The following is a 112057-nucleotide window of genomic DNA, read 5'->3' as shown; positions in this document are numbered from 1 at the left end:
ATCGGCTTTCTGCTCGCTGTCTTTGGTTTGGGCTGCCAGCTGTTCTTGCAGCTTCGCCATCGCCTGCTGGGTCTTTTGCTCGTTCTCTTTGCTGCGCGCTGCCAGCTGATCTTGCAGCTGTGTTACTTGCAGAGCCTTCTGCTCACGCTCTTTGGTTTGGGCGGCCAATTGTTCTTGCAGCTTCGCCAACGCCTGCTGGTTTTGCTGTAACTGTGCTGCCAACTGCACTTTTTCATCGTTAACTTTGGCTTGCGCCGTCAACTGCTCCTGCAACTTGGCACTCGCCTGTTGCAGTTGCTTCACCTGCTCGGCTTTCTGCTCGCTGTCTTTGGTTTGGGTTGCCAGCTGTTCTTGCAGCTTCGCCATCGCCTGCTGGGTCTTTTGCGCCGATTCTTTGTTGCGCGTCGTCAGCTGTTCTTGCAGCTGTTTGACCAGTTGGGCTTTGTATTCACTGTCTTTGGTCTGGGTGGCTAACTGTTCTTCCAGCTTCGCCAACGTCTGCTGATTTTGCTGCAGTTGCTTGGCCTGCTCGGCTTTTTCATCGTTCGTTTTAGCATACGCAGTCAGTTGCTGTTGCAACTTGGCACCTGTCTGTTGCAGCTGCTTCACCTGCTCGGCTTTCTGCTCGCTGTCTTTGGTCTGGGCTGCCAGTTGTTCCTGCAGCTTCGCCATTGCCCGCTGGGACTTCTGTTCATTCTCTTTGCTACGCGCTGACAGCTGATCCTGCAGCTGAGTAATGGCCTGCTGATTTTGCTGTAGCGTTTGTTGCAGTTGCTTGATCTGTTGCGTTTTTTGTTCGTTATCTTTGGTTTGCGCCGCCAGTTGTTGCTGCAATTGCGAACTGGCACGCTGATCCTGCTGTTGCAGCTTCATTTGCTGCATCTGCCGCTCGCTTTCCTTGGCCTGTGCGGCAAGCTGCTGCTGCAGCCGCGCATTTTCCCGCTGGCTTTGCTCGATAGCCTGTTGCAGACGCGCTAACTCTGCGGAAGAACCCGCTGACCGAGATTGTGCATTACGCAACTGCTCAAGAGCCACTTCCTGGCTGGTGACTTTGGCCTTCAGCTGATTGATGGTTGCCTGCAGCGTCTTCATCTCACGAATACGCTCACCGGCCCTCTCATCCGCCGACTTTGCCAGTGCGTTAGGCTTGCTACCGGCAGGTTTACTACTCTTGGGTTTTGCAGGTTCTGCGGTATCTAGTTGTGAAGGCGTCAAAAACAGTAATGCCGGAGCCTCATCCACCTGGCGTGTGATCGCTTCAAGTGAATTCAACGCATGAGCATCGGGACTAACTGCCTCCTCAGCCCTTACTACTCCTAGCGGTAACGCCAACGTCAACAAGGCACCGCAATATATCCTGCGTTTCATTTCACGCTTTCCCCTCTCTGGATCAGGCCTTGCAGGACGTCACGTTCGATCTCGGCACATAACTGATTGGTCTTATATTTGTACAAAGCATCAAGGGTTTCTTTGGTTGTCGAATTAACTTCGCCACGTACCGCGCTATAAACCGAGGCATTGTTCACCAGGCGGTTAAAGTTGGCCTGCTTGGTCGCGTAAGCCTTCGGATTTACCTGCTTGAGTGACGCCAACTCGCTTTGGCAAAGACCAATCTTGCTGGTTTTGGTTTCTGCGGCTGCCGGTTGTGGTGGCGGGGATACGCTGATCTGCTGGGGGGGAGCTTGTACTGTGGTCGCTTGCGAGTCTTCGTGCGAACGAGTCTGTGCGGTTTTCTGGCATCCTGCCAGCAACAAACCACTGCACAGTATTACGCCTAAGCAGAGGTTATTTTGGGTGCTTATCATCAAAAATTCCTTTCAAAAAAATTCCGTTACCGATAGGTCAACTTAGACAAAATCGGTTATATCCTGGATAAATAATATGTGCATTTTTCAGCAATGATATAGAGGAGGCACTTCAGTAGCAAACATTCACTAAAACTATACTATGGCCGCTCATTGCCCCTACATCTTGCAACGTTCGCCATGGTCTATTGACTTAACGAATACTTGACCTAGTTTCATCGGTGACCAACATAGCGCAACAATGCGCCTGTAACCTGCCAGCGATTTAACGAGCCCACGACATTTATGAAGTGCAAAATAATACTGGTATTTTTTATATCCAGCAACTCTACAAGCGAGCCTGAACGCCGAGTTGCGGGGTAAAAACGGCATTTACCACTCGAAAGGATAAGGATACGCCCCCGCATACAAGAGCATTCACCCTGTTTTTTTCGTTAAAAAAACGCAAAGAGATAAAATAAAATTCATTTAAAACAATAACATGAATGAATAATTAGTGATATCCTCCGTTGTCAGCGGGGCTACCATTTTTCCGAATAGAAATGACAATCATCCATGATTAAAAATAGATGTTTATATTATTAAAAACGCATTTTTTGGAGATTCCCTCCATATTCGCCAGGATGATCTTCTATAGCTACTGCGTAGTTTCGGGTATTTATCCAATATCATCTAATTATTGCGTTAAAAATACAGGGCTTAGTGATAATGTTTAAACTGACTCCCTTCCGATTATTAGGAATCGACTGTGTTAATTGCAAGAAATATCCTAATATAACGTACTTTTTCTCGCCCCCTAATTAGGATTGTTCTCAGGCTCACCCTTTGCAATATCAGCACCCCGCCAAAAACTGTATTTACTCGCAAAGCTCCTCAGCCTGCAATGATAGCGGCCTGCTCGTCAGTGATAAAGTTTAACCTGCTGGAAAACAAGCCAACTTGCTCACAACCTCGACAAACAGAACATTTGTGTACTTTGTTGCTTTACAAGGCCCATCTGGGTCGCTATTATTCGCCCCGTTCACACAATTCCTCTGTAGTTCAGTCGGTAGAACGGCGGACTGTTAATCCGTATGTCACTGGTTCGAGTCCAGTCAGAGGAGCCATATTTAGAAAAGCCCGCTTAGGCAACTAAGCGGGCTTTTTGCTGTTCAACGCCTGGTGACTCAATCGTCATAAGGCTCGCCCAATCCCTGTTCACGTAACGCTACCAGTTGAGCAACATTGGCCTGCGGTGGCGTGGCAGATATCGCTGCGGCAAAGTCAATCTGCGTGCGCCAATCTTCTCCTTGCCCCTCGCTCAAGCTCCCTCCTGGCGCGGTAAACCGCCCGCGGTATAGAAAATGGCTCTATCCGCAAGGGTTCGCTGTTCCAACACTGCATGATCGCGAGCCAGCAAGCGTATGTCGATAAATTTACTGTTCTGGCTGGTGCCACCCTGCTGCAACAGGCCATCACGATTGGTGGGATAAAACTGGCTTTTAATCACATCGGGATCGGCACGGCCCACTTCCACTACCGAAGCCGGAGTCTTTTGCGGATCGAGGTTATCCGCCACCCAACTACCTGCATCGCCTGTCAGGATAATTAGCCGTGCGCCCACCTTGCCCCACTGTTGCGAGACCAGTTATAGCACCGCCTTGTTTTGTGGCTGTGGCTGTGGCTAATACCACTGCCAGTCCACTGGTTAACGTCTTGAAAGGAAAATTAAACATGGGTGCCGTGTCTTCTTTATGTCGGTTTGTTATGGGTTAGATAACAAACCAAAACGGCACAGAGTTGAACGAACTAATTTAGCTAACTAATGATGAAAAAAGCAGTAACGCGCCGAGCGGTGGCTGGGCACGCCTGCACGCCGCATCAATCCACCTGATACTGCACAATCAACTGCCCTTTCTTCATCTTGACGGCGGTAATTTGCACCTTGCCTAACTCCGCCAGCGAGCGCACATGGGTGCCGCCGCAGCCATAAGCAGGCAGCTCGCCAAATCCAACCTGACGGACGCCTTGCTGTTCCTGCTGCCTGCGCGGCAAGTCGGCAGCGATCAAGTCCGTCAGCCGTTGTTGCAAGTATTCCTGTTCCAACGCCGTTGTCTGTGCACCCGGAGCAAAGGTAATTCGCCCTTCCCCCGGCCAGTGATGCGCTTTCACCGGCTGCCAGCCTTGGCTTTCCCCCAACCAGCCAATCAGGTGCCCGGCAGAATGCCAGCGGGTATGCAGGTGGCGTTGTTCCGCGTCAATCTCCAGCGTGACCGGGCCACAAGGCAAAGGTTCGGCCAGATAATGGAGCAGTTGATCGCCCTGCGCGGCAACACGCAATACCGCTACGCCGCCGATCGTACCGCTATCGCTTGGCTGCCCGCCGCCCTGTGGGTGAAACAGCGTAGCATCCAACTGCACCGCATAGCTGCCACCCTCTTGCGCCGTGCAGGCCAATACCTGAGCCTGGAGCTGCAAATCATCGTGATAATAATAAAGTCGTTCGGTCATGGGGCCTTCTCCTGGTTAACGCCGTTATTATATTCGTGCCATAATCGGCTGATAATCCGTCTTCAATACAATGGACCTTTGCGCCGTGAGCACAAATCTTTCCACCGCATTGCTGGTTGAAATGGCCGTTTTTGTTCAAGTGGTGGAAAGCGGCAGCTTCTCCGCCGCCGCCCGCCAGTTAGGAAGTTCCCCTTCTGCCACCAGCCGCAGCGTTGCCAGGCTGGAACAGGCGCTGAACGTACGGCTGTTGCACCGCACCACCCGCAAACTGCGCCTAAGTGAGCAAGGCGAGGCCGTGTTTCAGCGCTGCCGCAGCATGCTGGATGCCGCCAACGCCGTGATGACCATCAGCGGCCAGGGCAGCTCCGAGCCGGAAGGCACGATCAGCGTCAGCGTGCCTAAAGCCGTCGGGCACTTTGTCCTGCACCCTCATATGCCAGAGTTCTTGCGGCGCTACCCGCAGGTGGATGTTCATCTGCGGCTGGAAGACCGTTATATGGATTTGATCGACGATCGGGTCGATCTGGCGCTACGTATCACCGACCGCCCGTCACCGGGCCTGATCGGCCGCCCGTTGATGACCATCGAACATTTATTATGCGCCACCCCGCATTATCTGGCCCAACAGGGCACGCCGCGTCACCCACGAGACCTGACGGAGCATAGCTGCATTTATCTGGGGGAGACACCCAGCGACTCGCGCTGGCGTTTTCGCCGCAACGGCAAGACGGTTTCGGTGAATGTCCGGGGGCGCTATGCCGCCAACCACACCGGGGTTCGGTTGGACGCAGTGAAACAGCATATCGGTATCGGCAGCCTGCCCTACTTTACCGCCCACCAGGCGCTGGCCAGCGGTGAGATTGTGCAGGTGTTGCCAGAGTGGGATTTCCTCAGCAGCTATCATGGCGATCTGTGGCTGCTGTATGCCCCAACTCAGCATCTGCCCCCCAAGCTGAGGGTGTTTATCGATTATCTGGTGGCCAGTTTAGGCCAGGAACCCGCGTTAAAGCGCCTTGCGCAGGGTAATATTGATGCGGTGTGACCCCACCAGCGAATGATAGCCCTCTTTTACCGGCATGATACCGTGGAAGCATAACCGTGACGGGCCGCCCCAGACCACTACATCACCGTGAGCCAGCGGGATGCGCTGTGTTCTGTCGCTGCGTTGCAGGCCACCAAACTGAAAAACAGCCGGTAGCCCCAGCGATACCGAAACGATCGGCGCCGTAAAATCATGCTCGTCTTTATCTTGATGCAGCGAAAGCTTGCTGCCCGGATCGTAGCGGTTAATCAGGCAGGAGTCCGGCACGTAATGACCGAACCCAGCCTGCAAGGCCGCTTCATCGGCCAAAGCCAGCAAAATTGCCGGGATTTCTGGCCAACGTTTGCCGGTTCCGGGATCGCGTTGCGAATAGCGGTAGCCATTACTGTCGCTATTCCAACCGTTGCCGCACCAGCTCATGGCCACCGACATGGTGAAACCGCCCGGCGTAGTCATATGCCGCCAGGGCACCTGCGCCACCACGCCGTTAACCGCCGCCAGTAGTTCAGGCCCGTGATCGCGAACAAAACCATGCAGTACCACCGCCCCCGGTGCGATTTCCTCACGCCAGGGCGGCGGTAGCGCATCTTCAAACAGATCGATTGTCATCGCCTTTACCTGGATAAATACACAGGTATAATTCTAACCGCTTGGCCGTTGTTGTCCAGCCCGGCGTAATTCATTGTTGTTAGCACTAAATAACCTTAGAGTAGCCGCTGGATCTTAATCTATACCCTATGGATTTCAAGCTTCAGCAAGCGCAGTCAACAACGCTGTAGTTTGAAAAACGACGGGTAAATAATCAGGAACGCTGGTGATCAAGGGCATCATACTTTCCGTCGTCGCTTCCCTGCTGTTCGGCGTGATGTATTACTACACCTCAATGCTTACCCCACTCAACGGCGAGGAAATCTATGGCTGGCGCACGCTGCTGACGCTGCCGTTTCTGACGCTGTTTATGCTGTTTTCCGGCGACTGGGCGCGGGTGAAAGAGATGCTGCACTGGCTACAGCAGCGCCCGCAACGCGTGCTGTTGCTGCTGCTGACTACTTCAATACTGGGCGTCCAACTGTGGCTATTCCTGTGGGCTCCGCTGCACGGCATGGCGCTGGATGTGTCACTCGGTTATTTCCTGCTGCCGTTGACCATGGTGTTGGCAGGGCGAGTGTTTTTCCGCGATCGCCTGTCTGTGCTGCAAAAGATGGCGGCCCTATGTGCATTGGTTGGCGTGGGTAATGAGCTGATTCAGGTCGGCGGGGTTTCCTGGTCAACGCTGGTGGTCGCGCTCGGTTATCCTGTTTACTTTATTCTGCGCCGCCGCTTGGGCACCGATCATCTGGGTGGGCTGTGGTGCGAGCTGACGCTGATGCTGCCGGTCGCCGCGCTGTTTGCGCTTGGTAGCTCAGAACCACTGGCGGCGCTGACGGCCAAACCGCTGCTGTATTTGCAGATCCCGCTGTTGGGCATAATCAGCGCACTGGCGCTGGTGTGCTATATCCTGGCCAGCCGCCTGCTCCCCTTCAGCCTGTTTGGTCTGCTGAGCTATGTGGAGCCAGTGTTGCTGGTGATCGTCGCACTGCTCTTGGGTGAAACCATTAACGCCAACCAATGGCTGACCTATATCCCGATCTGGCTGGCGGTCATGTTGCTGATGCTGGAAGGTACGCGCCATCTTCTGCGACGCAGTAGGATTTAATACTATGATTTAAAAACAAATAAACGTCGTGACAGCGTCACCTTGCAGCCAAAAACGCCCACCAAAGCGGCGGCCTGAATGACAAAGCGGCGTCAGCGTCTTTTGCAACTCCAGTTCGAAGGTCTGCGCCTGCATATCCAGCTTGGTCACCCGCGCATCCATAAAATCAAAGTAGCAGCGCACCTGGGGGTAAAGCGCCTTAAACAAGCTTTCTTTGGCAGAGAACACCAGCGTCAACAGCAGATTAAAGGGTTGTGGCCGTTGGCGTAACCACAGGCATTCGTTCTCGCCCACAATACCGCTCCACAATTCTTCTGCTCGCGCTGGCGGGATCTGCGTTTCCACATCAATGCCCACGCCACCTGCCCCACTCTCATTTTGAGCGGCACACAGCGCTGTATCGCTATTGTGACTGATCGCCCCGGCAATCCCGGCGGGCCAGAGCGGTTCACGTTTTTCCCCGCGCAGTAAGGTGAAATCCTGATGCCCCAACTCTGCCAGCACCCAACGCGCCAGATAGCGCCCGGCCAAATATTCCGCCTTACGCTTGGCGACGGCGGGTGCGACATGCGCAGGGAAATCGATACCGGCGATAGCAAACAGATCGTCGTGATAATCCGCGACAGAGAAGTGACATTGCGCGATCAGGCCAGTAAAGCCGTCAACCGGCAATAATTCAGCGTTGAGAATAAAAGAAGAGAGCACGTTTCATCCGTGATAAGGGGTCCGTTGAGACAGTATATACCGCGTGGCAGGCCGGGGCGAAGCAGTTCGCCCCGGCAGCACGGTTATTGCAAGACGTCCTTCATGGTTTTTTCAAAATCGCTCCATGCGCAGAAGCCGTCTTTATCCACCGGACAGCCTTGCAACGCAAGGGTGACACGCTGCGGTGGGTTGTTCAACGTCAGTGGTTCGGCATTACGCAACTGTTCGGTCGATTGGTAGACATACTCGATCTTCAACAGGTCGCGATCACCCTTACCATCATGCCAACGTTGGAACACCAACTTGCCGCCAATTGGGGTTTTCTCATACTGCTTCGGCAACTCATACGGCTTGAACTTCATCGCTGACAGTAAGGAGGCAATGTTAGAATCATGCCCCACCAGCACGGTCAGCTTCGCTGAATCCGCCTTGCGCTCGCTAATCAGCGCCGAGTTGATGTAGGTCAGCAGCGGTTTGGCGACGTTCTGGGCGACAACCGAGGAGGTAAACAGCGAATCCTGATAGCCATCTTTCAGCTTGGCAAGTTGCTGCCACTGATGTGGCGTCACGATCTTGCCCCAAGCTACATCTTTCATCGGGAAGCCTTCGTAGTATTGCAGCATAAAGGCATCCACCAGCGAGTTACCCACTTTCAGCGGGCCAGAAACGCCAGGCTCTTTCCCCGGCACCGCGCTCATTTTGCTTGGTTCGGCGGCCAGATTGCACTGCTTGTCGGTCTTGCAGGCGGCAGAGTCTTTGTAGTCAATGATCTGCTCTAGTTGTTTGTAGGAAGCGTCCAGCTTCAATGATGCCAACTCGGCATTCATGGCGCTCAGCGCCTGCTGGTTAAAGGCTTCACTGTTGTCGGTGATAATCGGGTTGAAGGTAGGATCCATCTCCCCCATTTTCTCCTGATGATGCACGCTGACGTCGCAGCCTGGGAACGCGCCGTTGGTAAAGAACTGCGCGGTGGCTACCGTGCGTTGCAAGCTGTTGGCATACACGTAAACGCTGTCACCGGCCGGGCAACCTTCCTGCGGCAAAATGCCAGTCTGCTTGAGCCACGCGTTGAAATAGTGGCCCATATACACTTCCAGCACGCCGCCTTTGGTGGTCAACAATCCGCCTGGCGTATCCCACTGCGGCCAGGCTTTTGGCGTGGATTGGGCCAACACGCTGCCGTTGTTCGCCAGCGGTGCGCGCAGGTTGTGGCGGCTCATCACCAGCACCTGTTCCAGTTGATAACCGTCGTTCTCAGCAAAGGCAGTGCCGCTGAACAGCAAAGGCAGGCAAAGTAATAACGCTTTTTTTCTCATCCGCAGAGGTTCCCTAAATATGATTATTTTGAATAGGTTAACGTTGGATTTGTATAATGACGGCGTTCGACATGAAAGTGTGTGACGGGCGTCACGCGGGAAGGGATTGCAACAGCGGCCATCCGTGGATGGCCGCCGATTAACTCAATACCACAGGCTAAGAATTGGCCAACCGATCAGCAGCAACGCCGCGATATACACCGCGCCAAGGATGCCGCCAAGGCGCCAGTAGTCTTTCGACTTCACGTAACCGCAGCCGTAGATGATCACCCCTGGGCCAGTCGCATACGGGGTCAATACGCCCATAATACCGATAGACAACACCAGCAGGATGGAAAGGTGCTCCATCGGCACGCCCGGCAAACCTTTACCGACTGCCAGGATCATCGGCAGCATGGTCGCGGTGTGGGCCGACAAGCTGGCAAACAGGTAGTGTGCGTAGTAGAACACCAGCACCAGCAAAACGACCGTCATCTTTGGTGAGAAACCGTCCAGATGGGTGCTCATGGTGGTGGCAAACCAGTCGATAAAGCCGGAGCGGCTAAGGCCGCTGGCCATCACCACCAACGTTGCCAGGTTAACCAGAGTATTCCAGGCGCTGGAGTATTTAGTGATATCTTTCCAGCTCACCACGTGTAGGGCCAGCATCAGCGATACCGCTAGCAAACACACCGTCGTCGCATTCAGCAGTTTACCGCCGAACACCCACAGGCACAGGCTCAGTAACACCAGGCCGATCAGGGTATATTCTTTGCGGGTCAGTTTACCCATTTCCACCAGTGCCGTATTGGCCCAGCCAGCCACTTCATTGCTGTGGGTAACACCTGGCTTATACAGGTAGTAGGAAATCAACGGCGCAACAATCAGCAACAGCAGCCCAACCGGCAGGAAGGCCAGGAACCATTGCATCCAGCTGATATTGATCCCGGCAATCTTGTTGACGAACTCGATACCCAACACGTTAGGTGCCGCGCCGGTCACAAACATTGAGGAACTAATGCTCGTCCCCACCACCATCATCCACATCAGGTACCCACCAATGCGGCGTGAGGAAGGATCGTTCGGGAAGGAATCAAACAGCGGCGGCAGGTTTTTCACCACCGGGAACACGGTGCCCCCGGTACGCGCAGTATTAGACGGGGTAAACGGCGCTAGCATGATATCAATGATCACCACCGCATAGCCCAGCGTCAGGGTACGTTTACCCATGAACTTCACCAGGAACAGCGCGATGCGTCGCCCTAACCCGGTGGCTTCATAGCCCAGCGCAAAGATAAAGGCCCCAAACACCAACCAAACGGTGGTACTGGAGAACCCGGCCAGCCCCCATTTGAGCGCCTCTTTACCGGCATTAAAGCTTGGGTTGGCCAACTCCTCGGCGCCAAACAGCACCCAGTTGGAACTGAGCACGCTGACCGTCACGGCAATAAAGCTGATCGCCGTGGCCGGGATCGGCTCCAGGATCATACCGACGATCATCGCCACAAAGATGGCAAAGTAACGCCAGGCTTGCGGTGGCATACCCTCCGGCGTGGGTATTATTAACAGGATGGCAAGCACCACCAACGGGGCGATCGCTTTCCAAATTTTCTCTTTGGTTTCGGACATGGACACTTCTCCTGAAGGCTTCGTTATTTTTTAAGCCCCCGTCTGCGGCAACTGCGCCAACAGCCAGGTGACTATCAATAAATCGGCACTGCCGCCGGGGCTGAGATTGCTAGCGATGCACGCAACATCGAACTGCCGCAAACGGGCAATTCCTTGTGCCGAACCAGCCCCTCCCTGTGCCAATAACTGGCTGGCATAGTGTTGTAACCAGCGCAGCCCTTTGATGCCGCCCCGCGAGGCGACGTTGGTATCGTCGTTATGCGCCATCAGCCACAGCAGGCTGTCCAGCAGCGCGACCTGCTCGCCACAACTACTGGCGATCCTTTGGCGATACAGCGGCAACGAGCCGCCAATCACCTGTTGAAAACCGGATTCGGCCTCACCACGGGCACCGCTCAGGCCAAACTCGGCAAACAGCCGTTGCCCTGCGGTCTGGCCCGCGTTGTTGCGTTGCAGCTCCCGGCTCACCAACCCACGGCACATCTGGGCCACTTCGCCACACAGGCTTTGGGCGTCAATCTGCCGTTGTTGTTGCTGTAAGCGGCCAAAGGCGCAGCACAACAGCCCCAGCGAAAACACGCTGCCTTTATGGGTGTTGATGCCGCCGGTAGCCCGGAACATCTGTTCTTCACAGGCCATGCCCAATGGACGCAGGCGTGCAAGCTGCTGCTCGGCAGGCAAACCTGCATCGGCCATACCCTCGCGGATAAAATAGGGCAGCCACCGGCCAATCGCCCGCGAGCTGCGGTAGAAATGGCCAATATCCATGTCGCGATGCGCGCCGTTGTTATGGCGATCGACCAATCCCGGTTTCGGCGTCAGGTTGACCTCCACCAACAGCGCCCGATAGGCGTCGCGGGCAAAGCGCTGGCTGTGCGAAAGATCTGTAACCGTCGGCTGCCAATCAGGCTGGGAGTGCATCATTGAGCATCCTTTCCATTGCATTGAGCAGTTGTTCGGTGCTGTGGCTCTGCTGGCGGGCGCAAATCTTGGCTGGCTGATTGCACAGCAGACAGCTGCGTTCAGGCAGGCCGAGTTCCTGCCGCGACAGGATCTGCCCTTGCGGGGTCAGCACATCGATATCCCACAGGCGGCCTATCGGCGGCTGGATTTCCAGCTGGATGGCAGCCTCTTTCACCGCACGGGCATCGGCTTGCAGTGCCAGATACCCCTCGCAGCCGGTGGGTAGCGCCAGGGTCTTCTGCTGCAAACAAAGCCAACCTTGCTGGCGATACATCTGCTGCAGAGCCTGCCTGCCCAGGTTGAACACGCGCCGCGTCATGGGGCTGTCTTTCACCGCCCCCGGCACCACCAGGGTGAGCACCACCAGCGTGGCGGTGGGATGGCGCGCCAGCCACGCCTGTTGCCGTGCCTGCCGGCATTCACGGCTGGAAAGCAGTTCAGGCAAACTTACGGCACGGCTGGCGGCCAATTCAGGGAGGATGTAAGCCATGGCGTTACTCCGCGACCTGATGCACAACGTCAATCACCGAACCGTCGCGATAGCGCACCACGGCTACCACGTTGTCGGTAAAGGCGATTGGTTTCGGTTCACCGGTCAGTACCAGCGCACGCTCACGCAGCCATTCGATGGTGACCACCTGCAGCCCGGCATCGCGTAACCGCTGCGCCAACTCTGGGCGAGCTGGGTTAACGGCAATACCGTGGTCGGTCACCAGAATGTCGATGCTGGATCCTGGCGTCACGCAGGTAGTCACCTGCTCAACCAGCGTAGGTATGCGGCCACGCACCAACGGCGCGACAATAATCGCCAACCGCGCCGCCGCTGCGGTATCACAGTGGCCACCAGAGGCGCCACGGATCACCCCGTCGGAGCCGGTCAGTACGTTGACGTTAAAGCCGGTGTCAATTTCCAGCGCACTCAGCACGACCACGTCCAGGCGGTCAACCGACGCGCCCTTGGAGCTGAAATTGGCGTACTGATTGGCGCTGATCTCGATATGGTTTGGGTTGCGAGACAATGACATGGCAGCCGCACGATCAAAGCTCTGCACGTCCAGCAGTTTGCCTATCAGGCCTTTTTCATGCAGATCAACCATGGTGGAAGTGATGCCGCCCAACGCAAAACCGGCGCGAACACCACGGGCACGCATCTTGTCTTCCAGGAAGCGGGTGACGGCCAGCGAAGCGCCGCCGGTGCCGGTCTGGAGGGAGAAACCTTCGGTAAAGTAGCCGGAATCGACGATCACCTCAGCAGCACGGCGGGCAATCAGCAGCTCACGCGGGTTGGAGGTCATGCGCGTAGCATCGGCCCCGATCTTATCCGCATCCCCTACTCGTTCCAGCTGCACGATCAGATCGACCTGATCCTGTGCCAGGCTGGCGGGATGATGCGGGTAAGGCACGATAGCCTCCGTTAATAGCACCACGCTACGGGCCGCTGCGGCATCCACCTTGGCATAGCCGAGCGAACCGCAACAGGCATCACCGGTGTAGCCATTGGCATTGCCGAACTCATCGCAGGTCGGCACTCCGAGGAAGGCTACGTCGATCTGCAACTCACCCGACTCAACCAGATTGACCCGGCCACCGTGGGAGTGCACCTGCACCGGTTCTTTCAGCAAGCCGCGCGAAATGGCATCCGCCAACGGCCCACGCAGGCCGGAGGTGTAAATACGGCTTACCACCCCGTTGCGGATATGGCCGACCAGCGGCGCATGGCAATCGGTCAATGAACTGGAGGCCAGCGTCAGGTTGCGGAATCCCATCTTCGCCAGCACATCCATCACCTGGTTGAGGGCCAGATCGCCGCCACGGAATGCGTGGTGGAAAGAGATGGTCATACCGTCCTGCAGACCGCTGCGGCGGATCGCCACTTCCAGCGAGTCACAGCGTTTGATATCGCGCGGTTTACGCGCCTGCAGGTTGGCCTTGGAGGCTTCCTGATAAAGCCGCATCTCGGCGTGATTGTTCAAGGTCATCAGGCGTTGTTGGCGTTTCATCATGCTTCCTCGCTGTGGTTCGGTTCTTCACGCACGCCGGAAAGCGCTGCGCGTTGCAGTACCAGACGGGCCCGCTCAATCACCGGGCTATCCACCATCTTGCCGTTCAGCGAAACTACGCCGCGCCCCTCTTTTTCTGCCGCTTCTGCCGCATCAACCACTCGCTGGGCATGAGCCACTTCTTTGGCGGTTGGCGCATACAGGTTGTGCAACAGTTCGATCTGACGCGGGTTAATCAGGGATTTACCGTCGAAACCCAGTTGTTTGATCAGCGCCGCTTCCTGGAGGAAACCCGCTTCGTTGTTAGCATCGGAATAGACGGTATCGAACGCCTGGATCCCGGCAGCGCGGGCGGCCTGCAACAGTGAGCAACGGGCAAACAGCAGTTCGATACCTTCCGGCGAGCGTTCAGTACGCAGGTTACGCACATAGTCTTCGGCACCCAGCGCAATCCCGATCAACCTTGGGGAAGCCTGCGCAATCGCCACCGCGTTGGTGATGCCCTGTGCGGACTCGATCGCCGCCAGCAGGCCAGTGCTGCCGACCGGGCGGCCACAGGCACGTTCGATGGCGGCGATTTCACGCTCCATGTCCACCACATCCTGCGCGCTGTCGGTTTTTGGCAGGCGGACGATATCCGCTCCGCCACGCACCACCGCTTGCAGATCCGCCAGGCCATAGGCCGAATCCAAGGCGTTAACGCGCACAATGGTTTCTACTTCCTGATACAGCGGGTGTTGCAGCGCGTGATACACCAGGCGACGTGCCGCGTCTTTCTCACGCAGGATCACCGAGTCTTCCAGATCGAACATCAACGCATCGGCCTGATAGATAAAGGCGTTGCTGACCATGGCGGCATTCGCCCCCGGTACGAATAGCATGCTGCGGCGCATGCGGTGTTTATTCAGCGTTTTCACGGCGTTCCTCCCAAGGCAGCGTGGCGGTTTCGCTGGCACGCATCAGCGCGGTTTCCAGCCGTGCACGCAGCACACAGTCCAGTGCGCCTTTATCGTCGACAATCACCTGCACCGGCGGCACGTCGTACTGCTGCAAAACCTGCAACAAGGTTTGGCGGATGGCATCGCCGAACTGTTTTTCCACGCTGCTGGCAATCAGCAGATCGTGTTCCGGGCCTTCTGCTGGCGCGATACGAACCATGACATCGCTGGATTCCAGCGTGCCGGCCATTGCTTCTCGGATTATTTTCATTGTTCACCTGATTGTGCGGACTCAAATTCTTGCGGTACTGGCTTGGCCCGGCGCTGTGCCTGCAGATCCTGCAGGTAATAAAGCGTGTCTTTCGGCACCAAAGGCGCGGCGGCGTGGAAGTCTCCCGCGGCCAGCAGCTTGCGCACCCAGGAGGCAGAGATCGCCGTGCCCTGGTACTGCAAGCGCTCTATTTCCACCAGATCGATCACAGGGCTAGGCAGCGCCGGAGTTTCCAGCCAGAAACGCATGTCGCGGTTGTATTTCGCCGTTACGGCGCAAAACGGTTCATTACCGACAAATCGATGCGTGATGCCCAACGCGGGTGCCAGATACTGGCGGAAAATTTTCAGATCGATTTCGGTGTAACAGTCATCGGCAACCCCCTGCTCTTTAATGAAGTAACAAGGGAAAGTGGCGCGGGAGATCACGTATTGTGACCCCTCATGCACCGTCAGATTGGTGATCCCCTCGGTGCCTTTCAGTACCAGATTGCGGCGATCTTCATATGGGAAGCGCGAGGTGTTTTCTTTCACCAGGAACAGATGCAGCCAGTCACAGCGGGCGGCAGCTTCCCGCACCAGATATTGGTGGCCACGGGTAAAAGGGTTGGCATTCATCACGATGCTGCCAATGGTGTCGCCCGGTTGGCGTTGGCTAGCCAGTTGTGCTGCGTAACGCTTCAGGCGGCACGGGCTGTTTTCCATTAGCACCACGATGCCCGGCACGCTGGCAATCGGGTAGAAGCCGCACTGGCGAAACAGCGTCTCATTCTGCACTTTGGTATAGATAAACAGCTGGGTGTGATGGCGCTCATAGGCCAGATTCACCAGTTCGGTCGCCAATGATAACGCCAAGCCTTCACCACGCATTTTCGGGCTGATGGCCACGCATTTGATAATATTTTCGGCGATACCTCCGCAGGCAACCAATTGTTCGCCCTGGGTCACGGTGATAAAAACCTCGACCGTGGTATCAATATTCAGATCGTTACTACGTAAAAAAGCATTAATTGCCGCTATATTTTTGTGATCCGATCTTTTTACCCGATTAAATACGGCATCGCCCAACATGTCAGTCTCTCTAAAATAACTTATCAATAACATTTGAAATACAAAATCCCATTAGAGTTAACATCAAGGCATAATAAAAACCTTAAAAACCATCAAGTTGAAATGATCTATAACGCGAACGGGGTATTTAATGGCGCCATGTTAAACACAAATAACGCCCTGATTATTGACCTATTTCACAATCTACCCGCAGTAAATAAGTTGTTTAATGGTTTTTATTTACTTAATTATTTTTATAGTTTTTATTAGCGACATAGTGTTTAATTAAATAACCAACTCGATGACATTTAATTAGCAGCGTAATTAAGCAACGGGGAATTAACATGGAGTGGCTAAATATTCTGATTGTTGAGGATGAAACACCGTTAGCAGAAATGCATGCGGAATTCATCAAGCAGAATGGCGGGTGCCGGCAGATTTGGCTGGCGGGCACCCTGGCGCAGGCACGTACAATGACCGAACGTTTCAAACCCGACCTGATCCTGCTGGATAATTTCCTGCCGGACGGCCAGGGCATAGAACTGCTGCGCGAGCTGACGCTACAAGGCTACGGCGGTGGCATTGTGTTTATCACCGCAGCCAGCGATATGGACACCGTGGCCGAAGCGCTGCGCTATGGCGTGTTCGATTACCTGATCAAACCCCTGGCCTATGACCGCCTGGCGCAAACCCTGCAACGCTTTAGCCAACGGCGCGAAGCGCTGAAAGACAAGGCACGGGTCAACCAACGCCGTATCGATGAGATGTTCAACACTTACGCCCGCGGCGGCGATCAGGCCGCGTTACCCACCGGTATTGATGAGCTGACGCTGATGAAGATCCGCGCCCTGTTCGAAGATCCGCAGGTGCGTCATACGGCAGAAAGCGTGGCACAGCAAATCGGGCTGAGCCGCACCACCGCCCGGCGTTATCTGGAGTTTTTCAGCGCCAACGATCAATTGGTTGCGGAGATTATTTACGGCAAGGTGGGCAGACCCCAGCGGATCTATCGTTCTGCAAATAATGACTAGCGGCAATTGCCCCTGCCGCTGACCATCTTTAATGCCAATCTGTTAACTCCCTTCCATTTTGCAGCGCAACAGTTGCCAGCCAGAGTTTTCCTGCGCATCATGCGGAAAATCTCACACTTTGTTACAAGGCATATGATTAACGTTGCGCTGATAGATGACCACGTGGTGGTTCGTTCCGGATTTGCCCAGTTATTGTCGTTGGAAGAAGATATCCGTATCGTCGGCCAGTTCGACTCGGCGGCGCAGGCATGGCCACATCTGCTGCGCGATCCGATCGACGTGGCGGTGTTGGATATCGCCATGCCGAACGAGAGCGGCCTCAGCCTGCTCCAGCGTTTACGCCAACAGCGCCCGACGTTTCGCGCCATCATTCTCAGCATTTATGACACCAATGCCTTCGTGCAAAGCGCTATTGATGCCGGGGCTGGCGGTTATCTCACCAAACGCTGCGGCCCCCATGAATTGGTGCAGGCCGTGCGCGCCGTCAGCGGCGGCGGGCTTTACCTGTGCGCGGATGCCTTACGCGCACTGCGCCATACTCCGCAGCCACCGAAAGAATTGCAGGTGCTCACCCCGCGCGAGAAAGAGATCTTCGATCTGCTGGTCAACGGCCTGAGTGTCAAAACCATCGCCCAGCAATTGACCCTAAGCCATAAGACCGTGCAAGTACACCGCGCCAATATCCTCGGTAAACTGCACTGTGCCACCACCGTTGAACTGGTGCATTTCGCGCTGCAACATCAACTGCTTGCAGGGAGTTAGCCGGTGCCACCAATGGTGCGCCGCCTGGCGCTTTCGTTGTTTCTGGCACTGTTTTTTGCCCTCAGTTGGCTGGCCCTGTGGACCATCAGCCTGCACCTGAGCCATGACGGTCAACAGGCCGTAATGCTGTTTCCCCAAGGGTTGCGGCTAGCGCTGCTGATCCTGCTACCCCGGCGTTACTGGCCCACGCTGTTGATGGCGGAAGCCGCTACGCTGCTATGGTTGCATGACCAGAAATTACTGAGCGAACGCTCGGTGCTGTTGCTACCGTTGTTAAGCCTGCTACCGGCCTGGGGCACTCAGCGGCTCTGGTATCGTTATCACCTGTATTGGCAACGGCTGTCGCTATTGCTGGCGGCCATCACTGCCAATGCGCTGCTGTGCGGGTTACTGGCGGGGATTTGGCTGCCAATCACCGCCAGCCAGACGCTGCTGACCAGCTTTACTGGCGGCGTGCTGCTGGTGCCTTTTGTCTATCTGATTTATACCTACCTGCGCCAGCAACTGGTGACATCGATGCCCGTTCCGCGCCCTTCGACACCGCAGCTACGCACCTCGCTATTGCTGTGGTGTTCGCTATTTCTCACCATGGGGATCTGCGTACAGTTGGCGATTGCCCCGGAGATGGAGCGGCTACTGCTGATCTTTATCTTTCTGCCCAACGTATTTATGGCGTATCGCTTTGGCTGGCAAGGGGGCGTGCTGGCAGCGCTGTTTGGTAGCGTGATGATCACCCTCACCCGCCAGGCCGGTGGCGCGTTTCAGGATCTGCAAGAATTGGAGCTATTCCTTTCTACCCAGGCGCTGTTGGGGATTGGGCTTGGGATTGCCATCAGCCGTCAGCAGCAATTGGCGCAAAAGCTACAGCGCTATCGCCAACAGTTGGAGCAAGAGTTGGCGGCCAAACGTCATCTGATGGAGCGGTTGGTGGGTACTGAGGAAGAGGTGCGCAAGGCCATAGCTCGCGAATTGCATGACGAGATCGGCCAGAATATTACCGCTATTCAAATCCAGGCAATGCTGGTGAACCGCAGCGCCACCGCTCCGGCCACCCGCCTGGCCGCAGAGCAAATCGATTCATTGTCACAGCGCATCCACCACACCACCCGCACCCTGCTACGGCAACTGCGCCCACCGGTGTTGGAAGAGATGGCACTGGACAAGGCCCTACATCACCTGGCCGACGAGTTTTCCTTTGCCGAACAGGGGATCAGCTTCCAGCTAGATTACCGCCTACCAGCCACGCCAGATGATGAAACCCTGGTATTTACCCTCTACCGCGTGGCACAGGAGCTGCTCAATAACATCAGCAAACACGCCTGCGCCAGCCATGTGCATTTAAGCCTGACGCAAACCCACCAGACGATCACCCTGGAAGTCCGTGACGACGGCCAGGGCATGCCGTTGCAACCCACCAGCGGCTTTGGCCTGCGCGGTATTGAAGAGCGGGTGCGCGCATTGGGGGGGGATTGGCGGCTTCACCGGCGTAATGGCACGCGCATAATTGTTAACCTGCCCACAAAACTGAACAAAAACCCCGTCTGACTAGGACTTAGTCTTAGGTGTCTAAAACCTTGTCTCATCCATTCTGGTTTTCACCACCCTACACTGCTCTCACTGTCTGGAGGAGCCCATGGCAACGGCCACGTTAACCGCAGAGCAAATCAGTGCTCGCTACCGCTACTGGCGACCACGCCTGATGTTTTCGATGATCGTCGGCTACGGCGCATTTTATCTGACGCGCAAAAGCGTCAGCTATGCGATGCCGGTGATGCAGCTCGAACTGGGGTTGGACAAAGGGGATATCGGCCTGCTGGGCACGCTGTTTTACCTGGCCTACGGCAGCTCGAAGTTTGTCTCCGGCATCGTCAGCGATCGCAGCCAGGCCCGCTGGTTTATGGGCGTCGGGCTGTTTATCACCGGTGTGCTGAACATCGTGTTCGCCTTTTGCCATTCGCTAACGGCGTTGCTGGTGGTCTGGACGTTAAACGGTTTCTTTCAGGGCTGGGGCTGGCCGCCCTGCGCCAAGATGCTCACCAGTTGGTATTCGCGCAACGAGCGTGGCTTCTGGTGGGGTACCTGGAATACTTCGATCAGCCTGGGCGGTGCGGCCGTTCCGTTGCTGTCTGGATATATGGCTTCACACTACGGTTGGCAGGCTGCACTGTTGCTGCCAGGAGCTATCGGGATGCTGATCGGGCTGTGGCTATGCCGGCAGCTGTGCGGCAAACCGCAACAGCAAGGATTACCGAGCGTGGGCCAATGGCGGCGCGATCCGCTGGAGCTGTGGCAAGAGCAGCAAAGCCCCACGATGCCAATGCGGCAGATGCTGTATGACACTATTTTACGCAATCCGACTATCTGGCTGCTGGGCGTATCCTACATCCTGGTGTACCTGATACGGATTGCGCTGAACGATTGGGGCAATATCTGGCTGGCGGAGAGCCACGGCGTCAACCTGATGAAGGCCAACGCCACGTTGTCACTGTTTGAACTGGGTGGACTGTTTGGCGCGTTGTTTGCCGGTTGGGGATCGGATCTGCTGTTTCGCGGCCTGCGAGCACCGATGATCCTGCTGTTTTCCATCGGGCTGTTTGTGACGACCACCGCCCTGTGGCTAGCCCCGCTGCACCATTACGGGCTGCTTTCTGCCTGCTTTTTCGGCCTCGGCTTTTTTGTGTTTGGGCCGCAGATGCTGATCGGGCTGGCCGCTACGGAGCACTGCCATAAAGATGCGGCTGGTACCGTGACCGGGTTTCTTGGCCTGTTCGCCTACCTGGGGGCCGCGCTGGCCGGTTGGCCACTGGCGCAGGTGTTACAGCATTACGGCTGGTATGGGTTCTTTGCCCTGCTGGCGCTGGCGGCGACCTGCGTCGGTCTGCTATTGATGCCGTTGCTGATGGCTGGGCAGATAAGGCAACAGTAAGGCTTGGATGAAATTGACGCGGGTGCAACGGGCGCAGCATGCGGCGCCCCTACGATGCCTATCCCACAGAGTGAGAGGACTGTACCTGCCACAAACTAGCTTTTGTACCTGACCACAACACCGGACTGGCTCCCTCTCCTTGGGGGTTGGGTCGTTTCCTTATCACCAGAAAAGAAATTGGTTTGCTTTACCCTACAAAGACAACAACAAAAAAGGATGACTCTATGAAATTGACACCTCTCAACACCCTGCTGGCCACCACGCTGGCGCTGACTGCCCTGGCCGGAACCGTGCAGGCCAAAGGCCGTCTGGTGATCTATTGCAGCGCCACCAACGCCATGTGCGAGGAAGAAGCCAAAGTCTTCGGGGAGAAATACGACGTCAAGACCAGCTTTATCCGCAACGGCTCTGGCAGCACCTTGGCCAAGGTAGACGCGGAGAAGAAAAACCCACAGGCTGACGTCTGGTACGGCGGCACGCTGGATCCTCAATCACAGGCCGGCGAAATGGACCTGTTGGAGCCTTACGCCTCGCCGAACCTGGAGCAAATCATGCCGCAGTTCCGCGATCCGGCCAAACGTAAAGGCAACTACTCCTCTGCGGTGTATATCGGCATTCTCGGTTTTGGCGTCAACACCGATCGTCTTAAAGAGAAAAACCTGCCTGAACCCAAGTGCTGGAAGGATTTGACCAACCCGATCTACAAAGGGGAGATCCAAATTGCCGACCCACAAAGCTCCGGCACGGCCTACACCGCACTGGCCACCTTTGCGCAGCTGTGGGGCGAAGAGGCCGCCTTTGATTACCTGAAACAGCTGAACGGCAATATCTCACAGTACACCAAGTCCGGCATTGCCCCAGCCCGCAACGCCGCGCGCGGTGAAACCACGATCGGCATTGGCTTCCTACACGACTATTCGCTGGAAAAAGAGAAAGGCGCACCTCTGAGGCTGATTTCCCCGTGCGAAGGTTCTGGCTATGAAATCGGCGGCATCAGCATCCTCAAGAACGCCCGTAATATGGAAAACGCCAAGCTGTTCGTGGATTGGGCACTGTCAAAAGAGGCTCAGGAGCTTTCCTGGAAGAAGGGTCAGTCTTACCAGATCCTGACCAACACCACGGCTGAGACTTCCCCTAACTCGCTGAAATTGGATCAGTTGAAGCTGATCGATTACGACATGGATACCTACGGTGCTTCCGACATGCGTAAAAAGCTGATCACCAAGTGGGTTAACGACGTGAAGATGGGCCACTGATCCCATCATCAATCCCAATACCCTATGGATTTCAAGTTGCAGCTAGGCGACAAACTTACTCATCCCCAGGAGCTTACTTTTGGGTAAGTGACTGGGGTGACAAATCTGTCGGGAACAGATTTGAACGCTGTACACAGCGGCCCCGAAGGGGTGAGGCCCACGGATGGGCCGAATAGCTAAGTGCAGGTAACAACGCTGCAGTTTGAAAGACGACGGGTATTATCGGGCGTAGGTTCTACGCCCGCTTCAATTAGTTAAATTCGGGGAATATCATGTCTGAAACCATCACCTTGCGCACGGCGCAGGGGCGGGATCCCATTTTCTACTGGTTGCTGCTGGCGCTGGCAGGTTTCGCCCTACTGCCTTCCTACAGCCTGGACTACGGGCTGCTGGAGGCGACCAGCGAAGAGCTGCTGGCGGCCTACGGATGGTCACATGCAGGCTTGGCCATGCTGTGGTTTGCCGCCCCGCTGCTGCTGGTTGTGCGCCCCCAGATTGCCACTGGCCGCGAGCAACGCAACCGCCACCTGTTTGATGCCGGTTATGCCCTGGCCTGTGGGCTATTGGTGTTTATCAGCGCCGCCGCGACCGGTACCGGGATGGGGTTCGCTACCTTGCCGCTGCTGGTGGCAATGGGCGCAGTGATCACCCTTGCGCTCTCAAGGCTGGAATGGCTGGGTGGCGATCGCTTCGTACTCGGTTCGCTGGTGGCGGTGATCGCCCTGATCGTGCTGTTTATCATTTACCCCAGCATCGCCATCTTTATCCCAATGTTCACCGATGAGGCCGGTGCTTTCGCCCCGTTGGCGTTTATGCAAACGCTTGGGCAGGCGCATATCCTGCAGGTGATCTGGAACTCCTTCCTGCTATCCGTTGCCGTCGGGATTGGCTGTACCTTCTTTGGCATGGTGCTGGCGATTTATACCACACGTATCGCCCGCCGCTCGGCGGTGATTGGCCGTATCTTCTCGATCCTGCCAATCGTCACACCGCCGTTTGTGGTTGGTTTAGGCGTCACCCTGATGATGGGCCGCTCCGGCTACATCACCGAGTTGATGGTGACCTGGTTTGGCCTGACCAATACCAACTGGCTCTACGGCTTTACCGGGATCTGGTTGGCCCAGGTGCTGGCCTTTACACCCATGTCATTTATGATCCTCGATGGGGCGATCAAGACCATCCATCCGTCGCTGGAAGAAGCGTCCTACACGTTGCGCGCTAACCGCTTCCAGACCTTTACCCAAGTGTTTATGCCGCTGCTGAAACCGGCATTGGCCAACTCGTTCCTGATCGTCATTGTTCAGTCGTTGGCGGACTTCAGTAACCCCTTGGTCCTCGGTGGCAACTTCGACGTATTGGCCACGCAGATCTACTTCTACATTACCGGTGCGCAGCTTGATTATCAGGCAGCCAGTACGCTGGGCGTGGTGCTGCTGATGTTCTCGCTGCTGGTGTTCTGCGTGCAGTACATGTGGATCGGCAAGCGTTCCTACGTGACCATTTCCGGCAAATCCAACCACGGCGACGTTCAGCCGCTGCCGGTGACGCTGGTGTGGGGCGTCTCGCTGATGCTGTATGTCTGGATCGCCTTCAACATCCTGCTGTACGGCAGCATTTTCTACGGCAGCTTTACCGTTAACTGGGGCGTGGACTACACGCTGACGCTGGACAACTTCAGCAAACTGTTCGGCCAAGGGTTCAGCGACGGCGCATGGCCTTCACTGATCGATACCTTGCTGTATGCCGGGATTGCCGCACCGATCACCGCCATCTTCGGCCTGCTGATTGCCTACATCGTAGTACGCCAGCAGTTCCAGGGTAAAAAAGTGATCGAATTCAGCACCATGCTGTGTTTCGCGGTGCCGGGAACCGTCGCCGGTGTTTCCTACATTCTGGCGTTTAACAGCGCGCCAGTTTACCTGACCGGGACGGCCGCCATCGTGATCATTTCGATGGTGATGCGCAACGTGCCAGTGGGGATCCGCGCGGGTATCGCCGGTTTGGGGCAGTTGGACAAGTCGCTGGATGAGGCTTCCCTCAGCCTGCGTGCCGGTTCGCTACGCACCATAGTGTATATCCTGCTGCCCTTGCTGCGCCCGGCGATCCTTTCGGCGTTGGTCTACAGCTTTGTCCGCGCCATGACTACCGTGAGCGCCATTGTTTTCCTGGTTACGCCAGATACGCGCGTCGCGACGTCCTACATCCTTAACCGGGTCGAGGACGGCGAGTATGGCGTGGCCATTGCCTACGGCTCGATCCTGATCGTAGTGATGCTGGCGATTATTTTCCTGTTTGATGCCCTGGTTGGCGAAGCGCGGGTCGCGCGTTCCAAAGCCCGGAATGCGGCCTGATACCCGGCGGAGAAGGATGAACAACATGTCTGACATGCAAGATAAAAAGCACTTTGTTGAACTGAAAAACGTCGCCAAGCGGTTTGGCAACAACACCGTGATTGAAAACCTGAGCCTGGCGATCCCCCGAGGGGATATGGTGACGCTGCTTGGGCCTTCCGGCTGCGGCAAAACCACGGTCCTGCGCCTGGTTGCCGGGCTGGAAAAACCCAGTGGCGGGCAGATCTTTATCGACGGCGAGGACGTGACCGATCGCTCCATTCAGCAGCGGGACATCTGCATGGTGTTCCAGTCCTACGCGCTGTTCCCCCATATGTCGCTGGGGGATAACATCGGCTATGGCCTGAAAATGCTGGGAAGGCCCAAGGCAGAGATCCGCGATCGGGTACGTGAAGCCCTGATGCTGGTCGATCTGGAGGGGTTTGAAGAGCGCTATGTCGATCAGATCTCCGGCGGCCAGCAGCAACGCGTCGCCCTGGCGCGTGCGCTGATCCTCAAACCGAAGGTGTTGCTGTTCGATGAACCACTGAGCAACCTGGATGCCAACCTGCGCCGTAGCATGCGTGAAAAGATCCGCGAGTTGCAACAGCAGTTCAACATCACCTCACTCTATGTCACTCACGATCAGAGCGAAGCCTTTGCGGTTTCGGACACCGTGTTGGTGATGAACAAAGGAGAAATCATGCAAATTGGCGCACCGCAGACGCTGTATCGCTACCCGGCCTCGCGCTTTATGGCCGGATTTATGGGGGATGCCAACATCTTCCCGGCCAAGGTGACCAGCAGCGGCGTAGAGATCTTCGGCTACCCGGTGCCGCGCCCACAAGGGTTTGCCCCCGGTTTGCAGCAATGTACCGTGGGCGTGCGTCCGGAAGCGATCACCCTAAGCCAACATGGGGAACCGAGTCAGCGTTGCACCATCAGTAAGGTGGCTTATATGGGGCCGCAGTATGAGGTGCTGGTGAACTGGCACGATCAGTCGCTGCTGCTACAGGTAAACGCTACGCAGTTGCAGCCCGAACCAGGGGATAGCTATTTCCTGCAAATCCATCCGTTCGGCATGTTTGTACTCGCCGACGAGTAAGCCTGAATTTCCCCCCCGCTCGTGGTTACGGGCGGGGTATTTTTCGATGCCCATCCCCTACTCCTATCGCGATATCACCGCATTTACGACACTGATGTGATCGCGCTCCGTTTCTTCTCTTCTATCGCTTTGCAAACGCGCGTCGGCGGGTAATGCTGTCAGCCATGTAAACGCTTAACCTTTTGGCTTGAACCGGCTCAGGAAACGCCCACATGCATGCTAACTCCCGTTTTACCCTGGCGGAAATCCTCGCCCGCCGCGATTGGCAAAACCCTGCCTGCACTCATTACCAACGTCTACCGGCACATCCTCCGTTTGCCAGTTGGCGTGATGCCACTGCGGCCCGGGCAGATGCCGCCAGCCCGAGCAGACAACTGCTCAATGGCGAGTGGCAGTTCAGCTATTTCGCACACCCGCAGGCGGTACCAGAAAGCTGGCTGGAACAGGATCTGCCGGATGCCGACACGTTAGCTGTACCTGCCAACTGGCAGCTAGCGGGTTATGACGCGCCGATCTACACCAACGTCAAATATCCGATCCCGGTTAATCCACCGCTGGTACCCGAAGATAATCCAACCGGCTGCTATTCCCGCAGCTTTAACGTTGATGCCGAGTGGTTGGCCGGTGGGCAAACCCGCATTATTTTCGACGGCGTCAACTCGGCGTTTTACCTGTGGTGCAACGGCCACTGGGTCGGTTATTCGCAAGACAGCCGCCTGCCTGCCGAATTCGACCTCAGCGCGGTGCTGCAACCTGGTGAAAACCGGCTGGCAGTAATAGTGCTACGCTGGTGCGACGGCAGCTATCTGGAAGATCAGGACATGTGGCGGATGAGCGGGATTTTCCGCGACGTCAGCCTGCTGCATAAACCCGCCGTCCACCTGAGCGATATTCATATCAGCACGCCCCTGAGTGATAGCTTCCGCCGTGGGGAATTGGTAGTGGAGGTACAAGCCAATCAGCCCCAGCAACATCGGGTTCAGGTGCAGCTGTGGCACAAAGAGGCCCTGATTGCCGAGCAGACGCAAAGCTTCGGCAGCGAGATTATCGATGAGCGCGGCGCTTATGACGATCGCACCACGCTGCGTTTGCCCGTGGAACAACCCGCGCTGTGGAGTGCGGAAACGCCAGCGCTGTATCGCGCGGTGATCTTGTTGCTTTCGCATACCGGGGAGCTGATAGAAGCCGAAGCTTTTGACGTCGGTTTCCGCCAGATTGCCATCAGCAACGGGTTGCTGAAGCTCAACGGCCAACCCTTGCTGATCCGGGGAGTCAACCGCCACGAACACCATCCAGAGCACGGCCAGGTGATGGATGAAGCCACCATGCGCCAGGATATTTTGCTGATGAAGCAGCATAACTTCAACGCGGTGCGCTATTCCCATTATCCGAACCATCCGCTGTGGTACAAACTGTGCGATCGCTACGGCCTGTACGTGGTCGACGAAGCCAATATTGAAACCCACGGCATGCAGCCGATGAACCGGCTTTCGAACGATCCGCTGTGGCTGCCCGCCATGAGCGAGCGCGTTACGCGCATGGTACAGCGCGATCGCAACCATGCCTGCATCATCATCTGGTCATTGGGCAACGAGTCCGGCCACGGTTGCAACCATGATGCGCTGTACCGCTGGGTGAAAAGCCAGGATCCTACCCGCCCGGTGCAGTATGAAGGCGGCGGAGCCAACTCAGCGGCCACGGATATTGTGTGCCCCATGTATGCCCGCGTCGATCAGGATCAGCCTTTCCCGGCGGTGCCTAAATGGTCGATCAAGAAGTGGATCGGCATGCCGGATGAAAACCGCCCGTTAATCCTATGTGAGTATGCACATGCGATGGGCAACAGCTTTGGCGGCTTTGATCGCTACTGGCAGGCTTTTCGCAAGCACCCGCGTTTGCAGGGGGGATTTATCTGGGATTGGGTCGATCAGGCCCTGACCCGCACAGATGACAGCGGCCAGGCTTACTGGGCCTACGGCGGGGACTTTGGCGATACGCCGAATGACCGTCAGTTCTGCCTCAACGGGCTGGTCTTCCCCGATCGCAGTCCCCACCCGGCGCTGTTCGAAGCCCAACGCGCACAGCAGTTTTTCCAGTTCCAGTTTGATGCCCAGCGACTGGCACTCACTATCACCAGCGAATACCTGTTCCGTACAACGGATAATGAGCAACTTAACTGGCGGCTGGAGCTGGACGGCGTAGAACGAGCCAGCGGCAGCCTGCTGCTCGAGCTGCCGCCACAGGGCAGCACTACGGTCACCCTGCTGGATAAGTTGCCGATAATCCACCGTCCAGGCGAACTGTGGCTAAACGTGGAGGTGGTGCAGCCTCATGCCACAGAGTGGTCAGAAGAACATCATCGTTGCGCCTGGGATCAATGGCGTTTGCCGCGCACATTACACCTGACATCACCAGCCAACGGCGGCTTTGTCCCACAATTAACGCAGAACGAGCAACAGATTGACATCACCCACGGTAACCAACGCTGGCAGTTCGAGCGTGCCTCCGGTTGCCTGAGCCAATGGTGGCAAGATGACGTCGCTACTCTACTGACGCCGCTGCGCGATAACTTCATCCGCGCACCGTTGGACAACGACATTGGTATCAGCGAGGTCGATCGCATCGATCCCAATGCCTGGGTCGAGCGCTGGAAGCTGGCGGGGATGTATCAACTACAGGAGCAGTGCACGCAGATTTATGCCGATGCATTAAGCGACGGTGTGCGAGTAGTGACCGAGCATACCTTCAGCTTTAACCAGCAGGTGCTGCTGCACAGCCGCAAACAGTGGCTGTTCGATTGCCACGGTGGCATACAGGTTGAAGTGGATGTCACCGTGGCCGACGCCCTGCCCCCTCCCGCCCGTATCGGCCTGAGTTGCCAACTGGCCGAGGTACACCCGCAGGCACAATGGTTGGGGCTGGGGCCGCACGAGAATTACCCAGACCGCAAGCTTGCTGCCCAACATGGGCTGTGGACCAGACCGCTGGAGCAGTTGCATACCCCTTATATTTTCCCAGGGGAAAACGGCCTTAGGTGCGACACACTGCGTTTGCAATATGGCGACCTGCAAGCCGAGGGTCATTTCCACTTCTCGCTCAGCCGTTACGGCCTACAGCAGTTGATGAATTGCAGCCACGTGCATTTACTGAAAGAAGAGCCAGGCACCTGGCTACATCTGGATACCCTGCATATGGGCGTTGGCGGTGACGACTCCTGGAGCCCAAGCGTGAACGAGGACTTCCTGCTGACTGCTGGGCATTATCACTATCGACTGAGCTTAAAACGGGTATCCAGGGGATAAATCTGCCAAAAGCTCAACGGGTTGCGCATTCTATAAGCAAACAAACGCAGAATGCGTAATCCCCTTTGACATCCCCCAGGCACCTCGTTATCATTCCGCCCGTTCACACGATTCCTCTGTAGTTCAGTCGGTAGAACGGCGGACTGTTAATCCGTATGTCACTGGTTCGAGTCCAGTCAGAGGAGCCAGATTAAAGAAACCAGATATCCACGGGTATCTGGTTTTTTGTTTTTTATCAATTGGTTGTTCCCTTCTCTGCACGCGTCTACTAAAAACACTCAAAGCTACCCCCAAAAGGTGTTTTCTATCGGTGTTTATCCTGCCGTTTCGCTGGCTGGGATCAGACAAGAACCAGAGAGGAAACCTGTGGCGATTGAGCCATCAATCTGTTGCATTTCCTCCTTTACCTAGAGAAAGCAGAGCCCCTTGGAAAATCGAAAGGTTTCATTCGGTTCGGTTCTAACAAGCGTAAAGAGGCATGCTTTTTCGTAAAACATTATAGACATAAATTCAATATATAATTATGTACAAACACTCATTACCCCTAAATTTATTTGGCCAATTATTATAATTTTAGTGTCGCGCTTAATATATGCCATTTAAAAAGATCGATAAAAGCTACAACTTTTAAAAGTGTAGTGAAATTCATTTACAACAAAGATTTATTAATATAAAATAAAAGAATTATGGTGGAATCAAGGGCGCAAATTAATGATTAACAGCATGGAATTCAAACTAGAAGAACATATAAATGATTGGGTGAAAGAAAAATTTGACAGTTTGAAATTAAAAAATCAGATTGATTTTTTTACAGAGTCAGCAATACCTGATTATTTAAAAGATGCTTTGCGGGGTAGAGCTAAGACTGAAAATAGAACAAACTTTGGCAAACCTGATTTCAGCCTAACTAAATATAAGATCCCCGTCATTATAGAGAATAAACTAGGCTCTAACAAACTCATATCGGAAAATAAGGGCATTATCAAATTTGATAATAAATCAATTTCAGGTTATGCGGTTAATGGAGCACTATATTATGCAACTGGAATTGTTGCATCTGCAAAATATCATGAAGTTATAGCGGTGGCCATTGCGGGTGACTCTATAAGTAATATCAAACTGAACGTTTATTATGTGTACGGCTCTGGAGAACGTTCTTTTAAATACCTCAATGATGTACAGTCACTAGATTTTCTAGAAAATGAAAACTCATTTAATGAGTTCTATGACAGCGCTATTTTAACAGAGCATGAAAAGCATGAAATCCTTATAAACTCTCAAGCAAGCTTGCAAAAATATGCGAAAAACCTAAACAAATTAATGCATAATTTAAATATTACTGCAGCACAACGCGTGTTGTATGTATCTGGCATGCTTTTGTCTATGCAACCTGTCATTGATAAAAATGGTGTTAAAATACAAGATGGCTTAATACCTGATGATTTAAAAGGAATCCAATCTAATTCTAAAAGAGATGGCGTCCAAATAGTTAACCAAATAGCTGAATTCCTCAAAGCTCGTGATATTCCATATGATAAACAAGAACTGATGTTATCAAGTTTTTATGAAATATCTAAAGATTCACAACGAGATGAAAAAATCGTTCTGGAATCAGAAGTCGCAACTTTAATAAACTCTGAAGCCAGCACCAGCAAACAAATATTCACATTTATATATAAAAATATATTTTTATCTATCGATGCAATGGCTGGTCACCTGGATATAATGGGTGAAATGTATTCTGAATTTTTAAAATATGCGTTAGGCGATGGAAAAGAAATTGGAATCGTTCTCACTCCACCTTACATCACCAAGATGATGGCTTCAATTTTAAATGTGGATAAAGACTCAAAAGTCATGGACTTAGCCACTGGCTCTGCTGGATTTTTAATATCTGCAATGGATATTATGATAGAGCACGTTGAATCAATGTACGGTAAAAAAACATCCTTATCTAAACAAAAAATAGCAGAGATAAAGGAACAACAACTTCTTGGCGTTGAATTAAATGCGGAGATGTATACTTTAGCAGCTACCAACATGGTTTTAAGAGGAGATGGGAGTTCTAACATATTAAAAGGTAATACTTTCAATACACCATCCAGTGTATATGATGCTTTCAAAGCGACTATACTATTATTAAACCCACCGTTCAGCTATACAGAGAATGGAATGCCATTTATTGCTTTTGGTCTGGATAGAATGGAAAAAGGTGGCTTGGGTGCAATCATAATACAAGATTCAGCTGGCTCAGGAAAAGCGGTTAACACAAATAAATCAATCTTAAAAAAACATACGTTGTTAGCAAGTATCAAAATGCCAATGGATTTATTCCAACCAATGGCGGGTGTACAGACCAGTATATATATATTTGAAGCGCACAGGCCACACGATTATGATAAGCCGGTAAAATTTATCGATTTCAGGAATGATGGTTACAAGAGAGGAAGTCGTGCATTACATAATATTGATGAGCCAAGCAAACGTTACTCAGATATTATAAAAATCTACAAGGCGGGAAAAAATGCAAAAGTAGAAGCATCCTGGGATTTAGATTCCGTTTACATTGAGGACTTTATAACCAATTCTGGAAAAGATTGGAACTTTGAGAAACACAAGAATTCTAATAAAAAAGTTCACTTAGACGATTTTAAAAAAACAATTTCAGATTATCTTCTCTGGGATATTGACAGGATTTTAAAAGAATCCGAAATTGACCATGATGCCATGCAAAATAAAATAGAGATATTGAACAATCAATATACTGTAGCGTGGTCTGAATATACTATTGATGAACTGTTTGATATCAGACCTACAAAAAACTATGGTTTATCAAATCGTGATTTACTTAAATCAACAGGAAACATACCTGTCGTGTCTAACACTAGCATCAATAATGGGATAACTGCATATGTTGATTTAGAACCAACAGAGCAAGGAAATGTTATCACTTTTTCAGACACGACTTCAGATGATGCTATTTTCTATCAGCCGAAAGACTTTGTTGGATATTCTCATATACAATGTTTGCATAAAAAATTTGATAGGGAAATCGGAGAGAAAGTATATCTTTTTATAGTAACAGCATTTAGACACGCCGTGAAAGGCAAGTATAACTATGGCAGCAAGTTCAACCGAAAAAATGCTGCAAAGGAAAAAATAACCCTACCTACAATTGACGGTAAAATATCATTCGAATATATTGAGGGTTTTATTGAGCTTCTACAAAAAGAGCGTCTTTCAAGACTACAGAATTATTTAGCAAACACCTTGAAATAACAACGCCAAGCAGGTTTTAACATAACCTGCTTTTCGGTAACCGAACGGTGAACTCGCGTTGTATGATTGAAATAATGTAATAAATAGAAAACCAGGGCTGCTTGTCTCGGGATTGCATTTCCCAGTTAATGTCGGGGCAGCAACCGGTTTTCTGATTGCAGCCTGACCATGCTGGTTAGCGCGTTCCCCGCTTATGCAAAGTTTTGTGATTCTGACGTCAGTGCATTGCAGGTGACTAACCGAGAGCCTCACACCTAGCCCTTCAGATCCCCCCTCCAGATCACATCCTCAACATTTAACATGAAAAGTACAATTTTTTACCTGAATGTTACATTCCATTAAAATAACCTTACCGCATACTCATCCCACGCCCACCCCTACCGAGGGAACCAACTGATGAAAACTAGCAACCCGATGCTGGAAAAATTACTGCCCATTCTGCCACTTATCGCTGCCAATGCCGCACAGGCGGAAAGCGAACGAAAAGTACCGGATGAGAATATCCGTTTGTTAAAAAGCATAGGTATGCACCGGGTTTTCCAACCGAAAAAATTCGGTGGTCTGGAAATCTCCCTGCCAGAATTCACCGACTGTGTCGCCGCGCTGGCCGGAGCCTGTGGCGGAACGGCCTGGGCTTTCAGCCTGCTATGTACCCACAGCCATCAGATAGCGATGTTTTCCCCAAAACTACAACAAGAGATCTGGGGAGATAATCCAGACGCCACCGCCAGCAGCAGTATTGCCCCGTTTGGCCGTGTTGAGGAAACCGAAGGCGGTGTCTATCTGAGCGGCGAAATGGGCTGGAGCAGCGGTTGTGACCATGCCGAATGGGCGATTGTCGGCTTTCGCCGCAAAAACACCGACGGTGAGTTGATCTATAGTTTTGGTGTGCTCCCACGTAGCGATTACGAAATTCGTGATGACTGGTTTGCGGTTGGCATGCGCGGCAGCGGTTCCAAAACGCTGGTCATAAAAAACGCCTTCGTGCCAAACCACCGTATTGAAGCCGCTCAGGATATGATGCACGGGCGTTCTGCGGGTTTCGGTCTCTACCCAGACAGTAATATCTTCTACTCGCCCTATCGCCCCTATTTTGCCTGCGGTTTTGCCGCCATCAGCCTTGGCATAGCGGAGCGTATGCTGGTCGCCTTTAAGGAAAAAACCCAAAACCGCGTGCGAGCCTACACGGGTGCCAGCGTGGGTACTGCCACCCCGGCGCTGATGCGTCTGGCGGAGTCCACCCATCAGGTTGCCGCCGCCCGCGCCTTTTTGGAAAAAACCTGGCAAGAACATGCCGAACACGGTCGCCAGCACCAATATCCCACTCACCAGACATTGACGTTCTGGCGCACCAACCAGGCCTATGCGGTCAAAATGTGCATCGAATCGGTCGATCGCTTATTCAGCGCCGCAGGGGCAACCAGTTGGATGGAAAGCAATGAGATCCAGCGCCTGTTCCGCGACTCGCACATGACCGGGGCACACGCCTATACCGATTACGATGTTTGCGCACAGATATTGGGCCGCGAGTTGATGGGGTTAGACCCCGATCCGACGATGGTGTAACGAGCAGGAGTTCCTATTTAATGACACATCACACAGAACCAGCCCTGGATCCTCGCGCATTTCGCCGTGCGCTGGGCAACTTCGCCACCGGCGTGACGGTAGTGACAGCAGCAACAGCAGATGGCACCCGCGTGGGCGTAACGGCCAACAGCTTTAACTCGGTCTCACTGGATCCGCCGTTGGTATTGTGGAGCATTGATAAACGCTCCGGCAGCTACGCGATCTTTGAGCAGGCCAGCCACTTCGCCATTAATGTGCTAGCTGCCGATCAGATGGATATTTCCAATCGCTTCGCCCGTCCCAGCGAGGATAAATTTGCCGGGATTGAGGTGGAGGTCGGCGCTGGTGACGTACCTTTGCTTATCGACTGTGCCGCACGCTTTCAGTGTGAGAAATATCAGCAGGTTGACGGCGGCGACCATTGGATACTGATAGGTAAAGTCGTGGCGTTTGACGACTTGGGCCGCGCACCGCTGGTGTATCACCAGGGCGCTTATTCCATGGTGCTGCCTTACCCGCAGGTGGCAGAACGCGTTGCACAGAACGCAGTGAGCAGCGCCAGGCAAGAGCGCCTGAATAACAACGTCTTCTACTTGCTCACCCAGGCGCTGCGCAGCTATCAAAGCAGTTACCAGCCCAAGCAACTCTCCACCGGGTTGCGGGCCAGCGAGGCCAGAATGCTGCTGGTGCTGGACAGCGATGCCTGCCTTGATAAGGCCTGCCTGCTGGCGGAAATGGCGATGCCAACCAGGGAAATTGAAGAGGCGCAGGAAGCTTTGTACCGTAAAAGCTTGGTGTCCAGCACCGAGAACGGCCATCACTTGACCGAGGCAGGCGAACGTCAGGCCAGCGTGCTGAGAGATATTGCCGCCAAGCAGCAAGAGCAAGTACTGTCCGCCTTCACGGGCGACGAAGTGGGCATTTTGAAGAAGCTGTTGCGCGCTATTATTGCCAATAGTCAGTGAGTTTACCTCGGTAAACCTCATGCGCATTGTCGCCAGCGGCAATGCGCATGAAAACCTCACCACCGCATCCTACCTATTCATGCAGCCGTGAACCAATGCGTGCCACAGACATCCGCTGCCCTACCCAACCTAGCGCCGCACAGACGGCCATCACCAACGTCATGGCAAACGGTGTGTCATCCTGCAACCAGGACACCGCCAGGCTTGCCAATGCCCCCATGCCAAACTGCAATGAGATCGCCAGAGCACTGGCACTCCCAGCCTGTTGGCCACGCTGTTGCAACAATAACGACAGGCTGTTGGTGCCGATAGCATTCACCAGCGACATAAACAGCACCACCAGAATCACCAGGATGGACAGGCTCTGCTGATGGAACACCAGTAGCAACAGGCCAAATAACACCTGGGCGCTGCTTTGTATCATCAATAAGCGTGGCAGGCTGTAAACCTTCAGCATCCGCACGTTGAGCAGCAGCACTACGATCATGCCAATGACATTACAGCCAAATAGCAGCCCGTAATACTGAGCGGGCACCTGGAAGTAGCTGATGTAGACAAAGGGAGAACCGCTGATAAAGGCAAACATGCCCGCGAAGGAAAACGCCAGGGTAGCAATAATACCCATCGCCTCTCTGTCACGGACCAGCAGGCAATAATTGTGGAACGCCTTCAGGATGCTGCCTGACTGCCCTGGCGGGGTCTTTAACGTCTCCGGCAGTACCCAGAACACCAATAACCCGCTGATGCAGCCCACCACCGCCAACAGCATGAAGATGGCTTGCCAGTCGAAGAACGTCAGCAAAGCACCACCTAACAGCGGTGCCAGCAACGGGGCAATCATGGTAACCAGCGTCATCAGCGATAACACTCGGGGCAGCTCATCTGAAGCGTAAACATCCCTGACGATGGCGCGCGCCATCACTACAGCGGCCCCGCTACCAAATGCCTGTAACGCCCGCAGTACCACCAGTTGCTCAACCTGCGTGACCTGCGTGCATAGCAGGCTGGCAATCACGAACAACAGCATGCCGCTCAACAGCAACTTTCGCCTGCCTAGCCGATCACTAAGCGGCCCGTACAGCAACATACCGACGCAAAAACCGGCAAAGAATGCCCCCAATGAGAGCTGCATCTGCCCCTGTGTAGCATGTAGTTGCTCCCCCATCGCGGGTAACGCAGGCAGATACATATCAATCGACAGCGGGCCAAAAGCCACCAGCGATCCCAGTAGCGGGATCAGCCAACGTGGCGGTCGGTTAGTAAAGGCAGGTGGCATAGCGGCTCCTTTATCATCAATAACGCCTCAGCGGTTGCGAGCGTTAGTCTTGGTAATTATTTGTTAATATATTAACAATCATCTTATGAAATGGACACATTTTAAGACATCAATTTTGATGTTCATGGTAAGAATGGATTTTGTTAATATATTAATAGTATTAACGCAACGAGGGTTGTGAATGCTGGGGAAGGTAGATTGTAAGCGGGAACCCAGGGCTCCCGCAGAGGTGACTTTTGCCGGGCTGCCTTACATCGCATTCAGCTTCGCAATCGCATCGCTCGGCAGTTGGAGTTGGGCGACAGCAAGATTCTCTTTCAGATGTGCCAAGGAAGATGTCCCAGGGATGAGCAGAATGTTAGGTGAACGCTGTAACAACCAGGCAAGAGCCACCTGCAAAGGCGAGGCCCCCACCTGCTGCGCAACTTCTGACAACGTCGTAGACTGCAACGGTGTGAATCCCCCCAGCGGGAAGAACGGCACATAGGCAATCCCCTTGCCAGCCAGTTCGTCGATCAGCGCGTCGTCATCCCGGTGTGCCAGGTTGTAATTATTCTGTACGCAGACAACTTCACAAATCTTCTGCCCTTGCGCAACCTGAGCCGAGGTGACATTGCTCAGGCCGATATGGCGTACCAGCCCCTGCTGTTGTAGCTCGGCTAACACGGAGAGCGGCTCTTCAAGCGACCCTTCTGCCGGCCCGTGTGCATCAAACATGCAGCGCAGATTGACCACATCAAGCACATCCACCCCCAGGTTACGCAAGTTGTCATGCACGGCCTGGGTCAGCTCCGCCGGAGAAAACGCAGGCAACCATGCGCCTTGCTCATCGCGGCGAGCGCCGATCTTGGTGACAATGACCAGATCGTCGGCATAAGGATGCAGTGCCTGGCGAATGATTTGATTGGTGTAATGCGGGCCATAAAAATCGCTGGTATCGATATGGTTGACCCCGTTGGCAATCACTTCACGCAGAACCGCGATGGCCGTTTCAGGATCCTTCGGCGGGCCGAAAACACCCGGCCCGGCGAGCTGCATGGCGCCATAGCCGAGCCGCTTGACGGTATGCGTGCCGAGCGTAAAGGTACCTGACAGATGAGTGCTGGACATAATCAAACTCCTAATAAGAGGGCGCAAAGTTCAGACGCTGCTATTACCCACGATAGGCAAACAATATATACCCGTCGCCTGGCAAGCTACAGCGTTCAAACCTATCCGCGACAGATTTAGGGTTGAATCATCGAGCCAGTAGATTAAATAACAAACCCATAGTGGGAACCATCCGGCAGCTCGATATCCAGACGCAGCTTGCCCCCTGCTGCCTCGATATAGCGTTTGAGCGAGGAGAGCTTCAGATCGCGGCCAGGCTTTTCCATGCCCGCCACGGTGGGTTGTTTGATGCCAAGTGCCTGCGCCATTTCAACCTGGGTTTTCTGCACCCGCTCACGTAGTTCGGCCAGGTGAATATTGAGCAGCGTATCCGCCGCAATGCGCTCAGCGCTGGCCACTACTTCAGGTTTTTCTTCCGCCAGGATTTGTTCCAGTGTTCTGCCCATGGCCTACTCCTTGTTCTCTGCTGTATTCAGAAATTGGGTAAACTCCCGATCGGCAATCGGGATCATCACCTCATAAAAACGCTTCTCATTACCGGCCTTACTACCAGCACAAAGTAAAATACCGCGACGATGTGGATCAAAGGCAAAGAACGCTCGTATCGGCATTCCTCGGCTTTGCACGCGTAATTCCTTCATGTTGCTGTAACGCGATCCCTTCACCGTGTCGGCATAAGGTCTGGGCAACTGAGGACCTTTTTCACGCAGTACAATGAGTGACGCCAGCACAGAAGCTTTGTCAGTGTCCTCCAACCGGCTGAACCACTCGTCAAACGTATCCGTTGTTTTAATTTCCCACACATGTGCTCCTTAGCAATATAGGTCAAAAACTATATAGGTGTAAACCTATAATTTGCATTATATCGGAGCTTGGGACGAGAGACATCGGCCACAATGATGAAGCTGGGAGCCGATCCCTGCATTTCGATGAAGGTGAAACATGAGCGTTGATATTTTGCGTATCTGGTAGCAAAACATGGCGGCAAGATGGGAGCTAAAGAGAGGATAGGTCTTAGGGGGCCCTTGATTACCGAGCGCGGCAATCAAGGGAACGTGGATTAGGCCCGATGGTGCTGGAAGCGTTCACTGCGGTAGAAACTCAAGATACACCAGCCGAGGGCGATCAGGGCCAACGGCGCACCGACGAAACCAATGTTTGGCATTCCAAGATGCAGGCTGACCTGATTGCCCAGCAACGCACCACCGCCGATACCAAAGTTATACAAACCGGAGAAGATCGCCATCGAGACATCGGTCGCATCCGGTGCCAGGCTCAGCACCTTCGCCTGCATCGAAAGGCCAATCGCCATGATGGCCATGCCCCAGATCACACACAGCAACGTCAGAGTCGTTTCATTGCCGGAGGCGGGCAACAGCAATAACAGGCTGATGGCCAGCAGACCAATTGCCCCCATAAAGAAACCCGACGGGAAACGTTCGCTATAGCGGCTGAATAGCAGGCTGCCAACAATACCCGCAGCGCCAAACAGCAACAACATCAAAGTGGTAAAGTTGGCGGATAATCCGGCCACGGTCTGGATAAATGGCTCGATGTAGCTGTAGGCAGTAAAGTGCGCCGTCACCACGATGATGGTCAACATATACAGGCTGACCAACTCCGGGCGTTTGAACAGCAGTGGAACGCTAGCCAGTGAACCGGAATGCTCGCTTTTCAGCACCGGCAGCAAGCGCCACAGCATCACCAACGCCAAAGTAGCGCACACGGCGATGCCAATAAAGGTCATCCGCCAGCCGAGCAACTGCCCCACCACTCTGCCTAACGGTAAGCCCAACACCATCGCCAGCGCGGTTCCCCCCGCAAGCATGCTCAGTGCCTGCGCCTTCTTGCCTGCTGGCGCGACACGAATGGCCAATGACGCGGTGATCGACCAGAACACCGAGTGCGCCAACGCCACACCGGCACGCGAGATCACCAAGGTGGTAAAGTTCCAGGCCACCGCGGTGAGCACATGGCTGGCAATAAACAGGATAAATACCCCGATCAGCAGCTTACGCCGCTCAATCTTGCTGGTCAGCAACATACAAACCAGCGACATCGTGGCAACGATCCAGGCATAAATGGTGATGATCAGCCCCACCTGTTCGGTTTGCATCCCAAAGCTTTGGGCAATATCACTCAATAACCCGACCGGGATAAATTCGGTAGTATTAAAAATAAATGCCGAAATGGCCAAGACGACCACGCGCATCCAGGCGGTCGAGCGGGAAGTGCTGATTTCATCCATTGTAAGGTGTTCCGGAACAGGGGCTGGCAGTAGCGCCATTTTAACTAACCTGTAACCAGAATGCGACCTAGATCACGTTTTTGTGGCGCTGTTTTTTTCAACAGTAGGGACGCCCTATGATCGAGCATGTTCGATCCCTACCCATTCAGCAACATTGCCTCTTTGTCATTAATCTGACCGCCCCTCGTCGGGGGCGGTTGCCTTTACGCTCCCCCCAAATATGCCTTTCTCACCTCATGATTGCTCAGCAGTTCCGCACCGCTACCGCTCAGGCGGATTTGCCCATTGACCATCACATAGCCCCGATCGGACAGCTTCAGCGCATGGTTGGCGTTTTGCTCTACCAGGAAAATCGTCATGCCGCCGTTGGCCAGCTCGCGCAGGATGCTGAAGATCTGTTTGACGATGATCGGCGCCAGCCCCAGACTCGGCTCATCCAGCAACAGCAGCTTTGGCCGGCTCATCAGCGCACGGGCTATCGCCAACATTTGCTGCTCACCACCGGACATGGTCATCGCCCGCTGGTGACGCCGCTCTTTCAGGCGTGGAAACAGCTCATACATACGCTGCATATCTTCAGCAGCATAATGGTTGCCGAGAGTGATGGTGCCCATCAGCAGGTTTTCTTCCACGCTCATGTCGGGGAAAATCCGCCGCCCTTCCGGGGCCTGCGCGATACCGCTACTGGCCACAAAATGCGTCGACCGTTGGCTGATATCGGCCCCCTGAAACAGGATCTGTCCACCGCTGATGCGAGGTTGGCCAAAGATTGACATCAGCAAGGTGGATTTCCCTGCCCCGTTGGCCCCGATCAACGCTACAGTTTCCCCTTGCCTGACCTGCAATGACACCTGTTGCAGCGCCTGGATCGGGCCGTAATGGACATCTACCTCACGAAACTCCAGCATCACCTCGCTCATCCCGCCAGCTCCTCTTCGTCTGCGCCCAGATAAGCGGCGATCACGCTGTCATTGTGTTGGATCTCCTGCGGCGTTCCCTCGGCGATCACATTACCGTGATCCAGCACGATCACCCGGTCGGAAATCTCCATCACCATTCCCATATCATGTTCGATCAGCAGCACCGTAATATCATGATGCTGGCGCAGAAAGCGGATGATCCGGCTCAGGGTTGCGGTTTCGACCGGGTTCAGCCCGGCGGCGGGTTCGTCCAGGCAGATCATTTCCGGGGTGGTGCACATCGCGCGGGCGATCTCCAGCCGCCGCTGCTGACCATAAGACATCTCCCCCGCCAGTCGGTTAGCACAGTCCACCAACTCGACCACCTCCAGCCAGTAAAATGCCCGATCCAGCGCTTCATTTTCTGCCCGGCGATAGGCAGGCGTATTGAGCACGCCAGCAATCAGGTTGCGGTTACTCAAACGGTGTTGCGCCACCAGCAGGTTCTCCACCACCGACATCTCACGGAACAGGCGGATATTCTGGAAGGTGCGGGCCAATCCGGCACGGTTCACCAGATGTGTGCCACCAAACATTTTGTAGTACAGGCGGGAACCCAGTTGCGCGGGGTTAATCCAATCCCCTGCACGGAATTTCTGGCCGAGGATACGGATCACATCAATGGGCCGTTTATGGGTATTAAGCAGGATCGCCCCGCCGCTGGCACGGTAAAAACCCGTCAGGCAGTTGAACACCGTGGTTTTCCCCGCGCCGTTCGGGCCGATCAACGCGGTAATCGACCCACGCTCCACCTCGAGATTTACATCGTTCAGCGCTTTGATGCCACCGAAATGCATCATCAAATGTTCAACGCGCAAAATGGCATCGCTCATGGTGCTACCCCCTTGCGTGGCGTAAAGCTGCTACGGCTGATACGCACCAGGCCGCGTGGCCGCCAGATCATCATCAACACCATCAGTACGCCAAACAGTAACACTCGATATTCGGCAAAGCTGCGCAGCAGTTCCGGGGCCACCGTCAGCACAAAGGCAGCCAGCACGACGCCGATAGTCGATCCCATTCCCCCCAGCACCACGATCGCCAGGATCAGCGCCGATTCAAAGAAGGTAAACGACGTTGGATTGACGAACCCTTGATAGGTGGCAAAGAACACCCCAGCAATCCCTGCGGTGGAAGCCCCCATCATAAACGCCGAGAGTTTGACCAGCACATGATTAAGCCCGAGCGAGCGGCAGGCGATTTCATCCTCCCGCAGCGCTTCCCACGCCCTCCCTATCGGCATCCGCGTCAGCCGATGTTTGATGAACAGCACCAACACCACCACCAGGCACAAGACCGCGTAGATAAAGATAAACTTCAGGTTGGGGTTATAGGTAATACCGAGGAACTCGTGGATCGGTACTCCCCCTTCCTTGGCTCGGCGGCCGAACTCCAGGCCGAACAGAGTCGGAGCAGGAACCGAAACGCCGTTTGGCCCACCGGTTAACGACACCCAGTTATTCAGCACCAAGCGAATGATTTCACCAAAGCCCAGCGTCACTATCGCCAGATAGTCACCGTGCATACGCAGCACCGGGAACCCCAGCAATGCCCCGGCCAGCGCCGCCATTAGCGCACCCAGCGGCAACATCGCCCAAAAGCCCAGGCCCAAATACTGATAGCCCAGCGCCAGGCCGTAGGCACCAATGGCATAAAACGCCACGTAACCCAGATCGAGCAGCCCGGCCAGCCCCACCACAATGTTCAATCCTAGCCCTAACAACACATAAATCAGGCCGAGGATCGCCACGGTCAGCAGGTATTTGGTCGCCATAAACGGGAACAGCAATGCCAACACCGCCAATAGTGGCAGGAGCCAACGCAGGCTCGTTCTGGCTCCGACTGGCCGAACATAAACACCGTCATTGCCCCCCTCAAAGCGTGCTGACACCTTGCGCCCGAGCGGCGTTTGCAAAAACAGGCTGAGTAACAAGCGCCCCGCCATAACTACCGCAACAATCACCACCAGGCGGCGTGGCTCAAAGTTGAAACTGTAGCCGTCCAGCACGATGCCGACGATCGGGCCAAACACAATCAGCGCGATCAGACCCGCGAGCACGGCATCCAACAGGCTGCGTTTAATACTCAGCCCTTGATGAACTGTGGATTGAGACATAGTTTTCCCTCACACCTTAGCGACCATTGGCCGCCCCAGCAGGCCCTGAGGGCGGAAAATCAGGATCACCACCAGCAGACCGAATGAAAACACATCCTTGTAATCTGAGTTCACCATGCCGGCGAACTGTGCCTCTGCCACGCCAAGCAACAGGCCTCCGAGCATCGCGCCGGGCAATGAGCCTATGCCCCCCAGCACCGCTGCGGTGAAGGCTTTGACGCCGATAATAAAGCCCACGTAAAAATCGAAGGTGCCGTAGTTCATGGTGACCAACACTCCCGCCAGTCCGGCCATCGCCGCGCCAATCACAAACACCAGCGAGATCACCCGATCGGTATTGATACCGAGTATCGACGCCATCTTGCGATCCTGTTGCGTAGCCCGGCAGATACGCCCCAGCCGCGTGCGTTGGATCACATAGGTAAGCACCGCCATGCCCAATAGTGCAGCGACCAGAATAAATACCTTGGTGTAGGTAATCTGGATCACACCACCATCAAAATTGAGCCGAAAAACGCCGTCCAGCAGCGTGGGGATCCCCTGCTGGCGCGGCCCTTGGCTGATCTGCGCATAGTTCTGCAAGATAAGAGACATACCGATGGCTGAAATCAGCGGAGCCAGACGCGTGGAGTTACGCAGCGGTTTGTAAGCAATACGTTCGATCACCCAGCCATAAACACCAGTGACCACGATGGTGAAAACCAGGGTGCCCAGGATCAACAGCGGGAAAGAGTGCAGACCAAAGAAAGAGAGCAGCGCCAGGCCAATCGCACACAGATAGGCAGAGATCATATACACCTCGCCGTGGGCGAAGTTGATCATGCCAATAATGCCGTACACCATGGTGTAGCCGATGGCGATCAGGCCATACACCGCGCCAAGAGTCAGGCCGTTAATCAGCTGTTGCAGGAAGAATACATCCATAATAAGCAATCTCACCTGATGGGCGGGCCGCAAGTTCAGCACCACACGGCCCAAAGGGGGTTAAGGAACGGATCCGCCACACGCACGGATCCGTTGATCTTTACATCAGAGCTGGTGATATTTGCCTTTGTCATCCCATTGGTAGACCACGTAGTCTGATACCTTCAGGTCACCTTTTTTATCCCAGGCTTTTTTCCCCATCACGGTATCCACATCGTGAGATTTCAGCCATTCGCTGGCTTTGGCACTGTCTTTACCGCCGGTGGCGTTGAAGGCGGCAGCAATGGCCTGGATCGATGCGTAGGAGTACAGCGTGTACCCTTCCGGCTCAAATCCACTCTCGCGGAACTTGGCAATCACCGCTTTCCCCTCAGGGATCTGACGTGGATCGTTACCGAAGGTCATCAGCACGCCAGTGGTGTACTGTGGCCCACCGGCCGCCGTCACCAGTTCTTCGGTAACAATACAGTCGCCGGAGAAGAATTTGGCTTTCACCCCTTGTTCACGCATCTGGCGCACCAGCGGCCCCGCCTCTGGATGGCAACCGCCGAAGTACACCACGTCTGGATTAACCGAGGCGATCTTGGTCACCAGGGCGTTAAAATCTTTCTCACCACGCGACAGCCCTTCGTACATCACTTCCTTCACGCCACGTTTGTTCATTTCTGCCTTGGCGGCATCTGCCAGCCCCTGGCCGTAGGTGTCCTTATCATGGATGACGGCAATCTTTTTCGCCTTCAGGGTATCCAGCATGTAGTTGGCGGCGATGACCCCTTGCTGATCGTCGCGGCCGCACATGCGGAACATGTTATTCATGCCACGTTCGGTGATTTGCGGGTTAGTAGAACCGGGTGTGATGGCAATGATCCCGGCCTCGTCATACACCTCTGAAGCGGGCATGGTGGAAGACGAGCAGAAGTGTCCGACCACCGCAGCGACGTGATCCTGATCGACCAGGCGGTTAGCTACCGAGACTGCCTGCTTAGGTTCACAAGCATCATCGCCCTGCACCAGCTTGATTTTTTCCCCTTTAATCCCCCCGGCCGCATTGATGTCTGCGGCAGCCTGCGAGGCCCCACGCCAGTATTGATCCCCATAGGTGGCATTTGGGCCGGAGAATGGCCCGGCGACGCCAATCACGATATCGGCATGTGCAGAAAAAGCCGTACTAAAACAACCAATAAGCAGAGCAGCAAGCGGGGTTTTTAGCAATCTCAATGACATTTTGCATTCCTCAGCACTGTTTTAGCGAAAGACCGTAAACCCGGCCAGTTGCAAATTGCGGCCAATAACGGCGGCAATTGCAGGACGACGACGGGTGTATGCCCTATGGATTTCAAGTTGGCCGCTCTAGCGCGTCCATGCGCTCGCGGCATTTGTACATCCCTGTACAGCACTGCTACACGACAAGCTTGCTCATCCCCAGGAGCTTACTTTTGTAAGTGACTGGGGTGAGCAAGCGCAGGTAACAACGCTGCAGCTTGAAAGACGACGGGTAAATGACGTGGAGCAGTCACTTTATGTGTAGTCGGGGAAAATAATTTGCGCGAGAGCGCAACCGATTTACCCGCGTTTATCCAAGCAAAAATCTAGCCATTGTGACGGCGCATACAAAAATAGAGTCGATTTGCTGGCGCTCTCAGCCGGAAAAATGAGGAGGCTCACTGGTTTTAGCGGGCAAAGAGCGTTAGAAAAGAACGAGGAGAATTTGCTGGCGCACCTTGCTGGTGCAACTGGAGGGCATTTTGGATGAGCAGAAAACAAAAACGCTCCCTAAGAGAGCGTTTCTGGTACAACACCATGTATTCCCGGAATATCTGAATACGGGGTATGCGCGTTAGGCGCCAGCCACACGCTCGATCAAGGCATTGGTCAGATCGGTGCTGATACGGTTACAGGTTTTGGCAATGCGGAACTGATAGGCGGCATCCATGATTTGATGGATGTCGGTGCTGACGTTGTCACGAATGCGCATATAAAGCTTGGCCTGCGTCACGATATCGTTCAATTCTACGCTGCGGGTCTGATATAACCCCGGATTAACCTGTTGCAGAGCATTCAGCTCTTTCATGCAGGGATACATGATGTCATCGGTACCGACAGAAGCCATCGGCTGAGCTGGCTGCGTAACGGTAGCGCTCGGCGTGACGGGTGCTGGCGCAGGGACACCTGCGGCGGTTGCTGGTTTGGTTTTCGCAGTCTGACACCCTGCCAGCAACACACACAATGTGGCAATGGCGATTGTTTTTTTCATTACTAAAAAACTCCGGGAAACAAAGGAACGGCGTGGTTTACCGCTACAAAAAAGGCTTGGCGTAGCATAGAGTAATAAAGCAAGCATTGACAAGATCTGCGAGGGCCCCATTACTGCTATCCACATAGAATGTCCGCCAGAGTAACATAGAAGAATCTTAAAAAAAATCACTTATCGCCAGCCACACCTGCCTACCATTTTGATTTACATCAACTTTTTTAAAAACAAATCACCAAGCAGCTGAAAAATAAAAAAAACAATCTCGATCACAGTTTGGTAAAAAAATAAGCAGATATTTTTGGTTTTCACTAATAGCCCTGTCCAGATGGCGTTAAGACCCTTCCTGATTAATTTATATTCGGTGAGTAGGATTTTAGTGGGATCGATTTATGGCAGTACTACTTAATATTTTTTCATTACAGGGGAATGGGGAAATGGACAACCAACTCACTTTGTGGGGCTGCATACTGCGCCCATTTCGCTGTATGTTGAACCCGTTAATCTTTGTCATCCCTATGGATCAGCGTTTTTTCACGTTGTTAGCCATAGCAAAGTGCCGAAAAACGAGCCAATATGCTCAATCTGGCAGCAAACGCACTTTTCCCTCACTTTAGTACTTTGACAAACCTAATACGCCTCGCTATTATTCGCCTCGTTCACACGATTCCTCTGTAGTTCAGTCGGTAGAACGGCGGACTGTTAATCCGTATGTCACTGGTTCGAGTCCAGTCAGAGGAGCCATTTTAAAGGAAGCAGACGTTAACCGACGTCTGCTTTCTGCATTTCTATTATATGGTTACCCTCTTCTTCAAGTTCACCCTCGTTCACTAAAAACCACTCGAAGCCATACCCTTTTGCTGGTAAAAATGTTGGTAATGCCGGTTCAATTATGTTTTTACCAACAAATGGGAGTGCCATGGGGAGATACCCCTGCTCTCTACAGGTTACGTGGACTCCGAGACATTGCTTAACCGTCTCAATGCTCAGTTCCCCCCCATTGCAGAAAGTACTACGGAATAACCCTGTTTCCTCTAAAACCACCCGTCACGAAAAGGAACACGACATGAGTGTCATTTTACAGATTGATTTTAGTTTCCCTGCCGACCAGCTTGGCGCAACCCTGTCCAAAAATGCGCTCTCGCTGGCCGAAAGCATCAATCAAGAGCCGGGTTTCATCTCCAAGATATGGACTGAGAATGAGCAGACCGGCGAGGCGGGCGGGATATACTTTTTCGAAAGCCGAGCGTTTGCCGAAAAATATGCCGAACACCATGTCAAAAGGGCTGAAGCGATGGGGGCTAAAAATATCCATCTGAAAATATTCGACATCAACCTTCCCCTGACCAAAGTCAACCATGGGCGCTGTGATTAACTTTGCGCTACATCCGTTCCCCTCCTTCCTTTTGGAAGGAGGGGACACTGATAGAGTCAGCGAATTTGCTGTCTGCCTGAACGCCTTATTTTTCGCCAATACCAAAAGCCGCCCAACACACATACCATCACCAATATCCCTACGGTCATTAGCCAGTTTATGTATCGCATTATAAACGGAGGCTCCCCACCATCACGAAGGGTCTGTACATCCTGCGCAGTCACTTTGTCGTCAATACCGGCAAAACGACTGCGGACATAGTTACTGACTGAGGCAATTTGCGCGTTGTTTAACTGTTCAGCAAACGCGGGCATGCTGATATCGGTATGACTGGTTTTACGTTGGATACCTTCCACGATGACCATCACCAAATTCTGCGGACCGAATGCGGAAACCGCACGGTTGCGAGTTAATGCGGGATAAAAGCTATCGTCGGTTCCCTGACCGTCATGGCCATGGCAACTAGCGCACGCATTTTCATAAAGTTTAGCCCCGTCCGTTGTTGAGCTGTCTGTCAGGGTTCCCTGCCCGGTGAGAACGCTATTGATATCAACCCCACCCCGTGGCGATTGAAGCCCAATGTTGGCTACCGCCGTAGGAATGGCTGGCACCTGCTTAACCCAGGCAGCCATCGCATTTAAATCCTCATTCGTCATCAAGCTGAAGCTGTTTTCAACGGCTTCCGCCATCGCACCTGCCGCCTGTGCCTTACCAGCCAGATGACCAGTTTTCAAATAGGTGACCAGATCCTGCTGGCTCCAATCGCCAATGCCGCTCTTATCAGGGGTAATATTAGGGGCGTACCACCCACCAAGCGGGCTACCGGCAAGGTTAAGACTGCGCTGCTCTGCCATCATGATATTGCGTGGGGTATGGCAGGCGCTGCAATGCGCCAACACCTCAACCAAATACTTACCACGCTCCAATGAACCAGGAAGCGCCACTGCCTTATCCACGGAAGCGCCGCTGAGATACAACAGATTCCAGCCCCACATCATCTGCCGGATATTAAACGGGAAACTCAGATCGGTACGTGCTGAAGGGGGAATTTCTGCGGGTTCAACACCCTGCATAAAGTAGACATAAAGCGCCTGTACATCCGCCGTAGTCATATCACGGTATGAGGTGTATGGCATAGCCGGGTAGAGATTCTTGCCATCAGCGGCGCCCCCCTCACGCACAGCATGCGCAAACTGCTGTTCGCTATAATTACCGATACCGTACTGTTTCGAGGGGGTAATATTACTGGCGATGATACGCCCCATCGGTGACTCAATCGCGTATCCCCCAGCAAAGGGAACGCCATTATCGAGAGCCTGGCGATGGCAGGCACCGCAATCAGCGGCAATCGCAATATATCTCCCACGCTCAACCAACGCCTTATCGGTGGCATATACAGCTAAAGAGTGGCTAAACCCAATAAACAACACGGTTACAGCGAGCAACCTGAAGGGTATTTTCATATTCAAATCTCACGCTCGATGATTTCAGCCGCGCGAATACTCAGAGCTACGCCCGTCAACGTGGGATTGACGACTCCCGAAGCGGGGATCACCCCAGTCGTCGCAAGAAACAGGTTGCTATGATCCCAGCACCGGCACTCGTGGTTTACCACCGAATCTTTTGGGTTATCGCCCATGATGACCGTCCCCATTAAATGGTCACGGTTTTGCCAGCCAGTATTGTCATTAATGATGGTGCCCCCCATCAGAGCGACGAATCTTTTGTAATCCGCCTCCACCACGGGTTTTGCCGCTTTGACATAGTCATCGACTTCGTAATTCACCGTCAGCATCGGAATGCCCAATGCATCTTTGCGTGTGGTACTTGGGCGTACGGTGTTGCTTGCCTGAGGGAGAGTTTCAAACACCGTGGAGATATCGACCCAGCGTGCCGCCTGATGGCGGATCTGTTTGTCCAGTTCGCTACCTATGACACCTTGAGCTATCAGGCGCTGTGCTACGGCCATATTGGGAACATTGTTAGCAATCGCGTGCTTGATTGCCGCTCTTGTTTTACGAAAATCGCCGTCGCGAGAGTTGAATATTCCCCCTTGCTGTACGGCGCCTCGCCCCGGCCAAAGAGGTTCATCGGCCAGAAACTGCAGGCCCATGCCGGTGTGATCCATTAAATTACGACCTACCTGGTCGGAACTGTTGGCTATGCCAGAAATTAACAATAACTTGGGAGTTTCCAGACCGTGGGCAGCAACGATGAAATATTTTGCCGTTAAGCGCGTATCAACGCCTTTGGAACTGCGAACATGGGCGGCAACAATTTTGTCATCAACGCCTTTTTCCAGTTTCCACACGGTTGAATCCGTGAATAAACGTGCCCCGGCATTTTGCGCATGCTGGGCATGTTGATCACCGCTGTACATAGCACCAATCGGGCATACCGGCATACAGTTATTATTACCGCTGCAGGCGGGGCGACCATCATACGGGCGAGTAGCACGCCCATTGGGTTCATGGATAAAATGATAGCCTGCCGGGGCCATGCGACTTTTCAGCCGTTGGAATAGATAAGTTTCGCCTTCAGGCAACATCGGATACGGCTGCGAACGTGGTGGGAAAACACTGCCGCCCTGCCCACTCTGATCGTCGGTATCGCTACCGCAAACCCCCAAAGCTATTTCAGCCTGGCAGTAGAACGGCTCCAACTCGTGGTATTCCAGCGGCCAATCGCGCCCCACGCCATACAACGTTTTTAGCTTCATATCACTAGGTAGATAGCGCCAGCAGGCGGCCGCCCAATGCCACGTTGTCCCCCCCACCAGTTTCAGCATGCCGGGCCGGAAATCAAAGGAACCGGTATTCTCTATATATTGTTCATCATAGGAGTGATGGGCCCAAGGCTCGTTGGGATAGGGGGAGTTATAATTAGATTTTTTCGACGAGTTTCTGAAGTTTTCGACGATTTTCCAGCGCGGAATGTGCTCGCCCGCCTCAAGAATAATAACCGATTTACCACTGCGGGCCAGCAAGGTTGCCGCATTACTACCCAACGCGCCAGAACCAATGACAATCACATCGGCATCATAGTGTTTACTCATGATAGTACTCTCATTTTCAACGGGAATTAATCGCTGTTTAGGGTTATCGGGGGCAGTGCCCAGTAGTTTGTCTTGCCACGGGAATAAGTGGGGATCACTGTCGCATCCAAAGTGGGAGCATAGGCAAAGGCATCGGTGTAACTGACAAAACGCGTGTTATCTGACGCCCGTAGCGATACGGGTGTTCCTGTATAGCCAAGATACCAGGCGGAAATGATTTTTTTGGCGGTGTCGCCTGTGGCGCCAGTCATAATCAAATGGTGATTAAGTTCATCGGCCGAGAGAATATTTTCCGTTCTCAATGCATTGGCTAACAACTGCATTTTCTCTAAAAAGTAAGGATCCTCTTCCTGCAAACAATTCAAGGCACGTAGTGCTATTACCGGACTCATTTTTTTCCCGTTGGTTAATAGCACTGAAAGCTTAATAAAAATGGCAGCGTCGCTGCTTTCACTCGGTATTCTCCCCCAGGACAAGGAAGGTTTGAATACGGCAAAGCCCATCAGGGCAGTGCCTGCTGTTAGAAAACGCCTTCTCGAATACATAAATTACGGCCTAATTAAATAAGTACAGCGAATGTCCTCCAATAACTCTACAATGTAAACAGATTAATTTTCTCCTAAATTTGTGACCAGGTTGAAATTATCTTTTTTTGACATTAAAAAATAACTTAAGCATGTATATTGATGACCAATTGTAAATAACCCCCCTTAAATTAGGAGACCGCTAGTGGCCAGCTATCAACTCTCGGTTTGTGCAGAAATGGTGTTTCTGGATTTACCCTTTATCGAACGTGTAGAACGCATCCATGCGCTGGGCTTTGGTGTTGAGCTCTGGAACTGGGCCAACAAAGATATCGACGCCCTGGTCGCAACGGGGGCCAAATTCACCTCAATGACGGGTTATCTCAGCGGCAACTTAACGGATGATAACGAGATCGCGCAGCTGTTGCAGAGCGCTGAAGCTTCGCTGACGATAGCCGAACGGCTGAACTGCCCCTGCCTGAACCTGCACGGTACCGGCCTGGATCCACAGGGCTTACCGGTGAAACCGGTTGAGAGGGTGACGGGTAACATGTGGCTGAAGGCTGCCAATACGCTGCGTCGTTTAGCACAACTCGGCGAGCGGGCTGGGCGTATCTTCACTCTAGAGAACTTGAACCTTACGGTTGATCATCCCGGTACGCCTTTTGCCCGCGCAGCTGACACACTGGCGCTGGTGGAAACGGTCAGCAGCCCAGCGCTTAAGATGAACCTCGACCTCTACCACGCACAAATTGGTGAGGGTAACCTGATTGAACTGATCCGCCGCTGTGGCACACAGATTGGTGAGATCCAGGTTGCGGATGTGCCTGGCCGTATGCAGCCAGGCACCGGGGAAATCAACTATCGCGCCATTGCCAGAACATTACAGGAGATTAACTACCAAGGTGTGGTGGCACTTGAAGGCTGGGCCTCTGGGGACAGTAGCGAAGCACTGGCGCAGTTTCGCGATCACTTCACGCTCTGATGTTTTGCCGTCGAATAGGAGCCAATTGCCTGGCGGGCAATATACTGCCCCCGGCCCCTCACTTCTGCAGCGTCACCACATATGCCGACAGCGCAGTAATATCCTCATCGCTTAAACGCGCTTTGGCCTTATTGCCTGCCCCCACGATTTCACCTGCCTTGCGAGCCAGCAGACCTTCTGCGATTTCTTGCTGAGTTAAATCTTTCAGCGGACGGGCTTTACCTAACGCATTTTTTTCACCATAGCGGCCATGGCAGGAGGCGCAGCTATTTTTATAGATCACATCAGGGGTCTGGGCCAATGCCGGGCCGCTGCCTAGCAATAGCGTCATTAATAGTGCTACGTGTTGCTTGTTCATCAGTTAATTACTCTACGGTTTAATACCTGACCATTGCCGAAACGGGTTGGCGGCTCCCCTTTCTGCCGGGACTGTTCGAATACCGCCTTCAGTTCAGGTTCTTTCAGCATGCCCACATACTGGCCAATCAGCTTGCCCTGCGGGTCGATCAGGTACGCAGTTGGCGTGCCGATCACCTGATAACGCTCCTGAGTGATCGCCAGTTGGTCGCGCACGTTGGGAAACGATACCTGGCGTTCATCCAACAGCGCCTGGATATTCATCTCATCCTTATCCGTGTTGATACCTACCACCACGATGCTGTCGCCAAACTCTTTACTCAGCTTCTCCAGCGCCGGCATTTCGGCCAGGCAGCCACCACAGCTCGAGGCCCAGAAATTCAGGAATACATGTTTACCTTGCCACTGGCTCAGCGCAACCTGGTTGCCCTGCAAATCATAGGCCGCCAGCGCAGGGGCCGCTGCACCGATCTCGGCCTTCTCTTCTTTACAGCCGTTAAGCAATAACGCGGCTGCGATTAACAGGATACCGCCAATCTTTTTGGCATTAGCTAACATGCTCCACCTCATGATCTTTAAGCTCTTCGCCCTGATACTTGCCGTGCTGTAGGCGCACGATGCGGTCAGCAAACTTGCCCAGTTCCGGATTGTGGGTGACCATCACAATGGTACGCCCCAGCTTGTGCAACTCGGTTAACAAACCCAGCACCCTCTGCTCGTTTTGTTCATCCAGGTTACCGGTTGGCTCATCGGCAAAGATCACCGGAGGTTCATTGACCAACGCTCTGGCAATACAGACGCGTTGCTGTTCACCACCGGAAAGCTGGCTCGGCAGATGATCAAAACGGTGGCCCAAGCCAACCTGATCCAACACCTTGCGAGCGGCCACTTCATCCACCACGCTATGATAGTGCTGGGCCAACATCACGTTCTCTAACGCGGTCAGGAACGGGATCAGGTGGAACTGCTGAAATACCAAACCAATTTTGTCGGAGCGGAAGGCTCTGCGCCCTTCTTCATCCAGCCCGGCGGCGTCTACGCCGTCCAACAAAACCTGCCCGTCACTGACGGTATCCAGGCAGGTCAGGATATTCATCAACGTCGTTTTGCCTGACCCCGAAGCCCCCATGATGGCGACAAATTCGCCACGCTTGATCTTGAGGTTAATATCTTCCAGCGCCACCACTTGGCCGAAGCGTTTATAGAGATGACGGGTTTCAATTACCCAGGGTGAGAGTTGCTTATCGTTCGTCGGTTGCTGTTGAGTCACCGTTACTCTCCTTTTAACACTTTGGCCGGCTCAATATTCACGGCGCGATAGGTTGGCAATGCGGCTGCAATCAGGGCAACCAGCAATGAAAGAATGACCGTCAGTGGAATAACCTGCGCCCGCAGCCCGATGGAGGCAGAGAACACGGTATGCCCCAGAACTTGAGCCAGGATATAGCCAGCAATAATGCCGACTACCACGGCGAACAGTGCGATAATCAGAGTCTCGGCCATAATCTGGCGCACGATATCGCTGCTTTTGGCGCCTAACGCTTTTTGTAAGGCAAACTCCCGCGACCGCTCGCTGACAATCGCCATCAAGGTGGTATTCACGCACAGCGTTGATAGCACCAGAATAACCACCGATACCAGCCCCATCAGCCCTTTGATCTTGTCCAAAACCTGGCCTTCAGAAGCCGAAACCTTGCGGATCGGGCGGATCTCCAAATCGGGATAGCTTTTTTGCAACTGCTCGGCAAACTGCTCCACCTGACCGCGTTCGTTGTTAACGCTGAACAAGGCGTGGCTGATTAGATCCGGCTGATGCAGCCAGCTTTGGGCCAGTGGCAGGTTGATAATCAGCACGTTATCCGTAGCGTCACCGGCTTCGACAATGCCTTTGATCTGCAACTTTTTCTTCTGGTCCCCTTCCACCAGCACCACCGAGTCACCCACCTTGAGTTCAAGGCGGTTTGCCAGCTTGTAGCCGATCATCACATTGCGATCATCAAAACTGACGCCAATCCAGTTACCCGTTACCTGCCAGTAAGGAACGATCTGCTTGAGCGATTCAAACCACACGCCCATCACCACCACTTTTTCCAGTTCGGTACGCGCCATGCCGTATAGATATGGGCTATTGGCCGTCACCAGCCCTGGTGGGGCGTTGTCGACAATCTGCTGATAACTCTTCTCCGCCATGGAATTACCCATCCCTGGCCCAACATAAAAGTTGGCGCCGAAGGTGCGTAGCTCCTGGCTCATTTTGGCGTTGATATCAAAATACACCGCAGACATCGCAGTGACGATCGCCGCCCCTACCGCCAACGCAGCAAACACCACCGCCACCCGCTGCATCCGTAAGCGCAATGCGCGGAACACCAAGCGCCAGAACATGCTCTGAGAGGAATTAACGGCCATACAGCACCTCCACCGGGTAAAGATGAGCAATGCGGCGAGCCGGGAACCAGGTCCCTGCCAGCGCAATCAGTACCGACAGCACCAGCACGCAAGGCACCACAATCCAGGCAAAGCTCAACGGCGCGCCGAACAGCATCAAACCAATCCCCTTAGCCAATCCCCAGCCAGCGATGCTGCCTAACAGGCCGCCAATAATGCCGCTCATTGCCGCCTCCAGATAGAACAGCATCATGATCTGCCACTGTCTGGCCCCCAGCGCTTTCATCAGGCCAATCTCTTTGGTGCGCTCCATAATATTGCTGGTCATCAGCGAGGCAATGCCCATGGCGGAGGCCAACAGCGCAGCCAACGTCACCACCGCCAGCAACAGTTGGATCTTCTCGATCACAATCCCTTCTGAGGCGGCCACCTGCCAGATCGGACGAACGCCGGAACCGGATATCGCCTCCTCCAACTGATGGGCGATGGACGAGACATACGCGGTGCAATACCACAAGTCGTATTCTTCTGCGTCCAGCGACTCCAGATCGGCCCTGGCCTTGCGTGACAGCTCGTTCTCCGGCACCGTCAGCGCGGAGACGCGGATGGCCTGCACTTTGCCCTTCAGCCCCTGCAAGCTCTGAGCCTGCGCCAAGGGCAGCACCAGTTGCTGTTCTTCATCGCCACCGCTAGCCAGAATGCCGCTGATCGTCACCTCCAGCGCCGCTGCTGGACCTTTGACAGTTATGGTGTCGCCAATCTTCCAGCCGCTCTGTTGAGCCAACTGTTGGCCAACCAGCGCCTGATTAACCGCGCCGCTTTCATCAGGCCACTGACCGGTCACCTGCCAATACGGGCTGATAATCTTCTGGCCGGTCTGATAGTTCTCTTCATCCGGTACGTTGACCTTCTGTTCAAAGAAGGTCCCTAACACCGGTATTACCCGTTGCTGTACGCTGACTTCACCGCTCAGCAACGGGGCAAAGCCGATGATGTTATTGCGCCAGAAGATGTCTTTGATATTGGGTAGTTCGGCCTCGTCGAGAAAATCCTGACCGGCCAGCGGGTTGTTTTTCTCACCGAACAGCGAGGGCAAGGTCGCCTGCCCGGCCGGTTCGATCAGGATGTTAGCGCCATAGGATTTCATCTCCCGGGCCATCTTGTCGCCGATATCTATCGACACGGCCAGCAGGGCAGAAACCAGGCCCGCCGCCAGAAAAATGGTGATCACCGCCAGAGATTTTTTGCGGATATTGCGATACCACGACTGTTGCAGCATGCGCCATAACATGGTTATTCCCCTTCCTTGATGAATTTCTCTGGCGTGTCGCGGAAGGCTTCATAGTTGGCCGCGCTGGAGAAGAAATAGGTTTTACCGGCGTAGTTGTAGCGATGTTCCGCTTTGGTGTTGGTCAGCTTGCTGCCGTCAACCGGGTCGGTGACTTCCAGCGTAATGATGGTGCTGAAATAGTTAAGACCGGACTCCAGCGATTTCTTGCTGATGACCAAATCCGTGGCGGTCATATCCCACTCTTCGATCGGCACCGGGTTGCAACCGCCCGGCTTACCGATCGACGGGATAAATATCCGTACGTCACAGGCCACGCATATCACCTGGTTGCCTTCCATCACGTAGCCCTGATCGCCACACAGCAGGCAGGCATCAAACACCACGCCCAGGCGCAGTTTGTCTGGGTAGCGGTTGATCACGAAGAAGCGCACGGCTTTACCGTCGTCAGCCACCCAGACGAAGCGGTGCAGTTTGCCATCCTTGACATGTTCTATCGGGATATGGACCAGCCCATCGGCATTCAGCGTCACCGGCAAGGCTTCAGATAAACGCGGGGGCTGGGAGGCAATTTTGTCCCAGTAGAGTTGGGAACCGGCAGCAATCACCGCCAGCACCAAGGTCATGACCAACACGCGCCGGGAATTTTGATAGTGGGCAACGGCCTTACGGTGTTCGATGGGCCGCGGTTCCGCCCGCGCCCGACGGCGCGGTATGACGACTTTCAACAGGTAAACCAGAGCCGTCAGCAGCAGCAATCCGCCGCAGAAATAGTTAATCAAACCGTTGGCATTGGTGACTTTGGCTACATAGCTCAGCAAGGATTTGGTGAGTTCCAGCACCTGGAGCTTCATTAATGCCAGCATCAGTTCGCCGGAGAGCGGTGCCAGCAGCAACAACGCCAACAATAGCAGCAGCGGCCAGCGCAGAGTGCGAACCTGACGCACGCAGGTCGCCAACAGCGCCCCGGCAAACGCCACGATAATCATGCCAGCAATCACCGCACTGATATTGAGCAGCAGCTCGGTGTTGATGACGTCGGTGGCGGTGATCGCCCCCAGATTAGGGGTTTTCCCCCAGCGCAGCGAAGCCACCAGCACCAGGATAAACTGCCAGACATACCCCGAGCGCGAACCAGAGGTAAACTGGTTGAGCAGGAACAGCAGGATCAGAGCGATTTGCAGGCCGGTAAACCACAGCGCCCATTGCTGTGAATCAGGCAGGTGAGTCGCGGTAAAGCTGCCGCCAAAAAAGCCGATCAGGCTCAGCAGCACCATCGGGCGCACCAGGGGAGTTTTGCGTGCTGTCCAGCTTAGCCCCAGCAGCAGAGCAACGGGCAGGAAAGATTGCAGTACCGAAACAAGAAAATAACTCATGATGGCTGTACACCCCACTCACTGACAAGCTCTGCCTGAGCGGCAATTGGGTATTAACCGTTATCCGTTAATGATGAGCTTGTCCAATCATGGCAACCAACGGAGAACGTCGCGTGGCGTTGGCATTTAAACGCCAACGGCCGGGAAGCATTACTGCCTGCCCGGCCAGTTAATCTCGATAACCCGATGACCGGGTAAATCAGTTCAAACCGACATATTTGAAGTCGAAGCTAACATCGAAAGGTTTCCACCAGCGGCCAACGCCAGTGTCACTATCGGTATGGCGATGCAGGCCAGCTTTGGATGGCGGATCGATATGATAGGTCACCTTATAGTTGCCCACGCCCATCATCTTGATGTTGGCACCGTAGTGTGGGCCGTCGCTGGCGACCATTGGCATAAAGGTGCCTTCCTGCTTCTCACCGGTATCGGTGTTGATCAGGGTGTAGGCGATGGTCAGGTAAGGCATCCATTCGCCCGCGCCAAAACCGTTCTTGTTGCCCTCAACCGAGTGGATATCCGCTTCCAGGTGGATGTCGGCTTTTGCCGCTGGCAGCCCCATCCCACGCGGATCCATATCGATCGGTTGCAGATAGACGGCCGCGATCTCCAGCTCGTTCATTTTTACCGGTTCGCCAGCAGGGTACTCTTTGAAGGCAAACGCCGCTGGTGCGGTGAATATCCCGGCGATCAGTGCGCCACTGATTAATTTTTTGTTCATAGCCATAGTTGTTATCATCCTCGCTAAATAATCGTTCAGATTAAAAAATCATCCCAGAAATACTGCGGGGTGTTACCCCCGACTTGTTGTTACGGTTCCCCGCCTCATCACCCACAGGGCAAATACGGCGGCAATCAGCAGGATCGCCTGTGGTATCAGCGTTTCGACATAAGGGTAAATACCCAGCCAGGAAATTTCTGGCACGCCGCTCAGCAACGTTGGCTCAAACAGTTTGCCTTCGATCAGCTCCAGCACGCCTTTGCCAGCAAACACAAAGGCCATCAGGTACATAAAGCTGCCGGTAAACATAAAGAACGGTTTAAGAGGTAACTTGACGACGCTGTAGCGCATGATCAGGTAGGCGATCAGCAAAATCACACAGCCGATCAGGAACCCGCCCAGAATGGACAGGTGCCCTTCCATTGAGCTGGAATCCCCCATCAGGGCAAAATAGAACAGCACGGTTTCCGCCCCTTCGCGGTAAACCGCCAGGAAGCTGGTCAGCCACAGGCCAACCATCGAGCCGCTGCTCAATGAGTGCGAAAGCTTACCCTCCAGATAGGCTTTCCACTGCTTGGCTTCCACTTTTGACAGCAACCAGTAGCTCATGGAGAACAGCATCACCACCGCAATCAGCATGGTGAACCCTTCCAGCAGTTCACGGCTGGCACCGGAGTTAGAGAACAACCACTGGAAAATCACGGCGGTGACTACGCTAGCCAGTAGCGCGACATACACCGACTGACGGATGAGCGGCAATTTGTCGTGATGATTGTTTTTCACCAGATATGCGACGATAGCCGCGACGATCAGCAAGGCTTCCAGCCCCTCGCGCACGATGATTAACAGGCTGTAAATCAGCAGGCTCCAGTTGGTCTGACCGCCAGTGCCCAACATCTCTACCGCCGCCGTCAAATCGGTTTGCAGTGACTGAGACTGCTCCTTCACGGTATCAAGCGGCTGTCCGGCTTTAATCTGGCTAACCATGCGCGTGAAGTAGCCTTCAATGCGGGTTTTAAAGGCCGGATCGCGCGAGCCGATCTTGTTCTCCATGCCGCTGGCTTCAAACAGGTCGAAGTAAGCGTCCTGGATCGCCATCATGGCGCCTTTGCCATCCCCGGTAGCGTATTGCGCAATGGCCGCATTAACCGCTTTATCAATATCGTTGGTCACTTTCTGCCAGTCCGCATCCGCCGTGGCGTCATTGGCGTCTGGCGTGGCCGCTACGATTTGGTCATCACGGGTGGTTGGTAGCCCAGGCAGCAAGTCTTCAAGATCTTGCAATAAGGCGGTCACACGGTAGCCAACCTCATTCATCTGATCCGGTTCGCCACTCAGTTTGATCAGCTCAGAGAACTGGCGGTTAATGTCCCCGGCCTGCTGGGAGGAGCGATTCTGCCGCAGCGAGGTTTCCATCTCGGAGTTTTTAAAGCCGTCATACTGCGCCTGTTGCACCTTTTTACTGGCTTCGGCATAGCTGTTGCTTTGATACAGGCCGACGGCTTCGGCCAGCAGGTCATCAATGGTTTTAAAGCTCTGCCGCCAGTAGGACGCGATTTGTTCGTTGTCATAGGCGCCGTGCTGCTGTTCTGCCGTGAGTTTGTGCCCACCGCTCAATACCGGCAGCACGCCGTTTAACTCGTTTTTCAGCCAGGCTATTTTGGCATCGACCTCCGCCTGCGGCTTGCCATCGCCGATCATCTTGCGGATTTCGCCAAAGGCGGCCTCCATCTGATAGCTTTTTTGCGCGGAAATGTTGATGCGGATCGGGCCTTCGAGGTTTTCGAACACCTCAAAATAGGCCATCTGTACTTCGCTGCGGGCTTCAGCAATCTGTTGTTGCTGGTAGAACTGCGAGGTTTTATCCAGGCGTGACTGAATGTCATCGCTCAGCTGTTGGTAATCTGCGGCAGCCAGGGCGACAGAGCTGAGAAGAAACCATCCGGCGCAGAATAACAGGATCCGTCCAATAATACGCATGGTCATGATAGGCATTCTTATAATGGGATTAATTCTCATTATGATGGGCGCATCAAGACGATACTCTGATCGAGGTCAAACTATGGCGACGATTTATTGTTCTTGTTGAGGGAAACGTGAGGAAGGACGTAACTAAATGGGCGCAGCATGCTGCACCCATTTAACCGCATATAGCGTTAGCGTTTTGCCGCTGCGAGATACTTGGCCATTTCTGCCTCAGGCACCATGCCACCGCCGGTTGCCCACACCAAATGCGTCGCATTAGCGATCCGTTGGGCATCGATCTGGTGGCTGTTCAGATAATCTTGGGCGGCGCAGACTCGAGCTGGCCCCGCCATGCCCGCCAATGCAGAAGGCTCCAACTGAATGCCCTCAATATCGGCAAGCAAGCCAAGCAGGTCGTACATCTCCTGATCGCTTAGGGTATAGAAACCATCCAGCAGGCGTTCCATAGCGCGACCTACGAATCCAGAAGCACGGCCGACTGCCAAACCATCCGCCGCCGTGACGTTATCAATTCCCAGATCCTGCACCGCGATATGGTCGTGCAATCCGGTGTGGATCCCCAGCAGCATGCAAGGTGAGTGCGTCGGCTCGGCAAAGGTGCAGTGCACATGGTCACCAAACGCCAGCTTCAGGCCAAATGCCACCCCACCAGGTCCGCCGCCTACACCACAGGGCAAATAAACAAACAATGGATGGTCCTGATCAACCTGGATGTTCATCTGTGCAAACTGCTTTTTCAGGCGGCCACCGGCCACCGCATAGCCGAGGAACAGGGTTTGCGAGTTCTCATCATCGATAAAGAAACAGCACGGGTCAGACTCCGCCTGCTTACGCCCTTGGGCCACCGCCACACCGTAATCCTGTTCGTACTCTACGACGTTAACGCCGTGTTCACGCAGTTTGCGCTTTTTCCAGGCACGAGCATCGGCAGACATGTGCACGCTGACGCTGAACCCCAGCTTGGCACTCATGATGCCAATCGACATCCCCAGGTTACCGGTTGACCCCACGGCGATGCTGTACTGGCTGAAGAACTGGCGGAACTTGTCGCTAAACAGGATGCTGTAATCGTCGTCTACCGTCAGCATGCCCGCCTCAATGGCCAGCTTTTCCGCATGAGTCAGCACTTCATAGATGCCGCCACGGGCCTTGATGGAGCCAGAAATCGGCAAATGGCTGTCCTTTTTCAACCACATCTTACCCTGGATGGCCTGCTCATAACGCTGTTCCAGCGCGCTCTGCATCGCCGGGATCGCCACCACTTCAGACTCGATAATACCGTTCGTTTGCTGCGTTTCAGGAAATGCCAGGCACAGATACGGAGCAAAGCGTTGCAAGCGCACTTCGGCCTCGGTGACATCGTTTTGCGTCAGCCCGACGTACGGTAACCCTTCCTCCAGCGTAGTCGTATTGGGGTTGAACCAGGTCACCGCTTCCAAATCCATCAGCCGTTGCACCAAAGGAAATTTCACTACCAGGTTTTCAATGTCTAACGTATTCATAAATAGTCTCTTTTGGTCTAAATGATATAAGAAAGCAGGAATGTGGTTCCCAGCGCAATCAGCGAAGCAATAAAGGTGGCCGAGGTATAATACTTAAACATCTCGCTAAGCGTCGCGCCGCAATATTGTTTAACCAGCCAGAACAGCGAGTCGGTGACGATGGTGCAACCGATGGCACCCGAGCCGATGGCCAACGCGATGATCTCCGGGCTGACGCCAGGGTAATGTGGCAATACGGGGGCAACAATGGCCGTTGCTCCCATCATCGCCACGGTGGCCGACCCCACCGCCGCATGCAGGCAGATAGCCACCAGCCAGGCCAGCAAGATCGGATGCATATCCATATTCGACAGGATCACGGCCAGCGTATCTGCCAGCCCACTGGCTTTTAATATGCCGTTGAATGCACCACCGGCCCCGATAATCAGCAAGATGTTGGCGATGGAAGAGAAGCCGTTTTCCGTTTTGGTCAGCAAGGTGCCCATGCCCATATTGCGGCGAATACCCAGCACGTAGTAGGCCACGAAGGCGGCGATAAACATGGCGGTGATCGGGTTGCCGATAAACTCCAGGAAGGTATACAGCGCGCTGTCTTTGGCCATATAGAGTTCCGCTGCAGTTTTCACCAACATCAGAATGATCGGCAATAGCACGGTAAACAGTGTGGCACCCAACGAAGGCAAGTCCTGCTCGTTACGCACCTGCACGGAGGAAAACTCGGCGGGGACCGGTTTGAACGGCAGGCGCTTGCCGACCAACTTGAGGAACAGCGGCCCACCAATCAGCGAAGCGGCCAGCCCGACAATCAAACCATACACAATCACCGAGCCCACATCGGCACCCAACTTGTTGGTGACAAACAGCGCCGCCGGATGCGGAGGAACCACACAGTGCACGGCCATCAATGCGGTACACAGCGGGATCGCCAACTTCAGCAAGGAGGTATTGGTTTTTTTGGCAATCGAGAACGCCAGCGGGATCAGCAACACCACGCCCACTTCAACAAACAGCGTAATGCCGCAGACCAGCCCCACCAGCACCATGATCACGTCAGCCGACAGCCAGCGGCACTTTTGCAAGGTGATGCCTATGCGTTCTGCCGCCCCGGACACTTCCATCATGTTGCCCAGAATGGTGCCTAAACCAATCACCGCCGCCAGGAAGCCCAAGGTCCCGCCGATGCCGCCTTCAATGGCATTGACCATTTCCAGCGGGTTCATGCCCATCAGGGCTCCCACATAAAAACTGGCCAGCAGCAGCGCCAGGAACGGGTGGATCTTGAATTTTACGATAGTGAGAATAATGATAATGATGCTGCTTAATAACGTAGCGACTACCCAGATCTGCGAGTCCATGTTCAGCGTCCTTCCAGGATAAATTTCACTCCTATTGGAAACTAACGCCCCAGCGCTGACAAACGATCAAAACGCCTCTTCACATGAGCCAAATTCAATCAATCAGGTGATTTAGGTCAACATTTGGCACTATTTCCGTCTTTGGCTCACATTGCTTCATCTTTAAGCCCGGATTTCGATATACTCCTTGATGATTTATAACCGGCGCAGCATGCGGCGCCCCTACTGATTAACAGGTGATGACCGTGTACGACGAAAAGCACCAGCTCGCCCGCAACAGGCACCTGAATGGCTATCAGCTAGCCAAGCTGCATACGTTTGAGATTGCCGCGCGGCAAGGTTCGTTCGTGCTGGCCGCCGAAGAGTTAGCGATCACCCCCAGCGCCGTCAGCCATCGGATCAACAACCTGGAAGCCGAGTTGGGTTTTAAGCTATTCCAGCGCTTTCACCGCCGGATCGAACTGACCCCCGAGGGCGAGCGGCTATTCTGGGTATTGAAATCGTCACTCAGCTATCTCAATCAGGAGATACTGGAGATTAAGAGCCAGGAGCTGTCAGGCACTCTGACTATCTACTCCCGCCCGTCGATTGCCCAATGCTGGCTGGTGCCCAAGCTGGCGGACTTTGATCGCCAATATCCGGCCATCAGTCTGAATATTCTCACCGGCAACGAAATGGTGAACTTCCACGGGGCGGGGATCGATCTGGCGATCTATTTTGATGACAAAACGCCGGAGAAACTCGATTGCCAGCATTTGATGGATGAGTCGATCGTGCCCGTATGCAGCCCGGAGTACGCCGAGCGCCATGAGCTAGTGGGTAACCCCGCCAACCTGCGGCGCTGCACGTTATTGCACGATCGTCAGGCATGGAGTTACGACTCGGACATCGGGGAGTGGAATACCTGGGCCAAACACTTTGATCTGGAATTTGCCGAAGGTCAGCGCGCGATGGGGTTTGATCGTTCGGATCTGGCGGTGATCGCTGCCATGAACCACGTGGGAATTGCCATGGGCCGCAAGAAGTTGGTGGGTAAGCGCCTGGAGAATAACGAACTTATCGCGCCCTTCCCCGGCATGGAAATGCAATGCGCCCAGCGCTACTACATTTCCACGCTCTCAGATCGGCAATGGCCCAAAATCAATGCCTTTATCCTGTGGTTAAAGGCCATGGCCGAGGGGTCTTAATTAGCCGCCTGCTGGCGCGCCCACGCCAGCGTCTGCGCTGCCAGCTTATCGCTGGCCAGGCCAAAGGCCTGTACAACGTTGTCCATCGATTTACCGTTGATCGGCTCACGCACCGCAAAACTACGGCTGGCCATCACTCGGCGATCGGAGGTGCGAACCAGACGAGCGTCAAAGCGGATCACCACTTCGCCCCGCTCGCCGTCATAGACTCCCTGGAACGAGGACAAGTCACCACCCAGCTCAAGATCCGCCTGCAAATTGTCATCGTCGCTGCTCACCGAGCGGAAATGACCACTGGTGCGGAACTCCTGGATCAGACGATTACGCAGCAATAACGGGGCCGGATCGCTCCAGCGTGAGCCGCTAAAAGAGGTGATCTCCGCGCCCTGAGGCTGCACCGCAATACGCGTACCGTTCAAAAACTGGCTGGTATTGGGCTGCACGATACGTACCGAGCGTTCAGATACCTGGCCCCCGGCTACGGCCGCTGGCTGGGCTGGCAGCAAATACACCTGCTGTATCGGGCTTTCCGGCAAAATAGTGCAGGCGGCCAACGGTATCACGGCTATCAGCACCAACAACCGTAGCGTCTGGCGAAGTTTTAGCTTAATCATTTAGGGGTAAACTCCTTGGTACGTTCGCGGCCCCTGAGCAAGGCGGACGGGTTCTCTTCCAGGCGGCTCATGGCACCGCGCAAGGTCAATAAGGTTCTACGCAATTCATCCACCGCCGGGCCAAGATCGTTGAATCCCTGGATGCCGCTATTGAGTGACTGTTGATTCTCATTGAGCAATTTATTGAGCAACGCACTGGTCTTCTCAAGCGATGCCATCGTGTTAGCCGCATTGCTGATCAACTGCTTGCCCTGCCCGTCCAGCAATACGTTGGCATTGCGCACCAACCGATTGGTCTGCGCCAGCGTATCGTTGCTTTGCTTGGTCACCAGCGCCAACTGTTGCAGGATGGTGCGGATATCTTCACGCTGCCCGGCTACGGTAGAGGTAATCTGTTCCAGATTATCCAGCGTATTCACCAGACGCTGCTGATTATCCGGCGTCATTAGCTGATTCAAACGCACCAGCACTTGGTTGACATTGCTCATCACATCTTCGCCATTGGCGAGCAACTGGGTCAGCGGCGATGGCGTAGCGATAATCACCGGGATTGCCCCATCTTCTCCTGTCAGCAGCGGGCTGGCTTCACTGCCGCCGCTGAGTTGGATATTGGACGTACCGGTAATGCCAGCTATTGCCAGGCGGGCCTGGGTGTCCTCACGGATCGGCGCAGAGGCCGTGACCCGAATGCGCGCCCAGACTTTGGTTGGTACGTTGGGATCCAACCGCAGCAGAGTCACTTCCCCCACGCGGATCCCACTGTAATTGACCGTGCTGCCCTGTGACAGGCCGCTGACGGCTTCATTGAACACGATATCGTACTGTTTAAACTGGCGATCGGTGCCAGACTTGGTTAGCCACAGGCTGAACAGCAGCACGGCGGTGAAAATAATGAGAGTAAATAAACCAATCAAGACATGATGCGCACGGGTTTCCATTTGTTATTGCCTCTCTGGGATATTCGTTACGGCCTGCTGTGCCGCCCGCCCACGCGGGCCGTGGAAATACTCTTGGATCCAGGCATCGTCAGTGGCGGCCACCACCTCCAGCGTATCCACCACCAGTACCTTCTTCTGCGAAAGTACCGCTACCCGGTCACAGATCGTATAAAGCGTATCGAGATCGTGGGTGACCAGAAACACCGTTAACCCCAAGGCATCGCGCAACGTGCGTATCAGGCTGTCAAAGGCGGCGGCACCGATGGGATCCAGCCCGGCCGTTGGCTCATCCAGAAACACAATTTCCGGATCCAACGCCAGCGATCGGGCCAACGCAGCCCGCTTGACCATGCCGCCAGAAAGCGAAGCCGGATACTTATTGCCGGCACTGGCAGGCAGACCGGCCAGCGCCAGTTTCACCTGTGCCAACTGCTCGGCATCGCGGCGCGGTAAACCTGCATATTCAATCAGCGGCAACGCCACGTTTTCCGTCACCGTCAGCGAACTGAATAAGGCTCCTCTCTGAAACAGCACACCAAATCGCCTTTCCAGCACGGAACGGCGTGTACCAGAGAGCGCCATCAGATCCTCGCCAAAGACGTGGATCTGGCCAGCAGTTGGGCGACGCAGACCAACGATGCTGCGCAACAGCACGGATTTGCCAGTGCCCGAACCGCCAACCACGCCCAGGATTTCTCCTCGGCGCACGTCCAGATCGAGGTCAACATGCACACATTGGGTGCCAAAACAGTTTCGCAATTTACGGATGCGAATAATGGCTTCCGGGGTCGTCTGGCTCACACACCCATCTCCATAAAGAACAGTGCAGCGACCGCATCCAGCAGGATCACCACAAAGATTGAATGCACGACGCTGGCGGTGGTATGTGCCCCTACCGACTCGGCGCTACCGCTGACTTTAAACCCTTCCAGGCAACCGATAATGGCAATCAGGAACGCAAACACCGGCGCTTTGCTCATCCCTACCAGGAAGTTCTGAAAACCGCCGCTGCTCTGCGTGATGGTTAAAAACATGGTCGGTGAGATATCCAACGTCAGCGCGCAGACGACCATGCCACCAAAGATGCCGCTAATCATGCCGATAAAGGTCAACATCGGCAGTGCCAGTAGCAGCGCCAGCACGCGCGGGAGCACCAGCAATTCGACCGGGTTCAGCCCCATCGCCTGAATAGCGTCTATTTCCTCGTTGGCCTTCATCAGCCCAAGCTCTGCGGTAAAGGCGCTGGCGGTACGGCCCGCCATCAAGATGGCCGTCAGCAGCACCGCGAATTCACGCAGGAACGAAAACACCACCAGTTGCACGGTGAAAATGCTGGCACCGAAGGTAGACAGGACGGTTGAACCCAGGAAAGCGATGACTGCCCCCACCAGGAAGGTCAGCAGCATAATGATCGGCACCGCGTTCAGGCCAATTTGCTGGAGATTGGCCACTAGCGAGGTGATCCGCCAGCGCGTTGGGCGTAGCAGACTGGCAAACAGGGTTTGCAACGTCAGGCCGATAAACCCTAACAGGGCTATCAGGTTGTGCCAGAAATTTTCCATCGACCGGCCGACGTTGGCCAGCAGTTCGATTGCCAGACCGGGCGGCTTTTCTGCCGGTGGTGGCTCAAATCCTTGCAAGGCACGGCCAACGGTTTCCAGCAGCACTCGGCGTTCCACAGGGAGCGTGGGGGCTAACTGTTCAAGATCGGATATCCGTTGGTCACCCAGCAGATTGACCAACAAGGTGGCACCCGCCGTATCCAGGCTACCCAGTTGGCTGAGATCGAACACCACGTCGGCCGGCAAGCGAGCTTGCAGTTGCCCAACGGCAGGTTCCAACAGGCGATAATGTGCCAGCACCCAATCCCCAGATGCCAAGATACGGGGAGGATGTAGCGTCTCGTCCACGTTGAGTAATGTGCTGAGTTGCTGTTCTGCCATTGTGACAGCCTCTACTGGCAAAGAAATCCATACCCGTCGTCCTTCAAGCGACAACTTGAAATTCATCAGGCAAAATCTATTTATAACATTAGCGTAGCGGCTTTAAGCAGATTTGCTGTGGCACGGTAAAATATCGTTATTCTTGGTGGTCGTTCAGGGTTCAGCATCTCTGAAAAGATACAGGGCCGGGAGATCCCCAGCCCTGCATAACGCGAATTACTTCACTTCGCCCATCGCTTTCAGTTTTTTGGACAGGTCGCGGCGTTCTTTCGACAAATCGGCATTTTTGATGATGTAATCATCAACACGATCTTCATAGTCACCGCGCATGTTGGCGATGATGCCCTGAATGTCTTCAATGCTCATACCCGGCTTGATGTACTCGCTCAGGTTGTCGAGCAGCAGCACACGCTTCTGGTTGTCACGAATTTTCTTTTCGTTGTCGACAATTTCACGCTGTAACTTGTTTTTACGGCGGAACATACGCACAAACTCCAGCACGTCCTGGAAACTCGGCTTATTTGCATTATCCATCTTTATACCCTTGCTTTAGTAATACACAGATTCATTTGCTTACGGCCACAATGATACCAAGATACAGGGTTGTGGCCGTCAGACACAACTGTCATTGCCCTATCTTACCCACTTTAGCGCCTTGGCCCTATCCCGATGCGCCTGCTTCATGATCTGAGCCACTATTCACGCCCGTTGGCCGTACAAACCTTGAGCAGATCGCCCAGCTCTTCCAACTGCTGCGCCAGTTCCATGCTCAGCCAGACATAGCCATAAATAGGTGCTTCGCTGAGTCGTGCTGCACTGGCCTCTTGCATTAATGCTTTCAATTCTGCGGAGATTTCGCTCAGTTCCCCGGCAATGGCCTGCGCATGCAGGGCTTCACCATCCCGCATAATATTCGCCAACGATTCGATCGCGCGCTGCGTCAACACCTGTGAACTACGTAGGGTTTTGGCATTGAGCATAATAAAATGGGTTTCACGCGAAGCCCAGTAAGCATCGGCCAGAAGCTCCAGCGTACACACCAGGTTGCGGCTCAGGGTTTGTACCGCTTCAAAGACCGGTTTGGCGATATGAGTCTCTTTGCTGACGGGGGCGATCAGTGCGCGTAGCTTCACCACATCGCCCAACAAGTTTTTGAGCCGAGGTTCCAACCGGGGCCGCTCAATCATGTTGGGTGAAAGGTAAGCGCCGTAGATCTTCCCGACTGTCTCCAAGCAATCCGCCATTTTCATTCGCCACAACACATAAGCTCGCTGCGGGTAGATGCTGGTAAACAATAGCGCCAGCAACGAACCAAAAATCACATCGCCGCTACGCCACAGTGCGACAGTCATATCGCCAGCCCCGGCACCGCACACCACCGCCAACGTAATGCCGATCAGCAATGCCATATAGGGCCGTTTGCCCAGCGTCAGATAGCCGCAGACAAACATCACCACCCCGCACCAGGCCAGCATCACTGGCAGCGAGTACAGCTCCAGGTAAAGCGCAATCAGGCCAGAGGCCGCGCCAAACACCGTACCGGCAATACGTTCCAGCGCCCGTTGCAGCACATTGCCCCAAAAGGAGATCGGCCCCATCACCACTACCAGCGTGATCAACGGCCAAGTGCCTTCCGGTACCGCCAACAGACGGATCAGCAGGAAAGTCAGGATAAAGGCCAACCCGATCCGCACCCCATGAACGATACGGTAATTACGGTAGATCAGTTGTTCAAAAGAAGAAATTTTTCTATCCAGACGCACGCTTGTTCTCACCGTACCCTGCTGTAAAACCCTTATTTTAGTGGAAGAACCTGGCTGACGTACAACACAAGCTGTTGAAAAATGTTTCTTGATTAGGTGAAGTTTAAGTTTGCGCTAAAGATTTTAGCGGCAGAGGATTTACCTTTTTGCTAAAGAGTGAGACTATCAGCGCATGGAAACCAAAGAAATCAGGCGCAACAACCTGCGCGATCTGATGGCACATTTCGCCCGGCAAGGTACCAACCAGAATGAGTTTGCGATCCTGGTGGAGTCTTCTGCGCCAACGCTGAGCCAGATCACCGGTGAAAAATCCTCCCGCAACCTGGGCGACAACCTCGCCAGACGCATTGAGGCCAAACTCGGCTTGCCCAAAGGCTGGTTCGATGTGTTCCATGAGAAGGCGTTGGAACAGCCGTTTGACAACGTGGCGGCCGAATCGGATTTCCAACCGGCACGGCTCAAACCCGTGGTATGGGAAGATACCGAGCAAGACAAGGAAGAGTTTGTGGAGATCCCCTTGCTGGATATCGATTTCTCCGCCGGTGACGGCTGCTACGAAATTGTCGATAGCGAGGAGTTCTCGCTGATCTTCCGCCGTTACTACCTGCACAAGATGGGGGTGCCGGTAAATGCGGCACGTATTATCCGCATCTCTGGCTCCAGCATGGAACCCCGGCTGCAGGATGGCGATGTGGTGGGCATCAATACCGTCGATACCCGCATCCGCGAAGGGAAAACCTATGCGATCCGCCACGGCAATCTGTTACGGGTCAAGATCCTGATTGAACAGCCCGACGGTGGCGTGGTCATCCGCTCTCTGAACCGGGAAGAGTACCAAGATGAACTACTCAGCTATCCGCAGCGCAAAGAGCAACTGGTGGTGCTGGGCCGGGTATTCTGGTCTTCTTCCTCCTGGTAAGAGCCTGGGATCGGGCTTTGCATGCGGCTAATCGTGCGCAGCATGCAGCGCCCCTACGCAATGAACCACCCAACCGCTATTTGAAATCCACCGCCATTTGCTGCGGTATCGACAGCCCACGGGTCGATTGCACACAACGACCGATATAGTCGGTAAAGCGTGGCGGTTTAGGCATGCCCAATTTGAGGATTTTTTCGTTGCTAAAACGCACGTTCAGCATGGCAAAGGAACCATACAGGCGCATCGCTTTCAGCATCAGGCGCTCATTGCACGGCCCGAAGATACCCTTCAGCTGTTTGCGCATTTGCAACAGAGCTTCGTAGCTGACCTGTGCATAGCGATCGCCCACCGGTGGCTCCTCTTAGCGCGGCGGCGATAGCATGATCGATATCCGCAAAACTGACACTGCTCTCCTCCCCCGCCGAAATATGATAAACATCGTTATCCAGCCTCTCGCGGTTGAGCAGCATCACCAGTGCATCGGCGCTGTGAACATTTTGCCCTGAATGAGGTAGCGACAAATTCTCTTTAGCCTCATATTATGCGCTATCGAATAGGGAGAAAGACATGCCACAACCACTGGATGGCCTACCCCAGCAAGAACGTGAAAGGATCCAAACCGATTTGCTGGCACTCAAAATCATTTATAGCGAACGCTACGGCTACGCCACCGAGTGGGAAAGCGCCGAAACGCACGTCCCCACGCATCTACGCGGCTACTTTCAGCAACGGCTGAACTTCTATCGTACTGCGCAGCGCCACTCAATTTAACGTTAAGCATTAACCAATACTTGGCATCGGTGATCGCGCCGTTACAATAGGGCTATTCCCTACGCCAACAAGAGATGCGACTTTGAGCAGCAAGGCACCGGCCACATTCTACATACACGACTACGAAACCTTCGGCAAAAGCCCGTCAATGGACCGCCCGGCGCAGTTTGCCGGGGTGCGTACCGATATGGATTTCAACATTATCGAAGAACCGCAGGTGTTTTACTGTGCGCCAGCCGATGACTACCTACCCGATCCCGAAGCGGTGATGATCACCAGCATCACGCCACAAGAGGCGCTGGCCAAAGGCGTTAACGAGGCCGAGTTTGCTCGCCGTATCCACGAAGCGTTCAGCGTCCCTGGCACCTGCATTCTGGGTTACAACAATATCCGCTTTGACGATGAAGTCAGCCGCAACATCTTTTACCGCAGTTTCTACGACCCTTACGCCTACAGTTGGCAAAACGGCAATTCGCGCTGGGATCTGCTGGACGTGATGCGGGCCTGCTACGCCCTGCGCCCGGAAGGCATCGTCTGGCCAGAAAACGAAGATGGCTTCCCCAGCTTCCGTCTGGAACATCTGACGCGTGCCAACGGCGTTGAACACGAACACGCTCACGATGCGATGTCAGATGTGCATGCCACCATCGCCATGGCCAAGCTGGTCAAACAGGCACAGCCAAGGCTGTTTGATTACCTGTTGCAGCACCGCAACAAACACAAGCTCAATGCGCTGATCGACGTCGCGGAAATGACGCCGTTAATGCACGTTTCCGGCATGTTTGGCGCAGCACGAGGTAACACCAGTTGGGTTTCACCGCTGGCCTGGCACCCAGACAATAAAAATGCGGTGATTATGTGCGATCTGGCAGGGGATATTACCCCGCTGCTGGAGCTGAATGCCGATGAGCTGCGTGAACGCCTCTACACCCGCCGCGATCGGTTGGCTGCCGATCAGGCCCCAGTGCCGATCAAACTGGTGCATATCAATAAATGCCCGGTGCTGGCTCCGGCCAAGACGTTGCTGCCAGAAAACGCAGACAGACTAGGCATTGATCGTCAGGCTTGCCTGGAGAACCTGAAGGTGCTGCGTCAGCACCCGGAGATCCGCGAAAAAGTAGTGGCCCTATTTGCCGAAGCCGCACCTTTCACCCCGATCGATGATGTGGATGCCAAACTGTACGACGGTTTCTTCAGCGATGCCGACAAGGCAGCGATGAAGATCATTCAGCAAACCAAACCGCAGAATCTGCCCGCGCTGGATTTGACCTTCAGCGATGGTCGGATGAAAGAGCTGCTGTTCCGCTTCCGGGCCCGTAACTACCCGAATACGCTGGACGACGCCGAGCAACGCCGCTGGTTGCAGCACCGCCAGGAGGTGCTGAGTGCCGAACGCGTACAGAGTTATATCTTGCAGCTGGAGTCGCTGTACAACCTGCACGAAGGGGATAAAGAGAAGATGGCGTTGCTGAAAGCGCTGTTTGACTACGGTAAACAGTTGGTGGGTTAAACCCTGTGCTTTTCCATTGATTAACGGGCGCAGCATGCGGCGCCCCTACACAGCGAGTCGGATAAGATTTGTTAGTAATAAAAAGGGTTCCAACATGTGGAACCCTTTTTGCTATCGCGAGGCAGACGAGTTGATTAAGCCACGTCTTCGCTTGCCTGTGGCACCGGCAGGCTGAAGCTGCGGGTGACAAACGTCAGATACAGCAGGCCAATCGCCGCCCAGACCAGACCCAGCGTCATCGAACTGACTTCCAGGTTGACCCACAATGCACCGACGGTTAACGCTCCCAACACCGGCAGGATCAGGTAGTTGAAGGTGTCTTTCAGCGTACGATTACGTTTCTCGCGAATGTAGAACTGCGAGATCACCGACAGGTTAACGAAGGTGAACGCGATCAATGCACCAAAGTTGATCAGTGCCGTAGCCGTGACCAGATCGAACGAAACGGCAGACAGCGCAATCGCGCCAACCAACAGCACGTTCAGCGCCGGAGTACGCCATTTTGGATGCACATAACCGAAGAAACGCTCCGGGAATACGCCATCACGGCCCATGACGTACATCAGACGGGAAACACCCGCGTGAGATGCCATACCGGAAGCCAATACGGTTACGCACGAGAACACCAGGATCACCGACTGGAAGAACTTGCCAGCCACATACAGCATGATTTCCGGCTGTGAGGCGTCAGGATCTTTGAAGCGCGAGATATCCGGGAAGTACAGCTGCACGAAGTACGACACCACGATAAAGATCACGCCGCCGATCAAGGCCGTCAGGAAGATGGCTTTCGGGATCACGTTTTCTGCATCTTTGGTTTCTTCGGATAACGAGCTGATGCCGTCAAAGCCGAGGAACGAGAAGCACAGAATGGTCGCACCGGTGATCATCGGCACCACGTGCGCGTTGTCAGACCAGAACGGACGGCTGCTCACCAGCGTACCAGCACCTTCACCGTGGGAGATACCGTTAATCACCAGACCCAGGAACACGATCATGATCGCCACCTGTACCACTACGATAATGGAGTTCAGGTTGGCTACCAGCTTGATGCCACGCAGGTTGAACGCCGTCATCAAGGCAACCAGGGCCGCAACGAAGATCCACGAAGGTACACCCGGGAAAATGGCTTCCAGGTAAATTTTTGCCAACAGGATGTTGATCATCGGCATGAACAGGTAGTCCAGCAGTGATGACCAACCCACCATAAAGCCGACGTGCGGGCTGATGGCTTTCTGGGCATAGGTATAGGCAGAACCGGCGGAAGGGAATTTCTTCACCAGTTTGCCGTAGCTCAGGGCGGTAAACAGGATCGCCAGCAGAGCAAAGGCGTACGCGGTCGCGACGTGACCGTCGGTCAGGCCGGAGACGATGCCAAAGGTGTCAAAGATGGTCATGGGCTGCAAATAGGCCAGACCCATCATGACAACCGGGACTAAAGTCAGTGTTTTACGCAGTTGGGCGCGTTGGCCGGCAGCTGGTGCAGCGGTGATGATATTATCGGACATCGCGTAGCCCCCCCTTACCTTCAGTCTTGCGGATAATAGACACGCCAAGACTCAAGGTTGCGGGGAAACTTCGCAACGTGCGACTAAATTCTAAAAGGGGGATGAGGGAAGCTGGATAACTAGGCACAATCGCCTGTGTTGCTCCATAATCGCTGCGACCGCAACGGAAACCGGCGGGCACCGGTGCCAAGGTGTAAAATTGCCCCATCGTTCTTATCCTCATGAGTCACGACCATAAAGTTTTGGTTGATCGCGACGAACCTATTTATCTATCCGGCTCGATGTCCGGCCTCGCTTGATGTATGAAACGCACGTTGGTAAAACATAATGCAAAAAAAATAACCGACGCGTTAAAACGTCGGCTATCTGCATGTCGCGTATTCTGCCATAAGATCACAGAAAGACAAGATCCTGAAACCTTCTAATACAAATTCTTTTGCTTAATATCCGGAAAAACGCCCTTCCTCGCCATCAGGGTGCCTGACATCAGGCATTTTTCAGCATCCAGTCGATCTCTGTTTCCGTCACCAACCGTTCAAACTGCATCAGTTCCCCCATTTTGCAGGCGAGATAAACCTGTGAAAAGCGTTCACCGAGGTAGTGCGTCAGCTCGTGCTGATGCTCAAATTCGTACAGGGCATCGCTTTGACGGATCGGGAAAGGCAGCCCCTCCTGCTCCAAACCGTTGCCCGTCACTGGCTCAGGTAGCGGCAATTCGGTATCTAGCCCGTACAGCATCCCCGCCAGGATCGTCGCCACCACCAGATAGGGGTTGGCATCGGCACCGGCAACCCGGTACTCCACACGGTGGTTCTGCGCATCGCCACAGGGAATACGCAACGCCACGGTACGGTTGTTATGCCCCCAGGACGCCTGGATCGGCACATACATCCCCGGTTGGAAACGGCGGAACGCATTGACGTTGGGTGCCAGCACCGCCATCGACGCGGGCATCAAGGCGATCATCCCGGCTAATGTCCGCTTCAGCAGCGCCGAGTCTTCGCCATCCGCTTCGGCAAACAGGTTTTTCCCCGCGCTGTCTACCACGCTGAGATGGACGTGCATACCACTCCCCGCGTAATCCTCATAAGGTTTCGCCATAAAGGTGGCATGCATATGGTGATGCTCAGCCACCTGACGCACCAGGCGCTTCAGCGCCAGCGCATGATCGCAGGCTTGCAGCACGTTGTCGGTGTGATTCAGGTTCACCTCGAACTGGCCGGGGGAGGCTTCAGCCACCGCACCATCCGCTGGTAGCCCTTGCATCTGTGCCAGCGTGTCGATGTCGTTGAGCACCCCGGCAAAATGGTTCAGATTATCCAGCGAATAGACCTGGCTCTGTACGTTGCGCTCCTGGGTGCCTGGTGCGCACGGCGGTTGCAGATATCCTGCCGAGTCTCGCTGTCGATCAATGAGATAAAACTCCAGCTCTACCGCTACCACCGGGAACAGTCCGCGCTGGCGCAACGCCTGCCATATTCGGTTCAGTACATTGCGGGGTTCAACGTCAAAGGGAGTACCATCTTCATCCAGCATAGTCAGCAGCACCTGACCAATGTGTTCCGGATCCGCCGCCGACGGCGTCAGCGTACCGGGCACGGGCATGCAGATCCGATCCGGCTCGCCCAGTTCCTGGCCCAACCCGGCCTCTTCGACCACGTTGCCCAAAATATCCATTGCAAACAGCGAGGCGGGGAAATAGCAGCCTTTTTCAACTTTTTTCAACCCGGAGATGGGAATGCGCTTACCGCGGAAGGAACCATTGAGATCGGTGAGAAGGATATCGATATACTGCGTGGCAGGATGGCGTTCCAAATAGTGAGCAACCTCACTTTGGAACGCGCTACTTCGCCTTTCTTCATTATGCTGTGCAAAATCTTCTACTACTGCGCTATTGGTTTGCATACATCACCTGCCGTTGTGCTCTTGGGAATGCCTTCGCATCCGCTTGCCGATTGACTTAACACATGGTTTGATTTCTCTGTAGAGTGCGCCACAGGCTGGCGCTCAAAATAACACCCATAATATGAAACATAGCTTTAACATAAATGGTTTGCAAATGTTACAATGGCGTTTGATTATTCGCCAGAGACTGCTAAATTGATAAAATATTGACCGAAAAGGCGTTGTTTGCGCTTTGTTGGTACAGAATTTCTTCCGCCAGACCAGGGGGAAACATGGGCAATATATTTTACAACGGCCACCCAACTACCGATATCATGTGGTTTCGATATCACTCAGACAGGTACCCGGCTCCGGGTGTGATCCCAACCTGTCGCTCCTACCAGAAGGAACTACCGCTATGAGCGAAGTCAGCTTGGCACCAGGCAAGCGCCTGTCGCAGATCCGTCAGCACTTGGGTTTGTCACAGCGTAGGGTCGCCGAACTGTCCGGATTAACCCACAGCGCCATCAGCACCATTGAGCAGGACAAAGTCAGCCCTGCCATCAGTACGCTGCAGAAACTGCTGAAGGTCTATGGGCTATCGCTGTCTGAATTTTTTGCTGAACCTGAACGGCCAGATGAACCCAAAGTGGTGATCGAGCCGGACGATCTGATCGAGATCGGCAGCCAAGGCGTTTCGATGAAGCTGGTGCATAACGGCAGCCCTACCCGCAGCCTGGCCATGATGCTGGAGACCTATCAACCGGGCACCACCACCGGTGAGAAGATCAAGCATCAGGGCGAAGAGATCGGTACGCTGCTCGAAGGGGAGATCATGCTGACGGTCAACGGCCAGACCTATCTGCTGACGGCTGGCCAGAGCTATGCCATCAACACCGGCATGCCCCACAGCTTCAGCAATACCTCAACGCGCGTTTGCAAGATCGTCAGCGCGCATACCCCAACCACCTTCTGACAAGATCCGCCGGAGGAGTGATGATGGAACATGTTGCCAGCTATTATGCCGCCAGCGCCAACCCCCACGCTCCTTATCCCCAGTTGAACGAGGCTATCCGCTGCGATGTCTGCATCGTCGGTGGCGGTTTTAGCGGCCTCTCCAGCGCCCTGCATCTGACCGAGGCCGGTTACGACGTGGTGGTGCTGGAAGCCGCACGCATCGGTTGGGGAGCTAGCGGGCGCAATGGCGGACAGGTGGTCAACTCTTACAGCCGCGATATCGATGTGATCGAGGCTCGCTACGGCCAGCAGACCGCAGCGATGCTCGGCAGCATGATGTTTGAAGGCGCAGAGATTATTCGCCAGCGTATAGATCGCTACGCCATCGCCTGTGACTATCGCCCCGGCGCGGTTTCCGCCGCCTTAACCAACAAACAATTCGGCGCGTTAAAAGAAAAAATGGCGCATTGGCAGCGTTATGACCACCAGCAACTGGAACTGCTCGACGGGGAAGCCATGCGGCGCACCGTTGCCAGCGAACGCTATGTCGGCGGGTTGCTGGATCGCCACGGTGGCCATCTGCATCCGTTAAATCTGGCGCTGGGCGAGGCCGAAGCGGTACGCCGCCATGGCGGTCGACTATTTGAACAATCAGCAGTCACCCATATCGATTATGGCCAACCTAACAAGCTACACACAGCGCTGGGTTCCGTCAGCGCCAGTTTGGTGATCCTGGCGGGCAATGCCTATTTGGGGCAGAAATTAGAACCACGCCTCAGCCGCTTGAGCATGCCCTGCGGCTCACAAATCATCACCACCGAGCCTTTATCTGCGGATATGGCCCTTTCCCTGTTGCCGGATAATTACTGCGTCGAAGACTGCAACTATCTGCTGGATTACTTCCGCCTGACGGCCGACAACCGCTTGTTATACGGCGGTGGCGTGGTCTATGGCGCACAGGATCCAGCGGATATCGACGCCAGGATCCGGCCTTTGATGCTCAAAACCTTCCCGCAGTTGAAGAAGGTGCGCATTGATTACCGCTGGACCGGCAATTTCCTGCTGACCCTGTCGCGCATGCCGCAATTTGGCAGGTTGGAGAACAACGTCTATTACCTGCAAGGCGACAGCGGTCACGGTGTGACCTTGACTCATCTGGCAGGCAAACTGATTGCCGAAGTGCTGCGTGGCGATGCGGAACGCTTTGATGCTTTTGCCAAACTACCCCATCTGCCGTTCTTCGGTGGCCGCCATTTACAGGTGCCATTTACCGCCCTAGGTGCCGCCTATTACGCCTTGCGCGATCGCTTAGGGTTCTGAATACCGCTTTTGATCTGAGTTATGTCATTTTGCATGTTGCAAAAATGGCAATTCGTGTTACAAAAGAGTTTCTTTAGCCGTCTATACATCCAAATGAATTTCACGTTGCCGCCACCACGCCGCGATTTGAAACACGAGGGGCGCAACGTCTTCAGCCAAACTATGCCGACCAATACCGCTTCACGCCTGGAGATGCGCAATATCTCCATCGCCTTTGCCGGGTTCAACGCACTGCAAAACGTCGATTTCACCCTGCAAGGTGGTTCGACCCATGCGCTGGTGGGGGCCAACGGCGCGGGCAAATCCACGCTGATGGGAATTCTCTCCGGCGCGCATAGCCATTACCAGGGTGAAATTTTTATCGACGGCCAAAAGGTCGATATTCATTCACCACTACAGGCACGCCAGCACGGGATCCAGGTTGTGCAGCAGGAGGTGGATGTGGCGCTGATCCCCACGCTTACCGTCGCGGAAAACATCATGCTGGACTGGCTCAATCAGCCGGGCCATCTGCTGAACTGGCGGAAGTTGCACCGCCAGGCCGCCACGCTGTTGCAGCAGCTTGGGTTGAATATCAACCCACGCCAACGCCTGGAAGCCTGTACGTTGGCGGAGAAACAGCAGGTGCTGCTGGCACGGGCGCTATCCCACCGCTGCCGTTTTCTTGTGCTTGATGAGCCGACGGCTCCGCTGGACAGTACCGAGAGCGAGCGCCTGTTCCACATCGTGCGCCGCCTGCGCGCCGAAGGTATCGGCATCGTGTTTATTTCCCACCGCATCCACGAATTGAAAACCGTCTGCGACCATCTGACGGTACTGCGCGATGGTCGTCATGCCAGTGAAGGCAGCATGCAAGGCCTTAGCGGTGAACAGATCGTCGAGAAAATGCTTGGCCATTCGCTGGACGACATCTTCCCTGCCTCCCGCCCACCACACGGCTCGCGCCCGTTGCTGCGGGTAGAGGGATTGCACGATCGCCATAAACTGCGTGACGTTTCGTTAACCCTGCATCAGGGGGAAATCCTCGGCATTGCCGGGCTGGCGGGCGCAGGTAAGACCGAGCTTTGTAAAGCGTTGTTTGGCGCAACCCCCAGCAAATCGACGCGGGGAGAGTTGCACGGCAAACCCTGGGCACCGCACTCACCGCATCTCTCGGTAGAGCAAGGCCTGGCGCTGGTGCCGGAAGAGCGCCGCAAGGAAGGCATTTTTATCAACGAAGCCATCCCGATGAACCTGAGCGTCAGCGCCGATGACAGCTTCTCCCGCTGGAGCCTGTTCAGCCGCCGCCAGGAACTGCGCTGGGCGCTTGAGATCATGCAACGACTCGGCGTACGGGCCTCCGGCCCACAGCAAAAGCTGGCGCGCCTGTCTGGCGGCAATCAGCAAAAAGTGGCGATCGGCAAATGGTTACGTGGCAACGCCGATGTGCTGATCTTTGACGAACCCACCAAAGGCGTAGATATCAAAGCCAAACAGGATCTGTTCCGGCTGATTGACGGTTTGGCACGTGATGGCAAAGGCATTATCTATGCTTCCGGCGAGTTTTCCGAGCTGGTGGGCCTGTGCGATCGCATCTGCGTGCTGTGGGATGGCCGCGTGGTGGCGGAACTGAACGCCGCCGATATTGATGAAGAAACCCTGTTACTCTATTCCACCGGAGGAACTCCTGCGTGAGTAAAGAATTATCCCTGAAAAGCGTTCTGCCCTGGCGCCACCAGCTGTTTGAGTTTTTGTATAAATGGGGGATGTTGCTCACCGTTGTCGCACTGATCACGCTGTTTGGCCTGGCTTCCGACAATTTCCTCGATGCCAACAACATCATCAACATTCTGCGCTCGATCGCCATCGTGACGGTGATTGCCATTGGCGTGTCGATTTCACTCTCGGTAGGTGGTTTCGATCTCTCCGTTGGCTCAACGGCTTCATTAGCTAATGCGTTGGTGATCTCGTTATTTGCCTGGTACGGCTTCGGCACTACCGGCGCCATCGTGCTGACGCTGCTGCTGTGTACGTTAGTCGGCCTGTTCAATGCCTTTTTGATCGTAGTGCTGAAAATCCCCGATATGCTCGCCACGCTCGCCAGCCTGTTTGTTATCCAGGGCGTAGCCATGACCTACAGCTACGGCGGCTCCATCACCCAGAATATGGTGCTGCCAAACGGCGACATGGCCGAAGGCGTGATCCCAGAGGTGTTCTCCACACTGGGACAAGTGCCGGTGATCGTACTGATTATGCTGGTGGTGACGGTGGTCATGCAGCTTTTCCTGTCGTTGACCAAGCATGGCCGCCGAATGTATGCCATTGGCGGTAACCCGGAGGCCGCCCGGCTTTCCGGCATTCGCACAGTACGTTACAGGGTTACCGCATACGTGCTTTCCTCCCTGCTGGCGGGCCTTGGCGGTATTTTGCTGGCGTCACGTATCGGTTCCTCACAGGTTAACGCCGGGGGCGGTTACCTGATGGATGCGGTGGCGGCGGCCTATATCGGCTTCTCCTTGGCTGGCTCCGGAAAGCCGAACGCTCTGGGTACCCTGGTTGGCGCGATTATCCTGGGCGTGTTGCAAAACGGCCTGGTGATGCTCTCTGTGCCCTACTACGCCATGGATATCATTAAAGGGCTGGTGCTGGCATTGGCACTGGCGATCACCTACATCCAGAAACGCTGATCACCTCGGCGCAGCACTGCGCTGCGCCGGGTGCTATACCCCTCCTCTAGTTTCAACAAATTACTGATCAAATATACAAATGATACGAGTTATCATTTGCATTTACATTTCGATGAATTTCCTTACAATGGCCTGACGCTTTGTTGATGAAACGGAAATTCTCGCGGCAGCGTGAAAACATATTCTTTTAAATCAAATAACTAACAGGAAAACCTGTGACCTCGGGACGGGAATATTTAACCAATGGAAAAGCCAAGCTATAACACTTTAATCGCGTTAATCCTCGCATCACTCGCCAGCGGCAGCGCTCTGGCACAAACTGCAGATACCATGGTGGTCACCGCCTCCGGTTTCCAGCAGAGAATTCAAGACTCGCCGGCCACCATTTCGGTGATCCCACGCCAACAGTTGGAAACCCGCGCCTATCGTGACGTCACCGATGCGTTGAAAGACGTGCCGGGCGTAGTGGTAACCGGCGGTGCCAGCAGCAGCGATATCAGCATTCGTGGGATGTCCTCCAAATACACGCTGATCCTGATCGACGGTAAACGTGTCGATACGCGTGGCACTCGCCCTAACAACGATAACGCCGGTATCGAACAAGGTTGGTTGCCGCCATTGCAGGCAATCGAACGCATTGAAGTGGTGCGCGGGCCAATGTCTTCACTCTATGGCTCCGATGCCATGGGCGGGGTAATCAACATTATCACGCGCAAAACCTCCACCACTAAAGACTGGGTTGGCTCCCTGCAAGGCGATGCCACCATTCAGGAAGACCGGGATTCCGGTGATATCTACCAGACCAACGCCTACGCCTCTGGCCCGCTGATCGATGGTCTACTTGGCCTGCGGGTAAATGGTCTGTTCTCCCATCGTGGGGAAGATCACCTCACCAATGGCTTCAACGAACAGCGGATGCGCAGTGGCACCGCGGTATTCAACCTGACGCCGGATGAGAAGAACGATTTTGATTTCGAAATCGGCCGTTCCCTGCAAGATCGTAACAGCACGCCGGGTAAATCGGTAGCATCAGAAAACTGCCGCAAAGGCGTCTGTAAGCCAAACTCCTCCAGCGACAACCTGTATACCCGTAATAACTACTCCATCACGCATAACGGCTATTACGACTTTGGTAACAGCACCAGCTACATTCAGCGGGAAGAGACCAATAACCCAGGGCGCGACATGAAGATGTACAACACCATCTTCAATACCCAGACCCAGTTTGACCTCGGCTCACACATGCTGAACCTCGGCGGGCAATATCGCTACGAGAAGCTGAGTGACGGTGGCAACCAGCTTGAGGCGGCCGACGGTCTGGACCAGTTGACCCGTTGGAGCTGGGCGCTGTTCGCCGAAGATGAATGGGCACTGACCAACGATTTTAGCCTGACCACCGGGATCCGTATGGATCGCGATCAGAACTACGGCAGCCACTGGACGCCACGCATGTACGGCGTATGGCACCTGACGGAGATGTGGACCGTGAAAGGCGGGGTGTCTGCAGGCTACCGCTCGCCAGACCTGCGTCAATCGTCTGCCAACTGGGGTCAGATCACCGGCGGTGGCGTGACCAATGGCATCATCGTGGGTAACCCGAATCTGAAACCAGAGAAAAGCATCAGTGAAGAGGTCGGCATCCTGTGGGATAACCAGGAGGGGCTGAACGCGGGTATCACCCTGTACAACACCGATTTCAAAGACAAGATCACCGAGGTTCGCCGCTGCAACAGTTCAAGCGATCCAGCCTGCACCATCGGCGACGAGCACTATGATTTCGTCAGCGACCGCGTCAACGTGGATAAAGCCAATATGCGCGGTATCGAAGTCACCACCGGTTGGCAGATCACCGAAGACTGGAAGCTGAGCACCAACTACACCTTTACCGAGTCTGAACAGAAGAGCGGTGAGTTCCAGGGCAAGGCGCTGAACAAGATGCCGAAGCACATGATCAATGGCGTGCTGGATTGGCAAGCTACTGAGGATCTCGGCCTGTGGTCACGTGTTAACTTCCGCAGCGAAACCTCGGAATACCTGAGCCGAACCTCAATGGCGGTCAGCACACCATCCTATACCTTTGTTGATGCCGGGGTGAGTTACCAGGCGCTTAAAAACCTGCAGCTCAGCGGTGGGGTTTACAACATTCTGGATAAAACCGTGGATTACGAACACTTCAACACCACGCTGGATGGCCGTCGTTATACCGTGGGTCTGACTTACAACTTCTGATTGCCAAACATAGTTTGTATCAAGGGGCTGCCATCGTGCGGCCCTTTTTTTAGTTGGCGTTTAGCTGGGGGGATTTTTGAGGGGGGAGATAACGCGGCGGTAACCCGCCGCGTCCAGAGCTAATCGCTTACTTATCAGGGTTCCACTTCGGGAATTCCATTTCGCTGTACTTCACCACTTTGGTGCCGCGCGTCAGCTTATAGCCGAACCAGATAATCAGGAACAGTGGAATACCGATATAGGTTGCCGTCACACCGTACCAGTCAATACGATCTGCCAGGAAGGCCTGATAGTTCTGCCCAAGCGTGATGATCAAGCACAGCACGAAGGCAAACATTGGCCCCAACGGGAAGAAACCGGATTGATAAGGCAGATCGCTCAGGCTGTTCCCTTGCATGATATAGCCGCGACGGAAACGGTAGTGGCTGATGGCGATCCCCAACCAGGCGATAAAGCCGGTCATACCCGAGGTATTGAGCAGCCACAGATAAACGGACTGATTACCAAACATCGAGCTAAGGAAGCACAGCGCCGCTACGACGGTGGTGGCATACAGCGCATTACGCGGCACACCGCCTTTTGACAGTTTGGCGAAAATGCGTGGTGCCTTACCTTCCGAAGCCAGCGTGAACAGCATACGGGTTGAAGCATACATCCCGGAGTTACCCGCAGAGAGTACCGCAGTCAGGATCACCGCGTTCATCACCGCCGCCGCAGAGAGCAGGCCAGCATGTTCGAATACCAGCGTGAACGGGCTGACGCTGATGTCTTTCACGTCATTGCGCAACAGGCTTGGATCGGTATAAGGAATGATCAGGCTGATGATCAGGATCGCGAAGATATAGAACAGCAAAATACGCCAGAACACCTGACGCACCGCGCGCGGAATGTTCTTGCCCGGATCTTCCGACTCACCCGCCGCGATACCGATCAGCTCGGTGCCCTGGAACGAGAAGCCGACGATCATAGCCACGCCGATCATGGCTGAGAAGCCTCCGGCAAACGGCGCATCGCCGATCGTCCAGTTGTGCCAACCGGCATTCTCACCGCCCTTCAAGATGCCGAAAATCATCAGTACACCAAGGCCGATAAAGATAATTACCGTGCTCACCTTAATCAGCGAGAACCAGTACTCCGCTTCACCGAATCCTTTGACCGAGATGTAGTTAAGCAAGAACATCAGGCCAAGGAACAGGGCGCTCCAGATCCAGCCCGGCGTGTCTGGGAACCAGTAGTTCATCACCAACTGTGACGCCACCAGGTCGACCGCAATGGTTACCGCCCAGTTGTACCAGTAGTTCCAACCCAGCGCAAAGCCGAAGCCCTCTTCAACATACTTGGCACCATAGGTGGAAAACGAACCTGAAACAGGCATAAACGCCGCCAGCTCACCTAGGCTGGTCATCAGGAAATACACCATCAGACCAATCAATGCATAGGAGAGTAGTGCGCCACCTGGGCCTGCCTGGGAAACCGTTGCGCCAGAGGCAACAAACAGGCCGGTACCGATGGAACCGCCAATGGCAATCATGGTTAAATGCCGCGCTTTCAGCTCGCGGCGTAATCCGGGTGCTTGCTGCCCCGCTGTTTTTATATCCTGCTGAGCCATTCTTACCCTATCTGCTCGTCAAAAATGAGGGCCGGATTGTAACAAATACCCGCCAGCGAACTAGCAACATTGCCCTGATATAAGATAGCTTCATAATCCACAGCCAATTATTAGCAACGGCCCTAATGATGACGTTATGTGATCTTGAGCGAATGTTGCCCAACGCAATAGCCCAAGAAACGCTGTAGTGCATTGGAAATGTGTTTTTGCCGATGATGGATCAGGTACAGTGTGCGCATCAATGGCGGCAGAGGGATACTCAGTTCCACCAACGCCCCGCTAGCCAGCTGTTCTTCCACTACGCGCCGTGACAGGCAACTGATGCCAATGCCGTGGCGTACCGCGTGTTTGATCGCTTCCGAGTTGCCCAACTCCATCACCAACTGGAAGTTTGGCAGATGCGCCAGCAGCAGATGATCCAGCACTTCCCGCGTGCCAGACCCCCGCTCCCGCAGGATCCAAGGGGCGCTGGCCAGCGTTGCCAGGGTAACCGGTTGCTGTACCAATGGGTTATCTGGAGCGGCAAACACCACCAGTTCATCTTCAAGCCACGGCTGAGTGACCAGCTCAGGCATGTGACACGGCCCTTCAATCAACCCCAGATCGACACGAAAATCGGCGACAGCAACAATCACCTCCTGGCTATTGCCCACGTTCAATTCCAGCGGAGTAGCAGGAAAATCTTTGCGATAGTGGGCGATCATTTCTGGCAGCATATAGTTGCCGATAGTACTACTGGCGGCGATGCGTAACGCGCCGCTATCATGCAGGAACAGCTGTTCTATTTCCCCTGCCTGCTCCAGCAGAGCCAGTGCTTTAGGGTATAGCAAGCGTCCATGTTCGTTGGTCACCAGGCGTTTACCCACGCGGTCGAACAACAAAACCTTCAGTTGTCCTTCCAGATCGGCCAGCGCCGCGCTAACCGCCGATTGTGATAAAGCCAATACCACTGAGGCCTGAGTGGTTGACCCGCTTTTCAGCACCTCGGTAAAAACTTCCAGTTGGCGCAAAGTGATATGCATAACAGCCTCGACATAAAGAGAATGGTTATACCCGTCGTCTTTCAAGCTGCAGCGTTGTTACCTGCGCTTGTCCACCCCAGTCACTTACAAAAGTAAGCTCCTGGGGATGAACAAGCTTGTCGCCTAGCTGCAACTTGAAATCCATAGGGTAAAAGACAAAACCATTTAAATTAAAAACAAAACATCAACCACACGGCGTCGGTAAGATAACCGCCCTGCCTTATAAGATTAACACGTTTACAACATCAGGCTTGGTGGCGTAGCCGATCCGTTCAGGTAATAAACCACTTATTCAGATAGGTTATAAATATATAATCAATTTCTCTTTTAGGTCACCTGCTTTTATCATTGTGCTCAGGAATTTAGCAGAGGACGAAATAATCATGGCGAGTCACACCTATCCCGAACAGCGTTTTCCCCTGTTTGGATTACCACGACTGATACCAGGCTTGCTGCTGACCGGCGCACTGACCGCATTTTCGGTCTGGGCAGGTGATGTCCCCTGGATTGCCGGGTTGGGATTAGGCGCCCTGACGCTGGCGATCCTGTTCGGCATACTGGTCGGCAACACGCTTTATCCCTGGTTGCAGCCTAGCTGCCATACTGGTGTACAGCTGGCCAAACAGCGGCTGCTGCGCCTGGGGATTATTCTTTATGGCTTTCGTTTAACCTTCCAGCAAATTGCCGACGTGGGAGCCAGCGGGATCATTATCGATGCCCTGACCCTGAGCAGCACTTTCTTGCTGGCCTGCTGGTTGGGTAAAAAAGTGTTCGGCCTCGATAGCCAAACCACCATGCTGATCGGTGCCGGTAGCAGCATCTGTGGAGCCGCAGCCGTGATGGCCACCGAGCCGGTGTTGAAGGCAGACTCCAGCAAGGTTGCCGTCGCTGTCTCCACCGTGGTGGTGTTTGGTACGCTGGCGATCTTTGCCTATCCGTGGCTGTATCAATTGAATGAGCACTTCCAGTGGCTGCCGTTGACGCAGGAAACCTTCGGCATTTACGCGGGTTCGACAATCCATGAAGTGGCTCAGGTGGTTGCTGCTGGCCATGCCATCGGCCCGGATGCAGAAAACGCGGCGGTGATCGCCAAGATGATCCGCGTCATGATGCTGGCCCCGTTCCTGCTGTTGCTGTCTGGCTATATCAGCCGCCGGGCCGGTAACGGCAGCAAGAGTGAAAAATCGGCCATCACCATTCCGTGGTTTGCCGTGTTGTTTATCGCCGTTGCCGGGCTGAACTCGTTCAACCTGCTTCCAGCCACGCTGGTACAACATCTGATCACCATCGACACCTGGATGCTGGCCATGGCAATGGCCGCTTTGGGTCTGACCACCCACATTAGCGCGGTACGTCAGGCAGGTGTAAAACCCATTCTGCTGGCAACGCTGCTGTTCGTCTGGCTGATCATCGGCGGCGGTGCAATCAACCTGTTAGTACAGCACCTGCTGTGATCCCCTCTTCAGGCCCGAATTTTCGGGCCAGCTTCTTTTCACCGCCATTCAATCCTTCGCTTATCAGTGCCATAATGACCCGATAACAGAGGAGAGTGAGAATGAAGTTTGTCGGTGCACACGTCAGCGCTTCTGGCGGCGTAGATCAGGCCGTGATCCGCGCACACGAATTAGAGGCGACCGCATTCGCCCTGTTCACTAAAAATCAGCGTCAATGGAAGGCCGCCCCGCTGCCTGCCGACGTCATAGACAAGTTTAAAAGTGCCTGCGCCCAGTTCGGCTACGGCCCAGGGCAGATCCTGCCGCACGACAGCTATCTGATTAACCTTGGCCATCCGGTAACGGAGGCGCTGGAGAAGTCCCGCGAGGCGTTTCTTGATGAGATGCAACGCTGTGAGCAACTGGGGCTGACGCTGCTGAACTTCCACCCGGGCAGCCACCTGATGCAGATCGATGAGGATAAATGCCTGGCAAGGATCGCCGAGTCGATCAATATCGTGCTGGATAAAACCCAGGGCGTCACCGCCGTGATCGAGAATACCGCCGGGCAAGGCAGCAATCTGGGGTTCAAATTTGAACATCTGGCAGCGATTATCGACGGTGTGGAAGACAAGAGCCGCGTCGGTGTCTGTATTGATACCTGCCACGCTTTCGCCGCCGGTTACGATCTGCGTACCGAAGAAAATTGCCAGAAGTCGTTTAAAGAACTGGGCGACGTGGTGGGCTTTAACTACCTGCGCGGTATGCATCTTAACGATGCCAAGAGCGAGTTTGGCAGCCGCGTTGACCGCCACCACAGCCTGGGTGAAGGTAATATCGGTAAGACCGTGTTCAGCTATATCATGCGCGACGAGCGCTTTGATAATATCCCGCTGATCCTGGAGACGGTGAACCCGGATATCTGGGCTGAGGAGATTGCCTGGCTGAAGGCGCAGCAGTAATTTTTCTGCATAAAAAAGCCGGCATTTTTCTGATGCCGGCTTTTTATTATGGTTGCCGTTATGCCACCGTGGCTACCGGCACTTCAGAGCGTTTAAGGACCGCATAGGCCACACCCGCCAGCAGAGTACCCGCCACAATCGCCAGCAGATACAGCAGCACCGGCGAGATAGCACCAGGGATCAACAGCACGAACAGACCACCGTGTGGTGCCATCAGTTTTGCACCGAAGGCCATCGACAGTGCACCAGTCAAAGCACCACCAGCGATACAGCACGGCAGAACGCGCATCGGGTCACGAGCCGCAAACGGGATTGCCCCTTCGGTGATAAAGCACAGACCCAACACCAGCGCGGCCTTGCCCCCTTCCTGCTCGGACTTCTCGAACTTGCGGCGTGCCAGAATGGTCGCCAAGCCCATCGCCAGCGGTGGCACCATACCTGCCGCCATAATCGCCGCCATAGGTGCATAGACCGAAGAACTCAACAGCGCCACGCCAAAGGCATAGGCCGCCTTGTTCACCGGGCCGCCCATATCGGTACACATCATCGCACCGAGGATCGCGCCCAGCAGTACCGCGTTGGCGGTGCCCAATGATTGCAGCCAGTTGGTCAGGCCTGCCATGATTTTCGCAACGGGCGTACCCACTACGTAAATCATAACCAAACCGGTGATCAGGCTGGCGACCAGCGGAATAATCAGGATCGGTTTGAGCGCTTCCATACTCTGTGGCAGGTGCAGCTTGCTACTGATAGCCTTGGCCACGTAACCCGCCAGGAAACCGGCAATAATACCGCCGAGGAAACCGGCACCGGTACTAACCGCCAGCATACCGCCGATCAGGCCCGGCGTCAGGCCAGGACGATCCGCAATGGAGAACGCAATGTAGCCCGCCAGAACCGGCACCATCAGCGCGAAGGCCGAACCGCCACCGATCTGCATCAGCGCCGCAGCCAGCGTACCTTTTACTTCAAACGCCTTGATACCAAACACGAACGACAGCGCGATACACAGACCGCCCGCCACCACCATCGGCAGCATGTAAGACACGCCGGTCAGCAGGTGGCGATAAGGCCCTGCACTCTCTTTCTTCTTGCCTGAGCTCGCGGTGCTGCCACTTTTTTGCGGCTGGAAGATCTCGGCTTCTACCTGTGCCTTATCCAGTTCCTGCGCGGTTTTCTTCAACGCCAAACCGGTCGAGGTGCGGTACATCGGCTTACCAGCAAACTTGTCCAGATCCACTTCAATATCTGCCGCGACAATCACCAGATCGGCCGCCGCCACTTCTTCTGGGGTGATCGCATTCCCGGCACCGACGGAACCACGGGTTTCCACTTTCACCCACCAGCCACGTTTCTTGGCTTCGCTCTCGATGGCCTCGGCCGCCATAAAGGTATGCGCAACGCCAGTCGGGCAAGCGGTAACGGCAACAATGCGTTTCGGACCGGCGGATTTTGCCAGTGCGACCGTCTGGGCCGGAGCCTGATACGGTTTAGCTTGCGCCTGGGCCGTCGCCAGGAAGTCTTCAGGTTCACGCACCGCGTGTTCCACATCACCGATATAAACCTGTTTACCGTTCAGCTCAGCGTCAGCAGGTGCAGCAACACCTGCTACCACCACCAGTTCGGCCTCGTTAGGCGTGTTAACCAGCGTCAGGCCGGTTTTGGCCGCAGCGGCCTCAAGCATGCGTTTCGCCAGGTGGCTACGAGCCTGCCCGAGCGAACTGTCTATCATCAGCAGCGTTTTCATTCTGCCTCCTGCGATTAATTAAAGGGTTTCAGATCAACACGTGCCATCATCGCGGCCAACTGCGGGCGATCGGTGATGCCCACGTTGCTCTGGCTCACCGCCAGGGCAGCCACGGCAGTGGCCAGGCGCAAAGTATGTTCGCTGGATTCACGCATCAGCAGGCCGTAGATCAGGCCGCCGACCATGGAATCACCGGCACCCACGGTGCTGACCACCTCACAAGCTGGCGGCTTGGCGATCCAGGCACCAGAGGCGTTAACCCACAGCGCGCCTTCGGCGCCTAGTGAGATCACCACATGGGCAATGCCCTGTTCACGCAGGGCGTGAGCGGCTTCCACCACATCTTCCAACGTCGGCAACGGTTTGCCTGCCCAGATTTCCAGTTCACGACGGTTTGGTTTGACCAACCACGGTGAGGCTTTCAGCCCGGCTACCAGCGCTTCACGGCTGCTGTCAAAAATGATGCACGGACACTGCGCACGCAGGCGGGTCATCCACTCGGTGAAGGCTTCCGGGGCAACCCCGGCAGGCAAGCTACCGCTGACCGCCACCATGTCGAACTGGCCCAGCCAGCTCAGGGAATCCACCACAAAGCGTTCCCAATCCTGTGGCGTCACTTCAAAACCAGAGAAGTTGAAGTCGGTCACTTCACCGTCTTTTTCCGTCAGCTTAACGTTGATACGTGTACGCCCTGGGACAACCTGGAAACGGTTGGCTATGCCCAAATCACTGAACAGCAGTTGGAAACCATCCTGGTTGTCTTTTCCAAGGAAACCCCCAACGGTTACGTCGATACCTAAATCTTTCAGTACCTTGGCAACGTTGATCCCTTTACCTGCCGCATGAAGACCGGCTGTTCTTACCAGGTTAACCTCACCCCGTTCGATCTCCGGGCAAAAGCCCACCAGATCGTAAGCCGGATTCAGTGTTATGGTTGCTACTCTTCTGCTCATGCTGCACCCTCGCCAAGACCTTCACTGATGGCTTCACCGATGGCTTTCAGCGCCGCTTCAGCATCGTCACCACTGGCGGTAAAACGCAGGTGATGACCTTTTTTCACTCCCAGAGCCACAACCTTCATCAGGCTGCGGCCATTAGCCGGTTTACCGCTGCCGTCGAGATTGGTGACGGTAATTTCACTGGAGAACTGTTTGATTACGTTGACCAGCGCAGTACCTGGGCGGGCATGTAGGCCATGCTCGTTGCGCACCACGTATTCCGCACTCAATACCGCACTTTCTTCGGCAACTTCGCTGCTCAGTAACGCCAGTACGCCCACCGCATCGGCGTTCAGCAAGCGTTCAGCTTTTTGGTTCACTAACAGATCGCTTAAGTAGTTCAGCACCGTCAGCGGTTGTTGATCGGCGACGGCGACGGTCAGCAACAGCGCGACCTTTTCACCTTCTTCATCAAATGCCGATGCCGGGCGGCTGACGGTGGCGGCGCTGGTCAGGTTGCCTTCTGCGCTGTCGCTCAACCAGATCCCCTGCCCCAGATTGAGCGGCTTACGGGTGATCACATCGCTGACAAACTGGGCGTTAACCGCACCGATTTTTTGCAGGCGGCCCGCGTTCAAAGCTTGCAGCGTCATTAATGAATCGGCTGCCACATCAAGAGAAATCAGTGAGGCATCAAACTTGAATTCAGCCGCCAGCTTCTCGCCCATCAGCAGGCTGCGCAGTTCTTCGGCTGAAGTCGTTTTTGCCAACTGTTCGGCGACGCTGTCATCACTGAGCACATGTGTTAGCTGGCGCAGCAGCGCCAGGTGTTCATCGGAACGCGCGGCAATGCCGATCACTACATAGGCCGTCTGGCCTTCGCCCCATTCAATGCCCTGTGGAAACTGGAATACCTGTACACCGGTGTTCAGTACCAGATCGCGGGTATCGGTGGTGCCGTGTGGAATGGCGATGCCGTTGCCCAGATAAGTGGAGGTTTGCAGCTCACGCTGCAGCATGCCGTCGACATAGGCGGCGCTGACGCATCCGGCTGAGGTGAGCGCTGCCGCTACCTGCCGGATGGCTTCCTGTTTGCCGCTAGCCGCAGCTCCCAGGTGAATATCTTGCTGTGACAACTGGAACATGGTTCTCCTCTCCTGCTGAATTGAATCGTTTCAGCCAAGTTAAGAAAAAGGAGCGTCACCCATCGCCTAACCAGGCCATCGATAACGCTGAAACGTTTCAATCAGTGTGTGAGTAGCTATCACCGAAAGCAAGTTTTCTCGATCTCAGCGTGATAGTTTTTTGACCTTACGCACACTTTTCAGGCTAAAACCCCCATGCACAGGGGAAAATGGCATACTGTGCTGAAACAGTGCTGAAGGAAGATAACAATTATGGTTGCCACCAGTATCGGGGTCATTATCGTTAACGCTCAAGGGCATATCCTGCTGGGGAAACGCTGCAGCACCCATGCCCCCTTTTGGTCGATCCCTGGGGGTCATCTGGACGCGGGGGAAACCTTTGAACAGTGTGCTCAACGCGAAATCGCCGAAGAGACCGGGTTGCAGATAGCGCCGCCAACCTTTATTGGTGTCAGCAATAATCTGCAAACCTGGCGCGCAGAGGGAAAACATACGGTGTCGATCTGTATGCTGGTTCAGCATCCAGGAGGAGAAGCCGAACTGAAAGAGCCGGAAAAATGTGCCGAATGGCGGTGGTGTTCCCCGAACGATCTGCCGGAACCTCATTTTGAAGCGAGCAGAACGGCGATCCACCTATGGTTGAACCAGCAGGTATATCTGCCTGTATTGTGAGGTTATTCCCTCCAATCCCCCCCTCTTTTTATCAAAGAAAAGCGCTATGTAATTTAGTATATTACGCTATTTTATTGCTCAACCACTCTATTTTTCACTGTAAATACCCCTAAGGTATTAGGTTTATTTTGCGAAAATATTTATACTTACCAAATGTTTCTGACCTGGTGTCAGAACCTTTTTGGCAAGTTTTTCCTTGGTATTTCATAACTATAAGTGGGTTCAATATGAGCAAAAAACAAGCTGGCTTTGAAAAGCGACGCCGGTGGGGATGGCTTTGGATTTTGGTGATCGGGATTATTCTCGGTGCCGCACTGCTGGCGGGGACTGCAACGGTCTTCCATAAAACCAGCGATACCGCCTTCTGTGTCTCCTGCCACACCATGCAACAACCTCTGGCCGAATATCAAGGTAGCGTCCACTTCCAGAACGCCAAAGGGATCCGCGCCGAATGTGCCGATTGCCACGTCCCTCATGAGCCGCTCGATTACCTGTGGACTAAGATCCGCGCGGTGAAAGATATCTACGGCGAAATGACCGGCAAAATCGACACCCCAGAAAAATACGAAGCCCATAAGCTGGCCATGGCGCAATCGGTCTGGAAAACGTTGAAAGAAAGCGATTCGGCCACCTGCCGCTCTTGCCATAGCTTCGATGCCATGGATATCACCGCCCAACGTCCTGAAGCCCGTATTCAGCACCCGGTAGCCATCAAGCAAGGCGAAACCTGTATCGACTGCCATAAAGGCGTAGCGCATATCCTGCCGGATATGAGCGGTGCCGCACAGGCCGGTGCTGCCGAACTGGCGAAAGCCGCGGCGGAAACCTCACCAACAGCAACCACGCTGTTCACCATCGCCACCGAACCGTTCTTCCTGAAAGCCGACGATACGCATAATGCCGGTAACCTGATGCCTTCAACCGAAGTTCACGTCGTGAAACAGGAAGGTGACAAGGTGCTGGTAGACGTCAGCGGCTGGCAACAGGATGGCGTCAGCGAAGTGTTCTACGCCGCGCAAGGTAAACGTATCCTCAGCGTCCTGCTGGGCGAAGACGCGCGCAAACTGCTGAAAACCGGCAGCACCATGACCGATGCCGAAACCGGCCTGGTCTGGCATCAGGTTTCATTGCAGGTCTGGTTGCCACGTAAGCAACTGATCGACGATGAGCAGAAAATCTGGCGTTACACCGCCGATATGATGTCTGCCAACTGTACCGGCTGCCACGGCCTGACCGCCCTTGATCGCTTCAACGCCAACCAGTGGATCGGCGTGATTAAAGGTATGGCTCCTCGCACCTCGCTGTCGCAAGAACAACTGCGCGTTCTGACGCAGTACGTTCAGAAACATGCCAGCGATATGCAACCTGCCACACCGGCCAAAAGTTAAGGGAGAAGCGAAATGAGCAAGTACCAACAACAACCATTGGCCATGAGCCGCCGTCGTTTCCTGACCGGTGCCAGCGCGCTGGCCGCCGTGCCTCTATTTGCGGGTCTGTGGCCTAAATCAGCATTGGCGGAAGCCATCAGCCAGGCATTGCCACAGTTCGTGGCCTTACGCCAGGCGCAAAAAGGTATCCTGACCGGCGCGCACTGGGGCGCATTTGAAGCCATCGTGCAAGACGGAAAAATGGTCGGCGTGTTGCCGGTCAAAGACGATCCTTACCCGAACGATCTGATCACCATGGCCCCCCACCAGGTCCATGCAGAGAACCGTATCAAGTACCCAATGGTACGTAAAAGCTGGTTGGAAGGCGGCCCTGGCAGCCGCACCGAGCTGCGCGGCAACGATGAATGGGTGCGCGTCAGCTGGGATAAGGCTATCGATCTGGTCGGTAACGAAATCGTCCGTTTGCAGAAAGATCACGGCCCGCAATCAATCTATGCCGGTTCTTACGGCTGGAAAAGCGTGGGCATGCTACACAACAGCCGTACCCTGCTGCAACGCCTGATGAACCTGAGCGGCGGCTTCCTTGGCTATGCCGGTGACTACTCTACCGGTGCCGCACAGGTGATCATGTCACACGTGATGGGCTCCATGGAGGTTTACGAACAGCAAACCGCCTGGCCAAACGTCATCGACAACAGCCAACTGGTGATCCTGTGGGGCTGTAACCCGATGGTTACGTTGAAAAACAGCTGGAACGTACCCGACCACGTCGGCCAGACCGGCTTTGAGGCGCTGAAGAAGAAAGGCACCCGCATCATCAGCATCGATCCGGTGCACAGCGACAGTGCCAAGTATGTCGGCGCACAGTGGATCGCTCCGCGTCCTTACACCGACAGCGCGATGCTGATCGGCATCGCCCATACCCTGTTGACCGAAAAGCTGCATAACCCGGACTTCCTGAAAACCTACACCGTAGGCTTCGACAAGTTCCAGGCCTATCTGCTGGGTGAAACCGACGGTACGCCGAAAACAGCCGAGTGGGCTGCCGATATCAGCGGCGTCGATGCTGAAGTGCTTCGCCAGTTGGCGCGCGATATGGCGAAACAGCGTACCATGATCATGGGCGGCTGGGGGATCCAGCGTCAACATCACGGTGAGCAACAGCACTGGTTACTGGTGACCGTGGCGGCCATGCTTGGCCAGATCGGCCTGCCAGGCGGCGGTTTTGGTTTTAGCTATCACTACTCTTCCGGCGGCAGCCCAACGGCTAAAGGCGGTATTCTCTCCGGTATCTCTGCGGGGAATGCGCCGAAAAATTCACCAACGCCAATCCCGGTGGCTCGTATCGCCGAGTGCCTGACCAACCCAGGCAAGACCATTCACTTCAATGGGACCGATGTCACTTACCCAGACGTGAAGATGGTGTACGTGGCCGGTGGTAATACCTTCCACCAGCATCAGGACACCAACAATCTGGTCAAAGCCTGGCAGCGGCCGGAAACCATCGTGGTTAACGAACCGTATTGGACGGCCACCGCCAAGCATGCGGATATCGTGCTGCCTGCGACCACCAGCTATGAGCGCAACGATCTGGAGATGGGCGGCGACTACTCGCAGCTGTACGTCTTCCCGATGCATCAGTGCGTACCGCCGCAGCATGAGTCACGCAACGACTTCGATATCTTCGCCGCGCTGGCCGCCAAGCTTGGCGTGCTGGATGCCTTTACCGAAGGCAAAGACGAAACCCAGTGGCTGAAAGGCATGTACGACGACATGAAGTTGCAGGCCCGCGCCGCCCGCGTTGCCCTGCCGCCGTTTGACATGTTCTGGGAGTCGAACAACTACATTCGTTTCCCGATCCCGCAGGAAAACAAACAGTGGGTACGTTTCGCCGATTACCGTGAAAACCCGCTGCTTAATCCGTTGGGGACGCCATCCGGCAAGATTGAGATTTATTCCGATGCCATCTCGAAGATGGAGTATCTGGATTGCAAAGGTATTCCTACCTGGATGCCGCCGCATGAATGGTACCGTGGCCCAGAGGCAGCCAAATACCCGCTGTCACTGAATACCGCGCACCCGACCAACCGCCTGCACTCACAGCTCGACAACACGCCGCTGCGTAAGAAGTATGCGGTGGCCGACCGTGAAGCGATCTTGATCCATCCAGAGGATGCCAAATCGCGCAACATTACCAACGGCGACCTGGTGCGGGCGTTTAACGACCGTGGGCAGATCCTGGTTGGCGCTATTGTCAGCGAAGATGTGCGCCCAGGTGCGGTGCGGATCAGCGAAGGTGCCTGGTACGATCCGGCCGATCCGTCAACGCCGGGGTCAATCTGTAAGAACGGCAACGTCAACTGCCTGACTTTCGATATTGGCTCCTCCAACCTGGCACAGGGCAACTGCGGCCAGATGGCGCAATTGGAAATTGAGAAATATCAGGGCGAAGTGCTGAAGAATACCGCGCACGACGTTCCTACTGGCGCTTAACCGCTAGCCACCAGCGCAGGGTGATGGTGACATCGCCCTGCTCTTTTCCTGCCGACAGAGAAAATCTAGTTACCCTTTCCTTGATTGAAACCGGTTTTTGTTTTTTTTAAACGAGCGTATTATGCGCGCGTCCCCTCTCTTTTTGGCTATTCATTCAGCTTATGCGTACTTCAACTGCGGCAACGCGACGCTTGCCCGATTCAACTTCGTTAGCATTTCTGGTCGTGGCTTTTCTCACCGGGATTGCTGGTGCCCTACAGACGCCCACGCTGAGTCTGTTCCTCTCCACCGAAGTGAACGTACGGCCAACGATGGTCGGGCTGTTCTTTACCGGTAGCGCGGTGATCGGCATTTTGGTCAGCCAGTTTCTGGCCAGCCGCTCAGATAAGAGGGGCGATCGCAAATCACTGATCTTTCTCTGCTGTATGTTAGGTGCCTTGGCTTGTGCGCTGTTCGCCTGGAACCGTAACTATTACCTGCTGCTGTTCGTCGGCGTGCTGCTGAGCAGCTTTGGCTCGACCGCCAACCCGCAGATGTTTGCCCTGGCACGGGAACATGCCGAGCACACCGGCCGGGGAACGGTGATGTTCAGTTCTATCCTGCGTGCGCAGGTTTCGCTGGCCTGGGTGATTGGCCCACCTATCGCCTTTGCGCTGGCCTTGGGGTTTGGTTTTAAGGTGATGTATCTGGCCGCCGCTGCTGCCTTTATTCTCTGCGGAGCGTTGGTATGGAAGATGTTGCCCTCCATGCCAAAAGTGCAGAGCATCGGCGGGGTGACGCTGGAAGCCCCCCGCCAGAATCGCCGGGATACGTTATTGCTGTTTATGGCCTGCACGTTAATGTGGACGGCCAACAGCATGTATTTGATCAATATGCCGCTGTATATGGTGCAAGAATTACAGTTACCGGAAAAATTGGCGGGAATATTGATGGGCACCGCTGCCGGGCTGGAAATCCCGACCATGTTACTCGCTGGCATGGTGGCCCAACGCTTTGGCAAGCGTTTCCTGATGCGCTGTGCGGTGATTGCCGGGGTGCTGTTTTATGCCGGGCTACTGTTTATTACCGGCACCTGGCAACTGATCGCTTTGCAGCTGCTGAACGCGCTGTTTATCGGGGTGTTGGCGGGGATTGGTATGCTCTATTTCCAGGATTTGATGCCCGGCCAGGCCGGGGCGGCCACCACGCTGTTTACCAATACCACCCGCGTTGGCTGGATTATTGCCGGTTCGATCGCCGGAGTCGTGGCTGAAATGTGGAGTTATCACGCGGTATTTTACTTCGCGTTGGCGATGGTGCTGGGTGCAGTGCTATGTATGTGGCGGCTGAAGGACACTCAAAGTGCGGTATCCGCCTCCAATTTAGCAAGATAGATCAGCGCCTCATCACGGCGGTCGTGGCACATCTCGCGGCTGGCCTGCAAACTGCCGCAAACTTTGGGCCGCAGCGGTGAATGAAATATTCCGCAGCGCAGTTGCTGGTCCAGATGGATGCAACGGGTATTGGCCGGTTTGCCATTGGGCATACCAGGGATCGGGCTGGAAATCGAAGGTGCGATACAGCAGGCACCACAGTCGGCACGGCAGTCCATCTGCGATCCTATGGGGGCTGATTATGTGGTTGAGACAATAGCAGAACGCCGCATTAAGTTATACTCATTCACAATTCTTACCAATAGTGCTAGAGTTTATTTTTCATGGAGTGGAAAGCTTAGAACTATCAATGGAGTGAGATCATGTCAGATAAAAATTTCAACCCAAGTTGGGAAGGCTACATGGGGGACTTCCTGAAGGGTAATGTCGGGATCAACCAGCTAAAACCCCAGCATGAGTTCCTTGATACTATCGGCTTAGAGAAAGCCTTAAGCGATAATACGCAATATCACGTCGTTCTCACGATCGCTGAGGCAAAAGGTATTATTGATGACATCAACTCTCGCCGCCCTGGAAACCCAGGTCTGGGCCGTGGTGAAGCGTTCGCTCGGGGCTTTGAGCAACACAGTACCAGCCGTGGCGATGCATTCTCCAGAGGCCTTGAACCAAAGAATGTCATATCTTCTGTATTTAAAGTGACAGATCCTGTTTCTACTTATGCAGGAAATATAAATGATGCGCGTGGGTTATATGATGTCATCATTGAATTCAAGAGAATAGGAATAACTGCCACGGTGTTTCCGGGAGCGAATGGAGTGAATCTTATTCACATATCCGGCTATGCGGGGCTTAGAAGAACTATAACTGGAACGCGATATGCTGCTAACCATCCGCAAATGTTAGCAATGGGTATAGGACAGCAAGGCATTAATGCCGGAATAGTCAGGGGTGTAAGATTTTGTATTCTTTTCTCTGTTGGCTATCGAATTATAGAAAGTATATTTAAAGATGATTATACCCTAGCGGACTTTATCGGGAATATAACTATGGATATGGCCAAGACAGCGATTGCTGCGGCAGTATCCTTTGCTACCGGAGTAGTGTTTACTTCATCCTTTATTGCTATCGGTAGTATTATCGTTGTTGCTGGAGTCGTTTTTGGTGCTGGCATAATAACAGTCATGCTTTTAGATTCTATCGATAAAAAATATGGTCTGAGCACCAAATTGATAGCATTATTGAAAGAAAAAAACAGAGTAAAACCAAGAACGCCCGAGGCTAGCTTTCAATTCATTCTCAATGGCTTAGGTAAATAGATATGAATAATAAATATTACAAAATATCCCTGGCAACAATGCTTTTAATATTTTTTTCTTTTGCAACATTATTAGTCTGGCAGTATGTTCTATCGTTAGTATTCATGGAGGATGAAATAACTTTCTCCGCATCTGTTGTTATAGGTTTCCTCACCTGCCCGTTGCTAATATATGCTATGCTTAGTGGTATATATTTTTTTATTTTCAATAAACGCCCAAAATATGATAAAGGAATTACTCGATATCTGGTTTATCTAATGTTCTTATCATTTGCTATCAGCTTACCTATTTCTTTTTATGTTGATTATAAGCTGAAGAATGCCGGTTATTTAACGTGTGACAAAATATCATGGCAGTCACCAACTACTTATGTCACGAACCTATCACTTTGCCAGTGATGTTTTCGATAAGCTAAGGATAGTCGTGTAAAAAACAGATACTGGAAAATATTAGGGGCATCAGCATTACTGGCAATATTCATATGTTTATCGCTATTGATTTACAGTTACGTTATTTCATTGATATTGATGGAGGATGAAATAACATTTTCAGCATCTGTACTTATCTGCTTTTTTGCAACGCCTTTGATACTCTATACTTTTTCTTGCTCTGTTTTTTTCTTTATTTTTGACAGGCAGCCTAAATATAACATAATAATCAGCAAGTATTTAATCATGATAGCTTTTGCATCATTGATTTTTAGTTTCCCTATATCTATATATGTAAACTACAAACTTAAACATGATGGCTATTTCACATGCGATAAAATCTCTTGGATGTCACCGACAACCTACGTGAAAGATTTATCACTTTGCAAATGATGCTTACTATTATATAGAGGAACTTATGGCTGATTTAATTAATGCAAGTATTTAGTAATTTAAGATTATTGGTGATAATAATTCCCCTGCCAGAAAAATAGCCACACTGAATACCGCGCCACCATGAGCTGAGGCAGGTGGGAGTCATACAGGTTAGCCGACCGTTGAGCGCATGGATGCGCGATACGAGCCTCCAAGGACGGATTCACGGCGTGTCGGCGTTCTGTATGACTTCCACCTGCTGCCACATTTACCTACCGCTATTTAGCCAACCAACTTGCAATATCTGAAACCTAGACCCACACAAAAGCGCCATAAAACGCTCCTAACCACTAAGGATTGCACCAATCCCCCCAAATATCCGCTTTACATGCACACATCGCGCACGTACCATTGAGCTAGTACAAAAGAACTCAAGGCCAACGGCCAATCAGGAGCAATAATGTCTGCGGACACCCCCCAGAAGCTTTCCCGCCCTTCCGTCCTCGGTGGCGCGATGATCATTGCCGGCACCGCCGTAGGTGCAGGTATGTTCTCTATCCCTATCGTAACTTCTGGCGTGTGGTTCAGCGGCTCCGTGGCGCTGCTGATTTATACCTGGTTCTGTATGCTGATCTCCGGGCTGATGATCCTGGAAGCCACCATGAATTATCCGGCGGGCGCCAGCTTCCACACCGTGGTCAAAGATCTGCTCGGTAAAGGCTGGAATACCCTTAACGGCCTGTCGATCACCTTCGTACTCTATATTCTGACCTATGCCTATATCTCGGCGGGTGGCTCAATTATCGCCCATACGTTGGAAGGCGTCTTTGGGACCAACCAAACCCTGTCTGGATTGGTGTTTGCCATCATCGTGGCCTTTATCGTCTGGTTATCTACCCGCGCCGTGGATCGCCTGAGCACCATTCTGATTGGCGGTATGGTGATCACCTTTGTGTTGTCCGTCGGTGATATGTTTACCCACGTACAGCCTGCCGTGTTGTTCAACCAAGGTGGCAGCGACGCCAACTACCTGCCCTATGCGCTAGCGGCATTGCCTTACCTGCTGACCTCGTTCGGCTACCACGGCAACGTGCCCGGCCTGGTGAAGTATTATCAAAAAGACAGCGGTGCCGTGGTGCGCAGCCTGGTATACGGTACCTTACTGGCGCTGGCGATCTATATCCTGTGGCAGTATGTGATCCAGGGCAATATCGCCCGTGATGCCTTCAAGCAGGTGATCGCCGAAGGGGGCAACATCGGCAGCCTGCTCAAACAGATGGGTAACGTTTCCAGTAGCTATGCGGTAGGCCAACTGCTTAACGCCTTCTCTTATATGGCGCTGGCCAGTTCGTTCCTGGGCGTGTCGCTGGGGCTGTTTGATTTCCTCGCCGACTTCTTCAAGTTCAAGGATAACCAGGCAGGCCGCACCAAATCGGCACTGGTGACCTTCGTGCCACCAACCCTGGCCGCGTTACTGTTCCCGAACGGTTTCCTGTACGCCATCGGCTTTGCTGGGCTGGCCGCCACCATTTGGGCAGTGATCGTCCCTGCCATGATGGCACGCGCCAGCCGCCGCCGTTTCCCACAGGCGAGCTATCGCGCTCCCGGCGGCCAAGGCATGATCCTGTTCATCATCCTGTTTGGAGCGATTAACGCCGTGGCCCACGTGCTAACGTTATTAGATCTGCTGCCGGTGTTTAAATAAACTCCGAGGGCGGCCACGGTCGCCCTTTTTCCCCACTCTTTTTACGCGCGGCTCTTGCCTGAAAAGCACGGCGCGAGTAACTTGTCGCAACTTCCTAAAATCTATTTTGACAAGGTATTCCCATGGCAAGAGCGAACGAAATCAAGCGCGGTATGGCGATCAATTACAACGGCAAACTGCTGCTGGTAAAAGACATCGATGTCCAAAGCCCAAGCGCCCGTGGTGCCAGCACGCTGTATAAAATGCGCTTCTCCGACGTCCGTACCGGGCTGAAGGTCGAAGAACGTTTTAAAGGTGATGATATTCTGGACACCATCAGCCTGTCCCGCCGCAAGGTAAACTTCTCCTATATTGATGGCGAAGAGTATGTGTTCATGGACGATGAAGACTACACCCCTTATATCTTCAAGAAAGATCAGATCGAAGATGAGCTGCTGTTCATCCCTGAAGCAGGCTTGCCGGGTATGCAGGTACTGACGCTGGATGGCCAGGTGCTGGCGTTGGAACTGCCGCAGACCGTGGATATGGAAATTGTTGAAACCGCTCCAGGCATCAAAGGGGCTTCTGCCAGTGCGCGTAACAAACCGGCCACCATGGCGACCGGCCTGACCATTCTGGTACCTGAGTACCTGAGCAGTGGTGATAAAATCCGCATTCATATTGCAGAACGCCGCTATATGAGCCGCGCAGACTAGTCAACGGTAGGGGCGCAACCTGAGTGCGCCCTGCTTTGCTAGAGTAATTCAGGGAAAAACCGCCGCTTCAACGCCAGCTCCACCCCACGAACCTCCGCCAAACCTTTCAACCGACCGATGGCCGAATAGCCTGGATTGGTTTTCTTCTTCAGATCGTCCAGCATCTGGTGACCATGATCGGGTCGCATTGGGATCGGCCGCAGATCGCCCGCCTTATGGCGGCGCTGTTCTTCGGCCAGTATCGCTTCAACCACCGCCACCATATCCACATCCCCTTGCAAATGCGCCCCTTCGTGGAAGGTTTTAGGATTTTGCTCGCGGCAGGTAGCGCGCAGGTGAGTAAAGTGAATGCGATCGCCAAAGGTTTCAATCATCCGCACCAGATCGTTGTCCGCCCGCACGCCGTAAGAACCGGTACACATGGTGAAGCCGTTATAGATGCTATCTACTGTCTCTTTCAGCCACTGCATATCTTCAATGGTGGAAACAATACGTGGCAAGCCAAGGATTGGACGAGGTGGATCATCGGGATGCACTGCCAGCCTGACACCCACTTCTTCCGCTACCGGCACGATAGCACGCAGGAAGACGGCCATATTCTCACGCAGCTGCGCCTTACTGATATGATCGTACTCCGCCAGCCGGGCACGGAACTGAGCGAGCGTGTATCCCTCTTCCGCCCCAGGTAAGCCGGCAATGATGTTACCGGTCAGCTTGGCAATATCTGCCGTACTCATCGCCTTGAAATAGCTTTGTGCCTGGGCTTGCTCTTCGTCGGTGTAATCTTTTTCTGCCCCGCTACGGCACAAGATATGCAGATCGAAGGCCGCAAAGGCGATCTGATCAAAGCGTAAGGCCTTGGACCCATCTGGCAGTTGGTATTCCAGATCGGTACGCGTCCAATCGAGGATCGGCATAAAGTTGTAGCACACGGTATCAATGCCACATTCCGCCAGATTGCGCAGCGATTGTTGATAGTTGGCGATATGACGTTGGTAGTTGCCGCTGTAGGTTTTTATTTCCTCGTGCACCGGGATACTTTCCACCACCGACCACACCAACCCTTTCTCCGCAAGCAGGGCCTGACGCGCCTTGATCTGCTCAACCGGCCACACTTCGCCATTAGGGATATGGTGTAACGCGGTGACTACGCCGGTAGCACCAGCCTGACGCACATCATCCAGCGAAACCGGATCGTTCGGCCCATACCAACGCCATGTTTGTTCCATTGATTTATCCTTGTAGAAGTCGCTCTGTCATCGTTGATTATGCATCGGTGGTGAGGTGGATCGCAAAATCAAATCAATCCTGTTATACCACATTGCAGTAGATATCATTCATCTTTAACCTTACTGATTAGCGGCGTGCTGTCAAAACAGAAACGTCGATTGATTGATCCAACTCACGATCCTGGGATATTTTGGACTGACCAATTTCATTCACCTCTCTACCGCCCTACACTGGCGGTTGTTAACAGATACGCGAGAGCCGGGCATATACCTGCGGCCAACTGGTCTGATAGCTTTGTACACGCGACCAACCGGCCCTTGCTCTCGTCATGGAGCCATTAATGAAAACTATCGCCAACTCACCGTTACCCGCCAAGACACAACTGCCCCAGTACGATCGCCAGAGCCTGCGCAGCCGAATTGTTCACCTAGGCTTTGGGGCTTTTCATCGGGCACATCAAGCATTGCTGACCGACAGAGTACTCAACCGCAACGGCGGCGATTGGGGGATCTGCGAGATCAGCCTGTTCGGCGGCGATAAGCTATTCCAGACCTTGCGCGATCAGGATCATCTCTACACCGTGTTGGAAAAGGGCGCGGCGGGCGATCAGGCCATCGTGGTGGGGGCCGTTCACGAAAGCGTACATCGCAAATTGGAAGGCATCGACGCCGTGCTAGAAAAGCTGGCCGAACCGCAGGTGGCGATCGTCTCCATGACCATTACGGAAAAAGGCTACTGTATTGAACCCGGTAGCGGCCAATTGGACCTGCAACACGACGCGATAAAAGCCGATTTGGCTAATCCGGCCCAACCCACCACGGTGCCAGGGATCCTGGTAGAAGCACTGCACCGACGCCGCGAACGTAACCTGCCTGCCTTCAGCGTACTGTCCTGCGATAACATCCCAGAGAACGGTCACGTGGTACGCAATGCAGTGACCGGGCTGGCCACAGAACGCGATCCACAGCTGGCCCAGTGGATCGTTCAACATGTCACCTTCCCCAGCACCATGGTCGATCGCATCGTTCCGGCCGCTACGCCAGAAACGCTGGATGAAATTGCCGCCGCTCTGGGTGGGGTGCGTGATGAATGCGCTATCGCCTGTGAACCCTTCATTCAATGGGTGGTGGAAGATAATTTTGTCGCTGGCCGCCCACGGTGGGAGGATGCAGGAGTGCAACTGGTGGATGATGTTCTGCCGTTCGAGCAGATGAAACTGCGGATGCTCAACGGCAGCCACTCCTTCCTGGCCTACCTCGGCTATCTGGCGGGTTATCAATACATTGTTGACTGCATGGCGGATGAGAATTATCGCCGTGCAGCACACCATTTGATGTTGAACGAGCAGGCTCCAACGCTGCGGGTTGCTGGCATCGATCTGGCCGCCTATGCCGAACAGTTGCTCGAACGTTACAGCAACCCGGCACTGCAACACCGTACCTGGCAGATCGCTATGGATGGCACGCAAAAGTTACCTCAGCGCCTGCTGGAGTCTATCCGCTGGCATCGGCAATACGGCGGCAGCCATGCGGGGCTAGCGCTTGGCGTAGCGGGCTGGATGCGTTATGTCGGTGGGATTGATGACGCCGGGCAATCGATTGATATCCGCGACCCGATGCTGGCCACGTTGCAACAGGCCGTCGGCAGTTCACAAGACGGTGAACCCCGCGTGGCTGCGTTGCTGGCGTTGAAAAGCGTGTTTGGCGAGCAGTTGCCAGCAGATAGCACGTTTGTGGCAGAGGTAACAAGGGCCTATCTGTCATTGCGCGATCGAGGGGCACGGCAGACGGTAAAAGATTGGGTAACCACCCAGTTAAATTGATCCGCATCGGCCACCATGCCAATCTATCAGGTATGGTGGCCGCTTGACGTTTGAATGTGGATTAACGGTATTCCACCGTCATTATTCCGAGTTTTTTCTGCTGATCCAACCACTTGATCTCGCTCTTGCCGAGATTCATTGGCAGTTCTTTACTGCCGCTCTCCAAGCTCGCTAACTGATGTTTGCTGGTGTAGTTTTGCCCATCGCGATAGCATTGCGTTTGCGCCATTGAGTCAGCAACTTCCACCCTGCAAGGACCTTCGACAATGGCGCCATAGAAGTGGATCACGCCGCCGGTAGCAGCATTGGCCACGCCAGCCGCCATCCATGAAAACAACATTCCTGCGATCAAAAACAACCGTAAGTTTTTCATGGTCACCTCACTTGTTATTAAGCCAATTCAAACCTGAAAAAAGTTCTTGGATTAACCACAAGGTAGAAATGTTTTCACTATTTATCATTTAGTTATGTAGGAACCCACCTCTCTGGCGACGCATAATTTATTGCCGCAAATCGCAGATTTCAATTCGGAAAAATCTCAATTTAAAACCCGGTAACGGCTGGCGGCGCAGACGGCTCGCCATGTGCAATCCTGGTCAGTCGGTTGGGCAAGGAAAGGTGTCGATCTGGGAATGTCATGCCGAGCCCCACTCGGCATGACTAGAGGACTTAACGATAAATTACCGTCATTATTGCGAGTTTTTTCTGCTGATCTACCCACCGCATTTCTGTGGTGCCGATATTCAGCGGAAGCTCTTTACTGCTGGCATCAAAACTTGCCAGCCTTTGCGTGCCCGTGTAGTTTTTCCCGTTACGATAACATTGGGTATTCGCCGCTGTGTTGCTAACATCTACCGTACAAGGGCCTTCGACAATGGCCCCCACAAAGTGGATAACGCCACCTGTGGAACCCGCGTGACTTGCTGCCATCCATGAAAACAACGCTCCTGCGATCAGAATTAACCGTAAGCTATTCATGGCAATCTCACTCTTGTTAAGCCACCTTAAAGATAGGTTATTTTCATAGGAATAATCGTAAGGATAGGTGATTTTTTTTATGGCTAATCGGTACATTAAGGACATGGAAACAATACGGTACGGTAAAATTGACGTTGCTAGTTCCTGATTATTAATGGGAAAAATCCCAATCAAAGGTCAAAATAAAAGCGCTAAAAATGGCGCAATTTTCATGATTAAATTTACACTCTGCAACACAAACAGATAAAGTTAATTAATCAATAATTATCAATAAATTAAGCGTGCTTTTAATGAGGGCATTCACATGACGAAAACCAATCTGATCACCGGTTTTCTGGGCAGCGGCAAAACCACCACTATTCGGCATCTGCTGGCCAACAAACCGGAAAATGAGCGTTGGGCCGTGCTGGTCAACGAATTTGGCGAGGTTGGTATCGATGGTGCCCTGCTGGCCGACAGCGGTGCCGTGTTGAAAGAAATCCCTGGTGGCTGCATGTGCTGTGTTAACGGACTACCGATGCAGGTAGGGTTGAATATGTTACTGCAACAGGCCAAACCCGATCGGTTGCTGATTGAACCTACTGGATTAGGTCACCCGAAGCAGATCCTGGCGCTGTTAACCCAAGAAACCTATGGCGGATGGATCGATTTGCTGGCAACGATTTGTGTGCTTGATCCCCGCCAACTCGGCGAGCCTCGCTATAGTGAAAACGAAAATTTCCGCGATCAACTGGCCGCAGCCGACGTGATCATCGCCAATAAAATGGATACCTGGCAGCCGCAAGATGCTCACGCACTGACAGCCTGGCAAATGCAGCATGGCCAGCAGCGGCCGGTCTTTTCCATCGAGCAAGGGCGCATGGATATCAAGTTGTTGGATCGGCCGCGCACCAATTGCACAGAATTGCCGGACGCACAGCATCATCATAGTCACGCCAAAACCCAAGGGTTAGCTGCGCTGCGTTTGCCTGAAAACGCCCGCTGGCGCCGGGCCCTTAACCAAGGCCAAGGATTCACCAGCTGCGGCTGGATTTTTGATGGAGAAACCCTATTCGACACCGTCGGTATGATGGAATGGATCAGGTTAGCACCGGTTGACAGGGCCAAAGCGGTGGTACGCATTGCCGAAGGCAGTCTGCTGATCAACCGCCAAGGGCAGGATCTCAGTATCGAGACGCGCCCCACCGCTCCGCTCGACAGCCGTATCGAGTTGATCCACAGCAGCGAAGCCAACTGGAATGCTTTACAATCGGCTTTGTTTAACATTCGTTTAAGTTAATGCTTTTAACGTTGGCATTATTTTTTATAATCTTTACAGGTCAGCCATGACACGCCGCAATTTACCCTTCATCCTCATGCTCAACGTCTTGGGCATCGTGCTATTTCTTTCCTGGTATATACCCAAGGATCACGGGTTCTGGTTCAACATTGACTCAGCAATCTTTTTCTTCTTCAACCAACATCTGGCCAGCGACGCCTGGTTTTTGAGAATGGTGGCGATCACCAACAATCGGGTATTCGACGTCATTTCGCTCATCGCCATGGGGCTGCTGTACCTTTACTTCTACCTCAAGCAGGATGCCTTTGGCCGCCGCCGTCTGATCGTTACCGGCGTCGTGATGTTGTTAACGGGGGTGGTGCTCAACCAGTTTGGTCACCTGCTGCCAGTAAAACACGCCAGCCCCACCCTGACCTTTGACAATATCAACCGGGTCAGCGAACTCACCGGCATCCCAACCAAAGACGCCTCCAGCGACAGCTTCCCCGGCGATCATGGCATGATGCTGATGATTTTCTCCTGCTTTATGCTGCGCTACTTTAACCGCACGGCATTTGCCATCGCGCTGCTGATCACTCTAGTCTTCTGCCTTCCACGCATCATGATCGGTGCACACTGGTTTACCGATATTGCCGTCGGTTCGCTATCTGTGGTGATGGTCGGCACCAGTTGGTGGCTGATGACACCGGCCAGCGATGTTGTGATCCACTGGTTGAACTGCAGATTACCCGGTAAGTATCGTCCAACGCAGCCATAAGTTTAGATTATGATAGCCGGGAGGCCAGCGCCTCTCGGTTATTGAAATGCCTCAATCTGTTTACTCCGCAACCACGCCGTTAACATGGTTACCGCATTAATTAACACCAATCCAACATAAGCGGCAAACCGCGTTTTTTATATGAATATTTACATTATGTTACATCACGATTTCATATAAAGAATGTCGGAAAAAGGCTCGCAATCCTCACTTCATTCCGGTACTCTCTGATGCGTTTGTGCCTGGTTTGGCTTGGCTCGTTAGTAAAAATCCGAAAATTGTGCGTTCCTGCACATTTCCGATGCTAACTGTTTGTCCTTCCTGCCGGTGCCAACTAGTCTCGTTCAGTTTGGTATTTTTCAGATAACGACTTGCGTCGTTAAGGACTTCAAGGGAAAACAATTACAATGGTCAAATCTCAACCTTTTCTGAGATATTTTTTGCGGGTATTACCTGCAATTGCGGCAGCCTTGGTGCTCTCCGCCTGTAGCTCAACGAACACTTCGAAGTTAGATAGATCACAAACTGAGATGCATGCAGTTAATGACAAAAACGGTCTTTTACTGCAAGCCTCTCAGGATGAATTCGAAGCGATGGTACGTAACGTTGACGTCAAGTCAAAGATTATGGATCAGTATGCTGATTGGAAAGGCGTCCGCTACCGTTTAGGCGGTGAAAGCAAGCGCGGCATTGATTGCTCGGCATTTGTGCAACGGACTTTCCGTGAACAGTTTGGTATGGCTCTGCCCCGCTCAACCTATGAGCAAGAAGATATGGGCAAACAAATCCAGCGCGCCAAACTGCGCCCTGGTGATTTAGTGCTGTTCCGCGCCGGGTCGACTGGCCGCCACGTTGGCATCTATCTGGGTAACGACAAATTCGTTCATGCCTCTACCAGCAGTGGCGTGACAATCTCTAACCTTTCGGATAACTATTGGGATAAACGTTATCGTGAAGGCCGCCGGTTACTGGGCAAAAGTTCCAGCTAACGGTGTAGTATCTGAATCTAGTCCTGAAAGCCAAACAAACGAGACCAGAACGCTGCCCCCAGGGGCAGCGTTTTTTTTCACTGTAAAAGTGGCACCGAACAAACCCGCATCGCTATTTTCGATTATCACAGTGCAAGAAACCACGCGACAGTTGAAAAAATAGCCTATTATCGTCAAGTGACATACCATTTTGTAACGCACTGTTTACGCTGTGTCTAAACAGCCAGACGAATAATGACGCAGGCTGGATCGGTGAGATATATTAATCACCCGCAATATAACAAGAATATTTTTACGCTGCGCTCAGGGGGCAAGTAATGGGATTGAAGGGAGCATTTGCACGCCATGCGTCTAACACACGGCGTAGCCTGGCTAAAAGCGGTATTGTCGCAGCAGTTTTCTTCATTGTTTTTATCTCTGTCACCTTATTTCTGATCGATCATCAGCGCACGCAATATCAACATAAGATCGAAACCCGTACGCAAAAATTTGCCGTTAATTATCTCGATAATCTGCAAGAAATGATGCAACAAATCATGCCGCTTACTGGTAAATCCTGCGAAAAGGTCCAGTCCGATCTTACTTACCGTGCCGCTTTTACCGCCGGCGTACGCACTTTTGTTCTGGTAAAAGACGGTTTTGCCTATTGCTCCTCGGCAACCGGTAACATGATGCTGGGGATGAGCTATATTTATTCCGAAATCGACTGGCGCAAGCCACTGGATATGGCATTGCAAGAAGGCACGCCGATGGTGCCGGAAAAACCGGCGGTTGCCGTGTGGCTACGTCAACCGGGGCCAAGCAACACCGGCATACTGGCCACGCTGGATCTCACCCTGACCCCCTACCTGCTACTCAATTCACGCGATAGAGATACTCCCGGATTTGCCATCGTGATCGGGAACCATGCGGTAACCACCTTCGACTCGAATATGATGCCACTGGCAAAATTACCTGAAAGGTACACCAGCCAGGTTGCAGTCCCAGGTTATCCACTGAGTATGATCTTCTATCACCAATCCCTGACGGCTAATGATATGCGTTTTACCGTGCTGGGCAGCCTGGTGCTCTCCCTGATGGTGGGCGTGTTGTATTACTACATGCAGATATTGCGTCAAAGCCCCGAACTCGCCCTGATGAGGGGCATCAAGCGCAATGAGTTCTTTGTTGAATATCAACCAGTATTCCACACAGCAAGCAGCACCATCGCCGGAATGGAAGCATTGATCCGCTGGCAGCATCCCAGCGAGGGGCGTATTCCACCGGATCTGTTTATCCCCTATGCCGAAAGCGAAGGGTTGATCGTGGCGCTGACCCGCCACCTGTTCCGGATGATCGTAGCGGATATCCCGCAGTTGGCGCAAGCTCTGCCACGGGGGGCCAAACTGGGCATCAATCTTGCTCCTTCTCACCTTAATGCGCCTTCGTTCCATGACGATATCATCGAACTGCTGGCTGAAGTGCCGACCAACCATTTCACCGTGGTGTTTGAAATCACCGAACGCGGCATGGTGGAGGAACAAAACGCCTTGGAAGAGTTTGACTGGCTGCACAGTCAGGGCGTTGAAATCGCGGTAGATGACTTTGGCACCGGCCACAGCGCCTTAATCTATCTACAGCGCTTTACCCTGGATTACCTGAAAATCGACCGCGGTTTTGTCAACACCATCGGCCAGGATACGGCGACCGCTCCTGTCCTGGATGCAGTGATTTCACTATCTAAAAAACTGCAAATGCTGACCGTGGCGGAAGGGGTTGAAACCGCCGAACAGGTGAGTTTCCTGCAAGAGCGCGACGTTAATTTTATGCAGGGCTATTATTTCAGTAAGCCACTGGGTATTGAGGACTTCGTCGCCTTTTGCCAGAATAATGCCGCTTTTGATTATCAGGCCGCGGTTAATCCCTGATATTGAAACTTCTTTACTCAGAAAACCGGCCTGAAATGCTATGCTACCGGCTGGATTAATTGACTTATATCCGACATATTTCAAGCCATGGTTTGAAAGGCGGCGGGTATACATAGCAGGAGCTTACCGTAGAGATGTCCGTACGCATTTTTGCTGCCCTGGTGCTTTCGGCACTCAGTTTTAGCATGCAGGCCGAAACCCTTAATGAAAGCTACGCTTTCGCCACGCTCGGTGAACCGAAATATTCCACCGACTTTAGCCATTTTGACTACGTGAACCCTGCGGCCCCCAAGGGCGGCGACGTTCGGCTGGCAGCCATCGGTACCTATGATAACTTCAACCGTTTCGCCTCGCGCGGCGTGCCCGGTGAAAGAACTGGGGAACTCTACGATACGCTATTCACCAATTCGGCCGACGAGCCTTCCAGCTATTATCCGCTGATTGCAGAGTCGGCCCGTTACCCGGCAGATATGCGTTGGATGGAGCTGGATATCGATCCACGCGCTCGTTTTCATGACGGTAGCCCGATCACCGCTGCCGACGTGGCTTTCACCTTCAACAAATTTATGACCGAGGGAGTGCCGCAATTCCGTTCGGCGTATAAAGGCGTCACGGTCAAGGCCATCTCCCGTCTGACAGTACGCATAGAACTCCCCAAACCGGATAAAGATCAGCTACTCGGTCTCTTGAGCTTGCCGGTCATGCCGGAAAGCTTCTGGAAAGACCATAAGCTGAATGAGCCACTGGCTGTTCCCCCTCTGAGCAGTGGGCCTTATAAAATCAGCAGCTACCGATTGGGCCAATACATTACCTACGAACGTGTACGCGACTATTGGGCCGCCAATCTGCCGGTGAATCGTGGTCGCTATAACTTCGATACGCTGCGTTACGACTATTACCTGGACGATAAGGTGGCACTGGAAGCCTTTAAGGCCGGGGCTTACGATTTCCGCGTCGAAGGCTCGCCAAAAAACTGGGCCACTCAATATCAGGGCGGCAACTTTGCGCGCAACTTCATCATCAAACAGGATGAAACCAATCAGGCGGCACAGAATGCCCGCTGGATGGCATTCAATATTCAACGACCGATTTTCGCCGATCGCCGGGTGCGGGAAGCCATTACCCTGGCCTTCGACTTTGACTGGATGAACAAGGCGCTGTATTACGGTGCCTATCAGCGCGCCAACAGCTATTTCCAGAATACCGAATACGCGGCTACCGGCTACCCAGACGCTGCGGAACTGGCCTGGCTGGCCCCGCTGAAAGGCAAAGTACCAACAGAAGTATTTACCTCTATCTATCAGCCTCCAACATCCGACGGCAGCGGCAATGACCGGGCCAACCTGCTGAAAGCCACCGAGTTGCTTAAACAAGCTGGCTGGGA

At 53.9% G+C, this 112057-nt stretch carries 97 protein-coding genes, 3 tRNA genes and 2 pseudogenes (1 of these 102 only partly in view); 44 read left to right on the top strand and 58 right to left on the bottom strand.

Translation table 11 applies throughout. From position 1 onward, the window contains the following. Window positions 1–1368: coiled-coil domain-containing protein (locus KAJ71_RS03645; protein WP_248944416.1), on the bottom strand; the 1368-nt coding region annotated here is incomplete at its 3' end. Beyond that, on the bottom strand, window positions 1365–1805 hold the full coding sequence (locus KAJ71_RS03640; RefSeq protein ID WP_248944415.1) for a YuaE family lipoprotein: 441 nt from the start codon (window positions 1803–1805) through the stop codon (window positions 1365–1367). The genes KAJ71_RS03645 and KAJ71_RS03640, both read right to left, overlap by 4 nt. 1030 nt (window positions 1806–2835) lie before the next feature. On the opposite strand from KAJ71_RS03640, the gene KAJ71_RS03635 reads away from it, so the two are divergent. After that, window positions 2836–2911, top strand: a tRNA-Asn gene (locus tag KAJ71_RS03635). A 60-nt stretch (window positions 2912–2971) separates the two neighbouring features. Here KAJ71_RS03635 and KAJ71_RS23580 read toward each other — a convergent pair. The 3 genes and pseudogenes from KAJ71_RS23580 to KAJ71_RS03620 all read right to left on the bottom strand — a co-directional run bounded on the left by KAJ71_RS23580 (window position 2972) and on the right by KAJ71_RS03620 (window position 4295). Then, the gene (locus KAJ71_RS23580) at window positions 2972–3109 is read right to left on the bottom strand and encodes a hypothetical protein (protein WP_375540718.1); all 138 of its coding nucleotides are present in this window, start codon (window positions 3107–3109) and stop codon (window positions 2972–2974) included. A gap of 86 nt (window positions 3110–3195) precedes the next feature. Next, a pseudogene (locus KAJ71_RS03625) lies at window positions 3196–3462 on the bottom strand (TIGR04028 family ABC transporter substrate-binding protein); the annotation flags it as partial. A 203-nt stretch (window positions 3463–3665) separates the two neighbouring features. After that, a complete protein-coding gene (locus KAJ71_RS03620; RefSeq protein ID WP_248944414.1) occupies window positions 3666–4295 on the bottom strand; it encodes an alanyl-tRNA editing protein in 630 nt (209 codons plus the stop codon). An 85-nt stretch (window positions 4296–4380) separates the two neighbouring features. Here KAJ71_RS03620 and KAJ71_RS03615 point away from each other — a divergent pair, with 85 nt between their 5' ends. Beyond that, a complete protein-coding gene (locus KAJ71_RS03615; RefSeq protein WP_248944413.1) occupies window positions 4381–5337 on the top strand; it encodes a LysR family transcriptional regulator in 957 nt (318 codons plus the stop codon). Here the strand turns inward: KAJ71_RS03615 and alkB are convergent. Continuing rightward, a complete protein-coding gene (gene alkB, locus KAJ71_RS03610) occupies window positions 5299–5946 on the bottom strand; it encodes a DNA oxidative demethylase AlkB (RefSeq protein ID WP_248944412.1) in 648 nt (215 codons plus the stop codon). The genes KAJ71_RS03615 and alkB overlap by 39 nt on opposite strands. Before the next feature lie 205 nt (window positions 5947–6151). Between alkB and rarD the strand changes: the two genes are divergently transcribed. After that, window positions 6152–7033 (top strand): EamA family transporter RarD, encoded by an 882-nt coding sequence (gene rarD, locus KAJ71_RS03605; protein ID WP_248944411.1) that lies wholly within the window; start codon window positions 6152–6154, stop codon window positions 7031–7033. 9 nt (window positions 7034–7042) lie between these two features. Here the strand turns inward: rarD and KAJ71_RS03600 are convergent, their stop codons facing one another. From KAJ71_RS03600 to citC, 9 genes are all read right to left on the bottom strand, one after another. Beyond that, window positions 7043–7738: a 4'-phosphopantetheinyl transferase family protein gene (locus KAJ71_RS03600; RefSeq protein WP_248944410.1), complete on the bottom strand. Its 696-nt coding sequence runs from the start codon at window positions 7736–7738 to the stop codon at window positions 7043–7045. An 83-nt stretch (window positions 7739–7821) separates the two neighbouring features. Continuing rightward, entirely contained in the window at window positions 7822–9054 is a 1233-nt protein-coding gene (agp, locus tag KAJ71_RS03595) for a bifunctional glucose-1-phosphatase/inositol phosphatase (protein WP_248944409.1), read from the bottom strand. A 144-nt stretch (window positions 9055–9198) separates the two neighbouring features. Further along, window positions 9199–10662: an anion permease gene (locus tag KAJ71_RS03590; RefSeq protein WP_248944408.1), complete on the bottom strand. Its 1464-nt coding sequence runs from the start codon at window positions 10660–10662 to the stop codon at window positions 9199–9201. A 30-nt stretch (window positions 10663–10692) separates the two neighbouring features. After that, window positions 10693–11586 carry a triphosphoribosyl-dephospho-CoA synthase CitG gene (gene citG / locus KAJ71_RS03585; RefSeq protein ID WP_375540717.1) on the bottom strand — a complete coding sequence of 298 codons (894 nt, stop codon included), beginning with the start codon at window positions 11584–11586 and terminating at the stop codon, window positions 10693–10695. Beyond that, window positions 11567–12115: a citrate lyase holo-[acyl-carrier protein] synthase gene (gene citX, locus KAJ71_RS03580; protein ID WP_248944407.1), complete on the bottom strand. Its 549-nt coding sequence runs from the start codon at window positions 12113–12115 to the stop codon at window positions 11567–11569. The genes citG and citX overlap by 20 nt, the downstream gene beginning before the upstream one ends. 4 nt (window positions 12116–12119) lie before the next feature. Further along, the gene (gene citF / locus KAJ71_RS03575; RefSeq protein ID WP_248944538.1) at window positions 12120–13625 is read right to left on the bottom strand and encodes a citrate lyase subunit alpha; all 1506 of its coding nucleotides are present in this window, start codon (window positions 13623–13625) and stop codon (window positions 12120–12122) included. Then, the gene (gene citE, locus KAJ71_RS03570; protein ID WP_283106646.1) at window positions 13625–14518 is read right to left on the bottom strand and encodes a citrate (pro-3S)-lyase subunit beta; all 894 of its coding nucleotides are present in this window, start codon (window positions 14516–14518) and stop codon (window positions 13625–13627) included. Before citE ends, citF begins: the two co-directional genes overlap by 1 nt. A gap of 7 nt (window positions 14519–14525) precedes the next feature. Continuing rightward, complete coding sequence (citD, locus tag KAJ71_RS03565; protein ID WP_248944405.1) at window positions 14526–14834, bottom strand: citrate lyase acyl carrier protein; 309 nt, start codon at window positions 14832–14834, stop codon at window positions 14526–14528. After that, the gene (gene citC, locus KAJ71_RS03560) at window positions 14831–15904 is read right to left on the bottom strand and encodes a [citrate (pro-3S)-lyase] ligase (protein WP_248944404.1); all 1074 of its coding nucleotides are present in this window, start codon (window positions 15902–15904) and stop codon (window positions 14831–14833) included. Before citC ends, citD begins: the two co-directional genes overlap by 4 nt. A 323-nt stretch (window positions 15905–16227) precedes the next feature. Here citC and dpiA point away from each other — a divergent pair, with 323 nt between their 5' ends. The 12 genes from dpiA (at window position 16228) to KAJ71_RS03500 (ending at window position 34405) form a co-directional block, all read left to right on the top strand. Then, the gene (dpiA, locus tag KAJ71_RS03555) at window positions 16228–16914 is read left to right on the top strand and encodes a two-component response regulator DpiA (protein ID WP_248944403.1); all 687 of its coding nucleotides are present in this window, start codon (window positions 16228–16230) and stop codon (window positions 16912–16914) included. A 132-nt stretch (window positions 16915–17046) separates the two neighbouring features. Then, window positions 17047–17676, top strand: coding sequence for a response regulator transcription factor (locus KAJ71_RS03550; protein ID WP_248944402.1), 630 nt, complete (start codon window positions 17047–17049; stop codon window positions 17674–17676). 12 nt (window positions 17677–17688) lie between these two features. Next, on the top strand, window positions 17689–19221 hold the full coding sequence (locus tag KAJ71_RS03545; RefSeq protein WP_248944537.1) for an MASE1 domain-containing sensor histidine kinase: 1533 nt from the start codon (window positions 17689–17691) through the stop codon (window positions 19219–19221). Window positions 19222–19309: 88 nt separating this feature from the next. Next, window positions 19310–20602 (top strand): MFS transporter family glucose-6-phosphate receptor UhpC, encoded by a 1293-nt coding sequence (gene uhpC / locus KAJ71_RS03540; RefSeq protein WP_248944401.1) that lies wholly within the window; start codon window positions 19310–19312, stop codon window positions 20600–20602. Window positions 20603–20826: 224 nt separating this feature from the next. Further along, complete coding sequence (locus KAJ71_RS03535; protein WP_248944400.1) at window positions 20827–21858, top strand: ABC transporter substrate-binding protein; 1032 nt, start codon at window positions 20827–20829, stop codon at window positions 21856–21858. Window positions 21859–22130: 272 nt separating this feature from the next. Then, window positions 22131–24209, top strand: coding sequence for an ABC transporter permease (locus tag KAJ71_RS03530; protein ID WP_248944399.1), 2079 nt, complete (start codon window positions 22131–22133; stop codon window positions 24207–24209). A gap of 25 nt (window positions 24210–24234) precedes the next feature. Continuing rightward, entirely contained in the window at window positions 24235–25293 is a 1059-nt protein-coding gene (gene fbpC, locus KAJ71_RS03525) for a ferric ABC transporter ATP-binding protein (protein WP_248944398.1), read from the top strand. Between the two features lie 212 nt (window positions 25294–25505). Beyond that, window positions 25506–28595 (top strand): beta-galactosidase, encoded by a 3090-nt coding sequence (locus tag KAJ71_RS03520; protein ID WP_248944397.1) that lies wholly within the window; start codon window positions 25506–25508, stop codon window positions 28593–28595. 112 nt (window positions 28596–28707) lie between these two features. Further along, a tRNA-Asn gene (locus KAJ71_RS03515) sits at window positions 28708–28783 on the top strand. 535 nt (window positions 28784–29318) lie between these two features. Beyond that, complete coding sequence (locus KAJ71_RS03510) at window positions 29319–31874, top strand: N-6 DNA methylase (protein ID WP_248944396.1); 2556 nt, start codon at window positions 29319–29321, stop codon at window positions 31872–31874. A 396-nt stretch (window positions 31875–32270) separates the two neighbouring features. Next, complete coding sequence (locus KAJ71_RS03505; RefSeq protein ID WP_248944395.1) at window positions 32271–33440, top strand: p-hydroxyphenylacetate 3-hydroxylase oxygenase component; 1170 nt, start codon at window positions 32271–32273, stop codon at window positions 33438–33440. A 20-nt stretch (window positions 33441–33460) separates the two neighbouring features. Beyond that, window positions 33461–34405: a p-hydroxyphenylacetate 3-hydroxylase reductase component gene (locus tag KAJ71_RS03500; protein ID WP_248944394.1), complete on the top strand. Its 945-nt coding sequence runs from the start codon at window positions 33461–33463 to the stop codon at window positions 34403–34405. A 73-nt stretch (window positions 34406–34478) separates the two neighbouring features. Here the strand turns inward: KAJ71_RS03500 and KAJ71_RS03495 are convergent, their stop codons facing one another. The 11 genes from KAJ71_RS03495 to KAJ71_RS03445 all read right to left on the bottom strand — a co-directional run bounded on the left by KAJ71_RS03495 (window position 34479) and on the right by KAJ71_RS03445 (window position 45292). Further along, window positions 34479–35681: a Bcr/CflA family multidrug efflux MFS transporter gene (locus KAJ71_RS03495; protein WP_248944393.1), complete on the bottom strand. Its 1203-nt coding sequence runs from the start codon at window positions 35679–35681 to the stop codon at window positions 34479–34481. A 249-nt stretch (window positions 35682–35930) separates the two neighbouring features. After that, complete coding sequence (locus KAJ71_RS03490) at window positions 35931–36791, bottom strand: aldo/keto reductase family oxidoreductase (protein WP_248944392.1); 861 nt, start codon at window positions 36789–36791, stop codon at window positions 35931–35933. Between the two features lie 143 nt (window positions 36792–36934). Further along, window positions 36935–37237 (bottom strand): transcriptional regulator ProR, encoded by a 303-nt coding sequence (gene proR, locus KAJ71_RS03485; protein ID WP_021180280.1) that lies wholly within the window; start codon window positions 37235–37237, stop codon window positions 36935–36937. Between the two features lie 3 nt (window positions 37238–37240). Beyond that, window positions 37241–37594: a type II toxin-antitoxin system RelE/ParE family toxin gene (locus tag KAJ71_RS03480; protein WP_248944391.1), complete on the bottom strand. Its 354-nt coding sequence runs from the start codon at window positions 37592–37594 to the stop codon at window positions 37241–37243. 257 nt (window positions 37595–37851) lie between these two features. Next, window positions 37852–39039, bottom strand: coding sequence for a sugar transporter (locus KAJ71_RS03475; protein ID WP_248944390.1), 1188 nt, complete (start codon window positions 39037–39039; stop codon window positions 37852–37854). A 203-nt stretch (window positions 39040–39242) separates the two neighbouring features. Beyond that, window positions 39243–39959, bottom strand: a complete 717-nt coding sequence (locus KAJ71_RS03470; RefSeq protein ID WP_248944389.1) for an ABC transporter ATP-binding protein — start codon at window positions 39957–39959, stop codon at window positions 39243–39245. Beyond that, a complete protein-coding gene (locus tag KAJ71_RS03465; RefSeq protein ID WP_024485157.1) occupies window positions 39956–40831 on the bottom strand; it encodes an ABC transporter ATP-binding protein in 876 nt (291 codons plus the stop codon). The genes KAJ71_RS03470 and KAJ71_RS03465 overlap by 4 nt, the downstream gene beginning before the upstream one ends. Further along, window positions 40828–42114, bottom strand: a complete 1287-nt coding sequence (livM, locus tag KAJ71_RS03460) for a high-affinity branched-chain amino acid ABC transporter permease LivM (RefSeq protein ID WP_248944388.1) — start codon at window positions 42112–42114, stop codon at window positions 40828–40830. The genes KAJ71_RS03465 and livM overlap by 4 nt, the downstream gene beginning before the upstream one ends. Window positions 42115–42123: 9 nt before the next feature. Next, window positions 42124–43038, bottom strand: a complete 915-nt coding sequence (locus KAJ71_RS03455; protein WP_021180268.1) for an ABC transporter permease subunit — start codon at window positions 43036–43038, stop codon at window positions 42124–42126. Between the two features lie 105 nt (window positions 43039–43143). Then, window positions 43144–44262 (bottom strand): branched-chain amino acid ABC transporter substrate-binding protein, encoded by a 1119-nt coding sequence (locus tag KAJ71_RS03450; RefSeq protein WP_248944387.1) that lies wholly within the window; start codon window positions 44260–44262, stop codon window positions 43144–43146. Window positions 44263–44875: 613 nt separating this feature from the next. Beyond that, window positions 44876–45292, bottom strand: a complete 417-nt coding sequence (locus KAJ71_RS03445; protein ID WP_248944386.1) for a YuaE family lipoprotein — start codon at window positions 45290–45292, stop codon at window positions 44876–44878. Window positions 45293–45957: 665 nt separating this feature from the next. Here KAJ71_RS03445 and KAJ71_RS03440 point away from each other — a divergent pair. Next, window positions 45958–46033: transfer RNA gene (locus KAJ71_RS03440), tRNA-Asn, on the top strand. 18 nt (window positions 46034–46051) lie between these two features. Here KAJ71_RS03440 and KAJ71_RS03435 read toward each other — a convergent pair. Next, the gene (locus KAJ71_RS03435; protein ID WP_248944385.1) at window positions 46052–46210 is read right to left on the bottom strand and encodes a hypothetical protein; all 159 of its coding nucleotides are present in this window, start codon (window positions 46208–46210) and stop codon (window positions 46052–46054) included. 145 nt (window positions 46211–46355) lie between these two features. Between KAJ71_RS03435 and KAJ71_RS03430 the strand changes: the two genes are divergently transcribed. Then, on the top strand, window positions 46356–46664 hold the full coding sequence (locus tag KAJ71_RS03430; RefSeq protein WP_248944384.1) for a monooxygenase: 309 nt from the start codon (window positions 46356–46358) through the stop codon (window positions 46662–46664). Between the two features lie 56 nt (window positions 46665–46720). Here the strand turns inward: KAJ71_RS03430 and KAJ71_RS03425 are convergent, their stop codons facing one another. Genes KAJ71_RS03425 through KAJ71_RS03415 form a run of 3 tightly spaced genes read right to left on the bottom strand, consistent with a single transcriptional unit; the run spans window position 46721 to window position 50264 of the window. Continuing rightward, the gene (locus KAJ71_RS03425; protein WP_248944383.1) at window positions 46721–48127 is read right to left on the bottom strand and encodes a c-type cytochrome; all 1407 of its coding nucleotides are present in this window, start codon (window positions 48125–48127) and stop codon (window positions 46721–46723) included. Window positions 48128–48129: 2 nt separating this feature from the next. Beyond that, window positions 48130–49719, bottom strand: a complete 1590-nt coding sequence (locus KAJ71_RS03420; RefSeq protein WP_248944382.1) for a GMC family oxidoreductase — start codon at window positions 49717–49719, stop codon at window positions 48130–48132. A gap of 26 nt (window positions 49720–49745) precedes the next feature. Further along, window positions 49746–50264, bottom strand: coding sequence for a sugar dehydrogenase complex small subunit (locus tag KAJ71_RS03415; protein WP_283106626.1), 519 nt, complete (start codon window positions 50262–50264; stop codon window positions 49746–49748). 184 nt (window positions 50265–50448) lie between these two features. On the opposite strand from KAJ71_RS03415, the gene KAJ71_RS03410 reads away from it, so the two are divergent. Continuing rightward, window positions 50449–51228 carry a TIM barrel protein gene (locus KAJ71_RS03410; protein ID WP_248944380.1) on the top strand — a complete coding sequence of 260 codons (780 nt, stop codon included), beginning with the start codon at window positions 50449–50451 and terminating at the stop codon, window positions 51226–51228. A 58-nt stretch (window positions 51229–51286) separates the two neighbouring features. On the opposite strand, the gene KAJ71_RS03405 is transcribed toward KAJ71_RS03410, so the two are convergent. The 10 genes from KAJ71_RS03405 to dsdX all read right to left on the bottom strand — a co-directional run bounded on the left by KAJ71_RS03405 (window position 51287) and on the right by dsdX (window position 62201). Beyond that, complete coding sequence (locus KAJ71_RS03405; protein ID WP_248944379.1) at window positions 51287–51586, bottom strand: c-type cytochrome; 300 nt, start codon at window positions 51584–51586, stop codon at window positions 51287–51289. Further along, a complete protein-coding gene (locus KAJ71_RS03400; RefSeq protein WP_248944378.1) occupies window positions 51586–52143 on the bottom strand; it encodes a TlpA family protein disulfide reductase in 558 nt (185 codons plus the stop codon). The genes KAJ71_RS03405 and KAJ71_RS03400 overlap by 1 nt, the downstream gene beginning before the upstream one ends. Beyond that, entirely contained in the window at window positions 52133–52855 is a 723-nt protein-coding gene (locus tag KAJ71_RS03395) for an ABC transporter ATP-binding protein (RefSeq protein WP_248944377.1), read from the bottom strand. The genes KAJ71_RS03400 and KAJ71_RS03395 overlap by 11 nt, the downstream gene beginning before the upstream one ends. Before the next feature lie 2 nt (window positions 52856–52857). Then, the gene (locus KAJ71_RS03390) at window positions 52858–53970 is read right to left on the bottom strand and encodes an ABC transporter permease (RefSeq protein ID WP_248944536.1); all 1113 of its coding nucleotides are present in this window, start codon (window positions 53968–53970) and stop codon (window positions 52858–52860) included. Between the two features lie 13 nt (window positions 53971–53983). Further along, window positions 53984–55264, bottom strand: a complete 1281-nt coding sequence (locus tag KAJ71_RS03385; RefSeq protein WP_248944376.1) for an ABC transporter permease — start codon at window positions 55262–55264, stop codon at window positions 53984–53986. Between the two features lie 2 nt (window positions 55265–55266). Next, entirely contained in the window at window positions 55267–56637 is a 1371-nt protein-coding gene (locus KAJ71_RS03380) for a Fe-S-containing protein (protein ID WP_248944375.1), read from the bottom strand. Between the two features lie 199 nt (window positions 56638–56836). After that, entirely contained in the window at window positions 56837–57364 is a 528-nt protein-coding gene (locus KAJ71_RS03375) for an iron transporter (protein WP_248944374.1), read from the bottom strand. A 66-nt stretch (window positions 57365–57430) separates the two neighbouring features. Next, window positions 57431–59338 carry an FTR1 family iron permease gene (locus KAJ71_RS03370; protein ID WP_248944535.1) on the bottom strand — a complete coding sequence of 636 codons (1908 nt, stop codon included), beginning with the start codon at window positions 59336–59338 and terminating at the stop codon, window positions 57431–57433. Window positions 59339–59514: 176 nt separating this feature from the next. Next, window positions 59515–60846, bottom strand: a complete 1332-nt coding sequence (gene dsdA, locus KAJ71_RS03365; RefSeq protein ID WP_248944373.1) for a D-serine ammonia-lyase — start codon at window positions 60844–60846, stop codon at window positions 59515–59517. A 17-nt stretch (window positions 60847–60863) separates the two neighbouring features. Next, window positions 60864–62201: a D-serine transporter DsdX gene (gene dsdX, locus KAJ71_RS03360; protein ID WP_024485917.1), complete on the bottom strand. Its 1338-nt coding sequence runs from the start codon at window positions 62199–62201 to the stop codon at window positions 60864–60866. A 245-nt stretch (window positions 62202–62446) separates the two neighbouring features. On the opposite strand from dsdX, the gene dsdC reads away from it, so the two are divergent. Then, on the top strand, window positions 62447–63388 hold the full coding sequence (gene dsdC / locus KAJ71_RS03355) for a DNA-binding transcriptional regulator DsdC (protein ID WP_248944372.1): 942 nt from the start codon (window positions 62447–62449) through the stop codon (window positions 63386–63388). Here the strand turns inward: dsdC and KAJ71_RS03350 are convergent. The 6 genes from KAJ71_RS03350 to KAJ71_RS03325 all read right to left on the bottom strand — a co-directional run bounded on the left by KAJ71_RS03350 (window position 63385) and on the right by KAJ71_RS03325 (window position 68646). Beyond that, window positions 63385–64002, bottom strand: coding sequence for an ABC-type transport auxiliary lipoprotein family protein (locus KAJ71_RS03350; RefSeq protein ID WP_248944371.1), 618 nt, complete (start codon window positions 64000–64002; stop codon window positions 63385–63387). The two genes, dsdC and KAJ71_RS03350, sit on opposite strands and share 4 nt — an antisense overlap. After that, complete coding sequence (locus KAJ71_RS03345; RefSeq protein ID WP_248944370.1) at window positions 63999–64940, bottom strand: MlaD family protein; 942 nt, start codon at window positions 64938–64940, stop codon at window positions 63999–64001. The genes KAJ71_RS03350 and KAJ71_RS03345 overlap by 4 nt, the downstream gene beginning before the upstream one ends. Window positions 64941–64943: 3 nt before the next feature. After that, window positions 64944–65741 (bottom strand): ABC transporter ATP-binding protein, encoded by a 798-nt coding sequence (locus KAJ71_RS03340; RefSeq protein WP_065683235.1) that lies wholly within the window; start codon window positions 65739–65741, stop codon window positions 64944–64946. After that, window positions 65738–66883 carry an MlaE family ABC transporter permease gene (locus KAJ71_RS03335; protein ID WP_248944369.1) on the bottom strand — a complete coding sequence of 382 codons (1146 nt, stop codon included), beginning with the start codon at window positions 66881–66883 and terminating at the stop codon, window positions 65738–65740. The genes KAJ71_RS03340 and KAJ71_RS03335 overlap by 4 nt, the downstream gene beginning before the upstream one ends. 216 nt (window positions 66884–67099) lie before the next feature. Further along, complete coding sequence (tmaR, locus tag KAJ71_RS03330; protein ID WP_024528076.1) at window positions 67100–67417, bottom strand: PTS system regulator TmaR; 318 nt, start codon at window positions 67415–67417, stop codon at window positions 67100–67102. A gap of 161 nt (window positions 67418–67578) precedes the next feature. Further along, window positions 67579–68646 carry an FUSC family protein gene (locus tag KAJ71_RS03325; protein ID WP_248944534.1) on the bottom strand — a complete coding sequence of 356 codons (1068 nt, stop codon included), beginning with the start codon at window positions 68644–68646 and terminating at the stop codon, window positions 67579–67581. A 172-nt stretch (window positions 68647–68818) separates the two neighbouring features. Between KAJ71_RS03325 and KAJ71_RS03320 the strand changes: the two genes are divergently transcribed. Then, window positions 68819–69565 (top strand): S24 family peptidase, encoded by a 747-nt coding sequence (locus tag KAJ71_RS03320; RefSeq protein WP_248944368.1) that lies wholly within the window; start codon window positions 68819–68821, stop codon window positions 69563–69565. 76 nt (window positions 69566–69641) lie between these two features. On the opposite strand, the pseudogene KAJ71_RS03315 reads toward KAJ71_RS03320, so the two are convergent. Then, window positions 69642–70056 (bottom strand): annotated as a pseudogene (locus KAJ71_RS03315) (NAD(P)H-binding protein); the annotation flags it as partial. A gap of 76 nt (window positions 70057–70132) precedes the next feature. Here KAJ71_RS03315 and KAJ71_RS03310 point away from each other — a divergent pair. Both KAJ71_RS03310 and sbcB read left to right on the top strand, forming a co-directional pair. Then, window positions 70133–70336, top strand: coding sequence for a DNA polymerase III subunit theta (locus KAJ71_RS03310; RefSeq protein WP_248944367.1), 204 nt, complete (start codon window positions 70133–70135; stop codon window positions 70334–70336). 82 nt (window positions 70337–70418) lie between these two features. After that, the gene (gene sbcB / locus KAJ71_RS03305; RefSeq protein ID WP_283106625.1) at window positions 70419–71846 is read left to right on the top strand and encodes an exodeoxyribonuclease I; all 1428 of its coding nucleotides are present in this window, start codon (window positions 70419–70421) and stop codon (window positions 71844–71846) included. A gap of 134 nt (window positions 71847–71980) precedes the next feature. Here the strand turns inward: sbcB and KAJ71_RS03300 are convergent, their stop codons facing one another. Both KAJ71_RS03300 and KAJ71_RS03295 read right to left on the bottom strand, forming a co-directional pair. Next, window positions 71981–73354 (bottom strand): APC family permease, encoded by a 1374-nt coding sequence (locus KAJ71_RS03300; protein WP_065683227.1) that lies wholly within the window; start codon window positions 73352–73354, stop codon window positions 71981–71983. Window positions 73355–73840: 486 nt separating this feature from the next. After that, window positions 73841–75259 (bottom strand): glutamine synthetase family protein, encoded by a 1419-nt coding sequence (locus KAJ71_RS03295; protein WP_248944366.1) that lies wholly within the window; start codon window positions 75257–75259, stop codon window positions 73841–73843. A 397-nt stretch (window positions 75260–75656) separates the two neighbouring features. Between KAJ71_RS03295 and puuR the strand changes: the two genes are divergently transcribed. The 5 genes from puuR to KAJ71_RS03270 all read left to right on the top strand — a co-directional run bounded on the left by puuR (window position 75657) and on the right by KAJ71_RS03270 (window position 82410). Then, window positions 75657–76214, top strand: coding sequence for an HTH-type transcriptional regulator PuuR (gene puuR / locus KAJ71_RS03290; RefSeq protein WP_021805845.1), 558 nt, complete (start codon window positions 75657–75659; stop codon window positions 76212–76214). Between the two features lie 20 nt (window positions 76215–76234). Then, entirely contained in the window at window positions 76235–77515 is a 1281-nt protein-coding gene (locus KAJ71_RS03285) for an NAD(P)/FAD-dependent oxidoreductase (protein ID WP_248944365.1), read from the top strand. 162 nt (window positions 77516–77677) lie between these two features. Beyond that, window positions 77678–79189: a sugar ABC transporter ATP-binding protein gene (locus KAJ71_RS03280; protein ID WP_248944532.1), complete on the top strand. Its 1512-nt coding sequence runs from the start codon at window positions 77678–77680 to the stop codon at window positions 79187–79189. Further along, a complete protein-coding gene (locus KAJ71_RS03275) occupies window positions 79186–80181 on the top strand; it encodes an ABC transporter permease (protein ID WP_248944364.1) in 996 nt (331 codons plus the stop codon). Before KAJ71_RS03280 ends, KAJ71_RS03275 begins: the two co-directional genes overlap by 4 nt. A gap of 243 nt (window positions 80182–80424) precedes the next feature. Next, entirely contained in the window at window positions 80425–82410 is a 1986-nt protein-coding gene (locus KAJ71_RS03270) for a ligand-gated channel protein (protein WP_248944363.1), read from the top strand. A gap of 127 nt (window positions 82411–82537) precedes the next feature. On the opposite strand, the gene KAJ71_RS03265 is transcribed toward KAJ71_RS03270, so the two are convergent. Further along, window positions 82538–84019 carry an amino acid permease gene (locus tag KAJ71_RS03265; protein WP_248944362.1) on the bottom strand — a complete coding sequence of 494 codons (1482 nt, stop codon included), beginning with the start codon at window positions 84017–84019 and terminating at the stop codon, window positions 82538–82540. Between the two features lie 134 nt (window positions 84020–84153). Then, window positions 84154–85041, bottom strand: coding sequence for a DNA-binding transcriptional regulator YeiE (gene yieE / locus KAJ71_RS03260; RefSeq protein ID WP_248944361.1), 888 nt, complete (start codon window positions 85039–85041; stop codon window positions 84154–84156). Between the two features lie 383 nt (window positions 85042–85424). On the opposite strand from yieE, the gene KAJ71_RS03255 reads away from it, so the two are divergent. Continuing rightward, on the top strand, window positions 85425–86495 hold the full coding sequence (locus tag KAJ71_RS03255) for a YeiH family protein (protein ID WP_248944360.1): 1071 nt from the start codon (window positions 85425–85427) through the stop codon (window positions 86493–86495). 101 nt (window positions 86496–86596) lie between these two features. Next, window positions 86597–87436 (top strand): deoxyribonuclease IV, encoded by an 840-nt coding sequence (nfo, locus tag KAJ71_RS03250; RefSeq protein ID WP_248944359.1) that lies wholly within the window; start codon window positions 86597–86599, stop codon window positions 87434–87436. A 58-nt stretch (window positions 87437–87494) separates the two neighbouring features. Here nfo and fruA read toward each other — a convergent pair whose 3' ends face one another. Genes fruA through fruB form a run of 3 tightly spaced genes read right to left on the bottom strand, consistent with a single transcriptional unit; the run spans window position 87495 to window position 91266 of the window. Beyond that, window positions 87495–89183 carry a PTS fructose transporter subunit IIBC gene (gene fruA / locus KAJ71_RS03245; protein ID WP_248944358.1) on the bottom strand — a complete coding sequence of 563 codons (1689 nt, stop codon included), beginning with the start codon at window positions 89181–89183 and terminating at the stop codon, window positions 87495–87497. Between the two features lie 14 nt (window positions 89184–89197). After that, entirely contained in the window at window positions 89198–90136 is a 939-nt protein-coding gene (gene fruK / locus KAJ71_RS03240; protein WP_248944357.1) for a 1-phosphofructokinase, read from the bottom strand. After that, complete coding sequence (gene fruB / locus KAJ71_RS03235) at window positions 90133–91266, bottom strand: fused PTS fructose transporter subunit IIA/HPr protein (protein ID WP_248944356.1); 1134 nt, start codon at window positions 91264–91266, stop codon at window positions 90133–90135. The genes fruK and fruB overlap by 4 nt, the downstream gene beginning before the upstream one ends. Before the next feature lie 252 nt (window positions 91267–91518). Here fruB and KAJ71_RS03230 point away from each other — a divergent pair, with 252 nt between their 5' ends. The 4 genes from KAJ71_RS03230 to KAJ71_RS03215 all read left to right on the top strand — a co-directional run bounded on the left by KAJ71_RS03230 (window position 91519) and on the right by KAJ71_RS03215 (window position 97192). Next, on the top strand, window positions 91519–91938 hold the full coding sequence (locus KAJ71_RS03230; RefSeq protein ID WP_248944355.1) for a nucleotide triphosphate diphosphatase NUDT15: 420 nt from the start codon (window positions 91519–91521) through the stop codon (window positions 91936–91938). A gap of 227 nt (window positions 91939–92165) precedes the next feature. Further along, window positions 92166–93326: a NapC/NirT family cytochrome c gene (locus KAJ71_RS03225; protein ID WP_248944354.1), complete on the top strand. Its 1161-nt coding sequence runs from the start codon at window positions 92166–92168 to the stop codon at window positions 93324–93326. Window positions 93327–93338: 12 nt separating this feature from the next. Next, on the top strand, window positions 93339–95819 hold the full coding sequence (torA, locus tag KAJ71_RS03220) for a trimethylamine-N-oxide reductase TorA (RefSeq protein WP_248944353.1): 2481 nt from the start codon (window positions 93339–93341) through the stop codon (window positions 95817–95819). 161 nt (window positions 95820–95980) lie between these two features. After that, entirely contained in the window at window positions 95981–97192 is a 1212-nt protein-coding gene (locus tag KAJ71_RS03215; protein ID WP_248944352.1) for a sugar efflux transporter, read from the top strand. On the opposite strand, the gene KAJ71_RS03210 is transcribed toward KAJ71_RS03215, so the two are convergent. Beyond that, window positions 97156–97410, bottom strand: a complete 255-nt coding sequence (locus KAJ71_RS03210; RefSeq protein ID WP_248944351.1) for a YkgJ family cysteine cluster protein — start codon at window positions 97408–97410, stop codon at window positions 97156–97158. The two genes, KAJ71_RS03215 and KAJ71_RS03210, sit on opposite strands and share 37 nt — an antisense overlap. Window positions 97411–97554: 144 nt before the next feature. Between KAJ71_RS03210 and KAJ71_RS03205 the strand changes: the two genes are divergently transcribed. The 5 genes from KAJ71_RS03205 to yeiP all read left to right on the top strand — a co-directional run bounded on the left by KAJ71_RS03205 (window position 97555) and on the right by yeiP (window position 101711). Then, window positions 97555–98508, top strand: a complete 954-nt coding sequence (locus KAJ71_RS03205; RefSeq protein ID WP_248944350.1) for a hypothetical protein — start codon at window positions 97555–97557, stop codon at window positions 98506–98508. Between the two features lie 2 nt (window positions 98509–98510). After that, a complete protein-coding gene (locus KAJ71_RS03200) occupies window positions 98511–98906 on the top strand; it encodes a DUF1240 domain-containing protein (RefSeq protein WP_248944349.1) in 396 nt (131 codons plus the stop codon). Window positions 98907–99035: 129 nt separating this feature from the next. Beyond that, a complete protein-coding gene (locus KAJ71_RS03195; protein ID WP_375540716.1) occupies window positions 99036–99329 on the top strand; it encodes a DUF1240 domain-containing protein in 294 nt (97 codons plus the stop codon). A gap of 442 nt (window positions 99330–99771) precedes the next feature. Beyond that, window positions 99772–101016: a tryptophan permease gene (gene mtr, locus KAJ71_RS03190; protein WP_248944348.1), complete on the top strand. Its 1245-nt coding sequence runs from the start codon at window positions 99772–99774 to the stop codon at window positions 101014–101016. 122 nt (window positions 101017–101138) lie between these two features. After that, window positions 101139–101711 (top strand): elongation factor P-like protein YeiP, encoded by a 573-nt coding sequence (gene yeiP / locus KAJ71_RS03185; RefSeq protein ID WP_021805861.1) that lies wholly within the window; start codon window positions 101139–101141, stop codon window positions 101709–101711. 38 nt (window positions 101712–101749) lie between these two features. Here yeiP and uxuA read toward each other — a convergent pair whose 3' ends face one another. After that, a complete protein-coding gene (gene uxuA, locus KAJ71_RS03180) occupies window positions 101750–102940 on the bottom strand; it encodes a mannonate dehydratase (RefSeq protein ID WP_248944347.1) in 1191 nt (396 codons plus the stop codon). A gap of 341 nt (window positions 102941–103281) precedes the next feature. On the opposite strand from uxuA, the gene KAJ71_RS03175 reads away from it, so the two are divergent. After that, on the top strand, window positions 103282–104763 hold the full coding sequence (locus tag KAJ71_RS03175; RefSeq protein WP_248944346.1) for a mannitol dehydrogenase family protein: 1482 nt from the start codon (window positions 103282–103284) through the stop codon (window positions 104761–104763). Window positions 104764–104824: 61 nt separating this feature from the next. Here the strand turns inward: KAJ71_RS03175 and KAJ71_RS03170 are convergent, their stop codons facing one another. Continuing rightward, window positions 104825–105136: a YmdA family protein gene (locus KAJ71_RS03170; RefSeq protein WP_248944345.1), complete on the bottom strand. Its 312-nt coding sequence runs from the start codon at window positions 105134–105136 to the stop codon at window positions 104825–104827. Between the two features lie 296 nt (window positions 105137–105432). Further along, window positions 105433–105741, bottom strand: a complete 309-nt coding sequence (locus tag KAJ71_RS03165; protein WP_248944344.1) for a YmdA family protein — start codon at window positions 105739–105741, stop codon at window positions 105433–105435. Between the two features lie 304 nt (window positions 105742–106045). Here KAJ71_RS03165 and KAJ71_RS03160 point away from each other — a divergent pair, with 304 nt between their 5' ends. The 5 genes from KAJ71_RS03160 to KAJ71_RS03140 form a co-directional block, all read left to right on the top strand. Further along, on the top strand, window positions 106046–107020 hold the full coding sequence (locus tag KAJ71_RS03160; RefSeq protein ID WP_248944343.1) for a CobW family GTP-binding protein: 975 nt from the start codon (window positions 106046–106048) through the stop codon (window positions 107018–107020). 46 nt (window positions 107021–107066) lie between these two features. Then, a complete protein-coding gene (locus KAJ71_RS03155; RefSeq protein WP_248944342.1) occupies window positions 107067–107777 on the top strand; it encodes a phosphatase PAP2 family protein in 711 nt (236 codons plus the stop codon). A 407-nt stretch (window positions 107778–108184) separates the two neighbouring features. Then, a complete protein-coding gene (gene mepS, locus KAJ71_RS03150; RefSeq protein WP_248944341.1) occupies window positions 108185–108766 on the top strand; it encodes a bifunctional murein DD-endopeptidase/murein LD-carboxypeptidase in 582 nt (193 codons plus the stop codon). 317 nt (window positions 108767–109083) lie between these two features. Beyond that, complete coding sequence (gene pdeN, locus KAJ71_RS03145) at window positions 109084–110673, top strand: cyclic di-3',5'-guanosine monophosphate phosphodiesterase PdeN (RefSeq protein WP_248944340.1); 1590 nt, start codon at window positions 109084–109086, stop codon at window positions 110671–110673. A gap of 134 nt (window positions 110674–110807) precedes the next feature. Then, window positions 110808–112057, top strand: partial view of an extracellular solute-binding protein gene (locus KAJ71_RS03140; protein WP_248944339.1) — the 5' portion only. It continues 559 nt past the right edge of the window; 1250 of the gene's 1809 nt are visible here — the first part of the coding sequence; the start codon lies at window positions 110808–110810; the stop codon falls past the right edge of the window.

Origin of the sequence: Serratia silvae, from assembly GCF_023282985.1 — a bacterium.
In the GTDB taxonomy this organism is placed as follows: Bacteria; Pseudomonadota; Gammaproteobacteria; order Enterobacterales; family Enterobacteriaceae; genus Chania; species Chania silvae.
Note: the sequence above shows the minus strand (reverse complement) of the source record. Positions and strands in the feature narration are given on the sequence as shown.

What these genes read in the sequence shown, in the direction of transcription:
- KAJ71_RS03425 (WP_248944383.1), bottom strand. Translation starts at nt 48,127, where the DNA reads ATGAAAATACCCTTCAGGTTGCTCGCTGTAACCGTGTTGTTTATTGGG.
- KAJ71_RS03160 (WP_248944343.1), top strand. Translation starts at nt 106,046, where the DNA reads ATGACGAAAACCAATCTGATCACCGGTTTTCTGGGCAGCGGCAAAACC.
- KAJ71_RS03270 (WP_248944363.1), top strand. Translation starts at nt 80,425, where the DNA reads ATGGAAAAGCCAAGCTATAACACTTTAATCGCGTTAATCCTCGCATCA.
- fruK (WP_248944357.1), bottom strand. Translation starts at nt 90,136, where the DNA reads ATGAGCAGAAGAGTAGCAACCATAACACTGAATCCGGCTTACGATCTG.
- KAJ71_RS03470 (WP_248944389.1), bottom strand. Translation starts at nt 39,959, where the DNA reads ATGAGCGAGGTGATGCTGGAGTTTCGTGAGGTAGATGTCCATTACGGC.
- KAJ71_RS03420 (WP_248944382.1), bottom strand. Translation starts at nt 49,719, where the DNA reads ATGAGTAAACACTATGATGCCGATGTGATTGTCATTGGTTCTGGCGCG.
- nfo (WP_248944359.1), top strand. Translation starts at nt 86,597, where the DNA reads ATGAAGTTTGTCGGTGCACACGTCAGCGCTTCTGGCGGCGTAGATCAG.
- KAJ71_RS03295 (WP_248944366.1), bottom strand. Translation starts at nt 75,259, where the DNA reads ATGCAAACCAATAGCGCAGTAGTAGAAGATTTTGCACAGCATAATGAA.
- citC (WP_248944404.1), bottom strand. Translation starts at nt 15,904, where the DNA reads ATGTTGGGCGATGCCGTATTTAATCGGGTAAAAAGATCGGATCACAAA.
- KAJ71_RS03230 (WP_248944355.1), top strand. Translation starts at nt 91,519, where the DNA reads ATGGTTGCCACCAGTATCGGGGTCATTATCGTTAACGCTCAAGGGCAT.
- uxuA (WP_248944347.1), bottom strand. Translation starts at nt 102,940, where the DNA reads ATGGAACAAACATGGCGTTGGTATGGGCCGAACGATCCGGTTTCGCTG.
- proR (WP_021180280.1), bottom strand. Translation starts at nt 37,237, where the DNA reads ATGGGCAGAACACTGGAACAAATCCTGGCGGAAGAAAAACCTGAAGTA.
- torA (WP_248944353.1), top strand. Translation starts at nt 93,339, where the DNA reads ATGAGCAAGTACCAACAACAACCATTGGCCATGAGCCGCCGTCGTTTC.
- mtr (WP_248944348.1), top strand. Translation starts at nt 99,772, where the DNA reads ATGTCTGCGGACACCCCCCAGAAGCTTTCCCGCCCTTCCGTCCTCGGT.
- mepS (WP_248944341.1), top strand. Translation starts at nt 108,185, where the DNA reads ATGGTCAAATCTCAACCTTTTCTGAGATATTTTTTGCGGGTATTACCT.
- KAJ71_RS03510 (WP_248944396.1), top strand. Translation starts at nt 29,319, where the DNA reads ATGGAATTCAAACTAGAAGAACATATAAATGATTGGGTGAAAGAAAAA.
- KAJ71_RS03450 (WP_248944387.1), bottom strand. Translation starts at nt 44,262, where the DNA reads ATGTCATTGAGATTGCTAAAAACCCCGCTTGCTGCTCTGCTTATTGGT.
- KAJ71_RS03320 (WP_248944368.1), top strand. Translation starts at nt 68,819, where the DNA reads ATGGAAACCAAAGAAATCAGGCGCAACAACCTGCGCGATCTGATGGCA.
- KAJ71_RS03285 (WP_248944365.1), top strand. Translation starts at nt 76,235, where the DNA reads ATGATGGAACATGTTGCCAGCTATTATGCCGCCAGCGCCAACCCCCAC.
- KAJ71_RS03495 (WP_248944393.1), bottom strand. Translation starts at nt 35,681, where the DNA reads ATGCCACCTGCCTTTACTAACCGACCGCCACGTTGGCTGATCCCGCTA.
- KAJ71_RS03490 (WP_248944392.1), bottom strand. Translation starts at nt 36,791, where the DNA reads ATGTCCAGCACTCATCTGTCAGGTACCTTTACGCTCGGCACGCATACC.
- KAJ71_RS03465 (WP_024485157.1), bottom strand. Translation starts at nt 40,831, where the DNA reads ATGAGCGATGCCATTTTGCGCGTTGAACATTTGATGATGCATTTCGGT.
- KAJ71_RS03350 (WP_248944371.1), bottom strand. Translation starts at nt 64,002, where the DNA reads ATGATTAAGCTAAAACTTCGCCAGACGCTACGGTTGTTGGTGCTGATA.
- KAJ71_RS03255 (WP_248944360.1), top strand. Translation starts at nt 85,425, where the DNA reads ATGGCGAGTCACACCTATCCCGAACAGCGTTTTCCCCTGTTTGGATTA.
- KAJ71_RS03300 (WP_065683227.1), bottom strand. Translation starts at nt 73,354, where the DNA reads ATGTCCGATAATATCATCACCGCTGCACCAGCTGCCGGCCAACGCGCC.
- KAJ71_RS03375 (WP_248944374.1), bottom strand. Translation starts at nt 57,364, where the DNA reads ATGGCTATGAACAAAAAATTAATCAGTGGCGCACTGATCGCCGGGATA.
- citG (WP_375540717.1), bottom strand. Translation starts at nt 11,586, where the DNA reads ATGATGCACTCCCAGCCTGATTGGCAGCCGACGGTTACAGATCTTTCG.
- KAJ71_RS03215 (WP_248944352.1), top strand. Translation starts at nt 95,981, where the DNA reads ATGCGTACTTCAACTGCGGCAACGCGACGCTTGCCCGATTCAACTTCG.
- KAJ71_RS03380 (WP_248944375.1), bottom strand. Translation starts at nt 56,637, where the DNA reads ATGAGTTATTTTCTTGTTTCGGTACTGCAATCTTTCCTGCCCGTTGCT.
- KAJ71_RS03405 (WP_248944379.1), bottom strand. Translation starts at nt 51,586, where the DNA reads ATGAACAAGCAACACGTAGCACTATTAATGACGCTATTGCTAGGCAGC.
- yeiP (WP_021805861.1), top strand. Translation starts at nt 101,139, where the DNA reads ATGGCAAGAGCGAACGAAATCAAGCGCGGTATGGCGATCAATTACAAC.
- KAJ71_RS03545 (WP_248944537.1), top strand. Translation starts at nt 17,689, where the DNA reads ATGGTGCGCCGCCTGGCGCTTTCGTTGTTTCTGGCACTGTTTTTTGCC.
- KAJ71_RS03385 (WP_248944376.1), bottom strand. Translation starts at nt 55,264, where the DNA reads ATGTTATGGCGCATGCTGCAACAGTCGTGGTATCGCAATATCCGCAAA.
- fbpC (WP_248944398.1), top strand. Translation starts at nt 24,235, where the DNA reads ATGTCTGACATGCAAGATAAAAAGCACTTTGTTGAACTGAAAAACGTC.
- KAJ71_RS03435 (WP_248944385.1), bottom strand. Translation starts at nt 46,210, where the DNA reads ATGGCACTCCCATTTGTTGGTAAAAACATAATTGAACCGGCATTACCA.
- KAJ71_RS03445 (WP_248944386.1), bottom strand. Translation starts at nt 45,292, where the DNA reads ATGAAAAAAACAATCGCCATTGCCACATTGTGTGTGTTGCTGGCAGGG.
- livM (WP_248944388.1), bottom strand. Translation starts at nt 42,114, where the DNA reads ATGTCTCAATCCACAGTTCATCAAGGGCTGAGTATTAAACGCAGCCTG.
- KAJ71_RS03415 (WP_283106626.1), bottom strand. Translation starts at nt 50,264, where the DNA reads ATGTATTCGAGAAGGCGTTTTCTAACAGCAGGCACTGCCCTGATGGGC.
- KAJ71_RS03280 (WP_248944532.1), top strand. Translation starts at nt 77,678, where the DNA reads ATGCCGACCAATACCGCTTCACGCCTGGAGATGCGCAATATCTCCATC.
- alkB (WP_248944412.1), bottom strand. Translation starts at nt 5,946, where the DNA reads ATGACAATCGATCTGTTTGAAGATGCGCTACCGCCGCCCTGGCGTGAG.
- KAJ71_RS03620 (WP_248944414.1), bottom strand. Translation starts at nt 4,295, where the DNA reads ATGACCGAACGACTTTATTATTATCACGATGATTTGCAGCTCCAGGCT.
- KAJ71_RS03530 (WP_248944399.1), top strand. Translation starts at nt 22,131, where the DNA reads ATGTCTGAAACCATCACCTTGCGCACGGCGCAGGGGCGGGATCCCATT.
- tmaR (WP_024528076.1), bottom strand. Translation starts at nt 67,417, where the DNA reads ATGGATAATGCAAATAAGCCGAGTTTCCAGGACGTGCTGGAGTTTGTG.
- KAJ71_RS03390 (WP_248944536.1), bottom strand. Translation starts at nt 53,970, where the DNA reads ATGTTCTGGCGCTTGGTGTTCCGCGCATTGCGCTTACGGATGCAGCGG.
- agp (WP_248944409.1), bottom strand. Translation starts at nt 9,054, where the DNA reads ATGAGAAAAAAAGCGTTATTACTTTGCCTGCCTTTGCTGTTCAGCGGC.
- uhpC (WP_248944401.1), top strand. Translation starts at nt 19,310, where the DNA reads ATGGCAACGGCCACGTTAACCGCAGAGCAAATCAGTGCTCGCTACCGC.
- KAJ71_RS03550 (WP_248944402.1), top strand. Translation starts at nt 17,047, where the DNA reads ATGATTAACGTTGCGCTGATAGATGACCACGTGGTGGTTCGTTCCGGA.
- KAJ71_RS03430 (WP_248944384.1), top strand. Translation starts at nt 46,356, where the DNA reads ATGAGTGTCATTTTACAGATTGATTTTAGTTTCCCTGCCGACCAGCTT.
- fruB (WP_248944356.1), bottom strand. Translation starts at nt 91,266, where the DNA reads ATGTTCCAGTTGTCACAGCAAGATATTCACCTGGGAGCTGCGGCTAGC.
- KAJ71_RS03335 (WP_248944369.1), bottom strand. Translation starts at nt 66,883, where the DNA reads ATGGCAGAACAGCAACTCAGCACATTACTCAACGTGGACGAGACGCTA.
- fruA (WP_248944358.1), bottom strand. Translation starts at nt 89,183, where the DNA reads ATGAAAACGCTGCTGATGATAGACAGTTCGCTCGGGCAGGCTCGTAGC.
- KAJ71_RS03165 (WP_248944344.1), bottom strand. Translation starts at nt 105,741, where the DNA reads ATGAATAGCTTACGGTTAATTCTGATCGCAGGAGCGTTGTTTTCATGG.
- KAJ71_RS03265 (WP_248944362.1), bottom strand. Translation starts at nt 84,019, where the DNA reads ATGGCTCAGCAGGATATAAAAACAGCGGGGCAGCAAGCACCCGGATTA.
- KAJ71_RS03200 (WP_248944349.1), top strand. Translation starts at nt 98,511, where the DNA reads ATGAATAATAAATATTACAAAATATCCCTGGCAACAATGCTTTTAATA.
- KAJ71_RS03500 (WP_248944394.1), top strand. Translation starts at nt 33,461, where the DNA reads ATGACACATCACACAGAACCAGCCCTGGATCCTCGCGCATTTCGCCGT.
- KAJ71_RS03520 (WP_248944397.1), top strand. Translation starts at nt 25,506, where the DNA reads ATGCATGCTAACTCCCGTTTTACCCTGGCGGAAATCCTCGCCCGCCGC.
- yieE (WP_248944361.1), bottom strand. Translation starts at nt 85,041, where the DNA reads ATGCATATCACTTTGCGCCAACTGGAAGTTTTTACCGAGGTGCTGAAA.
- KAJ71_RS03400 (WP_248944378.1), bottom strand. Translation starts at nt 52,143, where the DNA reads ATGTTAGCTAATGCCAAAAAGATTGGCGGTATCCTGTTAATCGCAGCC.
- dsdX (WP_024485917.1), bottom strand. Translation starts at nt 62,201, where the DNA reads ATGGACTCGCAGATCTGGGTAGTCGCTACGTTATTAAGCAGCATCATT.
- KAJ71_RS03640 (WP_248944415.1), bottom strand. Translation starts at nt 1,805, where the DNA reads ATGATAAGCACCCAAAATAACCTCTGCTTAGGCGTAATACTGTGCAGT.
- puuR (WP_021805845.1), top strand. Translation starts at nt 75,657, where the DNA reads ATGAGCGAAGTCAGCTTGGCACCAGGCAAGCGCCTGTCGCAGATCCGT.
- KAJ71_RS03205 (WP_248944350.1), top strand. Translation starts at nt 97,555, where the DNA reads ATGTCAGATAAAAATTTCAACCCAAGTTGGGAAGGCTACATGGGGGAC.
- citE (WP_283106646.1), bottom strand. Translation starts at nt 14,518, where the DNA reads ATGCGCCGCAGCATGCTATTCGTACCGGGGGCGAATGCCGCCATGGTC.
- citD (WP_248944405.1), bottom strand. Translation starts at nt 14,834, where the DNA reads ATGAAAATAATCCGAGAAGCAATGGCCGGCACGCTGGAATCCAGCGAT.
- KAJ71_RS03590 (WP_248944408.1), bottom strand. Translation starts at nt 10,662, where the DNA reads ATGTCCGAAACCAAAGAGAAAATTTGGAAAGCGATCGCCCCGTTGGTG.
- KAJ71_RS03455 (WP_021180268.1), bottom strand. Translation starts at nt 43,038, where the DNA reads ATGGATGTATTCTTCCTGCAACAGCTGATTAACGGCCTGACTCTTGGC.
- KAJ71_RS03535 (WP_248944400.1), top strand. Translation starts at nt 20,827, where the DNA reads ATGAAATTGACACCTCTCAACACCCTGCTGGCCACCACGCTGGCGCTG.
- citX (WP_248944407.1), bottom strand. Translation starts at nt 12,115, where the DNA reads ATGGCTTACATCCTCCCTGAATTGGCCGCCAGCCGTGCCGTAAGTTTG.
- KAJ71_RS03345 (WP_248944370.1), bottom strand. Translation starts at nt 64,940, where the DNA reads ATGGAAACCCGTGCGCATCATGTCTTGATTGGTTTATTTACTCTCATT.
- citF (WP_248944538.1), bottom strand. Translation starts at nt 13,625, where the DNA reads ATGAAACGCCAACAACGCCTGATGACCTTGAACAATCACGCCGAGATG.
- KAJ71_RS03225 (WP_248944354.1), top strand. Translation starts at nt 92,166, where the DNA reads ATGAGCAAAAAACAAGCTGGCTTTGAAAAGCGACGCCGGTGGGGATGG.
- KAJ71_RS03505 (WP_248944395.1), top strand. Translation starts at nt 32,271, where the DNA reads ATGAAAACTAGCAACCCGATGCTGGAAAAATTACTGCCCATTCTGCCA.
- KAJ71_RS03210 (WP_248944351.1), bottom strand. Translation starts at nt 97,410, where the DNA reads ATGGACTGCCGTGCCGACTGTGGTGCCTGCTGTATCGCACCTTCGATT.
- dsdA (WP_248944373.1), bottom strand. Translation starts at nt 60,846, where the DNA reads ATGAATACGTTAGACATTGAAAACCTGGTAGTGAAATTTCCTTTGGTG.
- dpiA (WP_248944403.1), top strand. Translation starts at nt 16,228, where the DNA reads ATGGAGTGGCTAAATATTCTGATTGTTGAGGATGAAACACCGTTAGCA.
- KAJ71_RS03310 (WP_248944367.1), top strand. Translation starts at nt 70,133, where the DNA reads ATGCCACAACCACTGGATGGCCTACCCCAGCAAGAACGTGAAAGGATC.
- KAJ71_RS03370 (WP_248944535.1), bottom strand. Translation starts at nt 59,338, where the DNA reads ATGCGTATTATTGGACGGATCCTGTTATTCTGCGCCGGATGGTTTCTT.
- KAJ71_RS03475 (WP_248944390.1), bottom strand. Translation starts at nt 39,039, where the DNA reads ATGGATGAAATCAGCACTTCCCGCTCGACCGCCTGGATGCGCGTGGTC.
- pdeN (WP_248944340.1), top strand. Translation starts at nt 109,084, where the DNA reads ATGGGATTGAAGGGAGCATTTGCACGCCATGCGTCTAACACACGGCGT.
- KAJ71_RS03175 (WP_248944346.1), top strand. Translation starts at nt 103,282, where the DNA reads ATGAAAACTATCGCCAACTCACCGTTACCCGCCAAGACACAACTGCCC.
- KAJ71_RS03155 (WP_248944342.1), top strand. Translation starts at nt 107,067, where the DNA reads ATGACACGCCGCAATTTACCCTTCATCCTCATGCTCAACGTCTTGGGC.
- KAJ71_RS03170 (WP_248944345.1), bottom strand. Translation starts at nt 105,136, where the DNA reads ATGAAAAACTTACGGTTGTTTTTGATCGCAGGAATGTTGTTTTCATGG.
- KAJ71_RS03195 (WP_375540716.1), top strand. Translation starts at nt 99,036, where the DNA reads ATGGAGGATGAAATAACATTTTCAGCATCTGTACTTATCTGCTTTTTT.